Origin of the sequence: Mitsuaria sp. BK041, from assembly GCF_014193085.1 — a bacterium.
In the GTDB taxonomy this organism is placed as follows: Bacteria; Pseudomonadota; Gammaproteobacteria; order Burkholderiales; family Burkholderiaceae_C; genus Roseateles.
Genome location: NZ_JACHYT010000001.1, coordinates 3,665,698 through 3,754,962 on the forward strand (window position 1 = coordinate 3,665,698; position 89,265 = coordinate 3,754,962).

73 protein-coding genes and 1 tRNA gene (1 of these 74 only partly in view) are annotated in these 89,265 nt (G+C 69.8%); 34 read left to right on the forward strand and 40 right to left on the reverse strand.

The window, feature by feature from the left end; translation table 11 throughout:
• Positions 1 to 421, forward strand: partial view of a DUF2062 domain-containing protein gene (locus tag FHT38_RS15510; RefSeq protein ID WP_091734054.1) — the 3' portion only. Its footprint begins 140 nt before the window's first position; only the last 421 of its 561 coding nucleotides appear in the window; its start codon lies off the left edge, out of view; its stop codon occupies positions 419 to 421.
• A 138-nt stretch (positions 422 to 559) separates the two neighbouring features.
• On the opposite strand, the gene FHT38_RS15515 is transcribed toward FHT38_RS15510, so the two are convergent.
• Positions 560 to 1,255 carry an ABC transporter ATP-binding protein gene (locus FHT38_RS15515; protein WP_183492295.1) on the reverse strand — a complete coding sequence of 232 codons (696 nt, stop codon included), beginning with the start codon at positions 1,253 to 1,255 and terminating at the stop codon, positions 560 to 562.
• On the opposite strand from FHT38_RS15515, the gene FHT38_RS15520 reads away from it, so the two are divergent.
• The 10 genes from FHT38_RS15520 to FHT38_RS15565 all read left to right on the forward strand — a co-directional run bounded on the left by FHT38_RS15520 (position 1,254) and on the right by FHT38_RS15565 (position 10,607).
• Entirely contained in the window at positions 1,254 to 1,949 is a 696-nt protein-coding gene (locus tag FHT38_RS15520) for an arylesterase (RefSeq protein WP_183492296.1), read from the forward strand. The two genes, FHT38_RS15515 and FHT38_RS15520, sit on opposite strands and share 2 nt — an antisense overlap.
• A gap of 117 nt (positions 1,950 to 2,066) precedes the next feature.
• The gene (locus FHT38_RS15525) at positions 2,067 to 3,698 is read left to right on the forward strand and encodes a phosphoethanolamine transferase (protein WP_183492297.1); all 1,632 of its coding nucleotides are present in this window, start codon (positions 2,067 to 2,069) and stop codon (positions 3,696 to 3,698) included.
• Between the two features lie 270 nt (positions 3,699 to 3,968).
• A complete protein-coding gene (locus FHT38_RS15530; RefSeq protein ID WP_255488702.1) occupies positions 3,969 to 4,487 on the forward strand; it encodes a cysteine hydrolase family protein in 519 nt (172 codons plus the stop codon).
• Positions 4,488 to 4,706: 219 nt separating this feature from the next.
• Complete coding sequence (locus FHT38_RS15535) at positions 4,707 to 5,015, forward strand: class IIb bacteriocin, lactobin A/cerein 7B family (protein WP_183492299.1); 309 nt, start codon at positions 4,707 to 4,709, stop codon at positions 5,013 to 5,015.
• 35 nt (positions 5,016 to 5,050) lie between these two features.
• The gene (locus FHT38_RS15540) at positions 5,051 to 5,242 is read left to right on the forward strand and encodes a hypothetical protein (RefSeq protein WP_183492300.1); all 192 of its coding nucleotides are present in this window, start codon (positions 5,051 to 5,053) and stop codon (positions 5,240 to 5,242) included.
• A gap of 112 nt (positions 5,243 to 5,354) precedes the next feature.
• Complete coding sequence (locus tag FHT38_RS15545) at positions 5,355 to 6,644, forward strand: NRAMP family divalent metal transporter (protein WP_183492301.1); 1,290 nt, start codon at positions 5,355 to 5,357, stop codon at positions 6,642 to 6,644.
• Between the two features lie 9 nt (positions 6,645 to 6,653).
• Positions 6,654 to 7,751 (forward strand): tetratricopeptide repeat protein, encoded by a 1,098-nt coding sequence (locus tag FHT38_RS15550; protein ID WP_183492302.1) that lies wholly within the window; start codon positions 6,654 to 6,656, stop codon positions 7,749 to 7,751.
• Positions 7,752 to 7,764: 13 nt separating this feature from the next.
• Positions 7,765 to 8,250, forward strand: a complete 486-nt coding sequence (locus tag FHT38_RS15555) for a hypothetical protein (RefSeq protein WP_183492303.1) — start codon at positions 7,765 to 7,767, stop codon at positions 8,248 to 8,250.
• Between the two features lie 58 nt (positions 8,251 to 8,308).
• Positions 8,309 to 9,172: a LysR family transcriptional regulator gene (locus FHT38_RS15560; RefSeq protein WP_183492304.1), complete on the forward strand. Its 864-nt coding sequence runs from the start codon at positions 8,309 to 8,311 to the stop codon at positions 9,170 to 9,172.
• Between the two features lie 133 nt (positions 9,173 to 9,305).
• Positions 9,306 to 10,607, forward strand: coding sequence for an aspartate aminotransferase family protein (locus FHT38_RS15565; RefSeq protein ID WP_183492305.1), 1,302 nt, complete (start codon positions 9,306 to 9,308; stop codon positions 10,605 to 10,607).
• A gap of 18 nt (positions 10,608 to 10,625) precedes the next feature.
• Here the strand turns inward: FHT38_RS15565 and FHT38_RS15570 are convergent, their stop codons facing one another.
• Both FHT38_RS15570 and FHT38_RS15575 read right to left on the reverse strand, forming a co-directional pair.
• Entirely contained in the window at positions 10,626 to 10,886 is a 261-nt protein-coding gene (locus FHT38_RS15570) for a VF530 family DNA-binding protein (protein ID WP_183492306.1), read from the reverse strand.
• Between the two features lie 37 nt (positions 10,887 to 10,923).
• Positions 10,924 to 11,784 carry an IclR family transcriptional regulator gene (locus tag FHT38_RS15575; protein WP_183492307.1) on the reverse strand — a complete coding sequence of 287 codons (861 nt, stop codon included), beginning with the start codon at positions 11,782 to 11,784 and terminating at the stop codon, positions 10,924 to 10,926.
• Positions 11,785 to 11,937: 153 nt separating this feature from the next.
• On the opposite strand from FHT38_RS15575, the gene FHT38_RS15580 reads away from it, so the two are divergent.
• The 5 genes from FHT38_RS15580 (at position 11,938) to fahA (ending at position 17,784) form a co-directional block, all read left to right on the forward strand.
• Positions 11,938 to 12,900 carry an MBL fold metallo-hydrolase gene (locus FHT38_RS15580; protein ID WP_183492308.1) on the forward strand — a complete coding sequence of 321 codons (963 nt, stop codon included), beginning with the start codon at positions 11,938 to 11,940 and terminating at the stop codon, positions 12,898 to 12,900.
• A 136-nt stretch (positions 12,901 to 13,036) separates the two neighbouring features.
• Positions 13,037 to 14,821 carry an FAD-dependent oxidoreductase gene (locus FHT38_RS15585; RefSeq protein ID WP_183492309.1) on the forward strand — a complete coding sequence of 595 codons (1,785 nt, stop codon included), beginning with the start codon at positions 13,037 to 13,039 and terminating at the stop codon, positions 14,819 to 14,821.
• A complete protein-coding gene (locus FHT38_RS15590; protein WP_147240344.1) occupies positions 14,812 to 15,060 on the forward strand; it encodes a DUF2783 domain-containing protein in 249 nt (82 codons plus the stop codon). Before FHT38_RS15585 ends, FHT38_RS15590 begins: the two co-directional genes overlap by 10 nt.
• Positions 15,047 to 16,402, forward strand: coding sequence for a homogentisate 1,2-dioxygenase (hmgA, locus tag FHT38_RS15595; RefSeq protein ID WP_183492310.1), 1,356 nt, complete (start codon positions 15,047 to 15,049; stop codon positions 16,400 to 16,402). The genes FHT38_RS15590 and hmgA overlap by 14 nt, the downstream gene beginning before the upstream one ends.
• A 59-nt stretch (positions 16,403 to 16,461) precedes the next feature.
• Complete coding sequence (gene fahA / locus FHT38_RS15600) at positions 16,462 to 17,784, forward strand: fumarylacetoacetase (RefSeq protein WP_183492311.1); 1,323 nt, start codon at positions 16,462 to 16,464, stop codon at positions 17,782 to 17,784.
• Between the two features lie 44 nt (positions 17,785 to 17,828).
• On the opposite strand, the gene FHT38_RS15605 is transcribed toward fahA, so the two are convergent.
• Complete coding sequence (locus FHT38_RS15605) at positions 17,829 to 19,298, reverse strand: PLP-dependent aminotransferase family protein (RefSeq protein WP_183492312.1); 1,470 nt, start codon at positions 19,296 to 19,298, stop codon at positions 17,829 to 17,831.
• 57 nt (positions 19,299 to 19,355) lie between these two features.
• Between FHT38_RS15605 and FHT38_RS15610 the strand changes: the two genes are divergently transcribed.
• From FHT38_RS15610 to FHT38_RS15620, 3 genes are all read left to right on the forward strand, one after another.
• Complete coding sequence (locus FHT38_RS15610; protein ID WP_183492313.1) at positions 19,356 to 20,165, forward strand: MBL fold metallo-hydrolase; 810 nt, start codon at positions 19,356 to 19,358, stop codon at positions 20,163 to 20,165.
• 39 nt (positions 20,166 to 20,204) lie between these two features.
• A complete protein-coding gene (locus tag FHT38_RS15615) occupies positions 20,205 to 20,606 on the forward strand; it encodes a tautomerase family protein (protein WP_183481011.1) in 402 nt (133 codons plus the stop codon).
• 155 nt (positions 20,607 to 20,761) lie between these two features.
• A complete protein-coding gene (locus FHT38_RS15620; RefSeq protein ID WP_183492314.1) occupies positions 20,762 to 21,520 on the forward strand; it encodes a YdiY family protein in 759 nt (252 codons plus the stop codon).
• 9 nt (positions 21,521 to 21,529) lie between these two features.
• On the opposite strand, the gene FHT38_RS15625 is transcribed toward FHT38_RS15620, so the two are convergent.
• Together FHT38_RS15625 and def are read right to left on the reverse strand one after the other, a co-directional pair.
• On the reverse strand, positions 21,530 to 23,575 hold the full coding sequence (locus FHT38_RS15625; RefSeq protein WP_183492315.1) for a DUF6600 domain-containing protein: 2,046 nt from the start codon (positions 23,573 to 23,575) through the stop codon (positions 21,530 to 21,532).
• 172 nt (positions 23,576 to 23,747) lie between these two features.
• Complete coding sequence (gene def / locus FHT38_RS15630) at positions 23,748 to 24,284, reverse strand: peptide deformylase (protein WP_183492316.1); 537 nt, start codon at positions 24,282 to 24,284, stop codon at positions 23,748 to 23,750.
• A 162-nt stretch (positions 24,285 to 24,446) separates the two neighbouring features.
• Here def and FHT38_RS15635 point away from each other — a divergent pair, with 162 nt between their 5' ends.
• On the forward strand, positions 24,447 to 25,457 hold the full coding sequence (locus tag FHT38_RS15635; RefSeq protein ID WP_310737385.1) for an MBL fold metallo-hydrolase: 1,011 nt from the start codon (positions 24,447 to 24,449) through the stop codon (positions 25,455 to 25,457).
• On the opposite strand, the gene ntrC is transcribed toward FHT38_RS15635, so the two are convergent.
• The 10 genes from ntrC to FHT38_RS15685 all read right to left on the reverse strand — a co-directional run bounded on the left by ntrC (position 25,441) and on the right by FHT38_RS15685 (position 36,580).
• Complete coding sequence (ntrC, locus tag FHT38_RS15640; protein ID WP_183492317.1) at positions 25,441 to 26,934, reverse strand: nitrogen regulation protein NR(I); 1,494 nt, start codon at positions 26,932 to 26,934, stop codon at positions 25,441 to 25,443. The genes FHT38_RS15635 and ntrC overlap by 17 nt on opposite strands.
• 42 nt (positions 26,935 to 26,976) lie before the next feature.
• Positions 26,977 to 28,080, reverse strand: coding sequence for a nitrogen regulation protein NR(II) (glnL, locus tag FHT38_RS15645; RefSeq protein WP_091734093.1), 1,104 nt, complete (start codon positions 28,078 to 28,080; stop codon positions 26,977 to 26,979).
• 72 nt (positions 28,081 to 28,152) lie between these two features.
• On the reverse strand, positions 28,153 to 28,683 hold the full coding sequence (locus tag FHT38_RS15650) for a hypothetical protein (RefSeq protein ID WP_255488703.1): 531 nt from the start codon (positions 28,681 to 28,683) through the stop codon (positions 28,153 to 28,155).
• A 219-nt stretch (positions 28,684 to 28,902) separates the two neighbouring features.
• Positions 28,903 to 30,321 (reverse strand): type I glutamate--ammonia ligase, encoded by a 1,419-nt coding sequence (gene glnA, locus FHT38_RS15655; protein WP_091734095.1) that lies wholly within the window; start codon positions 30,319 to 30,321, stop codon positions 28,903 to 28,905.
• A gap of 241 nt (positions 30,322 to 30,562) precedes the next feature.
• Positions 30,563 to 31,357 (reverse strand): molybdopterin-binding protein, encoded by a 795-nt coding sequence (locus FHT38_RS15660; RefSeq protein WP_183492318.1) that lies wholly within the window; start codon positions 31,355 to 31,357, stop codon positions 30,563 to 30,565.
• Between the two features lie 79 nt (positions 31,358 to 31,436).
• Positions 31,437 to 32,372 (reverse strand): EI24 domain-containing protein, encoded by a 936-nt coding sequence (locus tag FHT38_RS15665; RefSeq protein WP_254783602.1) that lies wholly within the window; start codon positions 32,370 to 32,372, stop codon positions 31,437 to 31,439.
• The gene (locus FHT38_RS15670) at positions 32,369 to 33,424 is read right to left on the reverse strand and encodes a sterol desaturase family protein (RefSeq protein ID WP_183492319.1); all 1,056 of its coding nucleotides are present in this window, start codon (positions 33,422 to 33,424) and stop codon (positions 32,369 to 32,371) included. The genes FHT38_RS15665 and FHT38_RS15670 overlap by 4 nt, the downstream gene beginning before the upstream one ends.
• Before the next feature lie 55 nt (positions 33,425 to 33,479).
• Positions 33,480 to 34,430 carry a polysaccharide deacetylase family protein gene (locus FHT38_RS15675; RefSeq protein ID WP_404935729.1) on the reverse strand — a complete coding sequence of 317 codons (951 nt, stop codon included), beginning with the start codon at positions 34,428 to 34,430 and terminating at the stop codon, positions 33,480 to 33,482.
• A gap of 31 nt (positions 34,431 to 34,461) precedes the next feature.
• Positions 34,462 to 35,472 (reverse strand): YncE family protein, encoded by a 1,011-nt coding sequence (locus FHT38_RS15680; protein ID WP_255488705.1) that lies wholly within the window; start codon positions 35,470 to 35,472, stop codon positions 34,462 to 34,464.
• 295 nt (positions 35,473 to 35,767) lie between these two features.
• Positions 35,768 to 36,580 carry a TIGR00266 family protein gene (locus FHT38_RS15685; RefSeq protein ID WP_147241333.1) on the reverse strand — a complete coding sequence of 271 codons (813 nt, stop codon included), beginning with the start codon at positions 36,578 to 36,580 and terminating at the stop codon, positions 35,768 to 35,770.
• 83 nt (positions 36,581 to 36,663) lie between these two features.
• Between FHT38_RS15685 and FHT38_RS15690 the strand changes: the two genes are divergently transcribed.
• A complete protein-coding gene (locus tag FHT38_RS15690) occupies positions 36,664 to 37,470 on the forward strand; it encodes an IclR family transcriptional regulator C-terminal domain-containing protein (RefSeq protein WP_091734193.1) in 807 nt (268 codons plus the stop codon).
• Between the two features lie 42 nt (positions 37,471 to 37,512).
• Here the strand turns inward: FHT38_RS15690 and phbB are convergent, their stop codons facing one another.
• The 3 genes from phbB to phaC form a co-directional block, all read right to left on the reverse strand.
• On the reverse strand, positions 37,513 to 38,250 hold the full coding sequence (gene phbB, locus FHT38_RS15695; RefSeq protein WP_147241246.1) for an acetoacetyl-CoA reductase: 738 nt from the start codon (positions 38,248 to 38,250) through the stop codon (positions 37,513 to 37,515).
• A 97-nt stretch (positions 38,251 to 38,347) separates the two neighbouring features.
• The gene (locus FHT38_RS15700) at positions 38,348 to 39,535 is read right to left on the reverse strand and encodes an acetyl-CoA C-acetyltransferase (RefSeq protein WP_091734106.1); all 1,188 of its coding nucleotides are present in this window, start codon (positions 39,533 to 39,535) and stop codon (positions 38,348 to 38,350) included.
• Positions 39,536 to 39,617: 82 nt separating this feature from the next.
• A complete protein-coding gene (phaC, locus tag FHT38_RS15705; RefSeq protein ID WP_255488706.1) occupies positions 39,618 to 41,366 on the reverse strand; it encodes a class I poly(R)-hydroxyalkanoic acid synthase in 1,749 nt (582 codons plus the stop codon).
• 150 nt (positions 41,367 to 41,516) lie between these two features.
• Between phaC and FHT38_RS15710 the strand changes: the two genes are divergently transcribed.
• A complete protein-coding gene (locus FHT38_RS15710; RefSeq protein ID WP_183492520.1) occupies positions 41,517 to 41,864 on the forward strand; it encodes a hypothetical protein in 348 nt (115 codons plus the stop codon).
• On the opposite strand, the gene pgeF is transcribed toward FHT38_RS15710, so the two are convergent.
• Together pgeF and maiA are read right to left on the reverse strand one after the other, a co-directional pair.
• Positions 41,784 to 42,599, reverse strand: a complete 816-nt coding sequence (pgeF, locus tag FHT38_RS15715) for a peptidoglycan editing factor PgeF (RefSeq protein WP_255488707.1) — start codon at positions 42,597 to 42,599, stop codon at positions 41,784 to 41,786. The genes FHT38_RS15710 and pgeF overlap by 81 nt on opposite strands.
• A 19-nt stretch (positions 42,600 to 42,618) precedes the next feature.
• Positions 42,619 to 43,257, reverse strand: coding sequence for a maleylacetoacetate isomerase (gene maiA / locus FHT38_RS15720; protein ID WP_183492521.1), 639 nt, complete (start codon positions 43,255 to 43,257; stop codon positions 42,619 to 42,621).
• A gap of 53 nt (positions 43,258 to 43,310) precedes the next feature.
• Between maiA and FHT38_RS15725 the strand changes: the two genes are divergently transcribed.
• Complete coding sequence (locus FHT38_RS15725) at positions 43,311 to 43,859, forward strand: NUDIX hydrolase (protein WP_183492321.1); 549 nt, start codon at positions 43,311 to 43,313, stop codon at positions 43,857 to 43,859.
• 325 nt (positions 43,860 to 44,184) lie between these two features.
• On the opposite strand, the gene FHT38_RS15730 is transcribed toward FHT38_RS15725, so the two are convergent.
• Both FHT38_RS15730 and FHT38_RS15735 read right to left on the reverse strand, forming a co-directional pair.
• Complete coding sequence (locus FHT38_RS15730; protein ID WP_091734118.1) at positions 44,185 to 46,113, reverse strand: EAL domain-containing protein; 1,929 nt, start codon at positions 46,111 to 46,113, stop codon at positions 44,185 to 44,187.
• Between the two features lie 76 nt (positions 46,114 to 46,189).
• Positions 46,190 to 46,876 carry a transglutaminase-like cysteine peptidase gene (locus tag FHT38_RS15735; RefSeq protein ID WP_091734197.1) on the reverse strand — a complete coding sequence of 229 codons (687 nt, stop codon included), beginning with the start codon at positions 46,874 to 46,876 and terminating at the stop codon, positions 46,190 to 46,192.
• A 127-nt stretch (positions 46,877 to 47,003) separates the two neighbouring features.
• Here FHT38_RS15735 and FHT38_RS15740 point away from each other — a divergent pair, with 127 nt between their 5' ends.
• Entirely contained in the window at positions 47,004 to 47,870 is an 867-nt protein-coding gene (locus FHT38_RS15740) for an HDOD domain-containing protein (protein WP_183481038.1), read from the forward strand.
• A 38-nt stretch (positions 47,871 to 47,908) separates the two neighbouring features.
• On the opposite strand, the gene FHT38_RS15745 is transcribed toward FHT38_RS15740, so the two are convergent.
• From FHT38_RS15745 to aceE, 4 genes are all read right to left on the reverse strand, one after another.
• On the reverse strand, positions 47,909 to 48,790 hold the full coding sequence (locus FHT38_RS15745; protein WP_091734122.1) for a delta(1)-pyrroline-2-carboxylate reductase family protein: 882 nt from the start codon (positions 48,788 to 48,790) through the stop codon (positions 47,909 to 47,911).
• Positions 48,791 to 48,816: 26 nt separating this feature from the next.
• Positions 48,817 to 50,625: a dihydrolipoyl dehydrogenase gene (gene lpdA / locus FHT38_RS15750; RefSeq protein WP_183492322.1), complete on the reverse strand. Its 1,809-nt coding sequence runs from the start codon at positions 50,623 to 50,625 to the stop codon at positions 48,817 to 48,819.
• Between the two features lie 15 nt (positions 50,626 to 50,640).
• Positions 50,641 to 52,341, reverse strand: coding sequence for a dihydrolipoyllysine-residue acetyltransferase (aceF, locus tag FHT38_RS15755; protein ID WP_183492323.1), 1,701 nt, complete (start codon positions 52,339 to 52,341; stop codon positions 50,641 to 50,643).
• 128 nt (positions 52,342 to 52,469) lie between these two features.
• Positions 52,470 to 55,175, reverse strand: a complete 2,706-nt coding sequence (aceE, locus tag FHT38_RS15760) for a pyruvate dehydrogenase (acetyl-transferring), homodimeric type (RefSeq protein ID WP_183492324.1) — start codon at positions 55,173 to 55,175, stop codon at positions 52,470 to 52,472.
• A 324-nt stretch (positions 55,176 to 55,499) separates the two neighbouring features.
• On the opposite strand from aceE, the gene FHT38_RS15765 reads away from it, so the two are divergent.
• From FHT38_RS15765 to FHT38_RS15780, 4 genes are all read left to right on the forward strand, one after another.
• Positions 55,500 to 58,097: a PAS domain S-box protein gene (locus tag FHT38_RS15765; protein WP_091734130.1), complete on the forward strand. Its 2,598-nt coding sequence runs from the start codon at positions 55,500 to 55,502 to the stop codon at positions 58,095 to 58,097.
• The gene (locus tag FHT38_RS15770) at positions 58,094 to 58,729 is read left to right on the forward strand and encodes a response regulator transcription factor (protein ID WP_091734133.1); all 636 of its coding nucleotides are present in this window, start codon (positions 58,094 to 58,096) and stop codon (positions 58,727 to 58,729) included. The genes FHT38_RS15765 and FHT38_RS15770 overlap by 4 nt, the downstream gene beginning before the upstream one ends.
• 128 nt (positions 58,730 to 58,857) lie before the next feature.
• Positions 58,858 to 59,715 carry a bifunctional methylenetetrahydrofolate dehydrogenase/methenyltetrahydrofolate cyclohydrolase FolD gene (gene folD, locus FHT38_RS15775; RefSeq protein ID WP_183492325.1) on the forward strand — a complete coding sequence of 286 codons (858 nt, stop codon included), beginning with the start codon at positions 58,858 to 58,860 and terminating at the stop codon, positions 59,713 to 59,715.
• Between the two features lie 198 nt (positions 59,716 to 59,913).
• On the forward strand, positions 59,914 to 61,005 hold the full coding sequence (locus tag FHT38_RS15780; RefSeq protein ID WP_221213778.1) for a right-handed parallel beta-helix repeat-containing protein: 1,092 nt from the start codon (positions 59,914 to 59,916) through the stop codon (positions 61,003 to 61,005).
• Between the two features lie 7 nt (positions 61,006 to 61,012).
• Here FHT38_RS15780 and FHT38_RS15785 read toward each other — a convergent pair whose 3' ends face one another.
• Complete coding sequence (locus tag FHT38_RS15785; RefSeq protein ID WP_183492327.1) at positions 61,013 to 63,517, reverse strand: ABC transporter permease; 2,505 nt, start codon at positions 63,515 to 63,517, stop codon at positions 61,013 to 61,015.
• 237 nt (positions 63,518 to 63,754) lie between these two features.
• Between FHT38_RS15785 and FHT38_RS15790 the strand changes: the two genes are divergently transcribed.
• Positions 63,755 to 64,618 carry a dioxygenase gene (locus tag FHT38_RS15790; protein ID WP_183492328.1) on the forward strand — a complete coding sequence of 288 codons (864 nt, stop codon included), beginning with the start codon at positions 63,755 to 63,757 and terminating at the stop codon, positions 64,616 to 64,618.
• A 66-nt stretch (positions 64,619 to 64,684) separates the two neighbouring features.
• Here the strand turns inward: FHT38_RS15790 and FHT38_RS15795 are convergent, their stop codons facing one another.
• From FHT38_RS15795 to FHT38_RS15825, 7 genes are all read right to left on the reverse strand, one after another.
• Positions 64,685 to 65,602, reverse strand: coding sequence for an aspartyl/asparaginyl beta-hydroxylase domain-containing protein (locus FHT38_RS15795; RefSeq protein ID WP_183492329.1), 918 nt, complete (start codon positions 65,600 to 65,602; stop codon positions 64,685 to 64,687).
• Between the two features lie 30 nt (positions 65,603 to 65,632).
• Positions 65,633 to 66,835 carry an MFS transporter gene (locus FHT38_RS15800; protein WP_183492330.1) on the reverse strand — a complete coding sequence of 401 codons (1,203 nt, stop codon included), beginning with the start codon at positions 66,833 to 66,835 and terminating at the stop codon, positions 65,633 to 65,635.
• Positions 66,836 to 67,059: 224 nt separating this feature from the next.
• Positions 67,060 to 67,134 (reverse strand) — tRNA-Gly (locus tag FHT38_RS15805).
• 47 nt (positions 67,135 to 67,181) lie between these two features.
• Positions 67,182 to 67,919: an SDR family NAD(P)-dependent oxidoreductase gene (locus FHT38_RS15810; RefSeq protein WP_183492331.1), complete on the reverse strand. Its 738-nt coding sequence runs from the start codon at positions 67,917 to 67,919 to the stop codon at positions 67,182 to 67,184.
• 73 nt (positions 67,920 to 67,992) lie between these two features.
• Positions 67,993 to 68,568, reverse strand: coding sequence for a TetR/AcrR family transcriptional regulator (locus FHT38_RS15815; protein WP_091734146.1), 576 nt, complete (start codon positions 68,566 to 68,568; stop codon positions 67,993 to 67,995).
• Between the two features lie 104 nt (positions 68,569 to 68,672).
• A complete protein-coding gene (gene dkgB / locus FHT38_RS15820) occupies positions 68,673 to 69,488 on the reverse strand; it encodes a 2,5-didehydrogluconate reductase DkgB (RefSeq protein WP_183492332.1) in 816 nt (271 codons plus the stop codon).
• A gap of 60 nt (positions 69,489 to 69,548) precedes the next feature.
• Positions 69,549 to 70,757 (reverse strand): MFS transporter, encoded by a 1,209-nt coding sequence (locus tag FHT38_RS15825; RefSeq protein WP_183492333.1) that lies wholly within the window; start codon positions 70,755 to 70,757, stop codon positions 69,549 to 69,551.
• 168 nt (positions 70,758 to 70,925) lie between these two features.
• Between FHT38_RS15825 and FHT38_RS15830 the strand changes: the two genes are divergently transcribed.
• Together FHT38_RS15830 and FHT38_RS15835 are read left to right on the forward strand one after the other, a co-directional pair.
• On the forward strand, positions 70,926 to 71,825 hold the full coding sequence (locus tag FHT38_RS15830) for a LysR substrate-binding domain-containing protein (protein WP_183492334.1): 900 nt from the start codon (positions 70,926 to 70,928) through the stop codon (positions 71,823 to 71,825).
• 146 nt (positions 71,826 to 71,971) lie between these two features.
• A complete protein-coding gene (locus tag FHT38_RS15835) occupies positions 71,972 to 73,651 on the forward strand; it encodes a chitinase (RefSeq protein ID WP_183492335.1) in 1,680 nt (559 codons plus the stop codon).
• An 88-nt stretch (positions 73,652 to 73,739) separates the two neighbouring features.
• Here FHT38_RS15835 and FHT38_RS15840 read toward each other — a convergent pair whose 3' ends face one another.
• Complete coding sequence (locus tag FHT38_RS15840; RefSeq protein ID WP_183492522.1) at positions 73,740 to 75,218, reverse strand: NAD-dependent succinate-semialdehyde dehydrogenase; 1,479 nt, start codon at positions 75,216 to 75,218, stop codon at positions 73,740 to 73,742.
• A gap of 243 nt (positions 75,219 to 75,461) precedes the next feature.
• Between FHT38_RS15840 and alaS the strand changes: the two genes are divergently transcribed.
• Positions 75,462 to 78,089: an alanine--tRNA ligase gene (gene alaS, locus FHT38_RS15845; RefSeq protein WP_183492336.1), complete on the forward strand. Its 2,628-nt coding sequence runs from the start codon at positions 75,462 to 75,464 to the stop codon at positions 78,087 to 78,089.
• Between the two features lie 123 nt (positions 78,090 to 78,212).
• The gene (locus tag FHT38_RS15850; protein ID WP_091734157.1) at positions 78,213 to 78,962 is read left to right on the forward strand and encodes a UPF0149 family protein; all 750 of its coding nucleotides are present in this window, start codon (positions 78,213 to 78,215) and stop codon (positions 78,960 to 78,962) included.
• A gap of 146 nt (positions 78,963 to 79,108) precedes the next feature.
• Here the strand turns inward: FHT38_RS15850 and FHT38_RS15855 are convergent, their stop codons facing one another.
• A complete protein-coding gene (locus FHT38_RS15855) occupies positions 79,109 to 79,774 on the reverse strand; it encodes an SET domain-containing protein (protein ID WP_254783604.1) in 666 nt (221 codons plus the stop codon).
• 185 nt (positions 79,775 to 79,959) lie between these two features.
• On the opposite strand from FHT38_RS15855, the gene FHT38_RS15860 reads away from it, so the two are divergent.
• Positions 79,960 to 80,535: a GNAT family N-acetyltransferase gene (locus tag FHT38_RS15860; RefSeq protein WP_183492337.1), complete on the forward strand. Its 576-nt coding sequence runs from the start codon at positions 79,960 to 79,962 to the stop codon at positions 80,533 to 80,535.
• 65 nt (positions 80,536 to 80,600) lie between these two features.
• On the opposite strand, the gene FHT38_RS15865 is transcribed toward FHT38_RS15860, so the two are convergent.
• The 3 genes from FHT38_RS15865 to FHT38_RS15875 all read right to left on the reverse strand — a co-directional run bounded on the left by FHT38_RS15865 (position 80,601) and on the right by FHT38_RS15875 (position 88,834).
• On the reverse strand, positions 80,601 to 80,906 hold the full coding sequence (locus tag FHT38_RS15865) for a hypothetical protein (RefSeq protein ID WP_091734163.1): 306 nt from the start codon (positions 80,904 to 80,906) through the stop codon (positions 80,601 to 80,603).
• A gap of 126 nt (positions 80,907 to 81,032) precedes the next feature.
• Positions 81,033 to 83,261 carry a penicillin-binding protein 1C gene (pbpC, locus tag FHT38_RS15870; protein ID WP_255488708.1) on the reverse strand — a complete coding sequence of 743 codons (2,229 nt, stop codon included), beginning with the start codon at positions 83,259 to 83,261 and terminating at the stop codon, positions 81,033 to 81,035.
• Complete coding sequence (locus FHT38_RS15875; protein ID WP_183492338.1) at positions 83,258 to 88,834, reverse strand: alpha-2-macroglobulin; 5,577 nt, start codon at positions 88,832 to 88,834, stop codon at positions 83,258 to 83,260. Before FHT38_RS15875 ends, pbpC begins: the two co-directional genes overlap by 4 nt.
• Positions 88,835 to 89,265: the final 431 nt, after the last annotated feature.

The window sequence follows — 89,265 nt, forward strand, 5'->3', positions numbered from 1 at the left end:
GGCGGCGCTAGGGCTGGCGGTGGGCGTGATCCCGCTGCCGACGCAGATGCTGCTGGCGGCCGTCGTGGCGATCGTGTGCCGCGCCAACGTGGCGGCGGCGATTGCCGCCACCTGGCTGACGAATCCGCTGACCTTGGTGCCGATCTGGACGCTGGCGATCTTCCTGGGCCGCCAGGTGCTGGGCATCCACGGTCCGATTTCCGCGCCGAGGGAACTGGCGCTCAATTGGGGCGATCCAGCCAGTTGGTGGCCGGCCATCGGCCAGTGGCTGTCGGAGCTCGGCGCGCCGCTGCTGGCGGGCCTGCCCCTGGCGGGCCTGCTGCTGGGCGCGACGCTCTACGTCGTGGTCTACGTCGGCTGGTGGGCCGTCATCCGCCTCGAGCGCCGGCGGCGCCTGCGCGAACGCGCGCTGCGCCTCTGATCCTCCCCCGCCGTCCTCGGTCTCAAAACCGCCGAAGGACACCGCTGGTTGGGGACGGTGGGCCCTGGGGTTCCGGCGCTTGCCGCCGGGGCCCCATGGCCCAGCGGCCAACGCACCGGTCTCAGCAGGCCGACAGCCTCACGCCGGCAGATCCGCCATCGTGATGTCCTGCAGATGCCCTGCCGAGATCCTGAGCTGCCGCTCGCAGCGCGCCGCGATGGCCTGGTCATGGGTGACCATCACCAGCGTCGTTCCCAGTTCCCGGTTGAGTTCGAACATCAGCGCCATCACCTGCTCGCCGGTCGCGTAGTCGAGGCTGCCGGTGGGCTCGTCCGCCAGCAGCAGCGCCGGCTGCTGCACGAAGGCCCGCGCGAGCGCCACGCGCTGCTGCTCGCCGCCGGACAACACCCGCGGATAGTGCGACAGCCGCTGCCCCAGCCCGACGCGCTCGAGCATCTGCCGGGCCTGCGTGCGGGCATCGCGTTCGCCGCGCAGCTCCAGCGGCAGCATCACGTTCTCCAGCGCCGTCAGGTGCGCCAACAGCTGGAAGCTCTGGAACACGAAGCCCAGGTGCGCGCCGCGCAGCGCGGCGCGGCCGTCCTCGTCGAGCGCGAACATGTCCTGCCCACGCAGCCGCACCGTGCCTTCGGACGGCGTGTCCAGGCCCGCGAGGATGGACAGCAGCGTGCTCTTGCCCGAGCCCGAGGCGCCGACGATGGCGACCGACTCCCTGGCCTGCAGCTGGAAATTGATGTCATGCAGAATGGTCAGCACGCCGTCGGCATCCTGGACCGACTTGCTGACGTGATCGACTTCGAGGATGTTCTGAGCCATGAATCAACCGCAGATGCGCCGCCGTGAATGGATGTTGCACTGTAGCGCCTGTGTCGCGACCCTCGCCGTGGCGGGGGCCCTGCCCGGGCCTGTCGCGGCGCAAGGCCGCACCGAAGGCGGCGCGGCCGCGGCCCGGGCGCCGCGTCGCATCCTGGTGCTGGGCGACAGCCTGTCGGCCGAGTACGGCCTGGCCCGCGGCAGCGGCTGGGTGGCGCTGCTGGAGGCGCGGCTGAAGGCGCAGAAGCTGGCCGCCGAGGTGATCAACGCCAGCATCAGCGGCGACACCACCTCCGGCGGGCGCTCGCGGCTGCCGGCGCTGCTCCAGCAGCATCGGCCGACCCACCTGATCGTGGAGCTCGGCGGCAACGACGCGCTGCGCGGGCTGCCGCTCAAGATGACGCGCGAGAACCTCGCGGCGATGGTCCAGGCCGGCAAGGCGGCCGGCGCGAAGGTGATGCTGGTCGGGATGCAGATTCCGCCGAACATGGGCGCGAGTTATGCGCGCGATTTCGAGAACAGCTTCAAGACGGTCGCGCAGGCGGAGAAGGTGCCGCTGCAGCCCTTCCTGCTGGCCGGCGTGGCCGACCGGGCCGACGCGGCGGACTGGTTCCAGGGCGACCGCATCCATCCGCTGGCCAAGGCGCATCCGGTGATGCTCGACAACGTCTGGCAAGTCCTGCGACCGATGCTTTGACGAAACGCACCGGCCGCGCCGGTGCTCCGGGAAATGCGAGGGCCGGCGGCGGGATCGCCGGCTGAGGCCCGCGCGAGATCTCCTAGACTCGCGCCCGCTCGCCTTCGACCCGTGCCGATGTTCGCCTTCAAGCCCTTCTCCGTCGGGATCCGTGCCTGGATCCCGGTCCTGTTCCTGAGCGCCGCTTGCGCGGCCGCGATCGCGGCCGGCCATGATGGACGCCGTGCCTGGCAGATGATGCTGCTCGCCCTACCGGTGCTGCTGTGGCTGTGCTGGCCGGTCGCCGGCCCGGCCTGGCGGCAGGTGCGTGCGGTGGTTGCCTTCGCGGCGCTGGCCGGCTTCCTGATCGACGGCGCGCTGCGCGCCTTCCTCCAGCACCAGTACCAGGCCGCGCCGGACAGCACGCTGGTGCTGGGGGCGATCGCGAACACCTCGCCGCGTGAATCGCTCGAATACCTGGGCTCGCAATTGCCCGCGATGAGCGCAGCGCTGCTCGCGCTGCTGGCCGCGCTGACGCTAACTGGCGTCGCGATCCATCGCGCGACGCGGGCACCGGTGGCGCTGTCCCGGCCCGCGCGCCTCGTGCTGGTCGGACTGCTGGCGCTGTGCGCCCTCGCCCACCTCAGCAAGCCGTGGAGACGGCACCATCCGCTGCTGTTCTGGCCCGCCTGGACGCAGCAGGTCCTCGACCTGCGCGCCGCGTGGGGCGACCAGCAGCTGCAGCGCGCGCGGCTGATGCGCAACGCCCAGGCCGCGTCGCCCGCGGTGGCGACGGACGCGCCGTCGACCGTCGTGCTGGTGCTCGGCGAGAGCGTCAACCGCGACAACATGAGCCTCTACGGCTATGCCCGGTCGACGACGCCGGAGCTGGTCGCGCTGAGCCAGGAGGAACGCGCCCGGCTGCTCACCCTGCTGCACGCGTGGTCGACGCAGGCGACGACGGTCGCCTCGCTCGCCGGCCTGTTCAGCTTCGGCGAGCGCGACGAGGACGACCCGGCCGGCGGCACGCAGCACCTGCTCGCGCTGGCGCGGGGCGCCGGCTACAAGGTCTGGTGGGTCAGCAATCACGATGACGTGGCGGTCGACCAGCAGCATGCGCGGCTGGCCGACACGGTGGAGATGATCAACCGGCAGCCGGGACGCTCGTCGGGCTCGCTGGACGGTGAGCTGCTGGACGAGGTCGAACAGGCGCTGGCCGACCCCGCGCAGCGCAAGCTGGTCGTGGTGCACCTGCTGGGCGCGCATCCGCATTACCGGCTGCGGATGCCGCCGGGCGAGCATCCGTTCGACGCGGGCGGAGACGCCGTCGATGCCGCGATGACGCGCGACGGCCGCGCCGCCTGGGTCCGCGAGTTCCGCCAGGACTACGACGCGGCCATCCGCTATCACGACCGCATCGTGGCCGAGACGCTGCGGATGACGCGCCGTCACCTGCCCGCCAGCGGCCGAGCCGCGTGGATGTTCCTGTCGGACCACGGCCAGGAAGTCGGCCACACGCTGGACCACGCGGGACACAGCCCGGGCACGGCGTCGGGCTACCGCATCCCGGCGCTGCTGTGGCGCAGCGACGCGGCGTTCGACGCGCCCACCGCCGCCCGCCCCTTCCGCGCCGACTGGGCCGGCTGGACGCTCGCCGACCTGATGCGGCTGCGCTGGACCGGCATGCGCGACGAGCGCAATGTGCTCCACGTCGCCTACGCCTGGGAGCCGCCCGCGTTGCCGGTGAAGGACATCGCGTTCGAGCGCTAGCCGGCCCGTGGCGGTCGCGGCGCACGCCGCGCGTCCGTGCCCACCGGCGCCCACAGCACCCAAGGCGGCCTTGCCGCTTCACGCGGGCATTCCGCTTGCCGTTTCCTTCGTCAGCAAGGAGCACGGCATGAAGCGATCCGCGAGCGTCCCCCTCACCGTCCTCGCCCCGTTGGCGGGCCCCGAGCGCCGAGCCAATCGCCGCGTCTCGCGCGGTCGGTCGACGTCGAACCGGGGGGCGTGATGGCCGCCGCCTCGCGAAAAGTCCTGCTGTTGGTCGATTTCATCAACCCGCTGCAATTCGACGGTGCGGAGGAGCTCGCGCCGGCGGCGATCGAGGCCGCGACCGCCGCCGCCGCGCTGAAGCGGCGCTACCGCCGCGACGGCTTCTGCACGCTCTACGTCAACGACAACTTCGGCCAATGGCGCTCGGACTTCCACACGCTGCTGCGCGAATGCCGGCGCGGCGGCGGCGCGGCCGCGAAGCTGGCGCGCCTGCTGGCGCCGGACGAAGAGGACCTGATGGTGCTCAAGCCGCGGCATTCCGGCTTCCACGCCACGCCGCTGGAACTGCTGCTGGCGCAGCTGGGCGCGCGCGAACTCGCCATCACCGGCCTGGCGACCGACTACTGCGTCCAGTGCACGGCGATGGATGCCTACGTGCGTGGCTACCGCGTCTGGGTGCCGGCCGACTGCACGGCTGCTGAAAGCCCGGAGCGCAAGCACGCGGCGCTCGACTGGATCCGCCAGGCGCTGAAGGCCAGCATCGCGCCGTCGACGCGGCGCGCGTGAGTCGGCGCGCCGCTGATCCGCCTGCCACTCGTTTCGGTGGGCGGCCTCACGACACCAGTCGGACCTGACCGGAAGTCCACCAGCCGGAGTCATGGCCGCCCGGCGCTGCCGGTCCGAGGATGAAGACCTCCGCATCGCCCCCATGGCAGGTCTGAAGCACCTTGCCGGACAGGGCCCCGGAGAACTTCGAACCGTTCCTCAACTCATCAAGGTGAACAAATGCAAGAACTGACTCAAGCGGAGATCGATCAAGTGCACGGCGGCGTCGGCCCCGTGGGCGCGGCCATTGGCGCGGTCATCGGTGGCGTGGGTGCCGCCGCCGCGACAGCGATCACTGGCGGCAACCCGGGCGCTGTCATCACTGCGGGCCTGTGTGGCGCGGCGACCGGCGCTGTAGCAGGCGCCAGCGGGATCGGTGCCATCTCCCTGGCTGTGCGGGTCTTCCACCAAGGAGTGATCGGCGCAGGTTTGACGGCGGGAGGCGGCTGGGCCTATGACCAGCTGAGCAAGCCCGTCCAGTCCAAGTGAATCGCACGGAATGCGGCGCTCAGCGGGCGCCGTGGGTGATCCTCTTCCTATCGGCGATCGCGGCCAGCCTCATCAACCAGCGGCTGACCCATCCATTCGGCGACGGCTTCTGGGCTCAAGCGGCGATGCAGGGCACGACGCAGTTGGCGATCATGGGGCTCCTCCACGGACTGCGCCGCCTGCTGCGCCGTCGCCCCGCTCGGCGCGGGAGATGCGAAGGCCACTGAACCCGCCGCCCCGTGGGCACCCCGCGCTGCCGGAACGCCGCAGGCGGGGCGCCTTGGCCGCCGGGCATTGCGCTTGCCACAAGCTCCGCATCGTCAGAGCGGGAGATGCCGGTTGCCGAAGGACCCGATCCGCCGCCCCTGGTGGGCCCAGCTTGGCCCCGGCCTGATCACCGGCGCCGCCGACGACGACCCGAGTGGCATCGCGACCTACTCGCAGGCCGGCGCGCAGTACGGCTACACCGTCGGCTGGACCATCCTGGTGACCTTTCCGCTGATGGTGGGCATCCAGCTCGCCAGCGCGCGCATCGGCCGGATCACCGGCAAGGGCCTGACCGAGAACTTCGCCAAGCTGTGCCCGCGCTGGCTGGTGATGGCGCTGGTCGGGCTGCTGGTCGTCGCCAACGTGATCAACCTCGGCGCCGACCTCAGCGCGATGGGCGACGCGATGAGCCTGGCCGTCGGCGGTCCGCCGGGCGCCTACATCGTCGCCTTCGCGCTGCTGTCGCTGCTGCTGCAGGTCCTGTTGCCCTATGAGCGCTACGTGCGGCTGCTCAAGTGGCTGACGCTGTCGCTGCTGGCCTATGTCGGCGTGGGATTCGCCGCGCAGGCGGACTGGGCGCTGGCGCTGCGCTCGCTGGTGCTGCCCGCGATGCACTGGGACCGCGAATGCACGACCATGGTCGTGGCGATCCTGGGCACGACGATCAGCCCCTATCTCTTCTTCTGGCAGGCCGGCCAGGAAGCCGAGGAGATCCGCCGCATCGACGCCGACCGCCCGCTCGCCGTCGCGCCGGAGCAGGCGAAGCGGCAGTTCCGGCGGCTGCGGACGGACACCCTGGTCGGCATGGGTTTCTCCAACCTGATCGCGTTCTTCATGATCGTGGCGACCGCCGCGGCGCTGCACGCCCGCGGCGTGAGCGACATCCAGACCACCGCCCAGGCCGCCCAGGCGCTGCGACCGGTCGCGGGCGACTTCGCCTTCGTGCTCTTCGCCGCCGGCATCGTGGGCACCGGCTTCCTGGCGCTGCCGGTGCTGGCCGGCTCGGCGGCCTACGCGGTCGCCACGCTGGCCGGCGTGCGGCGCGGGCTCGACCGCCCGCCGGGCACCGCCAAGGCCTTCTACGCCATCCTGGGCGGCGCCATGCTGCTGGGCCTGGCGCTGAGCCTGGCCGGCTTCAACCCGATCAAGGCGCTCTACTGGTCGGCGGTGATCAACGCCGTCATCTCGGTGCCGATCATGGTGACGGTGATGATCGCCGCCTCCCATCCGTCCATCGTCGGCGCGCTGCGCATGCCGCCGCTGTGGCGCACGCTGGGCTGGCTCGCCACCGCCGCGATGGCGCTGGCGACGCTCGCGATGATCGCCCTGCAGACTTCCAGCACCCTCGGGGCCGGTCGCTAGACTGCCCCGATGAGCACCCCCACCGCCCCGCTGCACGACGCCTGGACCCTGCGCCTGGACGAGGTCTGGCGCCGCGCCCCCGATCTGTCCGGCGCGCAACTGGTCGCCGAGATCGACGCGCTTGCCGCCGAGCGCCCCGCCGACGACGGTCGCGCCCTGTTCGAACGCGCCTGCGCGCGTGACACCGCCGGCCTCGAAGCGCAAGCCGAGCCGCTCTACCGCGCCGCGCTCGAGAGCGGCCAGCTCGATCCCTACCGGCGCACCCGCGCGGTGATCCAGCTGGGCAGCACCTTGCGCTGGCTCCAGCGGCTGGACGAGAGCGAGGCGCTGCTCGCCGGCGAGCTCGCCCACCACATGCAGCCCGGCCACGACCGCCCGCTGCATGACGAGGCCCGCGCGCTGCTCGCGCTCACCTATGCCGCCCAGGGCCGCGGCGCCGAGGCCGCCGGGCTCGCGCTGGCCACGCTGGCGCCGCGCCTGTCGCGCTACAACCGCTCGCTGCTGGCCTGCGCCCGGCAGCTTGCCGGCGAGGTCTGGGACGACGGCGACGCCGCGCCCACCGGTCCCGCGCCGGTCGAGCTCGTCGAGGGTCGTTTCCTGCTGCGCCCCTATCGGCCCGGCGACCTGCCGGACTTGGTCGCCGCGGTGCGTGAGTCCCACGTGTCCATCGGCCGCTGGATGGCCTGGGCCCACGCGGACTTCTCCACCAGCGACGGCGCCGCATGGCTGGACCATTGCGCGCGCGGCTGGCAGTCGGGCACCGCCTTCGAGTTCGGCATCTTCGACCGCGACACCGGCGCCTTCATCGGCGCCGGCGGGCTCAACTCGCTGCATCCGGTGCATCCGTTCTGCAACCTCGGCTACTGGGTGCGCAGCGCCTGCCAGGGCCAGGGCGCGGCCTCGGCCGCGGTGCGGGCGCTCAGCCGCCATGCCTTCGAGCGCCTGAAGCTCGCCCGCGTGGAGATCGTCGTGGCCGACGGCAACGCGGCCAGCCTGGCGGTCGCGCGCCGCTGCGGCGCCCATTACGAGGGCCTGCTGCGCCAGCGCATCCGCGGCACCGACGGCTCGGCGTGGGACGCGCACATGTTTTCGCTGACGGCGGCGTGATACCTTCGTCCGGATGAGCACGCATCTCCCCGACGACACCACCACCCCGATCCAGGAACCCCGCCTGTGGCGCGACGAGCGCTGGACCGCGCAGGTGATCAAGAACGAAGACGACGAAGGCTGGGCCGTGGCGATGACGCTGGCCGGCGAGTCCGAACCCGCGCTGGTCGGCCCCTGGACCATGGGCCGCGACAAGAAGAACCCCAAGCCGCTGGACGCGGCGGCCTTCCACACGCTGGTGAAGGCCGCCTCCGAGGTCCTGCGCCGCCATGAGCAGCAGCTGCATGCCCAGCTGCACAAGAGCCTCAAGCTGGACACCGGGTCCGGACGGCTGCACATCCTGCTGGACATCGTCCCGGACGAGGACAACCCCTATGCGCTGCTGAGCGCCCGCGACGAGCAGGACGAGCTGGTCGCCCAGGTGCGCGTGGCGGCCAACTTCCGCCTGACCGAGGCGAGCGCCGCCGCCTGGGTCGAGAACGACTTCCTCAAGCCCTGAAGCGCTGGCCCTGGCGCTGGCGCGCCACGGCGCCGCTCCGATCGCGACCTTCCCTGCCGTGACCACCTTCCTGGACTTCGACCTGCTGCGCAGCCTGCTGGCCGTGGCCGAGACCGGCTCGCTGGGCAAGGCCGGCTCGCGGGTGGGCCGGACGCAGTCCGCGATCAGCATGCAGATGCAGCGGCTGGAGGAGGTCGCCGGCCAGCCGCTGCTGCACCGGGGGGCGCGCGGCGTGACGCTGACGGCCGCCGGCGAGCGCCTGGTGGTCCACGCCGGCGAGCTGCTGCGCCGGCACGACGAGGCGCTGGCCGAGCTGCGCGGCGCGCGCATGTCCGGCGTGCTGCGCTTCTGCTGCCCGGAGGACTACGCGGTCGCCCTGCTGCCGCACCTGCTGCAGGGTTTCGCGAGCCTGCATCCGCAGGTGCAGATGGAGGTCGTGTGCGCGCCCACGCCGCGCCTGCTGGAGCTGCTGGCGCGACATGCCGCCGACCTTGCGCTGGTGTCGATCCAGGACGGCGCCGAGGGCGTCGGTGGCGAGGTCATCCGACGCGAGCCGCTGGTCTGGGTGGCGCGGCGCGGCGCCGCGGTGGCCGGCCTGACGCCGCTGCCGCTGGCCCTGGGCGCGCCCGACGCGCTGGACCATGTGCTGGCGAAGCGCGCGCTGGAGGCGCAGGGCCGGGCGTTCCGGATCGCGCATGCGAGCAGCAGCCTGGCCGGGCTCGTCGGCATGGCGCGCTCGGGACAGGCGGTGACGGTGCTGACCCGCACCGCCGTGCCCGACGACCTGGAGATCCTCGACGAGTCCCATGGCCTGCCGCCGTTGCCCGCGGTCGCGCTGACGCTGGCCTTCGACCGGGAGCGGCCGACGCCGCTGACCGCCGCGTTCGCGGCGCACGTGCGGAAGTTCCTGCCCACCGCCTGACCCACGCGCCGTTCGTCGCCGGGCCGGGTCGCCGCTCCCCTGCGCCGCTGATGGGTCGCATCAAAACAATTGGCTTCCGTGGCGACGGCCCGCTCCGTACGCTCGCCGGGTTCATCGTTGATGGGAGGACCCGATGTCACGCAATGCCGACCCGAGCTTCTGGGCGCGTTCACGCCAGCACCTGATCCGTTACGGCGGCAGCTTCGAGCCGCTGATCATCGAGCGCGCCCGCGGCAGCTTCGTCTACGACGCCGACGGCCGCGCGATCCTGGACTTCACTTCCGGCCAGATGAGCGCGCTGCTCGGCCACGGGCACGCGGAGATCGCCACGGTCATCGCCGAGCATGCCGCCGGGCTGGACCACCTCTTCAGCGGCATGCTGAGCCGCCCGGTGGTCGACCTGGCGACCCGCCTGGCGGAGGTCGCGCCGGCGGGGCTCGAGCGGGCGATGCTGCTGAGCACCGGCGCCGAATCGAACGAGGCGGCGATCAAGCTGGCCAAGCTCTACACCGGCCGCTACGAGGTGGTGGGTTTCGCGCAGTCCTGGCACGGCATGACCGGCGCGGCGGCGTCGGCGACCTACTGCGCCGGCCGCAAGGGCTACGGCCCGGCGGCGGTCGGTTCCTTCGCGATTCCCGCGCCCAATCCCTACCGGCCGCGCTTCGGCGGCCTCGGGCCCGAGGCCTGGCAGGCCGAGCTGGACTACGCCTTCGATCTGATCGACCGTCAGTCCAGCGGCAACCTGGCGGCCTTCATCGCCGAGCCGATCCTGAGCTCGGGCGGCCTGATCGACCTGCCGCCCGGCTACCTGCGCGCGCTGCAGCAGAAATGCCGCGAGCGGGAGATGCTGCTCATCGTCGACGAGGCGCAGACCGGCATCGGGCGCACCGGGACGATGTTCGCGTGCGAGCGCGACGGCGTGACGCCGGACATCCTGACGCTGTCCAAGACGCTGGGCGCGGGCATTCCGCTGGCGGCGGTGCTCACCACCGCCGAGATCGAGGAGCGCTGCCATGAGCGCGGCTTCCTCTTCTACACGACCCATGTCTCCGACCCGCTGCCGGCGGCGGTCGGCCTGAAGGTGCTGGAGATCGTGGCGCGGGACGGGCTGGTGGCGCGGGCGCGGGTCGCCGGCGCGCGGCTGGAGGCGGGCCTGCGCGCGCTGCAGCGCGAGTTCGACTGCATCGGCGACGTGCGGGGACGCGGGCTGCTGCTGGGGGTGGAGATCGTCCGCAGCCAGGCCGGCAAGGAGGCCGCGCCGGAGCTGGGCGCCGCCATCACCCGGGCCTGCATGGCGCGGGGATTGAGCATGAACATCGTGCAGCTGCCGATGATGGGCGGCGTCTTCCGCATCGCGCCGCCGCTGACGGTCAGCGATGAGGAAATCGACCTGGGCCTGTCGCTGCTCAAGCAGGCGATCGAGGCGGTGATCTGAAGCCGGCGCGGCGCGCTCTCACGGACGCGCGCTGCGCCGCTGCTCCCGCAGCATGAACAGGTAAAGCCCCTCCACTTTCTCCCGCGCCCAGGGCGTCTTGCGCAGGAACTTCAGGCTGGACTTGATGCTCGGCTCGAAGGCGAAGCACCGCAGCGGGATGCGCGCGTCCAGGCCGTCCCAGCCATAGGCCTCGACCAGCGCGGTCAGCAGCGCTTCCAGCGTCACGCCGTGCAGCGGATTGCGGGGTTGGGCGGGGGGAGTCGGGACGGGGTCGGTCATCCGGCGATTGTCGTCGCGGCGGCCTCGATCGGCAGGGTCAGCCGGCAGCCGCCACGGGGAAGCGTCCGCCGATCTCGCGCATCAGCTCGGTCGCGGTGGCGGTGAGGCCGCGCGCGACGGCGCCATCCCAGGCCGCGTCGAACGCGCCCGACGGGCCGATCGCCGTCAGCGCCAGTGCCATCTGCGCGTCGCTGTCGAAGACCGGCACGGCCAGCGCGCTCACCCCTTCGACGATGCCGCCGACGGAGCGGTGCATCGCGCGCGTGCGGATCTCCTCCAGCGTCCGAGCGAAGGCGGTCCAAGGCGGCACCTCCTGCGGCCGGTCGTGGCGGCCGACGCGGGCCAGGTCCGCGGGCCCCTTGCGGCGCGCGTCGGCCAGCATCGCCTTGATCTCGGCCTCCGGCCGGTAGGCCGCGAACAGCGGCCCCGAGGCGGTGTCCGACAGCGACACCACCGTCCCGTGCCGCATCGTCACATGCACCGCCGCGGGCGACGCGGCAGTGCGCACGATCGTCGCGCCCTGCGAGCCCCACACCGCGATGGCCGCGGTGTGGCCGATCTCCTCGGCCAGCGCGTCCAGTCGCGCCGTCGCCAGCCGGACCGGATCGATCTGCTGGATGCCGATCAACCCCATCTCCATCGCCAGCGGGCCCAGGCCGTAGTAGCCGGTCGCCGGGTCCTGCCGCATCAGCCCGAGCTTGCAGAAGCTCACCAGATAGGGATGCGCCTTGGCCGGGCTCATCCCGGCGGCCTGGGACAGCGCCTTCAGCGGCAGCGGCTGGCCGCGCGCCGCGGCAGCCTTCAGCAGCCGGCCGCCGACCTCGATGCTCTGGATGCCGCGCCGGTCCTCGCGGTCCTCGCGCTCATCTCGGTCGTCGGCAGTGTCTTCGGTGCTCATGCTTGTCTCGGTCAAGGGCGGGGCGCAGTATCCATCGCGGCCGCGCCCGCCGCGATTCAGCATTGTTGAACACATTCAGCCAACCGGCTATATTCGCGATCAACAAATCAATTCTGCTTTGCTGAATTTCGCAGGCAGACGCCAGGAGACCTCATGACCCAGCCGACCAAGCAGTTCGCCAGCCACGCCGACGTCGAGGAGAAGCAGGTCTCCTTCGTCAAGCTCAGCGACAACGCCTACGCCTACACGGCCGAGGGCGATCCCAACACCGGGATCATCATTGGCGACGACGCGGTGATGGTCATCGACACCCAGGCCACGCCGGTGATGGCGCAGGACGTCATCCGCCGCATCCGCGAGGTCACCGACAAGCCGATCAAGTACGTGGTGCTCAGCCATTACCACGCGGTCCGGGTGCTGGGCGCCTCCGCCTATGCGCCAGAGCAGGTGATCGCCAGCCGCGACACCTACGACCTCATCGTCGAGCGCGGCGAGCAGGACAAGGCCAGCGAGATCGGCCGCTTCCCGCGCCTGTTCCGCAATGTCGAATCGGTGCCCGCCGGGCTGACCTGGCCGACGATCACCTTCCAGGGCGCGATGAGCGTCTGGCTGGGCCGGCTGGAGGTGCAACTGCTGCAGCTCGGCCGCGGGCACACGAAGGGCGACACCGTCGCCTGGCTGCCGGAGCAGAAGATCCTCTTCTCCGGCGACCTGGTCGAGTTCGACGCCACGCCGTATGCCGGCGATGCGTATTTCGCGGACTGGCCGCAGACGCTGGACAACATCGCCCGGCTGGAGCCGCGGGCGCTCGTTCCGGGGCGCGGCGCGGCGCTGACGACGCCGGAGTCGGTCGCGCAGGGGCTGGCGGGGACCCGCAGCTTCATCGCCGACCTGCATGCGTCGGTGAAGGCCGGCGTGGCGGCAGGCAAGGACTTGAACGCCGTCTACAAGGACACCTTCGCGGTCATGAAGCAGAAGTACGGGCACTGGGTCATCTTTGATCACTGCATGCCCTTCGATGTGACGCGCTGCTATGACGAGGTGACGCAGTTCCGCGATCCGAGGGTCTGGACGGCGGAGCGGGATCAGGAAATGTGGAGGACCTTGGAAGGCTGATGGCCCTCACCCCCGCCCTCTCCCGCAAGCGGGAGAGGGAGTCCGACCGGCTGACTGCTGATCCAGGGAAATTCGACCGGCTGAAGGGATCTCCATGGAAGACCGGGCGGCTGGCCGCTGGGCCAGGAACACTTCGATGAATGCCAACCCGACCGTGGTGTCGCCTGAGGTCGACTACCAGCGCATCGTCTATCCGTACCGTCGCAGCGCGGACCAGGACGCGCATGCGCGCGGCGACGTGGCGCGGCATCCGGTCGTCGTCGTGGGCGCGGGGCCGGTGGGGCTGTGCGCGGCGATCGACCTCGCGCTGCAGGGTGTGCCGGTCGTGCTGCTGAACAACGACGGCCGGCTGTCGGTCGGCTCGCGCGCGCTGTGCTTCGCCAAACGGACACTGGAGATCCTCGACCGCCTGGGCTGCGGTCAGCGGCTCGTCGACAAGGGCGTCTCCTGGGGCGTGGGCCGGGTGTTCTTCCGCGACGCACAGGTCTACCAGTTCGACCTCCTGGCCGAGTCCGGCCACCAGCGCCCCGCCTTCGTCAACCTGCAGCAGTACTACGTCGAGGGCTTCCTCGTCGAGCGCGCGCTCGAACTGCCGCTGCTGGACCTGCGCTGGCACCACGGCGTCATCGGCGTCGAGCCGCGCAACGACCACGTCGCGTTGACCCTCGAGACGCCGGACGGCCCCTACACGCTGCTGGCCGATCATGTCGTCGCCTGTGACGGCGCGCGCTCGACGGTCCGCCGCCTGATCGGCCAGGAGAGCCACGGGCGCACCTTCCATGATCGTTTCCTCATCGCCGACGTGCGCATGAACGCGCCCTTCCCGGCCGAGCGCTGGTTCTGGTTCGACCCGCCCTTCCACCCCGGCCAGAGCGTGCTGCTGCACCGCCAGCCCGATGGTGTCTGGCGCATCGACTTCCAGCTCGGCTGGGATGCCGATCCAGAGTTGGAGAAGCGGCCCGAGCGCATCCTGCCGCGGGTGCGCACGCTGATGAGGGAGGCCTCGCGCGCCGCGGGCGGCGACGGCGCGGTGCCGGACATCGAGCTTGTCTGGGCCAGCGTCTACACCTTCGCCTGCATGCGCATGGACAGCTTCCGCCATGGCCGCATCCTTTTCGCCGGCGACGCCGCGCATGGTGTCTCGCCCTTCGGCGCGCGCGGCGCCAATTCCGGCATCCAGGACGCGGACAACCTCGCGTGGAAGCTGGCGGCCGTCGTGCAGGGCCGCGCCCCGCTCGCGCTGCTCGACGGCTACGCCCGCGAGCGTGAACTCGCGGCGGACGAGAACCTCCTGCACTCCACGCGCTCCACCGACTTCATCACGCCCAAGAGCGAGATCAGCCGCGTCTTCCGCGACGCCACGCTGACCTTGGCCAAGGATTTCGACTTCGCCCGCCGCCTGGTCAACAGCGGCCGCCTGTCGGTGCCAACGACGCAATACGGCCAACCCGCACCAGACGCACCGATCCGCATCGATGGCCATGACGACTGGCTGCTGCGCCAGATGCGTCCGGGCCGCTTCACCGCCCTGGTCTTCGACACCCCGCCCCCCACGAAGGGCGGACAGCGAGTCTCACTGGGGCCGGAATGGGGCTTGGGGGTCCAGGAGGGATCCCCCATGCCCCGTGGAGAGCCCGCGCCTGGCCTCCCGCAGGTCGACGTGGCAGTCCGCCCACTGCCGGACCTGCCCCACCTCCCGCACGAGGACGTGCCTGTGCTCCTGCGCATCAACGACGCGTCCGACCCTCACGGCCTGGTCCGCGCTCGCTACGACGCCGAGCCGGGCCTTGTGGTGCTGCTGCGTCCGGACCAGCACGTCTGCGCCCGTCTCCACCACCCGACCGCGGCCGAACTCCAATCGGCCCTGCGCCGTGCGCTGGCGCAGGATGCCGCCCTCGAGGAGACGCCCGCATGCCGCTGATCACCTCGCCCAATTTCGACGCCGGCGACGACTTCTACGAAGCCTTGCTCGCCGCGCATCAAGGCCTCGAACCCGCGCAGAGCCACGCCTTCAACGCGCGGCTGATCCTGCTGCTTGCCAACCACATCGGCCGTCAGGACGTGCTGCTTGAAGCGCTGTCCGCGGCCGCCCGTTCCACTTCCAGCGATGCCCCGCCCGCTGGCTTCGCTTCCCACGAGGACCCGCATGAACGCACCTGAGCCCCTTCGCGCGACCGAGCCCGGCGCCGCCGCGCCGAACGCGCCCCGCTACCAGAGCGGCTTCGGCAACCAGTTCGAGACCGAGGCGATCCCCGGCGCCCTGCCGCGCGGCCGCAACAGCCCGCAGCGCGCGCCGATGGATCTCTACCCGGAGCTGCTCTCGGGCAGCGCCTTCACCGCGCCCCGGGTCGAGAACCGCCGCACCTGGTTGTACCGCCGGCAGCCGTCGGTGGTGACCGGCGCCTTCCATGCCTATGAGCAGCCGTTCTGGACCAGCGGCGCCGCCGGCGGTGTCGCGGCGCCGCCCGACCCGCTGCGCTGGCATCCGTTCCCGATGCCGGACGATCAGCCGGGCGCGACCGGCGTCGACTTCATCGACAGCCTCAAGACCATCGTCAGCAACGGCGACCCCGATGCGCAGACCGGCATGGCCGCGCTGATCTACGCCTTCAACCGTCCGATGATGCGCCGCGCGCTGATGAATGCCGACGGCGAGATGCTGATCGTCCCGCAGCAGGGCGGGCTGCGGCTCACGACGGAGATGGGCGTGCTGGACGTCGTGCCCGGCGAGATCGCGCTGATCCCGCGCGGCGTGACCTTCCGGGTCGAGGCGCACGACGGCGCGGCCCGCGGGTATGTCTGCGAGAACTACGGCGCCGCGTTCCGGCTGCCGGAGCTCGGCCCGATCGGCTCCAACGGCCTGGCCAATCCGCGCGACTTCCTCGCGCCCGTGGCCGCGCACGAGCCCGATGGTGCGCCTTACGAGGTCATCCGCAAGACCGGCGGCGCGCTGTGGCGCAACGCGCAGGCGGTGACGCCGTTCAACGTGGTCGCCTGGCACGGCAACCTGACGCCGCTGAAGTACGACACCGCGCACTTCATGACGATCGGCTCGATCAGTTTCGACCATCCCGATCCGTCGATCTTCACCGTGCTGACCTCGCCCAGCGACACGCCCGGCACCGCCAACTGCGACTTCGTGATTTTTCCGCCGCGCTGGCTGGTGCAGGAGGACACCTTCCGTCCGCCCTGGTACCACCGCAACGTGATGAGCGAGTTCATGGGCCTCATCCACGGCCAGTACGACGCCAAGCCCGAGGGCTTCCGCCCCGGTGGCGCCAGCCTGCACAACTGCCTGGTGCCGCACGGCCCCGATGCTGACGCCTTCGAAGCGGCGAGCACGCGGACGCTCACGCCGCAGAAGCTCGATCACACGCTGGCCTTCATGTTCGAGAGCCGCTGGCGCTTCCGCCCGTCCGAATGGGCGCTGCGTGGTGGCGCGCTCGACGCGGACTATGCCGCCTGCTGGGGCGGGCTGAAGGACAAGTTCAAGCCGGCGTGAGCGTCGCCGCTCGCGCTCCGAGAGCTCCCAAGCACACGAACAACGAAAGACCTGATCCGATGACCGACCTCGACCACACCCACGATCCGGCGCTGCGCAGCTGGGTCGCGTCCGCGAATGCCGCGGACACCGACTTCCCGATCCAGAACCTGCCGCTGGGCATGGCCCGCGCCGCCGGCTCGACTGGCGCCTTCCGTCCGGTGACGGCGATCGGCGACCAGGTGCTGGACCTGATCGCCGCGGCCGAGCTGGGCGCGCTGTCGGACGCGCTTGGCGCGGTCCTGCGCACCTGCGAGGGCCACGGCCTGAATCTGCTGATGGCGATCGGCCCCGGCCTGCGCCGGCAGCTGCGGCATGAGCTCGTCGCGGCGCTCCAGGACGACGCGGGACCGAAGCAAGCCGCCCAGCTGGCGCCGGCGCTCAAGCCGATGAGCGAGGTCGAGATGACGCTGCCCTGCCGCATCGGCGACTACACCGACTTCTACGCCGGCATCCATCATGCGACGGCCGTGGGTAAGCTCTTCCGCCCCGACAACCCGCTGCTGCCCAACTACAAGTGGGTGCCGATCGGGTACCACGGGCGCGTGTCGTCGATCGGCGTCAGCGGGCAGACCTTCCGCCGCCCGCTGGGCCAGACCAAGGCGCCCGAGGCCGAAGCGCCGGGCTTCGGGCCGGTCAAGCGGCTGGACTATGAGCTGGAGGTCGGCGCGCTGGTGGCCACCGGCAACGAGCCGGGCCGTCCGGTCCCGATCGACGAGGCGGAGCAGCACCTGTTCGGCCTGGTGCTGCTGAACGACTGGTCCGCCCGGGACCTGCAGGCCTGGGAATACCAGCCGCTGGGTCCGTTCCTGGCAAAGAGCTTCGCCACGACGATCTCGCCGTGGGTGATCACGATGGAGGCGCTGGCGCCGTTCCGGCGCGCCTTCACGCGGCCCGACGGCGATCCGCGGCCGCTGCCCTATCTGGACGGCGCCGCCAACCGCGAGCGCGGCGCCATCGGCGTCCGTCTGGAGGTCCACCTGCAGACGCGCGCGATGCGCGACGCGGGCCAGGCACCCGCGAAGCTGATGGCCTCGGACTTCGCCGATGCCTACTGGACGGTCGCGCAGATGCTGACGCACCACGCGAGCAACGGCTGCAACCTGCAGCCGGGCGATCTCTTCGGCTCGGGGACGATGTCCGGTCCCGCGGCCGACCAGGGCGGCTCGTTGCTGGAACTCACCCAGGGCGGCAAGCAGGCGATCACGCTGCCCGGCGGCGAGCAGCGCACCTTCCTGCAGGACGGCGACAGCGTGGCGCTGGTCGGCCGCTGCGAGGCGCCAGGGCGGCGCGCGATCGGCTTCGGGCCGTGCGTGGGCACGGTGATGCCGGCGGTGGCCTGAAGGGTCGCCGGGTCGCCGGGCCGCCGAACCGCTCGCGCAGCGTCTCAGGGCATGGCGCGCGCGAGCGCCTGCCCCGCCGCCCGCACCGCCTGCACGATCTGCTCGACCTCGACGCAGCCGTAGCCCATGCACAGCCCGTGCACCGAGGGCTTGCCCAGCGCGTACGCGGACAGCGGCAGGACGCCCGGCATGTGCTGCTGGACCGTGTCCAGCAGCACCGGCATCGCCGCCGGCCGGCGGGCCCGCACGCTCAGGTGCAGGCCGGCCGCGCCGGGCAGCACCTCCACCCAGCGGCCCAGCGCCGCGTCCAGACCCTTGACCAGCGCTTCGCGGCGTTGCCGGTAGATCGGCCGCATGCGGCGGATGTGGCGCGCCAGATGCCCGTCCGCGATGAAGGCGGCCAGCGTCGCCTGGGTCACCGCGTCGCCGTGTGAATCGCTCGTGCGCCGGATGTCCACCAGGGCATCGCGCGCCCAGGGCGGCGTCACCACGAAACCCTTGCGCAGCGACGGGAACAGGCTCTTCGAGAACGTGCCGACGTAGAAGACCCGCCCCTCGCGATCGAGCGTCTGCAGCGCGTCCTGCGCATGGGGCTCGAACTGGAACTCGCCGTCGTAGTCGTCCTCCACGATCACCGCGCCGAGCTCGCGCGCGCGGGCCAGCAGCGCCTGGCGCCGCGCCGCGGACATCACCGCGCCGGTGGGCATCTGGTGCGACGGCGTCACGCAGATCACCTTCACGCCGTCGGGCAGGCGGTCCACGCGCAGACCCTCCGCATCGACCGGCACTCCGACCAGCCGTGCGCCGGCCGCGGCGAAGGCCGCGCGTGCCGGCATGTAGCCGGGGTTCTCGAGCGCCACCATCGTGCGCCCCGGCGTCACGAGCAGGCGGGCCAGCAGGTCGAAGGCCTGCTGCGCGCCGGAGGTGATGAGCAGGTCTCCGGGCTCGCAGACCACCGCGCGGACGAAGGCCACATGGCCGGCGATCGCCTCGCGCAACGCCGGCAACCCTTCCGCCGGCCCGTACAGGAAGGACGATCGAGCCAGGGTCCGCAGTGCCCGCGCCGTCAGTCGTCGCCAGGTGTCGTGCTCGAAGCCGCGGTCCTCGGGGACGCCGGTGCGGAACGAGCGCGCCGGCAGCGGCCGCGCGTGCGCGATGCGCGGCGCGGGCTGCCGCCAGGCGGGCGCGATGCGGACGTCCTCCGCGCGGCTCGCCGTCGACACCCCGCCCCGTGCCGCCGCGCGTCGCGCCGGCTCGGCGGGCGCGATGACCCGCGGTCGCGCGCCGGCGCGCGCCTGGGCGTGGCCTTCCGCCACCAGCAGGTCGTAGGCGGCGACCACCGTGTTGCGGCCGACGCCCAGCACCTCGGCCAGGCGCCGCGTGGACGGCAGCGCGAAGCCCGCCGGCAGTTGCCGCTCCAGGATCGCCGCCCGCAGCTGGCGATGCAGCGAGCGGGTCAGCCCGCCGTTGCGGACGTCGTCCAGGTCCAGTTCAAAGGGCAGAACTGGTTCCATGAGATTGGTCGAAACTGGCGCTTTCATCGGGCCAGCGTATCCGTAGAGTACCGACTCATGCAACACCACCTCTGCGACACCTGCGGCACGCAATTCGCGCTCAGCGACGCGCCGCCACGCGCTTGCCCGATCTGCCAGGACGACCGTCAGTACGTCGGCTGGAGCGGCCAGCACTGGACCACCCATGAGGCGCTGGCCGCGCGCTTCAAGCTGCGCATCGGCGAGGACGACGGCCTGCTGGCCTTCGCGGTGGCGGGCGGCTTCGCCATCCCGCAGCGCGTGCTGCTGCTGCCCACCGAAGCCGGCAATGTCCTGTGGGAATCGCTGAGCCTGGTCACCGACGAGGCCGTCGCCGCGCTGCGCGAACGCGGCGGCGTCGACCGGATCGTGATCTCGCATCCCCACTTCTATTCGTCGATGGTGCAGTGGAGCGAGGCCCTGGGCGGCGTGCCCATCCTGCTGCATCACAACGACCGCGCCTGGGTGCAACGGCCCGCGCGCTGCATCGAGCACTGGCAGGGCGACCGGCTGAGCCTGGGCGCCGGCGTCACGCTGGTGCGCACCGGCGGCCACTTCCCCGGCAGCACGGCGCTGCACTGGGCCACCGGGCCGCGCGGCGGCGGCGCGCTGTTCGTCGGCGATTCGCCGCAGGTCGCATCGAACCGGCGCAGCGTCAGCTTCCTGTACAGCTCGCCGAACTTCGTGCCGCTCGGGCCGCGCGAGGTGATGGCGATGCGCGAGCGCCTCGCCGGCCTGGCCTATGACGATGTGTATGGCTACAGCTGGGGGCGCAACATCATCGGCGGCGCGCAAGCCGCGGTGGAGGCCTCGTTCGACCGCCACCTGCAGATCATGACCACCGCCTGAACCTGCCTGAAATCTGCCTGAACCGAAGAAGGAGCCTCCATGCCACTCGTCCGCATCTCCCTGCTCAAGGGCAAGTCCCGCGAGCATGTGCGCGCGATCGCCGACAGCGTCCACCAGGGCCTGATCGACGCCTACAAGATCCCGCCCGACGACCGCTTCCAGTTGATCCATCAGCATGATCCGGAAGACTTCATCTTCGATGCCGGCTACCTCGGCATCCATCGCAGCAGCGACGTGGTGTTCATCCACCTGGTGGCCGGCAACTGGCGCGACACGGCGCAGAAGCAGGCGCTCTACCAGGCCATCGCCGACCGGCTGGCCATCAGCCCCGGCCTGCGGCGCGAGGACGTGCAGATCGTGCTGAGTTCCAACCAGCGCGACGAGTGGTCCTTCGGCAACGGCGTGGCCTCCTACGTGAAGGCGGACGGCAGCGGTCCATGAGCGGCGAGCCCGCCGCCATTTCGTTTCCCTGGCGGCACGGATGTAAGCCCTTGTGATCAGCGGGCGGCCAGATGCAAGCAAACGCGCGCTGAGCGCGCGCCGGGACCGGAGGTTGCCGCGTCCAGCGCATGTTTTCTCCTCTGAAAGGACCCGACATGCCGCCGACGCGACTCCTTGCCATCGCCTGCCTCGCCGCCGCGCCGCTGCTTTCCTTCGCCCAGGTCACCGTCAAGAACGACGGCCAGTGGCGCGCCCTGTTCACCGCCGGCGCGAGCGTCTCCTCCGGCAACAGCGACTCGACCACCGTCAATCTGAGCGGCGAAGCCGTCAAGGCGAGCACCACCGACAAGCTCTCGCTCAACGGCCGCGCGATGTACCTCAAGGACGACGATTCGGACTCCGAGCAGCGCTACGCCTTCGGCGCGCATTACCAGCGCGATCTCACCGATCGCATCTTCGGTTTCGGCCAGTTCGACGCGCTCAAGGATGAGCCGGCCAACCTGTCCTCGCGGCTGTCGGTGGGCGGCGGCGCCGGTTACCACCTGATCAAGCGCGACGACCTGACCTGGGATGTCTCCGGCGGTCTCGGCTACACGCACGAGCGCTACGTCGCGCCCGCCATCGTCGACGGCGTCACCCGCAGCCGCTACGGCAACCTCGAGGTGCTGCTGGCCGAGGAGTCCAACCACAAGGTCTCCGACAACACGACGCTCAAGCAGCGACTCGCCTACCTGCCCGACCTGCGCAACAGCGGCGAGTACCGCGCGACCTTCGACGGCGGCCTCTCGGTCGCGATGACCAAACGCCTGAGCTTGACCGCCACCGTCCAGCACCGCTACGACAGCAATCCCGGCGAAGGCCTCAAGAAGAACGACACGCTGTTCATCACCGGCGTGTCGTTCAGGATCGACTGAGCCCGGCGCTCAGCGTTCCATCTGGCGCGGGCCGGGTTCGCCGCGACCGCGCGGCGGTTCCGCACGCGGCGCCGGCGTTGGTGCCGGACGGGATGGCTCGGCGCGCGGTGCCGGCGCAGGCGCAGGCGATGCCGGGCGGGGGGCCTCCATGCGCGGTTGCGGCTGCGGCATCGGACGCGGCGCTTCCACGCGAGGCTGTTCCATCCGCAGCTGCGGACGCTCGAAGCGAGGCTGCTCGGCGCGCGGCGGCTCGAAGCGCGGGGACTCCACGCGCGGTTGCTCGATCCGCGCCGGCGGCGCCACGCGCACCGGATCCTGGCGTTCGGGCCCTTGCCAGTCGCGGCCACGGTGGCCCCAGTCGCCCCGGCCATTGCCGCGATCGTTACCACGATCGTTGCCATGGTCGTTGCGCTCGGCGCCGTCCTGGCCGCGCGGACGCCACGGATCCCGGTCACCTTCACGTCGCTCGGATGGACGCTGGACGTCCGGACCACGCTGCGGCACCACCGTCTGTGCCGCCGGTGACGGCGCGGCCGTGGGCAGCTGGGGTCGGACGGTGGCCGCGTCGGGCTCCGGTCGGATCACGCCGCGCACTGGCCGGCTGTCGCCGGGGCGTGCGTCGCCGATGTTGTCCGGACGGCCATCGCCATTGCGGTCGAGGTAAGGCCGACCTTCGCGGCCATCGGGGCGACCGTCTCGGTCGCGGTCGATGAACGGCCGGCCGTCCGGGCGGCTGTCGGCCTGCCCACCTGGGCGCGGCGGCCAGGAGCGCTGCGGCTGCAGCGCCGTGGCCGGCAGCGGCGCGGCCACGGGCCGTTGCGTGAACAGGGCGCCATGCTCGCGTTCATGGCGGTAGTACGGCGGGCGTTCGCCCGGCCGGACGACGGTCGCGGGATTCGGCCCCGGATTGACCCGGCGCCAATAGGCCTGGCTGTAGCGGTAGGACGGCGTCCACGCCTCGCGCGGCGCCAGCGGCACCCAGCCACCGTAGCGCGGCGGCGGCGGACGACGTCCGCCCCCGACGACCACGCCGACCGAGATCCCCGGCCCCACCCAGCCCACCAGCGCCGGCGCGTAGGCCGGCCGGCGCACGTAGGGCCCCGGCACCCAGCACCAGCGGTCGCGCCAGTAGGCCCAGCGGCCGTAGTGGAAGGGCGCGAAGCCCCAGGGCATGTCGTCGACCCAGGTGTAGCCCCAGCGCGCGCTCCACACCCAGCGGCCGTAGCGGTACGGCGCCCAGTCGGCCACCACCACCGTCGGCACCCACACCGCGCCGTAGTCGGGGCTCTGCTCCCAGGCGCCGTAGCGCGCCAGGTCCTCGGCGCCGGTCATCTCGGGCGAGACATAGGGCACGGGCGTGCCGCTGCCCACCAGCGGCTGCGCGCCGAGGTCACGGTTGTCCTCGAGGATCAGCCGCGCGAAACCATCCTGCTGCAGCGGCTGGCGCTCGGTGCGCGGGCCGTTGTCCCACCAGAACTCCGCCTGCTCGTTCGTGCCGAGCCAGACCGGCTGCGCGTCGGTCGCGCGCGAGTCGAAGCGCAGCTTGCCCTGCCAGGCCTGCGCCTCGCTGCCGCGGTCCAGCTGCGAGACGCGGTACAGGCCCTCGCGCTCGAAGCCGAAGCGGCCCTCCAGCGTGCGCAGCGTCCATTCATCCGCCGACTCCTGGCCGCGCACGCGCAGCCCCACGCCGCCCTTGACGATCTGCACCGCGATGCGGGAATCGGCGAGCGCGTTGAACTCGATCTCGCTGCGCTGGTCCATCCACAGCGTCGCCGTCCCGATCGTCACCGTGGCGCCGCTGCCGTCGTCGGCGCGCAGGCGATCGCCCTCGCCGACGGTCTGGTTGCGGTGCATCTGCACCCATTCGCGCTCTTCGGCGTCGTACAGCCAGACGGTGCCGGTCATCTCGGCCAGTCGTCCGGCGCGGGACGGAGCATCCGCCCAGGCCGGCCCATGCGCCAGCGCCGCGGCCAGCGTGAGCAGCAGCATCGCCAGGGTCATCAGCCAACGCGCCCTCGGCACGCCGGCCGGCCATCGATTCAGGGACTCAGTCATGACCAGTAGCCTCCCCCGGAGGACGCCGGGGCTGCGGGACGCGGAGTTCCGCGATCGTTTCTTAACGCGGCGACGACAAGCCGGTGCACGGATGCTTACAACTTGTCGCCCTGTTGCCGAACCGTCAATCGGGCAGCGTACACCTGCGCCGGGCGCCCGGCGCCGGGTTGCCTCAATCGTCGGTGTTCGGGTCCAGGCCCGGGAACAGGATCTCGGTGAAGCCGAAGCGGCTGAAGTCCTTGATCCGCATCGGATAGAGCGTGCCCACCAGGTGGTCGCATTCATGCTGGACGACGCGGGCATGGAAGCCCTCGGCCTCGCGGTCGATGAGGCCGCCGAAGGCGTCGAAGCCGCGATAGCGGATGCGGCTCAGCCGCGGCACCACGCCGCGCAGGCCCGGCACCGACAGGCAGCCTTCCCAACCCTCCTCGGTCTCGTCGGTCAGCGGCTCGATCGTCGGATTGATCAGCACCGTCATCGGCACCGGCGGCGCCTCCGGATAGCGCTCGTTGCGCTGGAAGCCGAACACGACCACCTGCAGGTCCATGCCGATCTGCGGCGCAGCGAGGCCGGCGCCGTTGGCGGCCTTCATCGTGTCGAACATGTCCTCGAGCAGCGCGCGCAGCTCCGGCGTGTCGAAGGCCTCGACCGGCTGGGCATGGCGCAGCAGGCGGGGATCGCCCATCTTCAGGATCTCTCGAACGGCCATGGCGGGGTCCTCAATGCGGTGGGCTTCCGGGGAAGCGTGGGAACGGGCGAACACGGAACTGGAGCAGGAGCGCGGAAGGAGCGCGTCCTGCGCGCGACGGCGTCCAAGGGCGGCATCGCGTAACCTGCGGGACATTCTAAGAACCCGACCCGGAGACCTCCCGTGAGCGACCCCACCGCCCTGCCCCCGGCCCCGGCATCGCTGCCGGCCTACCTGGAAGCGCTCGGCCCCGGCCTCTATGCCGTGGACACCGCCTTCCAGCGCGACCACTTCGATGCCGCCTTCCTGGTCGTGGACAGCGGCCGGGCGGCCTTCATCGACACCGGCACGCGCCATGCGCTGCCGCGGCTGCTCGGCGCGCTGGAGGCGCTGGGCCTGCCGCGCGAGGCGGTGGACTGGGTGATCCCGACGCACGTGCACCTGGACCACGCCGGCGGCGTCGGGCCGCTGATGGCGGCGCTGCCGTCGGCCACGATGCTGGTGCACCCGCGCGGGCTGCGGCACATGGTCGATCCCTCGGCGCTGTGGGCCGGCGCGCTGGCCGTCTACGGCGAGGAAGAGATGCGCCGCTCCTACGGCGAGCTGGTCGGCGTGCCGGAGTCGCGCGCCCAGGCCAGCAGCGACGAGCAGCGCATCGCCGTGGGCGCCCGCACGCTGCGGCTGATCGACACGCCGGGGCATGCGCGGCACCACCACTGCCTGTGGGACGAGGCCAGCGGCGGCTGGTTCACCGGCGACACCTTCGGCCTGTCCTACCGCGAATTCGACGATCCCGAGCGGGGCGCCTGGATCCTGCCGACCAGCACGCCGGTGCAGTTCGAACCCGACGCGCTGCGCGACTCCATCCGCCGGATGATGGCGACGCGGCCGTCACGCATGTACCTGACGCACTACAGCGCCGTCGGCCGCGATGCGGCGGACGTCGAGCGCCTGGCGGCGCTGCTGCTGTCGCAGATCGACGAGATGGTCGCGATCGCGAGCGGCCTGAAGGACGCGCCCGATCGGCACGCCGCGCTCAAGCGCGAGCTGCTCGCGATGTTCCAGCGCCGGGTGCGCGAGCACCTCGGCGACCGGATGGCGCCCACGCGCGTGGCCGCGCTGCTGGCGATGGACGTCGAGCTCAACGCCCAGGGACTGGGCGTGTGGCTGGACCGCCTCACGCGTCGAGGTTGAGCTCCTGGATCTTGCGCGTGATGGTGTTGCGGCCGATGCCCAGCTTCTGAGCGGCCTCGATGCGGCGGCCGCGGGTCAGGTCCAGCGCGGTCAGGATCAGGCTGGCCTCGAAGCGGCGGGTCAGCACGTCCCAGACGTTGGGTTCGCCGGCCGCGAGCAGCCGGCGCGCCTCGCGCGCCATCTCGGCGATCCAGGCGTCGGGCGACGGCGGGATCGGGACCGCCGGCAAGGGCAGCGGGGCCGCCGCGCTGCCGCCGGTCAGGCCGCTCGCGAGCGGCACCACCTCGGCCGAGAGTCCGCCCGATGGCGCCGCGTGCGCGCCCGGCGCCGCCAGCAGCTCCTGCGGCAGGTCCTTGGCCTCGACCACCAGGCTGGGTGCCATCACGCTCAGCCAGTGGCAGATGTTCTCCAGCTGCCGCACGTTGCCCGGGAAGTCGAAACCGACCAGGCGCTGCAGCGCCGCCTCGGACAGGCGCTTCGGCTCGACGCCGAGCTCGCCCGCGCTGCGCTGCAGGAAGTAGCGCGCCAGCAGCGGCACGTCCTCGCGGCGCTCGCGCAGCGGCGGCAGCCGCAGGCGGATCACGTTCAGGCGGTGGAACAGGTCCTCGCGGAAGCGGCCTTCCTTGACCAGCGTCTCCAGGTTCTGGTGCGTGGCCGCGACGACGCGCACATTGGCCTTCTGCGGGCTGTGGCCGCCGACGCGATAGAACTGGCCATCGGACAGCACGCGCAGCAGCCGCGTCTGCAGGTCCAGCGGCATGTCGCCGATCTCGTCGAGGAAGAGCGTGCCGCCCTCGGCCTGCTCGAAGCGGCCGCGCCGCGTCGCCTGCGCGCCGGTGAACGCGCCGCGCTCATGGCCGAAGAGTTCCGACTCCAGCAGGTCCTTGGGGATCGCCGCGGTGTTGATCGCGACGAACGGCCCTTCCGCGCGCGGGCTGTGCTTGTGCAGCGCGCGCGCCACCAGCTCCTTGCCCGAGCCCGACTCGCCGGTGATCAGCACCGTCACATGGCTCTGGCTCAGGCGGCCGATCGCGCGGAAGACATCCTGCATCGCCGGCGCCTGGCCCAGCATCTCGGGCATCTGCACCTGCTCGGCCTCGCCGACCGCCTCGCGCTGGCTCTCCTCCTGCGCGCGCCGGATCAGCTCGACCGCGCGCGGCAGGTCGAAGGGCTTGGGCAGGTATTCGAAAGCCCCGCCCTGGAAGGCGCTGACCGCGCTGTCCAGGTCCGAGTAGGCCGTCATGATGATCACCGGCAGACCCGGCAGCTGCTTCTTGACCGTGGTCAGCAGCTCCAGGCCGGAGCCGCCCGGCATGCGGATGTCCGACACCAGCACTTGCGGCGTGTCGTCCTCCAGCGCTGCCAGCACGTCGCGCGTCTGGCTGAAGCTGCGCACCGGCAGCCCTTCGCGCGTCAGCGCCTTCTCGAGAACAAAACGGATCGAATGGTCGTCGTCAACAATCCAGATCGACTTCATCTATGGCTCCCCTTTTCCCCGTTGTCGACTTGTGGCCGCGGCTCAGGGCAAAGGCAGGGTGATTCGGAAATCGGTCCGGCCCGGCTGGCTGTCGCAGTCGATCATCCCCTGGTGCTGTTGGGCGATCGTCTGCGCCAGCGTCAACCCGAGACCGGAACCGCCATCCCTCCCTGAAACCAGCGGAAAGAAGATGCGGTCCTTGATCTCCTCGGGCACGCCCGGGCCGTTGTCCTCGACATGCAATTCCAATGCCAAGCGCCAGCGCTGCTTGCCGATCGTCACCTGCCGGGCCACCCGCGTGCGCAGGGCGATGACCGCGTCGCCGGCGGCGATGCGCTCGTGCAGCGCCTGCGCCGCGTTCTGGACGATGTTGAGCACTGCCTGGATCAGCTGCTCGCGGTCGCCGCGGAAGTCGGGAAGCGAGATGTCGTAGTCGCGCTGCAGCGTCAGCCCGCGCGGGTACTGCGCCAGCACCAGCGAGCGCACCCGCTCGCAGATCTCGTGGATGTTGACGTCGCCCACCACCTGCGCGCGCCGGTGCGGCGCCAGCAGCCGGTCCACCAGCGACTGCAGCCGGTCGGCCTCGTGGATGATGACCTCGGTGTATTCCTCGAGCTCGCCCCACAGGTCGGTGGGCTGCAGCTCCAGCGCCAGCAGCTGCGCCGCGCCGCGGATGCCGCCCAGCGGGTTCTTGATCTCGTGCGCCAGGTTGCGCGTCAGTTCCTTGATCGAGTGGACCTGGTCGAGGTTGCGCTCCTCGCGGTCCTGGCGCGTCTGCTGCGCGTTCTCGATCAGCTCGATCACCAGCCGCTGCGGATCGTCCGTCTGGCTGACGATGACATGCACCGGCAGCAGGTCGTCATGGGTGCGCGGCCCGCGACGGATGGTCGCGTCGAAGCGCGAGCTGGAGAACGCGTTGCGGCTGACCTCCTCCAGCGCCTCGACCAGGCGGCCGGTGTCGGTGAACCACTCCAGCAGGTTGCTGCCCTGCACCGCGCGGCGCGGCAGGTTGAACAGCGTCTCGACCGCGGTGTTGGCGAACTCGCAGGTGCCGTCGGGACGGACCACGGCGACCAGCGTCGCCAGGAGATCGAAGCACGCGAACGGCTCGTCGGGGGAAACGGGGGTAACGGGTTTGGGATTCATGCGGTGTCGCCCTCGTCGCCGTCGTCGCCAATGACGCGCGACACCGCGGCGGTGCTTCCCGCCGATCCCCGTTCAGAGGTTGGGCGGCGGCAGCTTCGCGAGCTCGCGCTTGATGGCCTGGACGTCGGCCTCCTGGCGCGAGACGGAGGCCTTGAGCTCGGTCGTGCGGTCCAGGTACTTCTGATAGTTGCGCTCGTCGCCACGGCGCTCGGGCTGGCCGTTGTTGTACTCCTGCTGGAGCTTGGCGAGCTTGCCTTCGGCCTCGCGCAGTTCCTGCTCGAGGATGCGGCGGCGATCGTCGTCGCGCACGCGCTGGTCCTTGGCATCGACCTTGAGGTCACCTTGCGTCCCCGAGGCCGACACCGTCGGCGTACGCGGCTTGACCGGCGCGATCACCGAGATCGGCGTGCCCTCGATGCTGCGGCAACCCTTCTCGGCGGCCTCCTTCGCGGACAGCGCGTCGGTGTACAGCACCGGCGGTCCGGGGCAGCGGTACACCACGCCCTGCGCCCCGGCAGGCCCGGCGGCCATGGCCGCCATCGCGACCAGCACCAGCGCCGGCCATTCCCGTCCCACCCGCTTCTTCTGCAGCGTCATCTGCATTCCCTGCTTCCAACTGACCAGAGCCGGGAGGCATTGTGACGCAATCGGTCGCCGATGGGCATGGCGCCATGCGGAAGCGCTGTTGCCAGGTGTAGGGCTGTGGAACGTCGGACACGGCGCGGCAAAGGAAAAGGGACGGCCATGGCCGTCCCTGCGCGCGGTGGCAAGCGTGCGGAGCGGGCCGTGCCTGGGCGGTCATGGCGCGCTCCGCGCTTGCGATCACAGCGAGTAGTACATGTCGAACTCGACCGGGTGGGTGGTCATGCGGAAGCGCTGGACTTCCTGCATCTTCAGCTCGATGTAGGCATCGATGAAGCTGTCGGTGAACACGCCGCCCTTGGTCAGGAACGCGCGGTCCTTGTCCAGATACTCCAGCGCCTGGTCCAGCGAGTGGCAGACGGTCGGGATCTTCGCGTCTTCTTCCGGCGGCAGGTGGTACAGGTCCTTCGTGGCGGCTTCGCCCGGATGGATCTTGTTCTCGACGCCGTCCAGGCCCGCCATCAGCAGCGCGGCGAAGCACAGGTAGGGGTTGGCCGAGGGATCCGGGAAGCGCGCCTCGATGCGGCGGCCCTTCGGGTTGGCGACGTAGGGGATGCGGATCGAGGCCGAGCGGTTCTTGGCCGAGTAGGCCAGCTTCACCGGGGCTTCGAAGCCGGGCACCAGGCGCTTGTACGAGTTGGTGCCGGGGTTGGTGATGGCATTGAGCGCGCGGGCGTGCTTGATGATGCCGCCGATGTAGTACAGCGCGAAGTCGCTCAGGCCCGCGTAGCCGTCGCCGGCGAACAGGTTCTTGCCGTCCTTCCAGACCGACTGGTGCACGTGCATGCCCGAGCCGTTGTCGCCGACGATGGGCTTCGGCATGAAGGTGGCCGTCTTGCCGTAGGCGTGCGCGACGTTCTGGATGATGTACTTCTGCAGCTGCAGCCAGTCGGCGCGTTGCACCAGCGAGCTGAACTTGGTGCCGATCTCCATCTGGCCGGCGTTGGCGACCTCGTGGTGGTGGACTTCGACGGGGATGCCCATCTGTTCCAGGATCAGGCACATCTCCGAGCGCATGTCCTGGCCGCTGTCGACCGGAGGCACCGGGAAGTAGCCGCCCTTGACGGTGGGACGGTAGCCGCTGTTGCCGTGCTCGTAGTCCTTGCCGGTGTTCCAGGCGGCTTCTTCCGATTCGATCTTCACGAACGAGCCGGACATGTCCACGTTCCAGCGCACGCTGTCGAAGATGAAGAACTCGGGTTCCGGGCCGAAGTAGGCGGTGTCGCCCAGGCCGGAGGACTTCAGGTAGGCCTCGGCGCGACGGGCCAGCGAGCGCGGGTCGCGCTCATAGGCCTTGCCGTCGGTCGGGTCGATGACGTCGCAGGACAGGATCAGCGTCGGCTCTTCGAAGAAGGGGTCGATGTTGGCCGTGTTCGGATCCGGGATCAGCAGCATGTCCGAGGCTTCGATGCCCTTCCAGCCGGCGATCGAGGAGCCGTCGAAGGCATGGCCCGACTGGAACTTGTCCTCGTCGAAATGGGAGACGGGCACGGTCACGTGCTGCTCTTTGCCGCGGGTGTCGGTGAAGCGGAAGTCGACGAACTTGACTTCGTGCTCCTTCACCATGTTCATCACGTCGGCGACGGTCTTGGTGGCCATCAATCACTCCTAGGGGGGCTGGATGAGAAAGAAAGAGTCGTGGGGCTTCGGCCCAGCGCGGACGATTTAGCAGTTTGCATGCCAGCGGATGGCAATCCGGTGACAGCCAGGCGCCAGACCGGTGCATGAGGCGCAAGCCCTTGATGCCGAACGCGCCACCCGAGGGCAATGCCCGTCGTTCAGAGCGCAGCGGCGCCTGGGCGATATGCGCCTGATCCGGACCGAAGCCCGAATCGGTGCATCATCGCACCAACTCGGTGCTGATGACAGCACCAAATTGGACAACGCCCGCGCGCAGGGCCTCGTAGGCGGCATCCATGGCCGCCGCATCGCCCTTGACGCCCAGTTCGATGTGGCGACCCCACTGCGGGTGATCGACGCTGGGCAGCGAGAACACCTTGATGCCGGGGAAGTCGGATTCGATCCGCTCCATCAGCGGGGTCAGGCTGGCTTCCATCGCGCCCTGGACGATCAGCGAGCGCTCGCGCGTGCCGACCGCGCGGTGCAGCTCGGCATGGCGGTGGTCCAGGACCCACTCGATCATCGGATGGGCCATCACCGGGAAGCCGGGGACGAAGTAGGCCGTGCCGACCGAGAAGCCGGGGATCCTGTTGTACGGATTCGGAATGATGGCCGCGCCTTGCGGGAACACGCCCATCTCCATGCGACGCAGGGTGTCGGGGTGCTCGCGCTCGGGCGTCGTGCCCTGCTCCGCCGCCATCTGCTGGACGCGCTGCCAGATCAGCTCGGCCGCTTCCGGATGCAGCTCGAGCGGTAGCCCCAGCGCCGCGGCGGCGGCCTGGCGTGTGTGGTCGTCGGGCGTCGCACCGATGCCGCCGCAGCTGAAGAAGAGATCGCCGCTGGCGAAGGCGGCCCGGTACTCGCGCACCAGTTGCTCCCGGTCATCGCCCAGGTACTTCGCCCAGGCCAGCGACAGGCCGCGCGCGCCCAGCAACTCGATCACCTTGGACAGGTGCTTGTCCTGGCGCTTCCCGGACAGGATCTCGTCGCCAATGATGAAGAGGCCGATGTTCATGCGGGTTCCTGCGAAAACGTGAGAGCGAAGAAGGCGATGAAGACGAAGGCGATCGCGGCGCTCGCCGCGTCGGCCGGCTTCAGAGCGGCGACGGCCGGTTCTCGATCGCGGGCGGCGGCGTCGGGTCCTCGGCGTCCAGGGGCGGCGCCGTCGCGTAGTTGGCGGGCAGCGCGTCCATCACCGGATCGGGCGCGCGTTCGGCGCGAGTGTCGGCGCGGCGCATCTCCTGCAGCGCGGCCAGCGCGTAATGCGAGAACCACAGCGAGCTGAAGGCGAACACCAGCGTGTAGAGCCAGACCGACACCAGGATCAGCACCGGCGCGAAGGCAATCGTCAACGCGCCCATCGCCCAGATCGCCGCCGGCGCCGCGCCCAGGTAGCCCGTCGCCAGGCCCAGCAGCAGCAGCGGCAGCCGGTGCTCGGCCAGCAGGCGGCGGCGCTCGGGCGCGGACGCGTGCTCGGCCAGCACGTCGAAGGTGAACACGCGGTAGCCCAGCCAGCCCCAGATCAGCGGCGGCAGGATCAGCGCCAGCGGCGGGATCAGCCAGAACGGCAGCGACGCCACCAGCAGCACGACGCACAGCAGCGTGTGGCCCAGCGACCAGCTCAGGCTGGCCACGAAGCCGGCGCCGCGCTTGCGCTCCAGCCCCGCGAAACGGCGCTGCGCGACCAGGTCCACCATCGACGGCGTCATCAGCAGCGCCACCAGCAGCAGGCTCAGCACGACCAGCGCCGGCACGGCCATCGCCAGCACGATGATCGGCGCGAGCACCGTGCGGAAGGACGCGGCGCCGAGGCTGTCCAGCCACTTGAGCAGGCCGTCGATCAGGCTCCAGGACTCGAGCGTCGCGCGCACGCCGGCGACGGCGGCTTCCCAGAAGAAGTAGCCGAGCCCGAACGCGAGCGCCGCCGACACGATCAGCGGCAGCAGCGACAGGCCGATCACCCGCGGATGCAGGCAGTACGCGGCCGCCCGCCAGAACGCGTCCGCGATGCGGCTCATCGGCTTGATCATCCCTGGTTCCCTCCAGCCGGCGCCTGGCCGGCGATGTCCATCGTCGCGCCGCCGGGCGGCAGGGCGCCGCCTCCGTGCGCGGCCGCGATCTTGTCACGTCCGGCGAGCCGCTTCAGCCCCAGCCACTGCTGGGCCCAGAAGCCCCGCCCGTAGTCGCGACCGCCCTCTTCCGGCAACTGGTCGCGCACGCCGGTCGGATCCCAGCGGTCCTCGAAGTTGGCGGTGCGGAACAGCACGTCCCAGATCGGCAGCATCACCGCGAAGTTGTGGCCGCCCAGCGTGCCGCGACCGAAGCCTTCATGGCCGATGCCGATCGAGTGATGCAGGCGATGGAAGCGCGGGCTCACCAGCAGCCGCTCGCCGATCGTGCCGAAGCTCAGCCGCAGGTTGGCATGCTGCAGGTTCTCCAGCAGCTGCGAGATCGCGACCAGCGCGACGAACTGGCCGGGCCCGACGCCGATCAGCACCGCGGTCAGCGCGACCGCGCTGTCGATCAGCAGGTCGTCCAGCAGGTGGTTGCGGCTGTCGCTCCACATCGTCATCTGGCGCTGGCTGTGATGCAGCGCATGCAACGCCCACCACCAGTGCCACGAGTGCTGCGCGCGGTGCAGCCAGTACTGCAGCAGGTCGAAGGCCACCAGGTACAGCACGAAGCTGACCCAGGCCTGGTCGGTGACGCCAGGCCAGATCGCGTCGAGCTGGAAGGACGGCAGGCCGAGCATGCGCATCTCGCCGACCAGGCTGTCGACCACCGGATCCAGCGAGAAGAACATCGCCAGCCGGAACACGCCCAGCCGCTGGATCAGCGTGTAGACGATGTCGATGCGGATCGCATGGCGATCGGTGACCGCCTCGGCAGGCCGCCAGCGCTGCAGCGAGCCGATCACCGCCAGCATCACGACGATCTGGATCAGGCCCACCAGCAGCCAGCCGGTCGCGTCGAACGCGTCCTCCAGCAGGTTGCCGTAGCCCAGGTGGAAGACGACCGGTTGAATGACGCTCTCGAACAGCGCCTGCTGCGCCTGTGCGAACAGATCGGTGAGCCAGTCCATCACGCTGTCGGTCCTTCCATGAATCGATGGATCGCGTCCGTGCCGCCCGCGCGCCTCAGCGCTTCAGGGCGTCCTTCGGCCCCGCGGGCCCGGGGGTCGCCGGCACGGCCGGCAGGCCCGCCGGAACGCCAACCGGCACGCCGCTCGCGGCCGCCTTCGCGACCGCTTCCTGCGGCCGGCGCATCCAGGCGACGTAATCCGGATGATCGCGCAAGGGCGCGAAGCACATGCCCCGGGATTTCAAGCCTTGCAGCAGCGGCTCCAGCACCGCCGGCGCCCACGGGTCCTGGCGCGACCAGATGCCCAGGTGCGCCATCAGGATGTCGCCCGGCTTGACGCGCCGCAGCGCCTGGTCGAGCAGCGCGGGGTTGGGGTACTTGTCGCTGGGCAGTTCGTCGCCGAGGAAGCCGGAGGCGCTCCAGCCCACGTGCCGGAATCCGCAGGCCTGCGCCGCCGCCAGCAGCGCCGGCGAGGTGCGTCCGGCCGGTGCGCGGAAGATCATCGACATCGGCCGGCCGGTCATCTCGAGGAAGCGGCGCGCGGGGCGCTTGAGTTCCTCGCAGTACTCGGCCGCGCTCAGCACGACGTTTTGCGGCACCTGCTCGCCGGCGGCGCGCTTGAAGCGGAACCGGCCGTCGGGCAGGTCCGCCGACCAGGCGTCGTGGTACCAGGTGTGCGAGCCGAAATCGTGGCCTTGAGCGGCGAGCTGCTTCCACCACGGCGCCCACTTGTCGTCGAGCGTCTGCCCGCCGTCCATGGTCGGCTCCTGGGCGAGGAAGAAGGTCGCCTTCGCGTCGAAGCGCCGCAGCGTGTCGACGATCAGCGGCGCCACGCCCATGTGGCCGGTGTCGAAGGTGAGGTAGACGGGTTTGTCGCAGGGGGCCGGCGCCGGGGCTGAGGCGCCCTGCGGCTGCGCCTGCGCCACCACCGTCAGGCCGAGCGCGAGCGCCACGACCGGACGCGCCAGGCGACCTGGGCGCGCCGGGCCACGCGGGACGAACGGGATCTTCACGGCCAGGGCCCTCGTCAGCCGGCGCTCACTGGCGCGGCATCTGGTCGAGCGTCCAGACGCCGTGCGGCGACTTGCCGACCTTGACCTGCTGCAGGATCTGCTTGGTCTGCAGGTCCATCACCGTGAGCTTGCGCGCCCAGCGCGAGGTGAACATCAGCGTGCGGCCGTCGGTCAGGATCTCCATGTCGTCCGGACCGCCGGGGGCCTTGAAGGTGTCGACCACCTTGAAATCCGCCAGCGCGATCTTGCTGATCGTGTTGGCCGCGCGGTTGCTCACCAGCACATGCTTGCGGTCGCCCAGCGCGCGGAACGAATGCGCGCCGTCGCCGGTCTCCAGCTTCTTGACCAGCCGCGGCTGCGCGCCGCCGACGTCGTAGACCTCGACGCTGCGCTCGCCGGTGAGCGCCACCAGCAGGTACTTGTCGTCGGGCGTCAGGTAGAGGTCGGCCGGCAGCTTGCCGACGGGAATCTTCCAGCGCGGCGCCATCGTGTTCAGGTCGATGGCCAGCAGCTCCGAGCTGTCCTGCAGGCTGGCGTAGACAACGCTGCTCTTCGTGTCGATGGACAGGTGGCTCGGCGTCTTGGGCGCGGAGAAGCGCTTGAACAGCGCCAGCGGCTGCGCCGCGTTCTGCGGCTGCCACTTGTAGATGTCGACGTGATCCAGGCGGTTGCCGGCCAGCACCAGCCACTTCATGTCGGGCGAGAAGCGCAGGTGATAGGGATCGGGAATACCGTGGACGGTGCGCTGCACCTCGGCCGTGACCGGATCCAGGAAGGTCAGCGAGTCGCCCAGCGCGTTGGCCACGACCATGGTCTTGCGGTCGGGCGTCAGGTAGAGGTGGTGCGGCTCCTTGCCGATCGGAATGCGCTTGACCTGGCGGAAGTCCTTCGGATCGATCACGCTGACGTCGGCGTCCAACGAGTTCAGCACGAAGATGGGACTGCCGGTGGTGGCCAGCGCCGACGGCGCCGCGATCGACGCGCTCAGCGCCACGGCCAGGGCGGCCAGCAGCGGCCGCGCGAGGGAAGACAGCATGGAGATCCTCAACAGGGAGATGCCCGGCGAGCCAGGCGGCACGCAGCCCTCAAGTGTAGGCGGGTTCTCCCTAGGTCCGACCCGGAACAGCGCCGCCAAGGTCCGCCTGATGCGGGTTTCGGGCGGGTTTGGGACGGACCTGGGCGTCAGGCAGGCGGCGTCGAAGCGGCGCGTTCACACGCGGACGCGGCGGGCGTCGGAACGGGTGGAGCGCGCCGCCGCCGTTGCATCCCGTTGCGGAAGACTTGCCGCCAGGGTTGCGGCAAGTCTGCGCATCGCGAACTTCTTGGGCCGGTTACTCGTCGTCGCCGCCGAGCAGGCCGCCCAGCAAGCCACCGGTGGCGAAGCCGCCCAGCATGGAGCCCTCCTCGCGCGCGCCGCCGCGCTGCGGGGCCGCGGCGAAGACGCGCGACGCCAGGCGCGAGAACGGCAGGCTCTGCAGCCAGACTTCGCCCGGGCCGGTCATCTTGGCCAGGAACAGGCCTTCGCCGCCGAACAGGGCGGTCTTGATCTTGCCCACGTACTGGATCTCGAAACTCACGCTCGGCGTGTAGGCGACGACGCAGCCGGTGTCCACCAGCAGCGTCTGGCCCGGTTGCAGCGTGCGACGAACCACGGTTCCGCCCGCATGCACGAACGCCAGCCCATCACCCTCGAGCTTCTGCATGATGAAACCTTCACCACCGAAGAAGCCAGTCGACAGCCGCTGCTGCAACGCGATGCCCAGAGACACGCCGCGAGCCGCGCACAGGAACGCGTCCTTCTGGCAGATCAGCGTGCCGCCGAGCTTGCCCAGCTCCATCGGCAGGATCTTGCCGGGGTACGGCGCCGCGAAGGCGACGCGCTGCTTGCCATGAGCCTGGTTCGTGTAGACCGTGGTGAACAGCGATTCACCGGTCACCAGCCGCTTGCCGGCACCGAGCAACTTTCCGAAGAAGCCGCCCTGGTTGGCGGAACCATCGCCGAACACCGTGTCCATGCCGATGCCGGCATCCATGAACATCATGCTGCCGGCCTCGCCGATGGCAGCTTCGCCGGGGTCGAGTTCGACCTCCACGAACTGCATCTCGGCACCCTTGATTTCGTAGTCGACAACGTCCATCGCCATGGTGTTCACCCTCTGTCACATCACAAAGAAACGGGCGCGATATTAACGTTTCGCGGCCTTTCTATACTGCGGTCATGACGCCCATGTCCCCTGACGAAAGCGCACCCCTCACTCCCCTCAAACCCGGCGACAGCTACGTGCAATCCTTCGCGCGCGGCCTGTCGGTGATCCGGACCTTCGACAGCCACCACGCCCGGCAGACCCTGACCGAGGTGGCCAAGCGCTGCGGCCTGACGCGCGCCGGCGCGCGCCGCATCCTGCTGACGCTCCAGACGCTGGGCTACGTCCGTTCCGAGGGGCGGATGTTCGAGTTGACGCCGAAGATCCTGGACCTCGGCTTCGCCTACCTGTCCTCGCAGCCGCTGTGGCGCTTCGCCGAGCCGATCGCGATGCAGCTGGCCAACGACGTGCGGGAATCGGTCTCCATCGCGGTGCTCGACGGCGACGACGCGGTCTTCGTGCTGCGCGTGCCGATGCGCAAGGTGCTGTCGGACCCGATGGGCGTGGGCAGCCGGCTGCCAGCCTGGGCGACCGCGACCGGCCGCGTGCTGCTGGCGGCCCTCCCCGTCGAGGAACGCGAAGCCCGGCTGGCGCAGGTGCAACTGGCGCGTCGCGCGGTCAACACCGTGCGCACGCCGGAGGAGCTGCGCGCCGCGGTCGAGCAGGCGCGGCGCCAGCATTGGTGCCTGGTGGACCAGGAACTCGAGGACGGCGTGCTGACCGTGGCCGCGCCGATCGCCGGCCGCGATGGCAAGGTCGTCGCGGCAATCAACATCAGCACCCATGCGTCGCGGACGCCGCCGCAGGTGCTGCTCGAGCAGGGGCTGCCCAAGCTGCAGGCGGCGGCGCAGAGCCTGTCGCAGCTGCTGGTGTTGATGAAGAAGGACTGATCGCTGTGGAGCCCAGTCCGCGGGACTGGGCTCGGTCCCTTCTCACCCCATGTGCAGGCCGCCGTTGCAGCTGAAGTCCGCCCCGGTGGTGAACCCGGACGACTCGCCCGCCAGCCAGCCGACGATGGAGGCGATCTCCTCCGGCTCGCCCAGGCGCTTGACCGGGATGCCGGCGACGATCTTCTCCAGCACGTCCGGACGCACCGCCTTGACCATGTCCGTGCCGATGTAGCCGGGGCTGACCGTGTTCACCGTGACGCCCTTGGCGGCGAGCTCCTGCGCCAGCGCCATCGTGAAGCCGTGCATGCCGGCCTTGGCCGCCGAGTAGTTGGTCTGGCCCGCCTGCCCCTTCTCGCCGTTGACCGACGAGATGTTGATGATGCGGCCCCATCCCTTGTCCACCATGCCGGGCACCACCTGCTTGGTGACGTTGAACATGCTGTTCAGGTTGGTGTCGATGACGGTGTCCCACTCGTCGCGGGTCATCTTCAGGAACATGCGGTCCTTGGTCACGCCCGCGTTGTTGACCAGCACATCGATCTTGCCGTGCTCGGCGATCGCGCGGTCGAAGGCCGCGACGGTCGAGTCCCAGTCGGCCACGTTGCCGACCGACGCATGGAAGGTGTAGCCCAGCGCGGACTGCTCGCCCAACCACTTGGCATGGTCGCGGCTGGGGCCGCAACCGGCGATGACCTTGAAGCCATCCTTGTGGAGGCGCTGGCAGATGGCGGTGCCGATGCCGCCCATCCCGCCGGTGACGTATGCAACTTTCTGACTCATCTTGCTTGCCTCCTGAGGGGCCCGCCGGGCCGCCGCGTCCGCGGCCGGGGTGCCTGGAATGTCGGAACGGATACGACGCGCGAAAGGGAATCCGCGCTCAGCGCTCGACGCACAGGGCCACGCCCATGCCGCCGCCGATGCACAGGCTGGCGATGCCCTTCCTGGCATCGCGCTTGATCATCTCGTGCAGCAGCGTCACCAGGATCCGGGCGCCGGACGCGCCGATCGGATGGCCCAGCGCGATCGCGCCGCCGTTGACGTTGACCTTGCTCAGGTCCCAGCCCATCTCCTGATGGACGGCGCAGGCCTGTGCGGCGAAGGCCTCGTTGATCTCGAGCAGGTCCAGGTCCTTGGCCTGCCAGCCGGCGCGCTCCAGCGCCTTGCGCGACGCCGGCACCGGGCCCATGCCCATGGTCTTGGGATCCACGCCGGCGCTCGCGTAGGACGCGATCCGCGCCAGCGGCGTCAGTCCCAGCGCCTTCGCCTTCGCATCGGTCATCAGCACCAGGCCGGCCGCGCCGTCGTTCAGGCCCGACGCGTTGCCGGCGGTCACCGAGCCCGCCTTGTCGAAGGCCGGCTTCAGGCCCGCGAGCGCCTCGGCGGTCGACTTGCGGTTGATGAACTCGTCCGCCGCGAAGACGACCGGATCGCCCTTCTTCTGCGGAATGGTCACCGGCACGATCTCGGCGGTGAAGCGGCCGGCGTCCTGCGCCGCCGCGGCCTTCTGCTGGCTGGCCAGCGCCAGCTCGTCCTGCTGCGCGCGGCTGACGTGGTACTCCTTGGCCACGTTCTCGGCGGTGATGCCCATGTGGTACTGGTTGTACACATCCCACAGGCCGTCGACGATCATCGTGTCCACGAGCTTCCAGTCGCCCATGCGCTGGCCGTCGCGCGAGCCCGGCAGCACGTGCGGCGCCAGGCTCATGCTCTCCTGGCCGCCGGCGATGACGATCTCGGAGTCGCCGTCGCGGATCGCCTGCGCCGCCAGCATCACGGCCTTCAGGCCGGAGCCGCAGACCTTGTTGATCGTCAGCGCCGGCACGGTGACCGGCAGGCCTGCCTTGATCACCGCCTGGCGCGCGGGGTTCTGGCCCACGCCCGCGGTCAGCACCTGGCCGAGGATGACCTCGTTGATCTGCTCGCCCTGCAGGCCGCTGCGGCGCAGCAGTTCCTGGATCACGATCGCGCCCAGCTCGCTGGCCGGCGTCTTCGACAGCGTCCCTCCGAACTTGCCGATCGGCGTGCGTGCCGCGGCGACGATGACGATGTCTTGCGGTGAACTCATGACTCGCTCCTCTTTCGAAACTGCTGAACTGCGGATGTCAGCGGGATGAAGGTGATGACTCCTGGACGCGGCGCGGGCGGTCTCACGCGCGCTGCTTCACATAACGGCCCGGCGCCGGCTCGATCGCCGCATGGCCGCGGCCGCCCGGCGCGCGCGGTGCCGCCTTCAGCGGGCCCGCGTGACCGGCCAGCCACTGCGACCAGTCGGGCCACCAGCTGCCGGGATGCTCGGTGGCGTTCTGCAGCCATTGCTGAGGGTCGGCCGGCAGCGCCGTGCCCTTGCCGATCCAGTGGCTGCGCTTCTTCTTCTCCGGCGGATTGATGACGCCGGCGATGTGCCCGGACGCGCCGAGCACGAAACGCCGCTTGCCCTTGAAGACCTGCGTGCTGCGGTAGGCGGCATCCCAGGGGACGATGTGGTCCTCGCGCGAGCCGTAGATGTAGACCGGGGCCTGGATCCGGCCGAGGTCGATCGCCTCGCCGCAGACGGTCAGGCGGCCGGGGATGCGCAGCTCGTTCTGCAGGTAGGTGTGGCGCAGGTACCAGCAGTACATCGGGCCCGGCAGGTTGGTCGCATCGCCGTTCCAGTACAGCAGGTCGAAGGCCGGCGGCGCGTCGCCCTTGAGGTAGTTGCCGACGACGTAGTTCCACACCAGGTCGTTCGGGCGCAGGAAGCTGAAGGTCGTCGCCAGCTCCTGGCCCTTGAGCAGGCCGGGGCCGCTCACCGCCTGGTCGCCCAGCGTCATCTCGCGCAGCTTCACCGCCTGCTCGTCGATGAACAGGTCCAGCACGCCGTTGCTGCTGAAGTCGATCAGCGTGGTCAGCAGCGTGACGCTCTCGGCGGGCTGCTGGCCTCTGGCGGCCAGCACCGCCAGCGCGGTCGCCAGGATGGTGCCGCCGACGCAGAAACCCAGCGTGTTGATCGTCTCGGTCGCGGCGATCTCGCGCACCACCTCGATGGCCTTGATCGCGGCCTGGCCGATGTAGTCGTCCCAGGTCCAGTGCACGCAGTCCGCATCCGGGTTGCGCCAGCTCACCACGAAGGTGCGGTGGCCCTGCGCGACCGCATGGCGGATCAGCGAGTTCTCCGGCTGCAGGTCGAGGATGTAGTACTTGTTGATGCAGGGCGGCACCATCAGCAGCGGCCGGGCATGCACCTTCGTGGTGAGCGGCTTGTACTCGAGCAGCTGGAAGAAGTCGTTCTCGAAGACCACGCTGCCTTCGGTCGTCGCGACGTTGCGGCCGACCTCGAAGGCCGATTCGTCGGTCTGCGACACATGGCCGCGCCGCACATCGGCCATCAGCAGCTGCAGGCCGCGGGCGAGGCTCTCGCCCTGCGTGTTCAGCGCGCGCTGCTGGGCCTCGGGATTGAGGGCGAGGAAGTTGCTCGGCGAGGCCGCGTCGATGAACTGCTGCACGGCGAAGCGCACGCGGGCGCGGGTCTTGTCGTCGCCCTGCACCTGATCGGCCATGCGCTGCAGCGTCTTCGCATTGAGCAGGTAGAGCTGCGCGGTGAAGTGGGCCAGGCGGTTGTCGTTCCAGGAGGCATCGGCGAAGCGGCGGTCCTTCAGCGCGGCGCCGGAGGCCGGTGCGCCATCGCTCGCGTGGGACTCGGCAAGCGCCGCGTTCCAGAGCTCGCCGGCTTGGCGGAGATAGTCCGATTGCAGCTGCGACCAGGCGTCGGGCGCGACCTGCATGGCCTGCAGCTGCTTGAAGGCGTCGCCGAATCCATGCGACAGGCCGGCCGCGGCCTGCTGCGCCTGCTGGGCCCACTGCTCGAAACCGGGGAACGATGCGCCGGGGAATCCGGCCGCGGCGTTGTTCGCGCTCATGTGTCTCCTCATGCCGACTTGAGCAAGAAGCTTGCCACAGCCGATCACGAGGATCACCGAGGTCGCTTCGCATATGCTCAGGCGCTTTGTAGCCCGTTCAGCTTACCCCCGCGTGACGATGATGTCGCCGATGACCCGAGGAATTTGCTGATGTATCTGGTGGCCATCGCCTGGATGTATGTGGTGCTGATGATGGCCGTGGCCGAGGCCTTCAGCCCGCAAGGCACGGTGCTCGGCGCGCTGGTCACGCTGGTGTTCTACGGCCTGCTGCCGCTCTCGATCGTGATGTACCTGATGGGCACGCCACGGCGGCGCGCCGCGCGCCGGCGGGCCGAGACCGACGACGCGGCGCAAGCGGCTCGAGCAACGAAAGCGGATCAAGCCGACGAAGCCGCCACGGCGGCCCGCGCGCCGGCCTCACCGCAGCCGGATGACGGCGGCCATGCGGCCGCTGCGCAGCCCATCGACACGTTCGTGGCGGAACGAAAAGAATCGTGACGGCTCGCTCAAGGTGCACCAGCCGCCGCCGCTGATCGCGCCCAGGCCCAGCGCCGTCAGCCTGCGCCGCGCCAGTCCGTAGAGATCGGCCCGCCAGCGCGGCTCGCCCTGCGCATTGGGCTCGAAGCGGAACAGTGGCTGGTCGGCGTGCACCGGCTCGGCACCGAAGGCCGTCAGCACGTCGGCGCCGACCTCGAAGCGCGCCGCGCCGATGCCCGCGCCCATCCAGGCCCGGATCTCGCGGGCGTCGCAGCCGGTCGCCTCGCGCATGGCGGCGACCGTGTTCTCCAGCACCCCACCGGCCAGGCCGCGCCAGCCCGCGTGCGCGGCGCCGACCACGCCCGGTCCGGCGAACAGCACCGGCAGGCAGTCCGCCACCATGACCGCGCAGGCCAGCGCGGGGTCGGTGCTGACGGCGGCGTCGGCGGGCTCGGGATCGGCGTCCGGCGCCGCATGCATGGCGCGCAGCCGCAACACCGAGGTCCCGTGAACCTGCTTCAGGAAGACCGGCTGACCGCCGATCGCGGCGGCGACGCGACGCCGGTTCTCGGCGACATGCGCCGGGTCGTCGCCCACCGACCGGCCCAGGTTCAGGCTCGCGAGGCCGCGCCGCTCGGCCGGTCCCGCCGCGCCACCGCTGACGCCGCCCGCGCGCGTGGTCATGAACGCGACGACCTCCGGCGCGGCCCAGTCGGGCCGTAGCCAGTCGGGATGCGGCGCGTCGACGGAGTCCATGGACCCGTCGCCCGCAGGCTCACTCCGCATCGGGACAGGCGCTGGGCTGCGTCCGGCGGAAGGCCTCCTGCGACATGCAGTGCTCGAAGATGGCCATGACCGTGGGCACGTGGTCGAGGCGGCAGTCGAAGCGCTGGGCGTTGAAGATCTGCGGCACCAGCACGCAATCGGCCATCGTGGGCGCATCGCCGAAGCAGAAGCGGCCGGCGCGGCCCTCCGCCTTCAGGCGCTGCTCGACCACGGCCAGCCCGCTCTCCACCCAGTGCTGGTACCAGCGGGTCTTGTTGTCGTCGCCGACGCCGAGTTCCTTCACCAGGTAGCGCAGCACCCGCAGGTTGTTGAGCGGATGGATCTCGCAGGCGATGTCCTGCGACAGCGCGCGGATGTAGGCGCGGCACAGCGCGTCGCCGGGCAGCAGCGGGGGCTCGGGATGGACCTCGTCGAGGTACTCGATGATGGCCATCGACTGCGTGACGACGGCATCGCCGTCCTTGAGCAGCGGCACCAGGCGCGAGGCCGACACGGCCGAGTACGACTCGTTGAACTGCTCGTTCTTCGCGAGGTGCACCGACTTGTAGTCGAAGTCCAGGCCCTTGAGCGCCATCGCGATGCGGACGCGGTAGGACGCGGACGAGCGGAAGTAGTTGTAGAGCTCCATGGCCGGCGATGATGCCACGGGGGCCCGCGATGGAGGCCGCTACACTGCGCCCCATGTTCCAAGCGCGGCGCTACCAGCATTGCCCCACCTGCGGCGGCCAGATCGAATACCGCGTCCCGGCCGACGACAACCGGGAGCGGGCCACCTGCACGCAGTGCGGCGCGATCCATTACGAGAACCCGCTGAACGTCGTGGGCACCTTGCCGGTCTGGGGCGAACAGGTGCTGCTGTGCAAGCGCGCGATCGAACCGCGACTGGGCAAGTGGACCTTGCCGGCCGGCTTCATGGAGCTGGGCGAGACGCTGGCCGAGGGCGCGCAGCGCGAGACGGTCGAGGAAGCCGGCGCGCGGATCGAACTCGAGAACCTGTACTGCGTGATGAACGTGGTGCGCGTCGGCCAGGTCCACCTGTTCTACCGCGCCCGGCTGCTGAGCCCGGACTTCGACCCGGGCCCCGAGACGCTCGAGGCCCGGCTGTTCCACGAACACGAGATCCCCTGGGACGAGATCGCGTTCCACACGATCCGCGAAACGCTGCAGCGCTTCTTCGACGACCGCCGCAGCGGCAACGGGTATCCATTGCATACGGCGGATATCGACTGAGCATTCGCTCCTGCAGCACTTCCTCCATCGTCACATCAGGCTCGTCAGGATCCGTGCGCTCGACCCAGCGCTTGACGAGGAACTCGACGAGTTCGTCCATGTCGATCGTCAGGCGGCTCGCGTGCGCCTCGACGCGGGCCTTGATCTGCTCGTCAATCTGGACGTGGAAATCGACGCGCGGCATGAACGGTTCAAGGGGTTGGAGAACGGCGGACACTCTGCACCTGCTCTTTCAGCGACAAGAGGAAGGCGCGCATTCTGAGAGCTTCAGATCGCTTGGCAAGAGCGCTTGACGGCGGTCAAGCGCTTCACCGGCTTAGATCAGTCAGGGCTTGATCTCCTGCGCGGACGCCCACGGACCGGTGATGCCGTCGAGTTCGCAATCCCACAGCGCCTGCGCGTCGAGCGCGTCGGTCACGCCTTCGGCATAGACCTTCAGCGACAGGCTGCGCAGCATGACCACCAGGCTGCGCACGAAGGCTGCGCGCGCCACGTCCGCCGACACCCCGCTCACCACCGAGCTGTCCAGCTTCACGTAGTCCAGGCCCGCCTGGAAAAGACGATCAATTTGAGCCAGTCCCGCGCCCGCGTGTTCCAGGCCCAGCTGGACGCCCAGCGGTCGCAGCTGCCGGCCCAGTTCCTGCAGCGTCTCGAAGTGCTGCACCGCGGCCGGCTCGGCCAGTTCCAGGCCGATGGCGCGCCGCACCGACGCCGGCGCCGCCTGCACCAGTTCGCGCGCCCGCGCGATGAAGCTGCCGTCGTTGAGCGTGGCCGGCGCCACGTTGACGCAGCGCGCGCGCTGGTCCTGCTGCGTGGCCTGCAGCGCGAGCGCCAGCGCCTGCAGGTCCGCCTCCGCGCTCAGCCGGTGGCGCAGCGCCAGCGGCAGCCAGCGCGCGGCCGGCTCGAACTCGCCGACCGGATTGAGCTTGAGCTGCAGCGGACATTCCAGGTGCAGCACCTGCCGCTCGCGGCCGATCAGCGGGAACTCCAGCAGCCGGCTGCGCTGCTGCGCCAGCGCGTCCGAGATCAGCGCGCGCCAGGCCCGCTCGCCCTGCGCGACCTCGTCCGACGGCGGCGCCTCGCGCAGCTCCAGCACAACGCCCTCGCCCTGCTCGGCCTTGGCCAGCGCCGCGTCGGCCGCGGCGAACCAGGCGCTCATCGGCTGGTCGCGCATCAGCTCGACCGCGCCCAGCGCGACGCCCACGCCCGAACCGAGGTTCTGCAGGCCCGCCCGCAGCGCATCGGCCAGCGCCTGCGCCGTGTCGCCGACCACGTTCGGCGCCGGCAGCCACAGCGCGAAATCCGAGCCGTTCAGCCGGCCGGCCAAGCAGCCGCGGACCTGCTCCGGATAGACACGCAGGGCCTGCGCGATCGCCACCAGCGCCTGGTCGGTCGCCCCATGGCCGAGCCGCTGGTTCAGGCCCTGCAGGTCCTTCAGCCGCAGCAGCACCAGGCCGGCGCGCAGCGGGCCGTCATCGCGCTCGAGCGCGGAATTGAGCTCGGCCACGAACTGCCGCCGGTGCGACAGCCCGGTCAGCTCGTCGCACAGGAGCTGGTGATGCAGCGTGCGCAGCTGCTCGGCCTGGGCCTCGAACATCTGCCGGGTGCGCACCACCATCGTGTTCATCGCGCTGGTCAGCTTGCGCATCTCCGGCACGCGCGGCTCGAGCACGGTCTCGAAGCGCCCCTGCGTCACGCCCTCGGCCTGGCGCACCGCGGTGTCCAGCGGCCGGCGCAGCCGCGACAGCACGATCGCCGCCGCCACGCCCGTGACCACGCCCACCAGCAGCAGCCAGCTCGCCGTGCTCAGGGTCGCGCGCCACAGCGCCTCGTGGACGTAGCCGGTCTGGCCGCGCAGCTCGATCTCGCCGACCGCCTTCCAGCCGTCCGACACCTTGGCCACGCCCGGCGCCACGTCCAGCGGCAGCAGGGCCACGAACCAGCGCGGCGCATGCGCGACCTGCGGCGTCTCCAGGTGCCGCTCGAACACCTGCGCCCCGCCGCCGTCGCGCCAGCGCACGCTTTCGTAGGCGCCCGCGTCGAACTGCGCCGAGATCAGCAGCGACATCAGCTCCGCGTCGCCCTTCTGCTGCGACAGCGCCAGCGCCAGCGCATTGGCGTTGTCGGCGTTCTTCAGCTGGGCCTGCGTCTGCAGCAGCTCGCGCAGCGACCAGGTGCTCACCGCCACGCCGCCCAGCACGGACGCCAGCACCGCGCCCAGGACCAGGCACCAGATTTGTCTTATCAGGGACATGTCGTGAATTCTCCGTCGCCCTTCGTCTTGTCGTCTCCGGCCTCTCCCGGGGGACCCGCCGCGCCGCGCCGGTCCCTCAGAAGCCCTCCGCCTTCGCCTTCGCCAGCAGGTCGCGCCACAGCGACAGCCGCACCAGCGGATTGCCCGCGGTGGTGGCGCCCACGCCGCTCCACAGGCCCTCGCCGTTGAAGCTGAACACCGGCGTGAGGTCCGGCCGCAGCGACGCGGGCCGGATCTCCGGATTGATATTGTCCAGAATCAGGGGCTCCGCCTCCGGCTGCGCATAGTAGGCCAGGACCATGTGCGCCTGGGGCCGCCCCTGGAACTGCGCCCGCACGTAGACCATCCGCAGCCGCGACTGCGGCACCCCGGCGGCCAGCAGGCTCATGTACTTCGCGATCGCGTAGTCCTCGCAGTCGCCGGCGCCCTTGTCCAGCAGCTCCAGCGGCGTCGCCCAGTAGTCGATCTGGCCCCACACCTCGATGTCGTCGCGGAACGCCACCCGCTGGTTGAAGAAGCCGTTGACCGCGGCCAGCCGGTCGCGCTCGTCCGGCATGGCGGCCGCGCGGTCGGCCATCTGGATCATCGCCTTCACCGCGGCCTGCGTCCGGGGCGACAGCTTCGCGGCCGATTCGGTCAGCCGATCCTGGTCCCAGCCCCAGGCCAGCGCCGACCACAGTCCCGCCGTCCACGCGAGCGCCCACAGCGCCGGCCGGATTCTCCGGCCAGCACGGGACACCGTACGCGTGACGAAACGTGACATGCGCTGCAATGTATCTGCCTCCACGCCTGCCCGAGGGCGAACCGCGACGCGCCCCCCGGGGACCGGCAATTTGCCGCACCGCCTTCACGCGGCGCCCGGGGAGCGGCCGGGATAATCCGGCGCTCAGATGAAGACCCATGCCATCCGCCAGGAACTGGACCAGGCGCGCGCCAACGGACCGCTGCGCCAGATCCAGATTCCCCCCTGTCCCGAGCTGCTGCAGCGTTTGCGCGCGGCGATGGACCAGCCGCAGCCCGACCTCAACGAGGTGGCGCGCATCGCCGCCGCCGACGTCGCCATGTCCGCGACCCTGCTGCGCGTGGCCAACAGCCCGCTGCACCTGGTGGCAGGCCACGTGCCCTGCACCACCGTGGGCCAGGCGATGTACCGGCTCGGCCTGGACGAGAGCGCGGCGCTGATGCAGGCCTTCCTGGTCCGTCACGCGATCCCGGTCAACAGCCCGCACCTGCTGCGCTTCTGGCAGCGCTCCACCAAACGCTCGATCGCGATGGGTTTCATCGCCGGCCAGTTGCCCGGCATGCGGGTCGACCTGGCGCAGGGCTACGGCCTGTTCTGCCACGTCGGCATGCCGGTGCTGCTGCAGAGCGTGCGCGGCTACGGCGCCACCATGGTCGAGGCCGCCGCCCGCATCGACCGGCCCTTCATCGCCACCGAGAACGTCAATCACCGCACCGACCACGCGGTCGTGGGCGCGCTGGTGATCAAGGTGTGGCACCTGGCGCCGGAGCTGATGACGGCGATCCGGCTGCACCACGACTTCGACGCGTTGCGGGATGAAGGCGTCGAGCCCGAAGTCCGCACGCTGATCGCCGCCGGCCTGATCGCCGAGCACCTGATGCGCCGGCACGAAGGCCTGGACGAGGACGTCGACTGGGCCGCCAACCGCGCGGCGGCGATGGCCTGGCTGCACCTGTCGGAGGACGAGCTCGAGCAGTGGGACGAGGCGCTGCGTCCGAGGCTGGACGAGGCCTGAGGACCTCACGCGGGCGCCGCCGGGGCGCCCGGGGCGCGTCAGCCGCGCACCGCGACGCGCGCCGCGGCCAGGTCCCAGCGGGCGCAGCCGACGCTCTTGAACAGCCGCGTGCGACCGTCGTCGACGGGGCGCTGGCCCATCACCAGGTCCTCGATCGAGGCCTGCGGCTCGAAGCGGCCGGCCGCCATCAGGTCGCCGGCCTCGGCTTGCGCGCCGACCGGGTCGTCGACCCAGACCTGCGCGCCGCGGACCAGCTCGGGCGGCAGCTCGACCATGTCGTCGCGGAACGCGCCCACGCCGATCACCACCGCCCCCTCGCCGACGCCGGGCCGCAGCACCGGCACGCGGCTGGTCGTGGCGCAGACGATCAGGTCCCAGGCGTGGCGCGCCTGGGACTCGGCCGGCAGGGGCTCGACGCCGAGTTCCTCGACGAAGCCCGGCTCCGCCTGATGGCCCTGGACATGGATGGTGGCCTGCGGATGCAGCGCCTGCAGCGCTTCCACATGGGCCCGCGCCTGCACCCCGCCGCCGACGACCAGCGCGCGCCGCGGCGCCTCGCGGGCCAGGTGCTGCAGCGCCAGCATGCTGACCGCGGCGGTGCGGCGCGCCGTCAGCGCGGGGCCGTCCAGCACCGCCAAGCGCTGGCCGGTGCGGCTGTCCATGACGACGACCTCGCCCGAGATCGTCGGCAGGCCCAGCGAGGCGTTGAGCGGATGCACGCTGACGAGCTTGGTGATCGACAGCGTGTCGCTCAGGCAGGGCATCACCAGCAGCACGCCGTCCTGACGCAGCGGCAGGACCTGCCGCGGCGGACAGGTCAGGCGGCCATCGCGATGTTCGCGACACACCAGCGCGATCTCCTCCATCAGGAGGGACCACGGCAGGGCCCGCGCGGTGGCGGCGGCGTCCAGGACCAGCATCCGCTCGCGTGCTCCGGGCGCGGCGCTTACTTGCGGGCCGGCGGCACGTCGGTGCACGAGCCGTGCGCGACTTCCGCGGCCAGGCCGATCGACTCGCCCAGCGTCGGGTGCGGATGGATGGTCTTGCCGATGTCGACCGCGTCCGCGCCCATCTCGATCGCCAGCGCGATCTCGCCGATCATGTCGCCCGCATGCGTGCCGACGATGCCGCCGCCGATGATGCGGTGGGTCTCTTCGTCGAACAGCAGCTTGGTGAAGCCCTCGTCGCGCCCGTTGGCGATCGCGCGGCCCGAGGCGGTCCAGGGCAGCAGGCCCTTTTTGACCTTGATGCCGCGCGTCTTGGCCTCGTCCTCGGTCACGCCGACCCAGGCCACTTCCGGATCGGTGTAGGCGACGCTGGGAATCACGCGCGCGTCGAAGCGCGACTTGGCCAGCGCGTCGTCGCCGAGCAGCTCGCCGGCGATGACTTCCGCCGCCACGTGGCCCTCATGCACCGCCTTGTGCGCCAGCATCGGCTGGCCGACGATGTCGCCGATCGCGAAGACGTTGGGCACGTTGGTGCGCATCTGCACGTCGACCGGGATGAAGCCGCGGTCGGTGACCACGACGCCGGCCTTGTCCGCGCCGATCTTCTTGCCATTGGGCGTGCGGCCCACCGCCTGCAGCACCAGGTCGTAGACCTGCGGCTCCTTCGGGGCGCCCTCGCCTTCGAACGTCACCTTGATGCCTTCAGGCGTGGCTTCGGCCGCGACCGTCTTCGTGTTCAACATGATGTTGTCGAAGCGCGGCGCGTTCATCTTCTGCCACACCTTGACCAGGTCGCGGTCCGCGCCGGTCATCAGCGTGGGCAGCATCTCCACGACATCCAGGCGCGCGCCCAGCGTCGAGTACACGGTGCCCATCTCCAGGCCGATGATGCCGCCACCGACGATCAGCATGCGCTTGGGCTTGCTGGTCAGCTCGAGCGCGCCAGTCGAGTCGATCACGCGCGGGTCATTCGGCATGAAGGGCAGGCGCACCGCCTGCGAGCCCGCGGCCAGGATGATCTTCTTGAACTTCAGCGTCTGGGTCTTGCCGGTGCGCTCCTGGCCCTCGCCGCCGGTCTCCTCGACCGACAGGTGGCTGGCGTCCAGCAGCGAGCCGTAGCCGCGCACGACCGTGACCTTGCGCATCTTGGCCATCATCGCCAGGCCGCCGGTCAGCTTGCCGATGACCTTCTTCTTGTGCGTGAGCAGCTTGGGCAGCTCGACCTTGGGCTCGCCGAACTCGACGCCCAGATCGGCGAAGTGCTTGACCTCGTCCATCACCGCCGCGACGTGCAGCAGCGCCTTGGACGGGATGCAGCCGACGTTCAGGCAGACGCCGCCCAGCGTCGCGTAGCGCTCGACCAGCGCGACCTTCAGGCCCAGGTCGGCCGCGCGGAACGCCGCCGAGTAGCCGCCGGGACCGCCGCCGAGCACGATCACGTCGTACTCGCCTTCGGCGGGGCCGGTGTAGGTGGCGGCTTGCGGGGCGGGCGCCGCAGGCGCGGGCGCCGGAGCGGGCGCCGCTGCGGCCGGAGCGGGCGCGGAGGCCGACGGCGCGGGCGCTGCCGCCGCATCGCTCTCCAGCACGACGATCAGGTCGCCCTGGTTGATCTTGTCGCCCAGCTTGACCTTGAGCTCCTTGACCACGCCGGCCGTCGAGGACGGGATCTCCATCGAGGCCTTGTCGGACTCGACGGTGACCAGGCTCTGCTCCTGCTTGATCGTGTCGCCGACCTTGACCAGGACTTCGATGATCGCGACGTCCTTGAAGTCCCCGATGTCGGGAACCTTGACTTCAACCAATGCCATGTCCGGTCCTTCCGATCAGAGGGCGATGCGACGGAAGTCCGCCAGCAGGGATGCGAAGTACACGTTGAAGCGGGCTGCAGCCGCGCCGTCGATGACGCGGTGGTCCCAGCTCAGCGACAGCGGCAGGATCAGGCGCGGCGCGAACTGCTTGCCGTCCCACACCGGACGCGTCTGCGACTTGCACACGCCCATGATCGCGACTTCAGGCGCATTGATGATCGGCGTGAAGTAGGTGCCGCCGATGCCGCCCAGCGACGAGATCGAGAAGCAGCCGCCAGTCATGTCGGCCGGGCCAAGCTTGCCGTCGCGGGCCTTCTTGGCCAGTTCCGACATCTCCTGGCTGATCTGGAAGATGCCCTTCTTGTCGCAATCACGGATCACCGGCACGACCAGGCCGTTCGGTGTGTCGGCCGCGAAGCCGATGTGGAAGTAGTTCTTCAGGACCAGCGTGTCGCCATCCAGCGAGGCGTTGAACTCGGGGAACTTCTTCAGCGCCGCAACGGTCGCCTTGATCATGAAGGCCAGCATCGTCACCTTGACGCCGGACTTCTCGTTCTCCTTGTTCAGCTGGACGCGGAAGGCTTCGAGCTCGGTGATGTCCGCGTCGTCGTGGTTGGTGACGTGCGGGATCGTGACCCAGTTGCGATGCAGGTTGGCGCCGCTGATCTTCTTGATCCGCGACAGGTCCTTGCGCTCGACCGGGCCGAACTTCTCGAAGTCGACCTTGGGCCAGGGCAGCAGGCCCGGGAAGGCGCCACCACCGGCAGCGCCGCCCGCCGGGGCGGCCGCCTTCTGCGCCGAGGTCTGCGCGGTGCCGGCCATCACGGCCTTCACGAAGGACTGGACGTCGGACTCGGTGATGCGGCCCTTGGCGCCGGAGCCCTTCACTTCCTCGAGCGGCACGCCCAGCTCGCGCGCGAGCTTGCGGATGCTCGGCGAGGCGTGCGGCAGCTTGCCGGTGGGCTTGGTCGGCTCATGCGGGGGCAACGCGGCGGTCGGGACCTGGCGCTCCACCGGCGCGGGCGCGGGGGCGCTCGCGGTGGCCGGAGCCGGTGCCGCGGCGGCTTGCGCCGGGGCGGGCGCGGCAGCGGCGGGTGCCGGCGAGGCAGCGCCACCGGTGGCCTCGATCACGGCGATCTTCGTGCCCTTGGACACCTTGTCGCCCAGCTTGACCAGCAACTCCTTGATCACGCCGCCGTGTGACGACGGAATCTCCATCGAGGCCTTGTCGGATTCGACGGTGATCAGGCTCTGCTCGGTCTTCACCGTGTCGCCGACCTTGACCAGCACCTCGATCACCGCGACCTCGTCGAAGTCGCCGATGTCCGGCACGACGATGTCGACCGGACCGGCCGATGCGGCCGGGGCCGCCGCAGCCGCGGGGGCCGGAGCGGGCGCGGCCTGCGGCGCCGGGGCGGCGGCCGCGGGAGCCGGCGCAGAAGCCGGCACGGCAGCGGCCGGCGCGGGGGCTGCGGCGGCGTCGCTTTCCAGCACGACGATCAGGTCGCCTTCGTTCAGCTTGTCGCCGAGCTTGACCTTCACTTCCTTGACGACGCCCGCCGCCGAGGACGGGATCTCCATCGAGGCCTTGTCGGACTCGACCGTGACCAGGCTTTGCTCAGCCTTCACCGTGTCGCCGGGCTTGACCAGCAGCTCGATGATCGCGACGTCCTTGAAGTCCCCGATGTCGGGAACCTTGACTTCCACCAATGCCATATTGGGTGTCTCCAGAAATTTACTGAGCCGGCTGGCTTACCCAGCGGAGCCCACGGAACTGGCTTCGCCAGGCCGTCGGGCTCGCCCCCTTGAGGGGGCCGGCGAAGCCGGTAGGGGGTGGGCCGTGCTCACGCGTACAGCGGGTTGATCTTGTCGACGTTGATGCCGTATTTCTTGATCGCCTCGGCGACCTTGGCCTGCGGGATCTTGCCTTCGTCGGCCAGGCTCTTCAGCGCGGCCACGACGATGTAATGGCGGTTGATCTCGAAGTGCTCGCGCAGCTTGGAGCGGAAATCGCTACGGCCGAAACCGTCGGTCCCCAGCACCTTGTACGAGCGGCCCGCCGGGATGAAGGCGCGGATCTGCTCCGCGTAGTTCTTCATGTAGTCGGTCGACGCGATCACCGGCCCTTGCACCTTGCTCAGCTGCTGCGTCACGAACGGCACGCAGGCCAGCTCGGTCGGGTGCAGCAGGTTCCAGCGCTCGGCGTTCTGGCCGTCGCGGGCCAGCTCGTTGAAGCTGGGGCAGGACCAGACGTTCGCGCCCACGCCCCAGTCGGCCTCGAGCAGCTTCTTGGCGGCCTGGCTTTCGCGCAGGATGGTGCCCGAGCCCAGCAGGTTCACCGTCAGCGGTTGAGCGGCGGCTTCCTCCAGCAGGTACATGCCCTTGAGGATCTGCTCCTCGGTGCCGGCCTTCAGGCCGGGCATCGGGTAGTTCTCGTTGAGCAGCGTCAGGTAGAAGTAGACGTTCTCCTGGTTCTCGACCATGCGCTTCAGGCCCGAGTGCAGGATCACCGCCACCTCATGCGCGAAGGTCGGGTCGTAGCTGATGCAGTTCGGGATGGTGCCGGCCAGGATGTGGCTGTGGCCGTCCTCGTGCTGCAGGCCTTCGCCGTTCAGCGTCGTGCGGCCCGAGGTGCCGCCCAGCAGGAAGCCGCGCGCCTGCATGTCGCCGGCGGCCCAGGCCAGGTCGCCGATGCGCTGGAAGCCGAACATCGAGTAGTAGACGTAGAACGGGATCATCACGCGGTTGTTCGTCGAGTACGACGTCGCCGCGGCGATCCAGCTGGCCATGCCGCCGGCCTCGTTGATGCCTTCCTGCAGGATCTGGCCGGCCTTGTCCTCGCGGTAATACATGACCTGGTCCTTGTCGACCGGCGTGTAGTTCTGACCCGCGGGGTTGTAGATGCCGATCTGGCGGAACAGGCCTTCCATGCCGAAGGTGCGGGCCTCGTCGACCAGGATGGGCACAGTGCGCGGGCCCAGTTCCTTGTCGCGCAGCAGCGTGGTCAGGAAGCGGACATAGGCCTGCGTGGTCGAGATCTCGCGCCCCTCGGCGGTCGGGTCCAGCACGGCCTGGAAGGTGGCCAGGTCGGGCACCTTCAGCGCTTCATCGGCCTGCGGGCGACGCTTGGGCAGGTAGCCGCCCAGCGACTTGCGGCGCTCGTGCAGGTACTGCATCTCGGGCGTGTCGTCGGCCGGCTTGTAGAACGGGATCTTGGCCAGCTCGCTGTCCGGGATGGGGATATTGAAGCGGTCGCGGAAGGCCTTGATGTCCTCGTCCTGCAGCTTCTTGGTCTGGTGCGCGGTGTTCTTGCCCTCGCCGATCTTGCCCATGCCGTAGCCCTTGACGGTCTTGATCAGCATGACGGTGGGCTGGCCGACGGTGTTGACCGCCTTGTGGTAGGCCGCGTAGACCTTCTGCGGGTCGTGGCCGCCGCGGTTCAGGCGCCAGATGTCCTCGTCGGACATGTTCTCGACCATCTTCAGCAGCTCCGGATGCTTGCCGAAGAAATGCTTGCGCACGAACGCGCCGTCATTGGCCTTGTAGGCCTGGTAGTCGCCGTCCAGCGTCTCCAGCATGACCTTGCGCAGCAGCTCCTGCTTGTCGCGCGCCAGCAGCGGATCCCAGTAGGAGCCCCAGATCAGCTTGATGACGTTCCAGCCGGCGCCGCGGAACTCGCCCTCGAGCTCCTGGATGATCTTGCCGTTGCCACGCACCGGGCCGTCCAGGCGCTGCAGGTTGCAGTTGACGACGAAGATCAGGTTGTCGAGCTTCTCGCGCGCGGCCAGGCCGATCGCGCCCAGGCTTTCCGGCTCGTCCATTTCGCCGTCGCCCAGGAAGACCCAGACCTTGCGCTTGGAGGTGTCGGCGATGCCGCGGGCATGCAGGTACTTCAGGAAGCGCGCCTGGTAGATCGCCATCAGCGGGCCCAGGCCCATGGACACCGTCGGGAACTGCCAGAACTCCGGCATCAGCTTCGGGTGCGGGTAGCTCGACAGGCCCTTGCCGTCGACTTCCTGGCGGAAGTTGTTCAGCTGTTCCTCGGTGATGCGGCCTTCCAGGAAGGCGCGGGCATAGATGCCGGGCGCGCTGTGGCCCTGGATGTAGAGCAGGTCGCCGCCGTGGACGCCATCGTCGCCATGCCAGAAGTGGTTGAACCCGCAACCCAGCATCGTCGCCAGCGAGGCGAAGCTGGAGATGTGGCCGCCCAGGTCGCCGCCGTCTTCCGGATGCAGGCGGTTGGCGCGCACCACCATCGCCATCGCGTTCCAGCGCATGAAGGCGCGCAGGCGCTCTTCCATGTCGATGTTGCCGGGGAAGCGCTCTTCCTGGTCGGCCGGGATGGTGTTGACGTAGGCGGTGGTGGCCGAGAACGGCACGTCGATGCCGGCCTGGCGCGCGTGGTCGATCAAGGTCTCGAGCAGGAAGTGCGCGCGCTCGCCGCCCTCCTCGCCGATGACGGCGGACAGCGCGTCCAGCCATTCCTTGGTTTCGAGAGCGTCGGTGTCATTGGCGGCTGCGCCGAGGAACGACTGGGGCTGCGCGGACATGTGTTGTCTCCTGTGTCTCAATCACGGCCTTCGGACGGGCGGGTCGCGCGGCGCGGTGTCCGTTCCGAACAGGCAATCCTGCCCGAGCTTGAGGAAACACGCATGCGTCGGCACCCTCCAGAAGGGCTATGGCGGCGGAGTGTCGCATAAGCCTTGGATTTTCCAAATAGCGCGATGCGTTTCCGTATCGTGAAATTTCCAAGGCGTTTTCAGCGGGGTTTCGTGATGGATGTCTTTCACGATGCGATCCGGGAATGCCCGGATCGGGAATGCCCGGGGCCGCCGGAGCCGGGTCGCACCAAAGGCGCCGGGATAATCGCGCCCATGTTGTCCCGCCTCGATGTCCAAGGCTTTGCGCGCCGTGCCCTGAACCCTCTCAAACGCCTGGTCTCGGCGTGGTGGCGGCGGCAGTCGCCGTCGCGGCAGGACCGCTTCGCGACGCTGGGCCCGCTGCTGTCGGTGGTGCTGTTCCTGGCGGCGATCGTCTCGGCCTTCTGGTACCTGCGCAACGAGGAGATCGAGCGCGAGGCCGAGGCCGTCAAGCGCGACACCGAGATGGCGCAGCAGCAGATCCGCTCGCGCCTGATCGAGAACGAGGATTTCCTGATCCCGCTGCAGCGCGACCTGGCCAACCGCGCGATCGACAACCTCGAGTTCACGCAGCGCGCGATGGCGATCGCCCGCAACCGCCCCGAGATCACCCACATCACCTGGCTGAACGCGCGCCGCGAGCGCCGCGTCAGCGTGGCGGCGATCGGCGAGCAGGCCGACTCGCTGATGACGCTGGACGGCAGCGACCCGTCGATGCCCAACGGCCATGCCAACAGCGAGCCCGAGCGCGCCTTCCAGGGCGCCCGCGATCGGCGCACCCGGGTCTACTCGGCCTCCTTCGCCGACGCCAACAACACCACCGTCTTCCAGCTGCAGCTGCCGCTGAGCGACCGCGCCGGTTTCGCCGGCGTGCTGATCGCCGAGTACGCGGTGGAGGGCCTGCTGCGCTATTCGGTGCCCAACGAGCTGACCTCGCGCCACGCGGTGGCGGTGCTCGATCCGCGCGAGCAGGTGGTCGCCAGCACGGTGACGCCGATGCCGGGCAAGCGCATCACGCGCGCGCCGATCTACTACGAGGTGCCGATGGCGCCGGCTCCCGGACTGGTGCTGCGCGGCCAGGGCTACCGGACCTCGATCGGGCTGATCTCCAACACGCTGTTCTGGATGGTGATGGCGCTGTCGGTGCTGACCGTCTGGATGCTGCTGGGCACCTGGAAGCACATGCGCCGGCGCGCGCAGGTGCAGAACGCGCTCGCCGCCGAGACCAACTTCCGGCGCGCGATGGAGAACTCCATGCTGACCGGCATGCGCGCCATGGACCTGGAGACGCGCATCAGCTACGTCAACCCGGCCTTCTGTGCGATGACCGGCTTCGCCGAGTCGGAGCTGATCGGCCGCAAGCCGCCCTTCCCCTACTGGCCGCCCGACCGCTACGAGGAGAACCTGCGCCTGCTGCAGCAGGAGATGCAGGGCCGCAGCCCCGCCGGCGGCTCCGAGGTCAAGGTGATGCGCAAGGACGGCAGCATCTTCGACGCCCGCATGTATGTCTCGCCGCTGATCGACCCCAAGGGCAAGCAGAACGGCTGGATGACCTCGATGACCAACATCACCGAGGCCAAGCGGGTGCGCGACCAGCTGTCCGCGTCGCACGAGCGCTTCACCACGGTGCTGGAAGGCCTGGACGCGGCGGTGTCGGTGCTGTCGGTGCAGCAGGGCGAGCTGCTCTTCGCCAACCGCAGCTACCGGCTCTGGTTCGGCGCCGATCCCAAGGGGCACGCGATGCTCGCGGGCTCGCAGCTGGCCGGCGCGACCAGCACCAAGGAAACCAACTTCGAGACCGACGAGGACGTCGACGACTACGGCGGCCTGCCGGCGCAGCACCTGACCGAGGTCGGCGGCGATTCGCGCGAGGTCTTCATCGCGCAGCTCGACATGTGGTTCGATGTCCGCGCCCGCTACCTGCAGTGGACGGACGGCCGCCTGGCGCAGATGCTGATCGCCACCGACATCACCGCGCGCCGCCATGCCGAGGCCCAGCAGCAGCAGCAGGCCGAGAAGGCGCAGGTCACCAGCCGCCTGATCACGATGGGCGAGATGGCCTCGAGCGTCGCGCACGAGCTCAACCAGCCGCTGACCGCGATCACCAACTACTGCAACGGCATGGTCTCGCGGGTGCGCAACGACAATATCCAGAAGGACGACCTGATCGTCGCGCTGGAGAAGACCGCCAAGCAGGCGCAGCGCGCGGGCCAGATCATCCATCGCATCCGCGCCTTCGTGAAGAAGAGCGAGCCGCAGCGCCAGCCGGCGTTCGCGGCCTCGATCGTGGAGGACGCGGTCGAGCTCGCCGGCATCGAGCTGCGCCGGCGCAACGTGCAGATCCACACCTACGTCGCGCAGCGGCTGCCGGTGATGCGGGTCGATCCGATCCTGATCGAACAGGTGCTGCTGAACCTGCTCAAGAACGCCGCCGAGGCCATCGACAACGCGGCGCTGCCGCCCTCGCGCCGCCACATCGAGCTGCGCGTCGTGCCCAAGCACACCGCCGAGCTCGGCGCCAACATCGAGTTCTCGGTGACCGACATGGGACCGGGCCTGCCGGTCGAGGTCATCGAGCGCATGTACGAGGCCTTCTTCTCCACGAAGGCCGATGGATTGGGCATCGGCCTAGGGTTATGCCGGTCCATCATCGAGTCCCACCAGGGTCGGATCCGCGCCGAGAACCTCTACAATGGCCCGTCCATCGTCGGGTGCCGGTTCGCGTTCACGATCCCCGTGGACATTCCGCGTCCGGAGCCCCAGCTGGCTCCGCTCGACAAGAGCGGCGACCCGGGGACGGGCACTGCTCACAACACCGCAGCAACACCATGAGCTTGATTCCGAAGAAGGGTAATGTCTACGTCGTCGACGATGACGAGGCCGTGCGAGATTCCTTGCAGTGGTTGCTGGAAGGCAAGGACTACCGGGTCAAGTGCTACGACTCCGCCGAGAGCTTCCTGAGCCGCTACGACCCGCGCGAAGTGGCCTGCCTGATCGCCGACATCCGCATGGAAGGCATGAGCGGCCTGGAACTGCAGGACAAGCTGATCGAGCGCAAGAGCCCGCTGCCCATCGTGTTCATCACCGGTCATGGCGACGTGCCGATGGCGGTGCAGACGATGAAGAAGGGCGCGGTCGACTTCATCGAGAAGCCGTTCAAGGAAGAAGAGCTGCTGTCGCTGGTGGAGCGCATGCTGGACCAGGCGCGCGGCGCCTTCGCGACGCAGCAGGAAGCGGCCAGCCGCGACGCCCTGCTGTCGCGCCTGACGACGCGCGAGGCGCAGGTGCTGGAGCGCATCGTCGCCGGCCGCCTGAACAAGCAGATCGCCGACGACCTGGGCATCAGCATCAAGACGGTGGAGGCGCACCGCGCCAACATCATGGAGAAGCTCAACGCCAACACCGTGGCTGATCTGCTGAAGATCGCGCTCGGCGCGAACACGGCGGCCGCCAAGGCGGGCTGATCCGACGACCCATCCGAAGGCCGCTGCGAAGCGGCCTTTCGCATTCGGCCTTTTGCATTCAGCCTTTTGCATTCCCCGGGCAGAGCGATCCTCTGCCCTTGCGCTTTTCTGATTCCGGAGTACCGACCATGACTGCTCAACTGATCGACGGCAACGCGCTGTCCAAGCAACTGCGCGCCGAGGTGGCGACGCGCGCCGCCGCGCTGACCGCCAAGGGCGTCAAGCCCGGCCTGGCGGTGGTGCTGGTCGGCGAGAACCCCGCGAGCCAGGTCTACGTGCGCAACAAGGTCAAGGCCTGCGAGGACGCCGGCATGCATTCGGTGCTGGAGAAGTACGCCGACACGATGACCGAGGCGGAGCTGCTGGCGCGGGTCGATGCGCTCAACAACGATCCGGCCATCCACGGCATCCTGGTACAGCTGCCGCTGCCCAAGGGCATCGATGCGCACAAGGTGATCGAGGCGATCGCGCCGGAGAAGGACGTCGACGGCTTCCACGTCGCCAGCGCCGGCGCGTTGATGGTGGGCCAGGACGGCTTCAAGCCCTGCACGCCCTACGGCTGCATGAAGATGCTGGAGTTCATCGGCTATGACCCGAAGGGCAAACATGCGGTCGTGATCGGCCGCAGCAACATCGTCGGCAAGCCGATGGCGATGCTGCTGCTGCAGGCCAACGCGACGGTGACGGTGTGCCACAGCGCGACGCCGGACCTGGCGCACTTCACCCGCCAGGCCGACATCGTCGTGGCGGCGGTGGGCAAGCGGAACGTGCTGACCGCGGACATGGTCAAGCCGGGCGCAGTGGTCCTGGACGTGGGCATGAACCGCACCGAGGAAGGCAAGCTCTGCGGCGACGTGGACTTCGACGGCGTCAAGGAAGTCGCCGGCTGGATCACGCCGGTGCCGGGCGGCGTCGGGCCGATGACGATCACGATGCTGCTGGTCAACACCATCGAATCGGCCGAGCGCGCCGCCGCGCATCGCTGACCGGGGCTCTTTCGCCATAGGGAAGTGACCAGCCCAAAGAGGTCGGTCAAACGATGTTGAAGATGGTTTGGAGCGACTGACGGAAGTGAGGTCGGTTCGCACACTGCGCTCCCCTTCAAGTGCAGAAAGCGAACCATGCGCTCCACATTCAAGCTTCCTTCCCGTTCCACCATCCGGCGTTGCGCCGCATCGGTCCCCGTGCTGCTCGCACTGGGGCTGGTCCACGGCCTCTCTCTCGCCCAGAACTGCGATGTGCTCGGCGGCGGGCGCGGCTACAGCGCCGCGCTTCGCGCCGAACAGATGCCGGGACATGTGGTGGCCCGCGACTTCGCCTCGCTCAAGGCCGCCGTCGACAGCGGTGCCCGCCACATCCATGTGCCGAGCGACGCGACCATCGATCTGCCCAATCAATCCTCCGCGCTGTGGCTGCGCGCCGGGCAGACGCTCTTCGGCGACCGCGGCCTCGAGGGCCGCTCCGGCGGACTGTTGCGCACCCGCTGGGTCGATGCCGCCGCGCGCAGCTATCCCGTCATCGTGGTTGAAAGCGGCGCGCGCATCTCCGGCCTGCGCATCGAAGGGCCGTCGGGCGAGGCCACCTCCACCAACAGCACCATCGGCATCCAGCTGCTTCCCGGCACGCAAGGCATCGAGATCGACAACAACGAGCTCTACCACTGGCCCTGGGCGGCGGTCAGCGTCAAGCAATCCGTCGACAACCGGATTCACCACAACCACATCCACGCCAACCTCCGCTCCCAGCTGGGTTATGGCGTCGTGGTCCAGAACGGCCACGCCCAGGCGGACATCCACTGCAACGTCTTCAACGCCAATCGTCACGCGATTGCCGGCAGCGGAGAGCCCGGCGAGCGCTACCAGGCCCGCTACAACCTGGTCCTCAACGGCGGCGGCAGGGGCGCGTATCACCAGTTCGACATGCACGCCGGGTCGACCGGCGCCGGCGGGCAATCCGTCGAGATCACCGGCAATGTCTTCGACTTCGGCCGCTTCGGCACCTCGAACCGATCCAGCGTCCTGATCCGGGGCGTGCCCAAGGAGGGGCCGATCACCGTGGTCGGCAACCTCTTCACGCAGGGATGGGTGGTGGGATCACAGACCGCGGTCGCCGGCGTGGCGGGCTCGATTCCCGACGTCGAGCAGATCCATCATTGGAACCGCTTCCAGACCCCGGCCCTCTATAGCAGCCATCCGGCGGGAGAGTGCCGCCTGACCATCGCCGGCCGCACGACCCGGGTGAATTGCAAGGCCGTGCAGCAGCCCGTGCTTCCCTGAGCGCTGATCAGTTGGTGTCGGCCTCGCGCAGGGTCTGCACCACCGGGCGCTGCAGCACGCCGCGCAGCGCCCACCAACCCGCGAGCTGGGCCAGCACCGCGCCGCCGATCGTCGTGCCGATCAGCACCCAGGGCTTGAACTGCCATTCGAACTCGAAGGCGTAATGCGTCAGCGCCCAGCCCAGCGCCTGCGCCGCGAGCCCCGCCAGCAGGCCGGCGAGCGCCCCCAGCCCCAGCAACTCCGCGCGCTGCACCGCCGCCATCAGCGCACTGGACGCGCCGAAGGCCCGCATCAACGCGAACTCGCGCGTGCGCGCGTCCCGTGAGCCCACCGCGGCCACCAGCAGCACCACCACGCCCAGCGCCAGCGCGACCGCGAACAGCAGCTGCACGGCCATGATCACCTGCTCCAGCACCTGCTGGACCTGGTGCAGTTCCGCCGAGACATCGATCAGCGTCAGGTTGGGGAAGGCGTTGACCAGCTTGCGATCGAGCGCCGCGGCGCCGCCCTCGCCCTGCGGCGACCGGTAGGCGGAAATGAAGCTGACCGGCAGCTCCGGCATGGCCGCATGCGGGTACAGCACGAAGAAGTTGACCCGCATCGAGCCCCAGTCCACCTTGCGCAGCGAGGTGATCCGCGAATCGACCGGCACGCCGGCGATGTCGAAGCGCAGCGTGTCGCCGAGCTTGAGCCCCAGCTGGTCCGCCAGGCCCTGCTCGACGCTGACGCCGCCTTGCTCCTCGGCGGTCCACTTGCCGCCGGAGATCTGGTTGTGCGACGGCAGTTCGGCGCTGTGGCTGAGGTTGAACTCGCGCTCGACCAGGCGCTGCGCGCGTTCCTCGGTGAAGCGGCTGGCCTGCACCGCCTCGCCGTTGATCGCGACCAGGCGGCCGCGGATCATCGGGTACCAGTCGTAGTCCTTGACGCCGGCCCGTTCGAGCTCGCCGCGGAAACCCGCGCCCTGGTCCGGCTGGATGTTGATGACGAAGCGGTCCGGCGCGTTCACCGGCGTCGCGGCGCGCCAGCTCTCGATCAGGTCGGTGCGCATCAGCACCAGCAGCGCCAGCGCCAGCAGCCCCAGCGACAGCGAGCCGACCTGCAGCACCGCGAAGGCGGGCCGGGCCGCGACCTGCCGCGTCGCCAGCAGCAGCCAGCGCGGCGCGCCGGCCTGCGGCACCAGGCGCCGCAGCGCCAGCACCGCGCCATAGGCCATCAGCGCGAAGCATCCCAGCGCGACGGCGAAGCCGCCGGTCGCGACCAGCCCCAGGCGCCAATCGGCCGACAGCGCGGTGAGCACCGCCGCGAAGCCCATCACGCCGGCCAGCAGCACGGCGATGGAGCCCATCTTCGGACGCCCCAGTTCGCGCCGGATCACCCGCAGCGGCGGCACGGCCGACAGCTGCAACACCGGCGGCAGGCCGAAGCCCAGCAGCAGGCTCATGCCCATGCCCAGCCCCAGCAGCACCGGCCAGGCGCCGGGCGCGGGCAGGTCGACGGAGATCAGGCCGGCCAGCAGCGCGATGAAGCCGTAATGCAGCAGGAAGCCGAGCAGCACGCCGATCGCACTGGCGACCAGCCCGACCGTGGCGAACTCCAGCGTGAAGACCCAGGCCAGGCGCCGCTGCGGCTGGCCGAGCACGCGCAGCATGGCGCAGTCGTCGAGGTGGCGGTTGGCGAACTCGCGCGCCGCCAGCGCGACGGCGATCGCCGCCAGCAAGGCGGCCAGCAGCGCCACCAGGTTCAGGAACTTGGTCGCGCGGTCCAGCGTCTGGCGCATCTCGGGCCGGCCGGTCTCCAGCGACTCCAGCCGCACGCCGCGCCAGTGGCCGTCCTTCATCTGCTGGCGGGTCTGCGTGGTGAACTGCTGCACCGCGCTGCCCGGTTCCTGCCCCTGGCCGATCACCGCGAAGCGGTAGGTGACCCGGCTCGCCGGCTGGATCAGCGCGGTGGCGGCGAGGTCCGACTGCGCCAGCATCACCCGCGGCGCGAAGTTGAGGAAACCGGCGCCCCGGTCGGGCTCATTGGCGATCTCGCCAGCGATGGTGAGCGTCGCGTCGCCCAGCAGCAGCGGATCGCCGACCTTCAGGCCCAGCGCGCTCAACACGCCCGCGTCGACCCAGACCGTGCCGGCGGCCGGCGCACCGACCTGACGACCGTCCTTCAAGCTCAGCGCCCCACGCAGCGGGTAGCGCGCCCCGACGGCCTTGACCGCCACCAGGCGGCTGCCGCCGCCCTGGTCCTCGCCGGCGCGCGCCATGCTCGGGAAGTTCAGCGTCTCGACGCTGCGCAGGTTCAGGCGATCGGCCAGCTGCCGCACCGCGGCGGGCGTCGGCTGGTCGCTCGCGACCACCGCGTCACCGCCGAGCAGTTGGGCGGCGTCGCGTCGCAGGCCCTGGTCCAGTCGGTCCGACAGGAAGGCCACCGCGCACACGGCGGCCACCGCCAGCATCAGGGCCAGGATCAGCAGGTGCAATTCGCCGGCGCGCGCATCGCGCCAGGTCTGCAGGGACATCTGACGCCACAGGGACGGCGGACGCCGGCCGGCCGGGTCGGCGGCGGGCCGGGCCGTGGAAGCTCCAGCGGGGCCGGTTGGGTCGGCGGAAGGGGAAGACGGGTGCGCGCTCATGCGCGGACTGTAGCGAACCGCATGCCCGCCTGCTGCCGCGGGGAGACGGCCATGCAATCGGCTTGAACAGTCCGTGCAACCGGTTTTGACGATGCGGCCGGGCGGCGGGCGTTCAATGAGCCCATGACGCTGCCCTTCCCTTCCCTGTTCGTCTCGCACGGCTCGCCGATGATCGCGCTGGAACCCGGCGAGACCGGCGCCTTCCTGCAACATCTTGGCCGGACGCTCGCCGCCAGCTGGGGCCGGCCGCGTGCGGTGCTCGCGATCTCCGCGCACACCACCGCGCGCGCGGCGCTGCTGCTCGGCGCGCCACGGCACGAGGCGGTCTACGACTTCGGCGGTTTCCCCCCGGCGCTGTCCGCGCTGCGTTATGACGCGCCCGGCGATCCGGCGCTGGCCGAGCGGCTCGGCCAGACGCTGGCCTTGCCCGTCGTCGAGCACGGCGGCCTGGACCACGGCATCTGGACCGCGCTGCGCTACCTGATCCCCGCGGCGGACGTGCCGGTGATCCCGTTGACGCTGACGCCGCACGCGTCGCCGGCGCAGCTGATGGCGCTCGGCGAGCAACTGCAGGGCCTGGGCGCGGACGGGGTGCTGGTCCTGGGGACCGGCAGCATCACGCACAACCTGAGGCTGCTGATGCGCTCCGCGGTCACCGGGACCGCCGCTGGCGACGGCGTGCCGGAGATGCCGGAATCGGCTGCCTTCCGGCGCTGGTTCGCGGAGCGCTCGGCGGCCCGGGACTGGCCGGCGCTCGCGGCCTACCGGGCGCAGGCACCCCATGCGACGCTGATGCACCCGACCGACGAGCACCTGCTGCCCTGGTATGTCGCCGCCGGTGCCGGCGGTCGCGACCATGCGCCGCTGCGGATCCACGAGGGCGTCACCTTCGGCTGCCTCGGAATGGATGCCTATGCGTTCGGGCCGCAGGCCGGCGCGCTCCAGGACGCGGTGGCGAATGCCGATGCGCCCGCCGCGGCCTCCTGATCCGCCGACCCACCAACGACAACGGCCCCGCAGGGCCGTTGTTCATCAGGGACACCGCGTCGGCGATCAGAGGAAGATCGCCGCGAGGATCCCGAGGATCAGCGCCCACTTGACGACGTAGTAGCCGAGGCGGGATCTCGCCTTGAACGCCTTGAAGAACAGGCGCACCTTGTACGCGTGATAGAAGAACTTGTTGAGGCCGCCGATGGGCTCGCTCTCCAGGTTCTGCGTCGCCGCCGAGGTCATCACCAGCTTGCCGAAGGCACGGTTGAGCCAGCGGATCGGCGCGAAGTGGACCGGGCGCTCCACGTCGCAGAACAGGATCACGCGCTGATGCGTCGTGGTGTTCTCGGCGTAGTGGATGAAGGTCTCGTCGAACATCACGTCCTCGCCGTCCTTCCAGTGGTAGCGCTGTCCGTCGACCTCGATGTAGCAGCCCGGGTCGTTGGGCGTAGTCAGGCCCAGGTGGTAGCGCAGCGAGCCCGCGTAGGGGTCGCGGTGACGCACCAGCTTCGCGCCCGGCGGCAGCGACGCGAACATCGCCGCCTTCACGCCGGGGATCTGCTTGAGCAGCTCGACCGTGCGGGGGCACAGCGCGTTGGCCGAGGCCATGTCCCGGTCATACCACTTCAGGTAGAAGCGCTTCCAGCCGGTCTTGAAGAAGGAATTGAAGCCGATGTCGTTGTAGCCGGACGCGGCTTTGATGAAGCCCTCGTCGTTGAGCTTGAGGGCTTCCTCGCGGATCACCTGCCAGTTGTCGCGCAGCAGCTTGAGCTCGGGGAACTCGGCCGTGTTCAGGTAGGGCGTGGCGGGGGCGCGGGAGAACAGGTACATGACCGCGTTGATCGGCGAGATCAGCACGGTGAAGTCGGTGAGCGCGCGGGCCAGCTTGAAGCGGACGCGGCCGCGGAAATGGGCGTACAGCGCCGAGGCGATGAAGATCGCCAGCACCCAGTAACGCGTGGGCGGCAGCCAGTCGGCCATGTGTCGGAACTCCTGAAGACAAGCGGCGGATTATCGGCGATCGAGCGCCAGCGACGCCGCCCAGAAGGCCATTCCCCCGAAGGCCAGGGCGACGCCCACCCATCCGGTGGAGGTCCAGCCGTGGCCCGCGGCGATCGCCAGCCCGCCCAGCCAGGGGCCCAGCGCATTGGCCGCGTTGAAGGCGGAATGGTTGAGCGCCGCGGCCAGCGTCTGCGCATCGCCGGCGACATCCATCAGCCGCGTCTGCAGCACCGTGCCCAGCCCGCCGCCGCAACCGATCAGGAAGACCACCGGCAGCAGCGTCCACAGGTTGCCGGCGGCGAAGGGGTACAGGGCCAGCGACGCGGCGCTCCACAGCAGCAGCCCGCCGACGGTGGGCATCAGCGCGCGGTCGGCGGCCCAGGCGGCGCCAAGCGTGCCGGCCGTCATCCCCATGCCGAACACGCTGAGCACCACTGGCAGCAGGCCGGGGCCGGCGCGGGTGACCTCAAGCAGCGTCGAGCCCAGGTAGGTGTAGACGGCGAACATGCCGCCGAAGCCGATCGTCGCGATGCCCAGCGTCAACCAGACCTGGCGGCGGCCGAGCGCGCCGAGCTCGCGCATCGCGCTGGCGCCGGGCTGGACGCGGTCCTTCGGCGCATGCATCGCGACCAGGGCCGCCGTCAGCAGTGCCAGCAGCGTCACCACGCCGAAGCCCCAGCGCCAGCCCGCCCACTGCCCCAGCGCGTTGGCCAGCGGCACGCCGACGATGGTGGCCACGGTGAGGCCGAGCATCATCAGGCTCACCGCCTGGGCGCGGCGCTGCGGCGCCACCATCGACGCCGCGACCAGCGCGCCGACGCCGAAATAGGCGCCATGCGGCAGCCCGCTCAGGAAGCGGAACAGCAGCATCGCGTGATACCCCGGCGCCAGCGCGCTGAGCCCGTTGCCGACGGCGAAGGCCAGCATCAGCAGGATCAGCAGCGCGCGGCGCGGGACCTTGGCGCCGAGCACCGCCAGCAGCGGCGCGCCGACGACCACGCCCAAGGCATAGGCGCTGATCACGTGTCCGGCGGCGGGGATGTCGATGCCCAGGTCGGGCGCGAAGAACGGCACCAGGCTCATCGCCGCGAATTCGGCGGTGCCGATCGCGAAGCCGCCGATCGCCAGCGCGAGCAGCGCCCAGCCGGTATGGGCACTGGGCAGGGGATCGTCGGAAAACTCGGGCGAGGCGATCGGTGAGGCGGCGGACATGTCGGAACGGCTGAAAGAAAACGTTCAGGAAACGTTCAGCATTGCAACATGAATCGATCGCCGGGACGGCGCAGGGGTTCTGGAGAGCGCCCCGAAAGCGGGGAGCGGCCGCATCGCGACCGCTGGAATGGGGAAATCGGGGGGGAATAGCCCGGGCGGGCCAGGGAACCAGGGGAACCCCAAGGGAGGAGACCCAGCACCGCGAGACGACCGGCGCGCGTGGGTGGAGCGGGCGAAGGGAGTCGAACCCTCGTCATTGGCTTGGGAAGCCAAGGTAATAGCCGTTATACGACGCCCGCGGTGGGAGCGGATTATGGCCCAAGCCGGCGAGGCGCCGACCCAGGCTTCACAGCATGTACCCCCCATCGATGGTCAGGCTCGTGCCGGTCATGTAGCCCGACTCGGGCCCCGCGAGGAAGGACACCAGCGCGCCGATTTCGCCCGGCCGGCCCATGCGGCCCATCGGCAGCTTGTCCTTGAGGTAATCGGCGAACGGCGCGGTCATGTCGGTCTCCACGGGCCCCGGCTGGACGTTGTTGATCGTGATGCCTCGCGGCGCCAGGTCCAGCGCCAGGTTCTGGGCCATCGACGCGACCGCCGCCTTGGTCATCGCGTAGACGCTGCTGCCGGGCGTCCCGGTGCGGATCGCCGTGTTGCTCCCGATCGTGATCACGCGCCCGCCCTCGCGCATCTGCGCCACCGCCGCCTGGATCGCGAGGAAGACGCCCCGCACGTTGACGTTCAGCGACAGGTCCAGGTCCTCCAGCGACACCGCGTCGACGGTGCCATGGCGCAAGACGCCGGCATTGACCACGGCCGCGTCCAGCGGCCCCAGGCGCTCGACCGCGCGCTCGACCGCCGCGCGCAGCGCCGCCGGATCAGCGCTGTCGGCCGCGATCGCCAGCCCTCGCCCGCCGGCGGCCTCGATCGCGGCGACCACCGCCTCCGCCGCGTCCGGCCGCGACACATAGGTCAGCGCGACGTCGAAGCCATCGCTGGCCAGCCGCTGCGCGATGCCCGCGCCGATCCCGCGCGAGCCGCCGAAAACCAGCGCCACGCGGCGCGTCCGGGGTGATGTCGTCATCGCTGCTTCCTTCCTTCGATCCTCGGATCGTTTACTGGAACAATCGTTCCACAATCAAGCAAAAAAAACGGACTCACTTCAGAGCCCGCAAGGCAAGTCGCGCCAGGGCGCGCAGTTCGGCTTCGCCCGCGCCGCCGCGCGCGGCCAGCCGCAGCGCCGCGATCTGAGCAAACAGGAAACTCACCGCCTGGCGCGGGTCGAGCGCCGCCGACAGCTCGCCATCGGCCTGCGCCGCGCGGACCCGCTCGAGCAGCGCCGCCTGCAAGGCCTGGCCAGCCGGCGCGCGGACCTCGATCAGTTCGGCGCTGCCTTCGCTGTCGGTGCCGAACTCCTGCACCGAGCTCACGCCCAGGCAGGGCCGGTGGGCCGTCGCCGCGACGCGCTTGAGCATCCGCTCCAGGCCATCGAGTCCGGTCTTGCCGGCCTTGAGTTCGCGCAGGTGCTCGCCGGTCTCGTCGTCGGCATACCGGCGCAGCGCCGCGCAGTACAGCGGCCACTTGCCGCCATAGGTGTTGTAGAGGCTCTGCTTGCCGATGCCCATTGCGGTGGTGAGCATCTCGGCGGACGTGCCCGCGTAGCCATGCTCGCGGAACAGCGCCACCGCGGCGTCCAGCGCGAGCTCGGGATCGAATTGCTTGGGTCGGGCCATGCGGCGGACTGTAGCGATTCTGGAATGGCCGTTCCAGATAAAGGGGATTGGCGGGAAGCGCGACGCGGTCCGCCGCCGCGATTCGCGCCACCTTGCCGCGCCGCTCAGTCCCAGGTGGGCGCGAAGTCCGGATTGGCCAGGCGCTCGCCGCGGTCCAGGGTGGCGATGCGTTCCATGTCGGCATCGTCCAGCCGCAGCGACAAGGCCTGCAGGTTGGCCGCCTGGTTGGCCGGTCGGGTGGAGGACGGAATCACCGCGAAGCCCTGCTGCAGCAGCCAGGACAGGGAGACCTGCGCCGGCGTGGTGCCGTGTTTGGCGGCGATGTCCTGCAGCACCGGGTCGGCCATGACCTTGCCGTAGGCCAGCGGCATGTAGGCCGTCAAGTGCAGGCCCTGCGCCCGCGCGAAATCGGCCACCGCGCGGTTCTGCAGGAAGGGATGGCACTCGACCTGGTTGGTGGCCAGCGCCGCGACGCCGACGAGGTCGATCGCCTCGCGCATCTGCGCGACGGTGAAGTTGGACAGGCCGATCGCGTGGGTCAGGCCCTGGCGCCGCGCGTCGAGCAGCGCTTCCAGCGTCTCCTTCAGCGGCACCGCGCCGCCGGGCGACGGCCAATGGATCAGCGTCAGGTCGACGGCCTCCAGGCGCAGCTTGGCCAGGCTCTCGCGCAGGCTCGGGACCAGGCGGTCACCGGCCAGCGATTCGGTCCAGACCTTGGTCGTGACGAAGAGCTCGGCGCGCGGCACGCCGCTCTCGGCGATCGCCTGGCCGACCTCGGCCTCGTTGCCGTAGATCTGGGCAGTGTCGATGTGGCGGTAGCCGAGCGACAGGCCGCTCTTGACGGCGTCGATGACGGTCTGGTCCTTCAGGCGGAAGGTGCCGAGACCGAGGGCGGGCATGGAGTGGGTGGAGGGGGTCATGGGAACTCCAGAAGGGGGATCGGGGGAGGAATGGGAAAGACCGGCGGCGGGCGGTCGCGTTCAATGTCCGACGACGACCGGGCCGGCGCCCGGCGCGCGTCGCGGCAGCGGGAAGCGGCGATCCAGGCGGCCGGCCAGCACCGTCAGCGCGAAGGCGCCGAGCACCACGATCGCGCCGATCCATGGCGTGTGCAGCAGCCCGAGCCGGTCGACGATCAGGCCACCGCCCCAGGCGCCGCCGGCGATGCCGAGGTTGAACGCGGCGATGTTCAGGCCCGAGGCGACGTCCACCGCCTTCGGCGCATGGGCCTCGGCCTGCTGGACGACGTAGAGCTGCAGGCCCGGCACGTTGCCGAAGGCGAAGGCGCCCCAGGCCAGCACGGTCAGCACCGCGGCGATCGGCGAGTGCGCGGTGACGCTGAGCACGACCAGCACCACGGCCAGGCCGAGGAAGATGCGCTTGAGCGCGCCCACCGGGCCGCGCCGGTCGGCGAGCCTGCCGCCCCAGACATTGCCGAAGGCCACCGACACGCCATACACCAGCAGCACCAGGCTGACACCGTTGGCCGAGATGCCGCTGACCTGCTGCAGGATCGGCGCGAGGTAGGTGAAGGCGATGAACGAACCGCCGTAGCCGACGGCCGTCATCGCATAGACGAGCAGCAGGCGCGGCTGGCGAAGCGGCTCGAGCTGCTGCAGCAGGCGGGCCGGCGCGGGCTGGGCCAGTTGACGCGGCACGAAGACCAGGCTGGCGACGAAGGCGACCAGGCCCAGCGCGGCGACGGCCAGGAAGGTGGCGCGCCAGCCGAAATGCTGGCCGACGAAGGTGCCCAGCGGCACGCCCGTGACCAGTGCGACGGTCAATCCCGAGAACATCGTGGCGATGGCGCTGGCCGCCTTCTCACGGGGCACCAGGCTGGTGGCGATGGTCGAGCCGATCGAGAAGAACACGCCGTGCGCCAGGCCGGTCAGCACGCGCGCGACGACCAGCGCGCCGTAACCGGGCGCCAGCCATGCCAGCAGGTTGCCGGCGGTGAACAGCAGCATCAGCGCCAGCAGCAGCTGCTTGCGCGGCCAGCGGCCCGACAGCGCGGTGAGCACCGGCGCGCCGATGGCCACGCCCAGCGCGTAGAGCGAGACCAGCAGGCCCGCGGAGGGAAGGCTGACGCCGAGGTCGGCGGCCATGGTCGGGATCAGGCCCACGATGACGAATTCCGTGGTCCCGATGGCGAAGGCGCTGACAGTCAGCGCCCAGAGGGCGAGCGGCATGAGGAGGACTCCTGCGGTGAGGGGACGATGGGCGCCAGTGTGCGCATTCATCCATTGCAGAAAAAGCCTCGAACATCAAAATGATTTTTGCATCGGTCGCAAATATGATGCCGTGATCCCCGGGGCGCGGCCGGCCTCGGGCCCGACCTTGGACAGGAGCGCCCGCCCATGAAGAGCACCCTCGACGAACTCGCCGTCCTCGCCGCCATCGTGGATGCCGGCTCGATCAGCGCGGCCGCCGAGCAGCTCGGGCAGGCGGTCTCGGCCGTCAGCCGGGCGCTGAGCCGGCTCGAGCAGAAGCTGGGCACGACGCTGATGCGGCGCTCGACGCGCCGCCTGGAGCTGACCGAGGAGGGCCAGTTCTTCCTGGCCCGCGCCCGCAAGGTGCTGGCCTCGGTCGAGGAGGCGGAGGAGCAGCTCGCCCTGCGCCGCGACAAGCCGGCCGGGCGGCTGCGCATCAATGCCGCCTCGCCCTTCATGCTGCATGTGCTGGTGCCGCTGATTGGCGGCTTTCGCGAACGCTTCCCGCAGATCGAGCTCGAGCTCAACAGCAGCGACCAGATCATCGACCTGCTGGAGCAGCGCACCGATGTCGCGCTGCGCATCGGCACGCTGGCGGATTCCTCGCTGCATGCGCGGCCGCTGGGCAGTTTCCGGCTGCGCGTGCTCGCCAGTCCGGCCTATCTGGCGGCGCACGGCCGGCCCACCAAGGTCGAGCAGTTGAGCGGGCATTGGCTGCTCGGCTTCACCGCGCCGGAGAGCCTCAACACCTGGCCCCTGCGCTGGTCCGGCGGCGAGGGATATCCGATCAGCGCCACGCTCAGCGCGTCCAGTGGCGAGACCCTGCGCCAGCTCGCCCTCGCCGGCCAGGGGCTGGTGACGCTCTCGGACTTCATGACGACGCAGGACCGCGCCGGCGGGACGCTGGTGCAGGTGCTGGCGCCGCACACCGTCGACACCCGCCAACCGGTGCACGCGGTCTATTACCGCAACACGGCGCTGGCCTCCCGCATCAGTTGCTTCCTCGACTACCTGGCCGAACGCATGGCCGTGTTGCAGGGCGCCTGAAGCGCGCGTGGCGGGCCGCCCTCCCCTGGAGAGGCAGTGCCCCACCTCTCCGTGCGATAGCCCTCGCCGACAGACGCAGATGGGCGGAATGGTGCCCGGCCGCCCGCGCCACGAGCATCTCGGCTCCCTCACTACGGAGCCGAGCCATGACGCTCTCCTTCCCCCGTCTCCCTCTCCTCGCGCGGTCGATCCTGCCGCCTTTCCTTGCCACTTCCGCCCTGCTGATCGGCGCGGGTCCGGCCACCGCGGCGGACGGCGCCACGGGCGGCCACGTGCTGAAGCAGTCGGCCTTGCTCGCCGACGAAGCGCGCCTCACCAACGGCCCGCTCATGACGGCGATCAAGCGGGCGATCGCCACGCTGCCCAATGAGCAGGTCGAAGCGATCGTCCCCAATCGCAGCGCGAACCCGGCCAATGTCCGGCGTGTCGAGCGCCTGATGTCCAGCGCCGACTGGGACTATCTTTTCCCGCTGCGCGCGCCCGAGTACACCTATAGCGGCTTCCTGCGCGCGATCGGCAAGTTCCCGGCGGTCTGCGGCGACTACACCGACGACCGGGATGCCGACGCCATCTGCCGCAAGACCCTGGCGACGATGTTCGCCCACTTCGCGCAGGAAACCGGGGCGCACGAGAGCTACCGTCCCGAACCCGAATGGCGCCAGGGCCTGCGCTGGGTGCGCGAGATGGGCTGGACCGAGGACATGCGCGGCGGCTACAACGGCGAGTGCAACCCCGCCACCTGGCAAGGCAAGACCTGGCCCTGCGGCACCTTCGCCAACGGCGACTACAAGAGCTACTTCGGCCGCGGCGCCAAGCAGCTGTCCTACAACTACAACTACGGCCCGTTCTCGCTGGCGATGTTCGGGTCCGTGCGCCCGCTGCTGGACAAGCCGGAACTGGTCGCCGACACCTGGCTGAACCTGGCCAGCGCGGTCTTCTTCTACATGTACCCGCAGCCGCCCAAGCCGCCGATGCTGTTCGTCGTCGACGGCACCTGGCAGCCCAATGCGCGCGACCTGGAGAACGGCCTCAAGCCCGGCTTCGGCGTGACCACGCAGATCATCAACGGCGGCGTCGAATGCGGCGGCTCGGTGGAGGTGGCGCAATCGCTGAACCGGATCAGCTACTACCGCGCGTTCGCCGCCCACTTCAAGGTGGCGGTCCCCGCCGATGAAGTGCTCGGCTGCAAGGGCATGAAGCAGTTCGACGAAGGCGGCGCCGGCGCCACCCCGATCTACTGGGAGCAGGACTATCGCTGGGTTCCCACGAACCCGGAAGGTCGCAGCTACGCCTGCAAGCTGGTCGGCTACCAGACGCCGCACTCGGCGCTGACGGCCGGGGACTACGTGGCCTGCGTCAAGCACCACTTCCCCGACGCCACCATCGTCGATGACCGCGTCCAGACCTGGGGCAGCAACGACCGCAAGGGCACGCTGGACACCGTCTACGAGTACCAGAATCCCTACACCCGCCAGACCGAGTACTTCAGCTTGCAGGGCCTGGGCAGCGACGGCCGCTACTGGTACTTCCCGACCGACAAGACCAACAACCGCTTCTGGGTCTACCTGGGCACGGACAAGAACGAGGCGCTGGCCGCCAACGGCCGGATCGCCGCGCTCCAGTCCTGGGGTGCCAATGATCGCAAGGCGGCGATCGGCGACCGCTTCCGCTACCTGAACCCGCACAAGCCGGGCCTGCCGATGGAGGTCTACGAGCTCCGCGCCACGGGGTCCGACGGCCGCTACTGGTACTTCCCGACGACGTCCAGCGCCAACACGTACTGGACCTATGTCGGCCCCGCGGTGACGAGCGCCGGCTCGCGCTGACCTGCCGGTCCGCGGATCCGTTGATCCGCTGATCGCGGAACGGCGACCGCACCGGCGGCGCGTCGGCAACGACGCGCCGCCGGCCACATCAACGATTGATGTCGCCGATGCACAGGTATTTGGTTTCGACGTACTCGTCGATGCCCTGGTGCCCGCCCTCACGCCCCAGCCCCGACTGCTTGACGCCGCCGAACGGCACCTCCGCCGACGAGATCAGTCCCGTGTTGATGCCCACCATCCCCGATTCCAGCCCCTCCGCCACGCGGTAGATGCGGCCGATGTCACGGCTGAAGAAGTAGCTCGCCAGCCCGAACTCGGTGGCGTTGGCCATCGCGATGCCCTCGGCCTCGGTGGTGAAGCGGAACACCGGCGCCACCGGCCCGAAGGTCTCCTCGCGCGCGCACAGCATCTCGGACGTCGCCTCGGACAGCACCGTCGGCTGGAAGAAGCGGTCGTGCAGCCGTGCGCCGCCCACCAGCACCTTGGCGCCCTTGGCCACGGCGTCGGCGACATGGCGTTCGACCTTCTCGACGGCGGCGTCCTCGATCAACGGTCCCTGCGTCACGCCGGGCTCGAAGCCGTTGCCCACCTTCAGGCCACCCACCTTCTCCGCCAGCTTCGCGACAAAGGCGTCGTAGACCCCGGCCTGCACGTACAGCCGGTTCGCGCAGACGCAGGTCTGACCGGCGTTGCGGTACTTGCTGGCGATCGCGCCCTCGACGGCGCTGTCCAGGTCCGCATCGTCGAAGACCAGGAAGGGCGCGTTGCCGCCCAGCTCCAGCGACAGCTTCTTGATCGTCGGTGCGCACTGCGCCATCAGGATCCGGCCGACCTCGGTGGAGCCGGTGAATGAGAGGTGCCGCACCACCTCGTTCTCGCACAGCACCCGGCCGATGGCGATCGAGTGCTCGCCGTCGCCGGTGACCACGTTCAGCACCCCGGCCGGCATGCCGGCGCGCTGCGCCAGTTCGGCCGCGGCCAGCGCGGTCAACGGCGTCTGCTCGGCCGGCTTGATCACCACCGGGCAACCGGCCGCCAGCGCCGGCGCGACCTTGCGGGTGATCATCGCCAGCGGGAAGTTCCACGGCGTGATGGCGGCGCACACGCCCACCGGCTGCTTGATGACCAGGGTGCGCTTGGACGCGTCGGTGGTCGGCACCACTTCGCCGCGCACGCGCTTGGCCTCTTCGGCGAACCATTCGACGAAGCTCGCGCCGTAGACGATCTCGCCACGCGCCTCGGCCAGCGGCTTGCCCTGCTCGGCCGTCAAGATGCGCGCCAGGTCGTCGGCATGCTGGATCAGCAGGTGGTACCAGCGCATCAGGATGGCCGCGCGCTCCTTGGCCGTCTTCGACCGCCAAGCCGGCCAGGCGGCGTTCGCGGCGGTGATCGCCGCGTCGGCCTCCGACGCTCCGAGGTTGGCCACATGCGTCAGCAGCGCGCCGGTGGCCGGATCATCGACGTCGAAGCGGCTCGCGCCGCCGACCCATTCGCCGTTGATCAGCGCGTCGGTCTTGAGCAGGCTCGGATCCTTGAGCTGTGCCAGCGGGGAGGTCTTGGGGTCCATCGTCGCCATGTCCGTGCTCCGTGTCTCTGTCCGGGGAAGGCCGGCATCCTAGCCGCGCCATCCCGGCCGCCATGTCAACGCCGCGTCAACGGGCTCGGCTCCCTATAATCGAAAGCTTCGCGAAATCAAGCGTTTGGCCCCGTTCTCCGGCAAACCGCGCACCCGCGAAGACACAAACTGATTCATGTCGCAGCGACGTCTGCGCCACACCGCATCGCCAGGCCCATCAAGCAAAGGACAGGCATGAAAGCCGCTGAGATCCGCAACACCTTCCTGAAGTTCTTCGAATCCAAGGGCCACCAGATCGTCGCGTCGAGCCCGGTCGTGCCCGGCGACGACCCGACGCTGCTGTTCACCAACGCGGGCATGAACCAGTTCAAGGACGTGTTCCTGGGCTTCGACAAGCGCGCCTACACCCGTGCCACGACCGCGCAGAAGTGCATCCGCGCCGGCGGCAAGCACAACGACCTGGACAACGTCGGCTACACCGCGCGCCACCACACCTTCTTCGAGATGCTGGGCAACTTCAGCTTCGGCGACTACTTCAAGAAGGATGCGATCGCCTATGCCTGGGAACTGCTGACCCAACACTTCAAGCTGCCGGCCGAGAAGCTGTGGGTCACCGTCTATTCCGAGGACGACGAAGCCTACGAGATCTGGAACAAGGTCGTCGGCGTGCCCGCCGAGCGCATCGTGCGCATCGGCGACAACAAGGGCGGCCGCTACATGTCCGACAACTTCTGGATGATGGGCGACACCGGTCCCTGCGGCCCCTGCACCGAGATCTTCTACGACCACGGCCCCGACGTGGCCGGCGGCCCCCCGGGCTCCGCCGAGGAGGACGGCGACCGTTACATCGAGATCTGGAACAACGTCTTCATGCAGTTCAACCGGACTGAAGACGGCGTGATGCACAAGCTCCCCAAGCCCAGCGTCGACACCGGCATGGGCCTGGAGCGCCTGGCCGCGGTGCTGCAGCATGTGCACTCGAACTACGAGATCGACCTGTTCGTCAACCTGCTGGCCGCGGCCAAGCAGGCCGTCGACGGCGCCGGCGCGGGGGACTGCGACAAGGACTCGCCGTCGCTGAAGGTCATCGCCGACCACATCCGGGCCTGCTCCTTCACCGTCGTCGACGGCGTGATCCCGGGCAACGCCGGCCGCGGCTACGTGCTGCGCCGCATCGCCCGCCGCGCGATCCGCCACGGCTACAAGCTGGGCGCCCGCACCCCGTTCTTCCACAAGCTGGTGGCCGCGCTGGCCAGGGAGATGGGCGACGCCTACCCCGAACTGCGCCGCGACGAGGCCCGCGTCACCGAGGTGCTGAAGCAGGAAGAGGAGCGCTTCTTCAAGACCATCGCCACCGGCATGGAACTGCTGGAATCGGCGCTGGCCGACGGCGCGAAGCAGGTCGACGGCGAGACCGCCTTCAAGCTGCACGACACCTACGGCTTCCCGGTGGACCTGACCGCCGACGTCTGCCGCGAGCGCGGCGTGACCGTCGACGAGGCCGGCTTCAACCGCCTGCTCGAGGAGCAGAAGGACCGCGGCCGCCAGGCCGGCAAGTTCAAGATGGCGCAGGGCCTGGCCTACACCGGCGCGGCCACGACCTTCCACGGCTATGAGCACCTCACGCGCGAGGACGCCAAGGTCGTCGCGCTGTACGTCGACGGCTCCGCGGTGCAGAGCGCCGATGCCGGCGACGACGTCGTCGTCGTGCTGGACCACACCCCCTTCTATGCCGAGAGCGGCGGCCAGGTCGGCGACGCTGGCGAGCTGCGCAACGCGAGCACCCGCCTGGTCGTCGACGACACGCTGAAGATCCAGGCCGACGTGTTCGGTCACCATGCCCAGGTCGTCGAGGGCTCGGTCAAGGTCGGCGACAGCTTCGTCGCCAAGGTCGATACCGAACGCCGTGCCCGCACGGTCCGCAACCACAGCGCGACCCACCTGATGCACAAGGCGCTGCGCGAGGTGCTGGGCGCGCACGTCCAGCAGAAGGGCTCGCTGGTCAATGCCGAGCGCACCCGCTTCGACTTCGCCCACACCGCGCCGATGACGGCCGAGGAAATCCGCAAGGTCGAGGCCATCGTCAATGCCGAGATCCTGGCCAACGCCGACACCGACGCCAGCGTCATGGCCCTGGACGACGCGCAGAAGAGCGGCGCGATGATGCTGTTCGGCGAGAAGTACGGCGAGACCGTGCGCGTGCTGAGCATCGGTTCGTCGAAGGAACTGTGCGGCGGCACCCACGTGCATCGCACCGGTGACATCGGCCTGTTCAAGATCGTCGCGGAGAGCGGCGTCGCTGCCGGCATCCGTCGCGTCGAGGCGGTGACCGGCGACAACGCGCTGCACTACCTGCAATCGCTGGAGTCGACGGTGCAGGCCGTGGCCGGCACGCTCAAGGCCGCACCGGCCGAACTCGAGCCACGCGTGCATGCCGTGCTGGAGCAGGTCCGCGCGCTGGAGAAGGAACTGGCCGCCGCCAAGAGCAAGCTGGCCTCCGCGCAGGGCGACGAGCTGCTGTCGCAGGCCGTCGACGTCAAGGGCCTGAAGGTGCTGGCGGCCACGCTGGTCGGCGCCGACGCCAAGACGCTGCGCGAGACCATGGACAAGCTCAAGGACAAGCTCAAGACCGCCGCGATCGTGCTGGCCGCCGTCGATGGCGACAAGGTGCAGCTGGCGGCCGGCGTGACGGCCGATTCGATCGGCAAGGTCAAGGCCGGCGAGCTGGTGAACTTCGTCGCCCAGCAGGTCGGCGGCAAGGGCGGCGGCAAGCCGGACCTGGCCATGGCCGGTGGCACCGATGCCAAGGGTCTGCCCGCCGCGCTGGCCAGCGTGCAGGCCTGGGTCGGCGAACGCGTCTGACACACAAGCGGCGCAGACTCCGGGTGGCGGCGGTCATCGAACCGCCCGGCCCGGCGCGCTGACGAACCCTCTTCTTCAAGGGCCCCGGTCGGGCCCTTGTCGTTTCATGCAACTGGAGTAGCAATGACTGACACCCCGATGGCCGACGAGTTCGGCGACTCGATTGACGTCGAGAACGCGCAGCGCCTCGGCGAGCTGCTGGCCGTGCTGGCCGGCCAGGCTGATCCGGATGCCCCGGCGATCACGCTGGACACGCTGGATGGCTACCTGACCGCGCTGCGCGTCGGCCCTTCGGACGCCGCGCCGATCCAGGCGATGGACGCGCTGTTCGGCGAGGACTGGCCCGCCGGCCTGGACGAGGAGGACCTGACCGACGCGTTCATGGAAGCGCTGCACGTGCGTTGGAACGAGATCGGCGACAGCCTCGAGCCGCAGCCGCTGCTGGAGGCGCCGGAGCAGATGCACCTGACGCCGCTGATTTCCGAATTCGATGAGGAAACCAAGGCCGAGTTGGTCGCGCAAGGCGCGATCACCGCCGAACTGCTGGAGCGCATGCCCGCGCCCGGCGCGATGTGGGCCCAGGGCTTCCTGCAGGCGGTCGAGGACACGCACGCCTGGACGCTGCCCGACGGCGACGGCGCCGACGACCTGCGGCTGATGCTGGAGGCGGTCGAGGCGGTGACGCTGGCGGCGGACTCGACGCCGCGCGCCGCCTACATCGAGAAGGCCTATGAAGAACCGGACGGCATCGACCAGAACGCGCTGATCGACGACATGCTCTTCACCGTGCAGGACCTGCGCCTGTTCTGGATGCAGCAACGGGTGCTGAAGGATGCGATCTCCGGCCTGGCGGGCGACGACTCGACGCACTGAGCCTCACACGGACATCACACCGACCACCGAACGCCGGCCTCGCGCCGGCGTTGTTCATGGTGCCGGCGGAGGGGCCTCGACGGCCTGGTTCGACCTCGGCCTGCCCGCGCGGTTCGTCCTTCCCAGGGCCCGGCGCGCCTTCAGCGTCAGAGCCGGCCCTTGCAATTCGGCGCGCCGCAGCGGCAACGCAATCGCCCCTCGTGATGGCTCTCGCCGTAATCGGCGCAGATCTCCTCGCCGGGCGCGATGTCGCGGATCGCGTAGAACTCGGCCCGTCCCTGCCGGATGCGCAGCACCGCGTTGGGCGCACAGCTGTGATTGACGTGGCGCAGCGCGCAGTCGGACTTCGTTGCGTCGATCGCCGTCTTGTCGGTCACCTCGACGACGTGGATGCGGCGTCGACCCTCGATGCGCCGGCGGGCCTCGCGCACCGGCACGATTTCGCCGCGCATCTCGCCGATCTTGAGTCGCGCCGGGATCGGCTCGGCGGCGAACACGCCCAGGCCATCGATCGGGCTCTTGTCCACGGTGAGCGCAAAGCGCTCGGCCGGCTGCGGCTCGCCCTTGCGACGCGCCGGTGCCTCGGTGGCAACGGCAGCGGCGGGGACGGGAGCGACGGAACTCAGTCGAGGCATGAAGACGAGGCGCGGTCCTGGCCGCGGAGAATCGGGAAAGGCGCATTGTCGCGCCGTTGCCACTCGCCGCCGGGCGCCGCCGGAAGTTCGCGGTTGACGGCCGCGACGCACGTCCAAGATACTGGCCCGCATGTCCCTCGCGAACCGCACCGTCTTCGTCGTCCAGCCGTGCTGCATGTGCCTGATGCATGCGCACCTGTGCGCACGCCAGCCGGGGCAGCGTCGATCGCGGTAGACCCTCCCCACGGATCCGGACCTCGACGTCCACCCCCAGGATCCCCGACTCCCCCCGACAAGGCCCGCGTTACCCGCGGGCCTTGTCGCTTTCCGCCCTCGGTCCTTCACCCCACCAGGAGACCCCGATGCAGATCCCGCCCCCTTCCCCCCGCGACCTCAGGATCGCCGACGGCCTGACGCTGAGGCGCCCGCGCGTCGAGGACGCTCGCGCCCATGCCGAGCTGATGGGCCATGCCGGCGTGCAACCCTGGTTGCTGCAGACGCCTTACCCCTCGGAACTGCAGTGGCAGGAGCGATTCGGCAAGGCGCCCGACACCAGCAGCGGCGAACTGGTGCTGCTGGCCTTCGATGGCGACCGCCTGGTGGGGTCCGCCGGCTTGCATCCGGTCGGTCCGCAGGCCCGCCGTCGTCACGCGATGATGCTCGGCATCGGCGTGCATCCGGAAGCGCACGGCCTCGGCGTCGGCTCGGCGCTGATGGACGCGCTGGTGCGTCACGCGGACGACTGGCTGGGCTTGCAACGCATCGAGTTGACCGTCTTCGTCGACAACCTGCGGGCGATCCGGTTGTACGAGCGCTTCGGCTTCGAGCACGAGGGGCGTCTACGCGGTTTCGCGCTTCGCGAGGGTCGCTACGTCGATGCGTTCACGATGGCGCGCCTGCATCCGCGGCCGCCGGTGATCGAACGCTCGCCGGAGTGAAGTCAGGCGCGGCGCCATGCGGCGCCGCTTGCCCGGGGCCGGCTCCGGGCGCGCTCCCCGTGTGATCAGTCCATCGAGACGAGCGCGCCTTCGGCGCTGCGCCGCTGGGTTTGCGCATGCAAGTCACCGTCGGAGGCGCGGCCTTGCGGTTGGGAGGAGCTGTCGGTGCTGCGGTCGGGAACCGCAGGCTGGGGGGCTGGCGGACGGCTGGGCTGCCGCTTGCCGGTGATCAGCAGGCGAGCCAGCTTGACGACCTCGCTGGCCTGCGCCGGGGCGGCGGGCAGGAGCAAGGCAACGCCCAGCAGGGCGGCCCCCAGCAGGGCCAGAGGATGCCGGTGGGCGGTCTGCGCTTGTCGTTGTCGGCTCTGCATGGTCTCCCCGTGCGAATCTGGATCTTGGCGTCGATGGTGGAGTATCGAAAGTCAGCCCCCTCGCCGCCAGAGGCTGGCGACGAATTGCGCCCTGGAGCGGCTGACTTGCGGTCAGGCGGGATGGGTTCACCCCGGCGAGGAGGCGCCGGCCCCGGCCTGCGGCGCCCCGCGGCGCGTGGGTGCTCGCAGCCCCGCACCGCGCACCTCGAACCGGACCTGCTGCAGCACATGCCCGCGGTTGTCCAGCAGCGCGAGTTCATGACGTCCCGGCATCGGCAGCCAGTCCAGCGTTGCCCCTTGGCCGATGACGCGACCATCGAGGCGCCATCTGGCCGTCGCGCCGCGTTCGAGCCGCCCGTCATGGGTGAAACGAAGTCGCTGCGCCGCTGGCGGGATGTCCGGATCCAGGGCGTAGATTGCTCCGTCGGCGGGATTGCTGAGCGCGACGGCCGTGCCGGCGGGCTGGATCACCGCCTGTTCGGTCCCGGCGATGAACCACTCCCGTCGCGGCGGCTCCTGCGCGCTGTCGAATCGCGTCTGCCGAGCGACCACCCCGCGGGGGGGATCGACCGACTCGGGCAACCGTCCCGCGTGCAAGGCCAGCATCACCTCGCGCCAGACCGGCGCCGCGCCGCTCACACCGGAAACCTCCTGCATCGCCTCCCCGCTGGAGTTGCCGACCCACACGCCCACGGTGTAGCGGCTGGTCCAGCCGACGCACCAGTTGTCCCGCATGTCCTTGCTGGTACCCGTCTTGACCGACGCCGGGAACGGCAAGGCCAGCGCGCTGGACAGGCCGAAGGTGAGCGCCCGCGCGTTGTTGTCCGCCAGCACGTCGCCGACGATGAAGCTGGCCTTGGGGTCCGCGACCTGACGGGACGACGCGCGCTTGGCGCCCGCCGCCCGCTGCCCGCCCGGCAGCGCCGCGTCGGCATACCTGCCGCCGTTGGCCAGAGCTCTGTAGGCGTTGGTCAGCCCCAGCAAGGTGACGTCCGCGCTGCCCAAGGCCAGCGAGGGACCGTAAAAGCCGCCCGTCTCGGGCAAGCGCAGCCCGAGGGCGTTGAGACGTTCGAAAACCGCCTCCGGCGTGAGCATCAGCGACAGCCGCACCGCCGGGACGTTGAGGCTGCTGCCCAGCGAAGCCCGCGCGCTGACCCAGCCGCGGTACTGCTTGTCGTAGTTCTGCGGCAGATAGAGTCCAGCCGCCGTCGGGATCTGGGCCGGTGAGTCGTCCAGCAGGCTCGCCGCAGTGATCAGGCGGCGCTCGATCGCCAGTTCATAGAGGAAGGGCTTGAGCGTCGAGCCGGGCTGCCGCCGGGCCAGCACATGATCCACCTGCGCCGACTCCGACAACTGGCTGCCGCTGGAGCCGACCCAGACCCGGACTTCGCCGCTGGCGTTGTCGAGCACGAGGACCGCGCCATCCTCGACCTGCCGACCGGACAGTTCCGCCAGATGCCGCCGCAGCGACTGGACGGCGACCCGCTGCCAGGTGGCGTCCAGCGTGCTGCGCTGCGCCGCGGGTCCGCCCGGCTGGAGCGCGAGACGGGCGAAATGCGGCGCCCACTGCGGTGCGTCGGCCACCGTCAGCACTTTGCGACGCAGGACCGCCCCCACTTCGTCCACGAGGCCATCGCAACTCTGGCGCATCGCCCGCAGCACGCCGCAAGCCCGTGCGCTGATCGTCTCCACCGGCGAGTTCGGCCCGCGCAGCATCGCGGCGAGCATCGCTGACTCCCGGGCGTCGAGTCCGCTCGCCCGCTTGCCGAAAAGCGCCTGCGCGGCGGCCGGCACCCCGACCAGTTCGCCGCGCAAGGGCACGCGGTTCAGATAGGCCTCGAGGATCTGCGCCTTGGTCCACTGGGTCTCCAGGCGACTGGCCACCCACGCCTGCCCCAGCTTCTGCCGGAAACTGCGCCCCCCCCGGTGCGCCAGGTCCTCGTCGAGCAGACCCGCGAGTTGCATCGTCACCGTCGAGGCCCCACGCGTACGCGTGTTCCATAGGTTCGCCCAGGCGCTGGAGGCGACTGCCGACCAGTCGACCCCGCTGTGCTCGTAAAAGCGCTGATCCTCGGACAACAGCATGGCCCGCAACAGCGACGGCGACATGTGCTCGACCGGCACCCAGGCGAGGACGCGGCGTTTCGGATCCAAGCGGACCGTCTGCAGGACCTCGCCGCGTCGGTCCAGCAACTGGAAGTCCGACACCGGATGCGAGGCGCGCGTCTGCGCAAAAGTGGGCAGCGTCTGGGCACAGGCGCCCCCCAACAGCCCCACCAAGCCGGCGACAAACACGGCGCCACGCTTCGCCGCTTGTGCGAAGCGGGCGCGCGAGCAGTCGCCGGCCCCGTTCAAGGCGCCACCTCCAAGGTGGCGTTCGGCAATTCGCCGAACCGGTCGGGCGAGTACATCGCTTCGGCGCGTGTGGTCGGCATTTGGAAGCGCCCGGCGTTGTTCAGACGCACCGTGTAGGTCAGCACATGTCGACCGCGCGGCAGATAGCCGAAGTAGGCTCGCCAGGCGGTGAAGCTGCGCTCGATGAAATCGGGCCAGGCCTCACCCTCGGCGCGTTCTCCCTGGCTGTCGATCGAGCCCTCGACAACGGCAGCGCCGGTCGGCAACGGATCGCTCAGCACCACCCAGGACATGTCGGCCGCCGCCTCGACCTCGAGCCGCACTCGCATCACGTCGCCACGCGACCAACGCGGCGCCGCCTTCTGAGACACCGCCGTGACGGTCCGCTTCACGGTGTATCCCGAGTTCAGCGGAGCCTTCAACGGAACGGCCGACAAGGCCTGGATCGTGGCCCAGGGCTTGCCTTCGCCCGACTGCTGGACCGACAAGGTGGCCTCGCCCGAAGCGGGCCAGGGCAGACGCAGTTCGCCGCCACCGGGCTTGCCTGTCCAGTCCAGCGTCGCGGAAGCGGTGGCGAGCTTGGCCTCGGTTCGACCCTTGATCGCCTGCGATTCGAAGCGAGCGGAGAATTTCTCCAATGCGAGGGCGCCCCAGAGGTTCGCGGTCGTATTGAACCAGGCCCCTCGTTCCTGACGAGCGAGCGTGCCCACGACCAGCCTCGGCAGGTCCTCCTTCCATGCCGGGTCGTCGACCAGCGCAAGGATCGCGCGCGCCGCCGTGGCGTCACCGCTGCCCATCAGCCACCAGGCGTCGCCCTCTTCGTTGACGAAACGCAGCGTGGTTCCCGCGAAGCCCAAGCGGCTTCGCAACTGGTTCTGCGCCGCGGCGATCTGGGCAGCGCGGTCCGGCGCCGAGGCCATCCGCTGATGCAGCACCAACCAATCGATGACGGCGCTGGTGGGCCAGTTCGGCAGGTTGCGGCCGTCCACCGTCCCCAGCTGACGCACCGTCGCCTTGTCGTGGCGCGCCAGCGCGGCCAGGGCGGCAATGCGCCGCGGCTCCTCGTCGGGCCGAGGCGACCAATGCCGACGCTCGATGCGCCCCTCCACGAAAGCGGCCAGGCCGTCGAGGGCCTTGGTGAGCTGGGTCGTAGGCAGGGCGCGTCCCGACTCCTGCGCGGCGGACAGCAGATGGGCCGTCAGGACGTCGCTCCCCTGGGTGAGATGGCGCGACAGCGGAAAGTAGGAGAAGAGCCCATCGCTGTCCTGGTAGCTGGACAGCTGTCCCATCAGCCCAGCCCATGCCGCGTCGTCGTGCAAGGCGATGAATCGCGAACTCTGCTGCTCAAGGCAGGTGAACGGGTATTGTTCGAAGTAGCGCCTGACGCCGGGCAGCGCGCTCGACAGCCGAGGCTGGAGCCCGATCTGCAGTCCGCCACGTTTGACGCCCTGCGCTGGCAAGGCGTCTACCGGAGCGGCGACGGGAAGGCTGAGCGGCCCATCGAGTTGACGCAGTGTCGCCTGGAGCACCCGCAAAGGCACCGCCGTCTGGACGGCTTGCGTCGTCCGCATGGCGTCCTTGGCTCGCGTGCCGCCCTGTTCCTCGGCTTGCGCTTCCCAGACGATGCGCTGCGCGCCTTCGGGGATCACGATGTCCCAACCCACTTCCTGCGCAGCACCCGCCGCCAACTTCACGAGGCGTGCTTCCGTCGGCACCGGTTGCTCCCCGGCCTCCAGGCTGGCCTGACCCTTGAGACTCACGCGCAAGTCCATCGCGCGCTGCGTCGCGTTGCGCACCGTGACCATGGCCTGGACGCGATCGCCTTCGCGCACGAGCGGCGGCAGGCCGGAGAGCAACTGGAGGTCCTGGCTCACATTGATGCTGCCCTCCCCCGTGCCGAAGCGCTGCCCGGGCGCGTCCGCGACGGCAACCAGCCGAAAGCGCGTCAGCGAGTCGTTCAGCGTCACCTGCACGAGGGCCTCGCCCTGCGCGTTCAGCTTGACCACCGGCTGCCAGGCCAACAGCGTGTCGAAGAGTTCCCGCGTGGCGAAGCCGCCGCCGCCACCGGCCGCCACCGCTTTCCGCCCGTAATGGCGCCGACCGATGATCTCGCTGTGCGCGGTCGCTGTCGTCACTCCCCAGGCGCGGCTCTGGATCATGCCTTCCAGCAGCTTCCAGCTCGGGTTCGGTGCCAAGGCCAGCAGGCCTTCGTCGACTGCGGCGAAAGCGATCTGCGCGTCGGGGACCGGCTTGCCATCCTGCGTGACCCGAAGCTTCACCTGCGCACTCTGGCGAACCCCGTACTGGGGTTGCTGAGGCACCACCTCGACCTGCAGGCGATGCCTGGCCTGCCCGATCTCGATCGCCGCCATGCCGAACTTGAAGGAGGGTTTGGACAGGTCGACCATGGCCGTGGGCGGCTGGTAATCGCCGGAGGCCCGCCACTCACGCCACCAGTTGACCGGCTCGCGCCATCCCCAGGAGAAGAACGAATACCAGGGCACGTCACGCAAACGCCCCCGAAGGATCATCACGCCGACGTAGGCGTTCGGCGTCCAATTGCGGTCGATCTTCAAATCCAGCCAGGGATCACGCCCCGAGAGCCGCCGTACCTCGCTGTGGAGCACTCCTTCGCGTTCGACCGTGATCAGCGCGGTCGCCTCCCGGTAAGGCATGCGCACCTGGAAGCGGGCCGTCTCGCCCGGTTCATAGCGACGGCGTTCCGGGATCACGTCGATGCGGTCGTCGTTGTCCTGGGCGAACCACAATTCGCCGGCTCGCGTCACCCACAACGAGCGAGCGGCGCGCGCCGTGCGGCCACCCTCGTCCGTCGCCGAACCGAGCAGTTCGACCTGCCCACCTTGGTTCAGCTTAATTTCGCAGCGCATCAGTCCCATGGCGTCGGTCTTGCCGCTGCAGAGCTCTCCCAGGTCCTTCAGCTGGCGCTGATGCTCGTAGGCGTAGAAGCCCCCCACCAGGCGCTTGCGCGTGCTCAGCGTCTGGATCTGACGCGCGCCCACGCTGATCTTCTGATTGGCGAGCGGCTTGCCGTTCGTGTCCAGCGCCACCGCCTGAATCTGTAAGGGCTGCCCGTTGGCGATCCAGCTCGGTGCGCGCAGGCCCACGACCACGTTCGCCGGCCACACGACCTGCGAAGCCGCGCGCGTGTGCGTCTGGCCATCGGGATCCCGGTAGCTCAGCTCCACGCGCAGCTCGGATGGCCGGTCCACGGTGCCCTTCAGCGGCACCTTGAACTGGATCCCGCCTTTCGCGTCGGTCTGCAAGGCGAGCTTGTCGAGCAGCAACCGGCTCGCGCCGGCCGGACCGCCTGGAGCTTCGTCATCACCCGGGTCGCTTTCGCTCCCGCTGTCCGGCCCCTGCGCGGAGGGAGGATCGAACACGAAGTCCTCGAATCCTGGAAACTGGGCCCACCGAGCCTGCAACAGCGCACTCACCTCGGTCGCCGCCTTGGCCATCGGACCACCGGCCATGAAGTTCAATTGCGCCGCCCAGGATTGTTCCTGCGCACCGGGGGCAGGAGACTTCGGTGGAATCAGTCGCGCATCGACCAGCGGCACGCGGAACTCTTCCACCTTCACGCCGCCGCTGTCCCAACTCCGCGGTCCCGACGTTTCGCCGCTGCGCTCCATCACGAAGCGATAGCGTCCCAGCTTCGCGTCCGCGGGGACCTTCCAGGAACTCACGGCGTAGCGTGCCCCCTCCCAGCGCAGGTCCAGCGAGGCGACATCTTCGCCCGTCCCTTCGAACTGGATCCTCAGCCTGTTTGGCAGTTGATCCGCAGAAGGGTCGGAGAGCCCCTGGACCGTCTCCAGACGGAAGAAATGCTTCATGGAGACCGTCTCACCGGCCCGCAGGAGAGGCCGATCGGTCACCGTGTGCGCCCGTGCGGCGCGTTCAGAGCCCCAGGCGACGGGCACGTTGAAACGCCACGGCTCGATGCCACGACTCCAGCCGCTGAACATGAAGGCCATGTCCTGAGCTTTGCCAGGCCGGTCAAGCCGCGCCGTGATGAAGAGCCCCGACTCGGCAATGCACTCGCCACGCCCTCGATCTGCATCGAGGTTGGGGCGATCGATGCTCGCAAGTCCTCGCGCGTCGGTCCGCCCCGTCCACAGGGACTTGCCCCGACAGTCATACACCGACACCTGCGCCGATTCGACCGGGCGACCGCCATCGAGCGAGGTCACCCACACGAGGCTGTCGTCTTTTCCCAGCTTGAAGTGCAGGCCGAGATTGGTGACCAGGGTTCCGGTCCGGACGAACATCGGCTGGACGGGGTCGAGCAGCGATTGTCCGAGCTTCGGCGACTTCAGCTCGAGCACGTGATAGCCCGGTTGCGACAGCGGAATGCCGATCACGTCGATCGCCTTGTCCGGATTCGGCGGCGGTACTGTCATCGACTGCAGATCCGCCGCGCCCTTCAACCATTCGGACTTGCGGTCTTCCCATTCGTTTTGCTTGTGGAGCCGACCGTACCAACGAAGGATGTCGACGTCGTCGCTGATGCGCTTGATGCGCAGATGCCCACCAGAGCGCGGCTGCAGATCCGTTTGCACGTGCCGCATGCTCAAGGGCACGAGGCTGGGGCCCTTGGATTCCCACTCGACGATGCCAAAAGGTGCCGCGGCGAACTTGGCCAAGGGAGGCGCCGCGGCGGTCCGGATCTTCATTGGAAAGCTTGCAGCATTCGAGAGCGCTCGGCCACTCTCGTCCTTGACTCCAGGAGGGAGCTCCAACACATAGTCCTGCTGTTCGGCCAGCGGTGCAGGAAAGCGCAGCGAGGACAACGCGGTCGGCGAATCCTGATCCTGGTCTGCCGGCAGAATCGGCGACAGGCTGACGCCGTTGGGGCCCTTCAGCCTCACCTTGAGCGCTTGCTCTCTGACGATCGGCTCAGAGAAGGACACCGACAGGGGACGCACCGGTAGGCACGGCGCATTCGCGCGCTCACGTTCACAAGAGAAGTCCGCCGTCAAAGGAGGACGCACGGAGAAGTGAAACCGGCGCTCCCCACGTGTACGCACCGCCGCGTTGGACGCGCCCGTAATCCCAGGCCCCCAAACGACACTGGCATCCGCGCCTGCTGGCAGCGGGCGTTTGCACGCAACGAGAATCCAAGTTTCGCTATCGGTATGCCGCTGCCCGACGGCTCGAAGTGCTGCATCGCGCTCCGCATTTGGCCGCAGCTCCACGGGAATGCGCTCACCAAGTGACTTCGATTCGCACCACATGTTGGGCGCGACCGTGTCCAAGCGCGGTGTTCCGGACAGTTGAAGCAGGAAACGCTGATCCTCCTCGATGCGCCCGCCTTCCCATGGCCTCACCTGCCGCACGGTTGGCGCACTCAGCTGAAACATGAACCGTTGAGCGCCGGACCAGCCCGGTGTCGCACCGCGCGCGGTGGGACGGAAATCGGCGCGCGCGGTGACAACGCACTTCGCGCCGGCGGGCAATGGACGGGAGAAGTCGAAGATCCACTCGCGCTCGTTAGTCCATCGACCTGTGCCTGCGACGTCGATGCCGTCGCACCGCAGCTCGACAGGGCTAGGCAACCGGGGATCTCCGATACGTGCGACCTCAGCCTTGAAACGAACGACAACGTTCTGAACCGTAGCGATTTCTCCTTGAGGAGAAACGGACGCAATTTCGGCTGCGTTACAGGACCTGCCGATCGAAAAAAATGCCAGTAGCGCCAGCTGCAAAAAGCTCGCTGTCTTTCGTGCTCGATACACACTCGCTCCTCGGAATCCCGGACGAGCAAGCAGTCTATTTCGCGCAAGACTGAAAACACAGCCCCACAAAAGGGGCCATCGCATCCCCCGAAAGTCGGCTGCGTGTTCAGCGCATCATTGACGATCGGAGAGATGCGGGAGAGCGGCATCCCAAATGCAAAACCCCTCGACTGTTTCCAATCGAGGGGTTTGCCGGATATTAGCCTGACGATGACCTACTTTCACACGGGAATCCGCACTATCATCGGCGC

Bases quoted from the DNA above. Each gene is read 5' to 3' on its own strand.
- FHT38_RS15825 (WP_183492333.1), bottom strand. From the start codon at position 70,757: ATGCCGCTCGCCCTCTGGGCGCTGACTGTCAGCGCCTTCGCCATCGGG.
- aceE (WP_183492324.1), bottom strand. From the start codon at position 55,175: ATGTCCGCGCAGCCCCAGTCGTTCCTCGGCGCAGCCGCCAATGACACC.
- FHT38_RS15615 (WP_183481011.1), top strand. From the start codon at position 20,205: ATGCCACTCGTCCGCATCTCCCTGCTCAAGGGCAAGTCCCGCGAGCAT.
- FHT38_RS15700 (WP_091734106.1), bottom strand. From the start codon at position 39,535: ATGAGTTCACCGCAAGACATCGTCATCGTCGCCGCGGCACGCACGCCG.
- ntrC (WP_183492317.1), bottom strand. From the start codon at position 26,934: ATGAAGTCGATCTGGATTGTTGACGACGACCATTCGATCCGTTTTGTT.
- FHT38_RS15795 (WP_183492329.1), bottom strand. From the start codon at position 65,602: ATGGCCGACTGGCTGCCGCCCACGCGTTACTGGGTGCTGGCGATCTTC.
- FHT38_RS15770 (WP_091734133.1), top strand. From the start codon at position 58,094: ATGAGCTTGATTCCGAAGAAGGGTAATGTCTACGTCGTCGACGATGAC.
- FHT38_RS15685 (WP_147241333.1), bottom strand. From the start codon at position 36,580: ATGGCGATGGACGTTGTCGACTACGAAATCAAGGGTGCCGAGATGCAG.
- FHT38_RS15690 (WP_091734193.1), top strand. From the start codon at position 36,664: ATGTCCCCTGACGAAAGCGCACCCCTCACTCCCCTCAAACCCGGCGAC.
- FHT38_RS15815 (WP_091734146.1), bottom strand. From the start codon at position 68,568: ATGGCCCGACCCAAGCAATTCGATCCCGAGCTCGCGCTGGACGCCGCG.
- FHT38_RS15830 (WP_183492334.1), top strand. From the start codon at position 70,926: ATGAAGAGCACCCTCGACGAACTCGCCGTCCTCGCCGCCATCGTGGAT.
- FHT38_RS15565 (WP_183492305.1), top strand. From the start codon at position 9,306: ATGTCACGCAATGCCGACCCGAGCTTCTGGGCGCGTTCACGCCAGCAC.
- maiA (WP_183492521.1), bottom strand. From the start codon at position 43,257: ATGGAGCTCTACAACTACTTCCGCTCGTCCGCGTCCTACCGCGTCCGC.
- FHT38_RS15610 (WP_183492313.1), top strand. From the start codon at position 19,356: ATGCAACACCACCTCTGCGACACCTGCGGCACGCAATTCGCGCTCAGC.
- FHT38_RS15625 (WP_183492315.1), bottom strand. From the start codon at position 23,575: ATGACTGAGTCCCTGAATCGATGGCCGGCCGGCGTGCCGAGGGCGCGT.
- FHT38_RS15765 (WP_091734130.1), top strand. From the start codon at position 55,500: ATGTTGTCCCGCCTCGATGTCCAAGGCTTTGCGCGCCGTGCCCTGAAC.
- FHT38_RS15730 (WP_091734118.1), bottom strand. From the start codon at position 46,113: ATGTCCCTGATAAGACAAATCTGGTGCCTGGTCCTGGGCGCGGTGCTG.
- FHT38_RS15660 (WP_183492318.1), bottom strand. From the start codon at position 31,357: ATGAACATCGGCCTCTTCATCATTGGCGACGAGATCCTGTCCGGGAAG.
- FHT38_RS15650 (WP_255488703.1), bottom strand. From the start codon at position 28,683: ATGCAGATGACGCTGCAGAAGAAGCGGGTGGGACGGGAATGGCCGGCG.
- phbB (WP_147241246.1), bottom strand. From the start codon at position 38,250: ATGAGTCAGAAAGTTGCATACGTCACCGGCGGGATGGGCGGCATCGGC.
- FHT38_RS15575 (WP_183492307.1), bottom strand. From the start codon at position 11,784: ATGAGCACCGAAGACACTGCCGACGACCGAGATGAGCGCGAGGACCGC.
- FHT38_RS15725 (WP_183492321.1), top strand. From the start codon at position 43,311: ATGTTCCAAGCGCGGCGCTACCAGCATTGCCCCACCTGCGGCGGCCAG.
- folD (WP_183492325.1), top strand. From the start codon at position 58,858: ATGACTGCTCAACTGATCGACGGCAACGCGCTGTCCAAGCAACTGCGC.
- FHT38_RS15790 (WP_183492328.1), top strand. From the start codon at position 63,755: ATGACGCTGCCCTTCCCTTCCCTGTTCGTCTCGCACGGCTCGCCGATG.
- FHT38_RS15520 (WP_183492296.1), top strand. From the start codon at position 1,254: ATGAATCAACCGCAGATGCGCCGCCGTGAATGGATGTTGCACTGTAGC.
- aceF (WP_183492323.1), bottom strand. From the start codon at position 52,341: ATGGCATTGGTGGAAGTCAAGGTTCCCGACATCGGGGACTTCAAGGAC.
- glnL (WP_091734093.1), bottom strand. From the start codon at position 28,080: ATGAATCCCAAACCCGTTACCCCCGTTTCCCCCGACGAGCCGTTCGCG.
- FHT38_RS15515 (WP_183492295.1), bottom strand. From the start codon at position 1,255: ATGGCTCAGAACATCCTCGAAGTCGATCACGTCAGCAAGTCGGTCCAG.
- FHT38_RS15550 (WP_183492302.1), top strand. From the start codon at position 6,654: ATGAGCACCCCCACCGCCCCGCTGCACGACGCCTGGACCCTGCGCCTG.
- FHT38_RS15710 (WP_183492520.1), top strand. From the start codon at position 41,517: ATGTATCTGGTGGCCATCGCCTGGATGTATGTGGTGCTGATGATGGCC.
- hmgA (WP_183492310.1), top strand. From the start codon at position 15,047: ATGAACGCACCTGAGCCCCTTCGCGCGACCGAGCCCGGCGCCGCCGCG.
- FHT38_RS15810 (WP_183492331.1), bottom strand. From the start codon at position 67,919: ATGACGACATCACCCCGGACGCGCCGCGTGGCGCTGGTTTTCGGCGGC.
- pgeF (WP_255488707.1), bottom strand. From the start codon at position 42,599: ATGGACTCCGTCGACGCGCCGCATCCCGACTGGCTACGGCCCGACTGG.
- FHT38_RS15670 (WP_183492319.1), bottom strand. From the start codon at position 33,424: ATGGACTGGCTCACCGATCTGTTCGCACAGGCGCAGCAGGCGCTGTTC.
- glnA (WP_091734095.1), bottom strand. From the start codon at position 30,321: ATGGCCACCAAGACCGTCGCCGACGTGATGAACATGGTGAAGGAGCAC.
- FHT38_RS15605 (WP_183492312.1), bottom strand. From the start codon at position 19,298: ATGGAACCAGTTCTGCCCTTTGAACTGGACCTGGACGACGTCCGCAAC.
- phaC (WP_255488706.1), bottom strand. From the start codon at position 41,366: ATGAGCGCGAACAACGCCGCGGCCGGATTCCCCGGCGCATCGTTCCCC.
- FHT38_RS15835 (WP_183492335.1), top strand. From the start codon at position 71,972: ATGACGCTCTCCTTCCCCCGTCTCCCTCTCCTCGCGCGGTCGATCCTG.
- FHT38_RS15525 (WP_183492297.1), top strand. From the start codon at position 2,067: ATGTTCGCCTTCAAGCCCTTCTCCGTCGGGATCCGTGCCTGGATCCCG.
- FHT38_RS15855 (WP_254783604.1), bottom strand. From the start codon at position 79,774: ATGCAGCACGGCTGGACGACGAAGACGGTGCGGTTCGCGAGGGACATG.
- FHT38_RS15590 (WP_147240344.1), top strand. From the start codon at position 14,812: ATGCCGCTGATCACCTCGCCCAATTTCGACGCCGGCGACGACTTCTAC.
- FHT38_RS15785 (WP_183492327.1), bottom strand. From the start codon at position 63,517: ATGTCCCTGCAGACCTGGCGCGATGCGCGCGCCGGCGAATTGCACCTG.
- def (WP_183492316.1), bottom strand. From the start codon at position 24,284: ATGGCCGTTCGAGAGATCCTGAAGATGGGCGATCCCCGCCTGCTGCGC.
- FHT38_RS15745 (WP_091734122.1), bottom strand. From the start codon at position 48,790: ATGCTGGTCCTGGACGCCGCCGCCACCGCGCGGGCCCTGCCGTGGTCC.
- FHT38_RS15840 (WP_183492522.1), bottom strand. From the start codon at position 75,218: ATGGACCCCAAGACCTCCCCGCTGGCACAGCTCAAGGATCCGAGCCTG.
- fahA (WP_183492311.1), top strand. From the start codon at position 16,462: ATGACCGACCTCGACCACACCCACGATCCGGCGCTGCGCAGCTGGGTC.
- FHT38_RS15850 (WP_091734157.1), top strand. From the start codon at position 78,213: ATGACTGACACCCCGATGGCCGACGAGTTCGGCGACTCGATTGACGTC.
- FHT38_RS15800 (WP_183492330.1), bottom strand. From the start codon at position 66,835: ATGTCCGCCGCCTCACCGATCGCCTCGCCCGAGTTTTCCGACGATCCC.
- FHT38_RS15735 (WP_091734197.1), bottom strand. From the start codon at position 46,876: ATGTCACGTTTCGTCACGCGTACGGTGTCCCGTGCTGGCCGGAGAATC.
- FHT38_RS15555 (WP_183492303.1), top strand. From the start codon at position 7,765: ATGAGCACGCATCTCCCCGACGACACCACCACCCCGATCCAGGAACCC.
- FHT38_RS15580 (WP_183492308.1), top strand. From the start codon at position 11,938: ATGACCCAGCCGACCAAGCAGTTCGCCAGCCACGCCGACGTCGAGGAG.
- FHT38_RS15740 (WP_183481038.1), top strand. From the start codon at position 47,004: ATGAAGACCCATGCCATCCGCCAGGAACTGGACCAGGCGCGCGCCAAC.
- alaS (WP_183492336.1), top strand. From the start codon at position 75,462: ATGAAAGCCGCTGAGATCCGCAACACCTTCCTGAAGTTCTTCGAATCC.
- FHT38_RS15665 (WP_254783602.1), bottom strand. From the start codon at position 32,372: ATGATCAAGCCGATGAGCCGCATCGCGGACGCGTTCTGGCGGGCGGCC.
- FHT38_RS15865 (WP_091734163.1), bottom strand. From the start codon at position 80,906: ATGCAGAGCCGACAACGACAAGCGCAGACCGCCCACCGGCATCCTCTG.
- FHT38_RS15570 (WP_183492306.1), bottom strand. From the start codon at position 10,886: ATGACCGACCCCGTCCCGACTCCCCCCGCCCAACCCCGCAATCCGCTG.
- FHT38_RS15585 (WP_183492309.1), top strand. From the start codon at position 13,037: ATGAATGCCAACCCGACCGTGGTGTCGCCTGAGGTCGACTACCAGCGC.
- dkgB (WP_183492332.1), bottom strand. From the start codon at position 69,488: ATGACCCCCTCCACCCACTCCATGCCCGCCCTCGGTCTCGGCACCTTC.
- FHT38_RS15860 (WP_183492337.1), top strand. From the start codon at position 79,960: ATGCAGATCCCGCCCCCTTCCCCCCGCGACCTCAGGATCGCCGACGGC.
- lpdA (WP_183492322.1), bottom strand. From the start codon at position 50,625: ATGGCATTGGTTGAAGTCAAGGTTCCCGACATCGGGGACTTCAAGGAC.
- FHT38_RS15680 (WP_255488705.1), bottom strand. From the start codon at position 35,472: ATGCTGTCTTCCCTCGCGCGGCCGCTGCTGGCCGCCCTGGCCGTGGCG.
- FHT38_RS15620 (WP_183492314.1), top strand. From the start codon at position 20,762: ATGCCGCCGACGCGACTCCTTGCCATCGCCTGCCTCGCCGCCGCGCCG.
- FHT38_RS15535 (WP_183492299.1), top strand. From the start codon at position 4,707: ATGCAAGAACTGACTCAAGCGGAGATCGATCAAGTGCACGGCGGCGTC.